At 51.5% G+C, this 115,343-nt stretch carries 82 protein-coding genes (2 of these 82 cut by a window edge); 41 read left to right on the top strand and 41 right to left on the bottom strand.

The genetic code is table 11. From position 1 onward, the window contains the following. Nucleotides 1-1,458: the 3' portion of an ABC transporter permease gene (locus P2W70_RS19500; protein WP_276483189.1), read on the top strand. 972 nt of this gene lie to the left of the window's left edge; the window shows 1,458 of its 2,430 coding nt (coding positions 973-2,430); the start codon falls outside the window, past its left edge; its stop codon occupies nucleotides 1,456-1,458. A gap of 189 nt (nucleotides 1,459-1,647) precedes the next feature. Continuing rightward, nucleotides 1,648-2,295, top strand: coding sequence for a hypothetical protein (locus P2W70_RS19495; protein WP_276483188.1), 648 nt, complete (start codon nucleotides 1,648-1,650; stop codon nucleotides 2,293-2,295). A 310-nt stretch (nucleotides 2,296-2,605) separates the two neighbouring features. Here the strand turns inward: P2W70_RS19495 and P2W70_RS19490 are convergent, their stop codons facing one another. The 3 genes from P2W70_RS19490 to P2W70_RS19480 all read right to left on the bottom strand — a co-directional run bounded on the left by P2W70_RS19490 (nucleotide 2,606) and on the right by P2W70_RS19480 (nucleotide 4,711). Beyond that, nucleotides 2,606-3,199 carry a 3-keto-disaccharide hydrolase gene (locus P2W70_RS19490; protein ID WP_276483187.1) on the bottom strand — a complete coding sequence of 198 codons (594 nt, stop codon included), beginning with the start codon at nucleotides 3,197-3,199 and terminating at the stop codon, nucleotides 2,606-2,608. A gap of 67 nt (nucleotides 3,200-3,266) precedes the next feature. Continuing rightward, a complete protein-coding gene (locus P2W70_RS19485; protein WP_276483186.1) occupies nucleotides 3,267-3,782 on the bottom strand; it encodes a cupin domain-containing protein in 516 nt (171 codons plus the stop codon). Further along, nucleotides 3,782-4,711 carry a hypothetical protein gene (locus tag P2W70_RS19480; RefSeq protein ID WP_276483185.1) on the bottom strand — a complete coding sequence of 310 codons (930 nt, stop codon included), beginning with the start codon at nucleotides 4,709-4,711 and terminating at the stop codon, nucleotides 3,782-3,784. The genes P2W70_RS19485 and P2W70_RS19480 overlap by 1 nt, the downstream gene beginning before the upstream one ends. 130 nt (nucleotides 4,712-4,841) lie before the next feature. On the opposite strand from P2W70_RS19480, the gene P2W70_RS19475 reads away from it, so the two are divergent. The 4 genes from P2W70_RS19475 to P2W70_RS19460 all read left to right on the top strand — a co-directional run bounded on the left by P2W70_RS19475 (nucleotide 4,842) and on the right by P2W70_RS19460 (nucleotide 8,155). After that, entirely contained in the window at nucleotides 4,842-5,168 is a 327-nt protein-coding gene (locus P2W70_RS19475; RefSeq protein WP_276483184.1) for a hypothetical protein, read from the top strand. Between the two features lie 70 nt (nucleotides 5,169-5,238). Next, nucleotides 5,239-5,724, top strand: a complete 486-nt coding sequence (locus P2W70_RS19470) for an FKBP-type peptidyl-prolyl cis-trans isomerase (RefSeq protein WP_276483183.1) — start codon at nucleotides 5,239-5,241, stop codon at nucleotides 5,722-5,724. A gap of 76 nt (nucleotides 5,725-5,800) precedes the next feature. After that, nucleotides 5,801-7,231, top strand: a complete 1,431-nt coding sequence (locus P2W70_RS19465; RefSeq protein WP_276483182.1) for an L-serine ammonia-lyase — start codon at nucleotides 5,801-5,803, stop codon at nucleotides 7,229-7,231. Between the two features lie 51 nt (nucleotides 7,232-7,282). Next, entirely contained in the window at nucleotides 7,283-8,155 is an 873-nt protein-coding gene (locus tag P2W70_RS19460; RefSeq protein ID WP_276483181.1) for a class I SAM-dependent methyltransferase, read from the top strand. Between the two features lie 25 nt (nucleotides 8,156-8,180). Here P2W70_RS19460 and mqnE read toward each other — a convergent pair whose 3' ends face one another. The 6 genes from mqnE to dnaE form a co-directional block, all read right to left on the bottom strand. After that, on the bottom strand, nucleotides 8,181-9,350 hold the full coding sequence (gene mqnE / locus P2W70_RS19455) for an aminofutalosine synthase MqnE (RefSeq protein WP_276483180.1): 1,170 nt from the start codon (nucleotides 9,348-9,350) through the stop codon (nucleotides 8,181-8,183). A gap of 86 nt (nucleotides 9,351-9,436) precedes the next feature. After that, nucleotides 9,437-11,086: a NupC/NupG family nucleoside CNT transporter gene (locus P2W70_RS19450; RefSeq protein WP_276483179.1), complete on the bottom strand. Its 1,650-nt coding sequence runs from the start codon at nucleotides 11,084-11,086 to the stop codon at nucleotides 9,437-9,439. Nucleotides 11,087-11,210: 124 nt separating this feature from the next. Further along, nucleotides 11,211-12,986: a carboxypeptidase-like regulatory domain-containing protein gene (locus P2W70_RS19445; protein WP_276483178.1), complete on the bottom strand. Its 1,776-nt coding sequence runs from the start codon at nucleotides 12,984-12,986 to the stop codon at nucleotides 11,211-11,213. Between the two features lie 201 nt (nucleotides 12,987-13,187). After that, nucleotides 13,188-14,984 (bottom strand): carboxypeptidase-like regulatory domain-containing protein, encoded by a 1,797-nt coding sequence (locus P2W70_RS19440; RefSeq protein ID WP_276483177.1) that lies wholly within the window; start codon nucleotides 14,982-14,984, stop codon nucleotides 13,188-13,190. Between the two features lie 137 nt (nucleotides 14,985-15,121). Continuing rightward, a complete protein-coding gene (gene trxA, locus P2W70_RS19435) occupies nucleotides 15,122-15,439 on the bottom strand; it encodes a thioredoxin (protein WP_276483176.1) in 318 nt (105 codons plus the stop codon). A gap of 154 nt (nucleotides 15,440-15,593) precedes the next feature. Further along, nucleotides 15,594-19,235 (bottom strand): DNA polymerase III subunit alpha, encoded by a 3,642-nt coding sequence (gene dnaE, locus P2W70_RS19430; protein ID WP_276483175.1) that lies wholly within the window; start codon nucleotides 19,233-19,235, stop codon nucleotides 15,594-15,596. Nucleotides 19,236-19,442: 207 nt separating this feature from the next. Here dnaE and P2W70_RS19425 point away from each other — a divergent pair, with 207 nt between their 5' ends. Together P2W70_RS19425 and P2W70_RS19420 are read left to right on the top strand one after the other, a co-directional pair. Next, on the top strand, nucleotides 19,443-20,126 hold the full coding sequence (locus P2W70_RS19425) for a C40 family peptidase (protein ID WP_276483174.1): 684 nt from the start codon (nucleotides 19,443-19,445) through the stop codon (nucleotides 20,124-20,126). Nucleotides 20,127-20,259: 133 nt separating this feature from the next. Then, a complete protein-coding gene (locus P2W70_RS19420; RefSeq protein WP_276483173.1) occupies nucleotides 20,260-21,096 on the top strand; it encodes a rhomboid family protein in 837 nt (278 codons plus the stop codon). Between the two features lie 68 nt (nucleotides 21,097-21,164). Here the strand turns inward: P2W70_RS19420 and P2W70_RS19415 are convergent, their stop codons facing one another. Beyond that, nucleotides 21,165-22,883, bottom strand: coding sequence for a M1 family metallopeptidase (locus tag P2W70_RS19415; RefSeq protein WP_276483172.1), 1,719 nt, complete (start codon nucleotides 22,881-22,883; stop codon nucleotides 21,165-21,167). A 95-nt stretch (nucleotides 22,884-22,978) separates the two neighbouring features. On the opposite strand from P2W70_RS19415, the gene P2W70_RS19410 reads away from it, so the two are divergent. Then, a complete protein-coding gene (locus P2W70_RS19410; RefSeq protein WP_276483171.1) occupies nucleotides 22,979-24,583 on the top strand; it encodes an ABC transporter substrate-binding protein in 1,605 nt (534 codons plus the stop codon). 6 nt (nucleotides 24,584-24,589) lie between these two features. Here the strand turns inward: P2W70_RS19410 and P2W70_RS19405 are convergent, their stop codons facing one another. After that, nucleotides 24,590-25,297: a LytR/AlgR family response regulator transcription factor gene (locus P2W70_RS19405; RefSeq protein ID WP_276483170.1), complete on the bottom strand. Its 708-nt coding sequence runs from the start codon at nucleotides 25,295-25,297 to the stop codon at nucleotides 24,590-24,592. Further along, the gene (locus tag P2W70_RS19400) at nucleotides 25,275-26,444 is read right to left on the bottom strand and encodes a sensor histidine kinase (protein WP_276483169.1); all 1,170 of its coding nucleotides are present in this window, start codon (nucleotides 26,442-26,444) and stop codon (nucleotides 25,275-25,277) included. Before P2W70_RS19400 ends, P2W70_RS19405 begins: the two co-directional genes overlap by 23 nt. 236 nt (nucleotides 26,445-26,680) lie before the next feature. On the opposite strand from P2W70_RS19400, the gene P2W70_RS19395 reads away from it, so the two are divergent. Next, nucleotides 26,681-28,531, top strand: coding sequence for a redoxin domain-containing protein (locus P2W70_RS19395; RefSeq protein ID WP_276483168.1), 1,851 nt, complete (start codon nucleotides 26,681-26,683; stop codon nucleotides 28,529-28,531). A gap of 77 nt (nucleotides 28,532-28,608) precedes the next feature. On the opposite strand, the gene P2W70_RS19390 is transcribed toward P2W70_RS19395, so the two are convergent. The 10 genes from P2W70_RS19390 to msrA form a co-directional block, all read right to left on the bottom strand. Beyond that, the gene (locus P2W70_RS19390; protein ID WP_276483167.1) at nucleotides 28,609-31,800 is read right to left on the bottom strand and encodes a glycoside hydrolase family 2 TIM barrel-domain containing protein; all 3,192 of its coding nucleotides are present in this window, start codon (nucleotides 31,798-31,800) and stop codon (nucleotides 28,609-28,611) included. 22 nt (nucleotides 31,801-31,822) lie between these two features. Then, nucleotides 31,823-32,818 (bottom strand): glycoside hydrolase family 43 protein, encoded by a 996-nt coding sequence (locus P2W70_RS19385; protein ID WP_276483166.1) that lies wholly within the window; start codon nucleotides 32,816-32,818, stop codon nucleotides 31,823-31,825. A gap of 53 nt (nucleotides 32,819-32,871) precedes the next feature. Further along, nucleotides 32,872-34,431: a glycoside hydrolase gene (locus P2W70_RS19380; RefSeq protein WP_276483165.1), complete on the bottom strand. Its 1,560-nt coding sequence runs from the start codon at nucleotides 34,429-34,431 to the stop codon at nucleotides 32,872-32,874. Between the two features lie 126 nt (nucleotides 34,432-34,557). Beyond that, a complete protein-coding gene (locus P2W70_RS19375) occupies nucleotides 34,558-35,799 on the bottom strand; it encodes a DUF4998 domain-containing protein (RefSeq protein ID WP_276483164.1) in 1,242 nt (413 codons plus the stop codon). Between the two features lie 26 nt (nucleotides 35,800-35,825). After that, on the bottom strand, nucleotides 35,826-37,019 hold the full coding sequence (locus P2W70_RS19370) for a DUF5000 domain-containing lipoprotein (protein ID WP_276483163.1): 1,194 nt from the start codon (nucleotides 37,017-37,019) through the stop codon (nucleotides 35,826-35,828). 27 nt (nucleotides 37,020-37,046) lie between these two features. Beyond that, complete coding sequence (locus P2W70_RS19365) at nucleotides 37,047-38,969, bottom strand: RagB/SusD family nutrient uptake outer membrane protein (protein ID WP_276483162.1); 1,923 nt, start codon at nucleotides 38,967-38,969, stop codon at nucleotides 37,047-37,049. Between the two features lie 11 nt (nucleotides 38,970-38,980). Next, nucleotides 38,981-42,181 (bottom strand): SusC/RagA family TonB-linked outer membrane protein, encoded by a 3,201-nt coding sequence (locus tag P2W70_RS19360; RefSeq protein ID WP_276483161.1) that lies wholly within the window; start codon nucleotides 42,179-42,181, stop codon nucleotides 38,981-38,983. A 157-nt stretch (nucleotides 42,182-42,338) separates the two neighbouring features. Continuing rightward, on the bottom strand, nucleotides 42,339-43,562 hold the full coding sequence (locus P2W70_RS19355; protein WP_276483160.1) for a hypothetical protein: 1,224 nt from the start codon (nucleotides 43,560-43,562) through the stop codon (nucleotides 42,339-42,341). A 111-nt stretch (nucleotides 43,563-43,673) separates the two neighbouring features. Continuing rightward, nucleotides 43,674-47,801: a two-component regulator propeller domain-containing protein gene (locus P2W70_RS19350; RefSeq protein WP_276483159.1), complete on the bottom strand. Its 4,128-nt coding sequence runs from the start codon at nucleotides 47,799-47,801 to the stop codon at nucleotides 43,674-43,676. Between the two features lie 351 nt (nucleotides 47,802-48,152). Next, complete coding sequence (gene msrA / locus P2W70_RS19345) at nucleotides 48,153-48,740, bottom strand: peptide-methionine (S)-S-oxide reductase MsrA (RefSeq protein WP_276483158.1); 588 nt, start codon at nucleotides 48,738-48,740, stop codon at nucleotides 48,153-48,155. Between the two features lie 296 nt (nucleotides 48,741-49,036). Between msrA and P2W70_RS19340 the strand changes: the two genes are divergently transcribed. After that, nucleotides 49,037-51,157: an endonuclease MutS2 gene (locus P2W70_RS19340; protein WP_276483157.1), complete on the top strand. Its 2,121-nt coding sequence runs from the start codon at nucleotides 49,037-49,039 to the stop codon at nucleotides 51,155-51,157. A gap of 346 nt (nucleotides 51,158-51,503) precedes the next feature. Here the strand turns inward: P2W70_RS19340 and P2W70_RS19335 are convergent, their stop codons facing one another. Further along, on the bottom strand, nucleotides 51,504-52,121 hold the full coding sequence (locus P2W70_RS19335; protein ID WP_276483156.1) for a response regulator: 618 nt from the start codon (nucleotides 52,119-52,121) through the stop codon (nucleotides 51,504-51,506). A 34-nt stretch (nucleotides 52,122-52,155) separates the two neighbouring features. Continuing rightward, complete coding sequence (locus P2W70_RS19330; protein WP_276483155.1) at nucleotides 52,156-54,096, bottom strand: tetratricopeptide repeat-containing sensor histidine kinase; 1,941 nt, start codon at nucleotides 54,094-54,096, stop codon at nucleotides 52,156-52,158. Nucleotides 54,097-54,293: 197 nt separating this feature from the next. Here P2W70_RS19330 and P2W70_RS19325 point away from each other — a divergent pair, with 197 nt between their 5' ends. Then, nucleotides 54,294-54,791 carry a type VI secretion system tube protein Hcp gene (locus P2W70_RS19325; protein ID WP_276483154.1) on the top strand — a complete coding sequence of 166 codons (498 nt, stop codon included), beginning with the start codon at nucleotides 54,294-54,296 and terminating at the stop codon, nucleotides 54,789-54,791. A gap of 136 nt (nucleotides 54,792-54,927) precedes the next feature. On the opposite strand, the gene P2W70_RS19320 is transcribed toward P2W70_RS19325, so the two are convergent. Both P2W70_RS19320 and P2W70_RS19315 read right to left on the bottom strand, forming a co-directional pair. After that, complete coding sequence (locus tag P2W70_RS19320) at nucleotides 54,928-58,056, bottom strand: FG-GAP-like repeat-containing protein (protein ID WP_276483153.1); 3,129 nt, start codon at nucleotides 58,054-58,056, stop codon at nucleotides 54,928-54,930. A gap of 202 nt (nucleotides 58,057-58,258) precedes the next feature. Further along, a complete protein-coding gene (locus tag P2W70_RS19315) occupies nucleotides 58,259-58,696 on the bottom strand; it encodes a CBS domain-containing protein (RefSeq protein ID WP_276483152.1) in 438 nt (145 codons plus the stop codon). 177 nt (nucleotides 58,697-58,873) lie between these two features. Here P2W70_RS19315 and P2W70_RS19310 point away from each other — a divergent pair, with 177 nt between their 5' ends. Then, nucleotides 58,874-59,716, top strand: coding sequence for a hypothetical protein (locus tag P2W70_RS19310; protein ID WP_276483151.1), 843 nt, complete (start codon nucleotides 58,874-58,876; stop codon nucleotides 59,714-59,716). 268 nt (nucleotides 59,717-59,984) lie between these two features. Here the strand turns inward: P2W70_RS19310 and P2W70_RS19305 are convergent, their stop codons facing one another. After that, on the bottom strand, nucleotides 59,985-60,947 hold the full coding sequence (locus P2W70_RS19305; RefSeq protein WP_276483150.1) for a hypothetical protein: 963 nt from the start codon (nucleotides 60,945-60,947) through the stop codon (nucleotides 59,985-59,987). 188 nt (nucleotides 60,948-61,135) lie between these two features. Here P2W70_RS19305 and P2W70_RS19300 point away from each other — a divergent pair, with 188 nt between their 5' ends. Continuing rightward, nucleotides 61,136-61,702 carry an RNA polymerase sigma factor gene (locus P2W70_RS19300; RefSeq protein WP_276483149.1) on the top strand — a complete coding sequence of 189 codons (567 nt, stop codon included), beginning with the start codon at nucleotides 61,136-61,138 and terminating at the stop codon, nucleotides 61,700-61,702. Between the two features lie 32 nt (nucleotides 61,703-61,734). Beyond that, nucleotides 61,735-62,493 (top strand): tetratricopeptide repeat protein, encoded by a 759-nt coding sequence (locus P2W70_RS19295; RefSeq protein ID WP_276483148.1) that lies wholly within the window; start codon nucleotides 61,735-61,737, stop codon nucleotides 62,491-62,493. Between the two features lie 121 nt (nucleotides 62,494-62,614). Here P2W70_RS19295 and P2W70_RS19290 read toward each other — a convergent pair whose 3' ends face one another. The 3 genes from P2W70_RS19290 to P2W70_RS19280 form a co-directional block, all read right to left on the bottom strand. Next, nucleotides 62,615-62,851 carry a hypothetical protein gene (locus P2W70_RS19290; RefSeq protein ID WP_276483147.1) on the bottom strand — a complete coding sequence of 79 codons (237 nt, stop codon included), beginning with the start codon at nucleotides 62,849-62,851 and terminating at the stop codon, nucleotides 62,615-62,617. A 46-nt stretch (nucleotides 62,852-62,897) separates the two neighbouring features. Next, entirely contained in the window at nucleotides 62,898-64,397 is a 1,500-nt protein-coding gene (locus P2W70_RS19285; protein WP_276483146.1) for an NAD(P)H-hydrate dehydratase, read from the bottom strand. A gap of 215 nt (nucleotides 64,398-64,612) precedes the next feature. Further along, a complete protein-coding gene (locus P2W70_RS19280; RefSeq protein WP_276485382.1) occupies nucleotides 64,613-65,959 on the bottom strand; it encodes a serine hydrolase domain-containing protein in 1,347 nt (448 codons plus the stop codon). A 407-nt stretch (nucleotides 65,960-66,366) separates the two neighbouring features. Between P2W70_RS19280 and serA the strand changes: the two genes are divergently transcribed. Genes serA through P2W70_RS19265 form a run of 3 tightly spaced genes read left to right on the top strand, consistent with a single transcriptional unit; the run spans nucleotide 66,367 to nucleotide 70,205 of the window. Further along, a complete protein-coding gene (gene serA, locus P2W70_RS19275; protein WP_276483145.1) occupies nucleotides 66,367-67,605 on the top strand; it encodes a phosphoglycerate dehydrogenase in 1,239 nt (412 codons plus the stop codon). A 9-nt stretch (nucleotides 67,606-67,614) separates the two neighbouring features. Beyond that, nucleotides 67,615-68,946, top strand: coding sequence for an AAA family ATPase (locus tag P2W70_RS19270; RefSeq protein WP_276483144.1), 1,332 nt, complete (start codon nucleotides 67,615-67,617; stop codon nucleotides 68,944-68,946). Between the two features lie 2 nt (nucleotides 68,947-68,948). Beyond that, entirely contained in the window at nucleotides 68,949-70,205 is a 1,257-nt protein-coding gene (locus P2W70_RS19265; RefSeq protein WP_276483143.1) for a tetratricopeptide repeat protein, read from the top strand. Nucleotides 70,206-70,213: 8 nt separating this feature from the next. On the opposite strand, the gene P2W70_RS19260 is transcribed toward P2W70_RS19265, so the two are convergent. After that, the gene (locus tag P2W70_RS19260; protein WP_276483142.1) at nucleotides 70,214-71,119 is read right to left on the bottom strand and encodes a MerR family transcriptional regulator; all 906 of its coding nucleotides are present in this window, start codon (nucleotides 71,117-71,119) and stop codon (nucleotides 70,214-70,216) included. Between the two features lie 178 nt (nucleotides 71,120-71,297). Between P2W70_RS19260 and P2W70_RS19255 the strand changes: the two genes are divergently transcribed. The 11 genes from P2W70_RS19255 to P2W70_RS19205 all read left to right on the top strand — a co-directional run bounded on the left by P2W70_RS19255 (nucleotide 71,298) and on the right by P2W70_RS19205 (nucleotide 89,415). After that, nucleotides 71,298-72,824, top strand: coding sequence for a S26 family signal peptidase (locus tag P2W70_RS19255; protein WP_276483141.1), 1,527 nt, complete (start codon nucleotides 71,298-71,300; stop codon nucleotides 72,822-72,824). A gap of 119 nt (nucleotides 72,825-72,943) precedes the next feature. Continuing rightward, the gene (locus tag P2W70_RS19250; RefSeq protein ID WP_276483140.1) at nucleotides 72,944-73,432 is read left to right on the top strand and encodes a cytidine deaminase; all 489 of its coding nucleotides are present in this window, start codon (nucleotides 72,944-72,946) and stop codon (nucleotides 73,430-73,432) included. 106 nt (nucleotides 73,433-73,538) lie between these two features. Beyond that, entirely contained in the window at nucleotides 73,539-76,094 is a 2,556-nt protein-coding gene (locus P2W70_RS19245; RefSeq protein WP_276483139.1) for an AfsR/SARP family transcriptional regulator, read from the top strand. Between the two features lie 775 nt (nucleotides 76,095-76,869). Next, the gene (locus tag P2W70_RS19240) at nucleotides 76,870-79,125 is read left to right on the top strand and encodes a GH92 family glycosyl hydrolase (RefSeq protein ID WP_276483138.1); all 2,256 of its coding nucleotides are present in this window, start codon (nucleotides 76,870-76,872) and stop codon (nucleotides 79,123-79,125) included. 146 nt (nucleotides 79,126-79,271) lie between these two features. Further along, nucleotides 79,272-82,415: a SusC/RagA family TonB-linked outer membrane protein gene (locus P2W70_RS19235; RefSeq protein ID WP_276483137.1), complete on the top strand. Its 3,144-nt coding sequence runs from the start codon at nucleotides 79,272-79,274 to the stop codon at nucleotides 82,413-82,415. A gap of 11 nt (nucleotides 82,416-82,426) precedes the next feature. Then, entirely contained in the window at nucleotides 82,427-84,319 is a 1,893-nt protein-coding gene (locus tag P2W70_RS19230; protein ID WP_276483136.1) for a RagB/SusD family nutrient uptake outer membrane protein, read from the top strand. A 21-nt stretch (nucleotides 84,320-84,340) separates the two neighbouring features. After that, complete coding sequence (locus tag P2W70_RS19225; RefSeq protein ID WP_276483135.1) at nucleotides 84,341-85,024, top strand: DUF3823 domain-containing protein; 684 nt, start codon at nucleotides 84,341-84,343, stop codon at nucleotides 85,022-85,024. Nucleotides 85,025-85,134: 110 nt separating this feature from the next. Next, the gene (locus tag P2W70_RS19220) at nucleotides 85,135-86,469 is read left to right on the top strand and encodes a glycoside hydrolase family 99 protein (protein ID WP_276483134.1); all 1,335 of its coding nucleotides are present in this window, start codon (nucleotides 85,135-85,137) and stop codon (nucleotides 86,467-86,469) included. Nucleotides 86,470-86,570: 101 nt separating this feature from the next. Beyond that, the gene (locus P2W70_RS19215; RefSeq protein ID WP_276483133.1) at nucleotides 86,571-87,839 is read left to right on the top strand and encodes a glycoside hydrolase family 99 protein; all 1,269 of its coding nucleotides are present in this window, start codon (nucleotides 86,571-86,573) and stop codon (nucleotides 87,837-87,839) included. Between the two features lie 25 nt (nucleotides 87,840-87,864). Next, on the top strand, nucleotides 87,865-88,950 hold the full coding sequence (locus P2W70_RS19210; RefSeq protein ID WP_276483132.1) for an FUSC family protein: 1,086 nt from the start codon (nucleotides 87,865-87,867) through the stop codon (nucleotides 88,948-88,950). Nucleotides 88,951-89,001: 51 nt separating this feature from the next. Further along, nucleotides 89,002-89,415 carry a DUF1801 domain-containing protein gene (locus P2W70_RS19205; RefSeq protein ID WP_276483131.1) on the top strand — a complete coding sequence of 138 codons (414 nt, stop codon included), beginning with the start codon at nucleotides 89,002-89,004 and terminating at the stop codon, nucleotides 89,413-89,415. 1 nt (nucleotide 89,416) lies between these two features. Here the strand turns inward: P2W70_RS19205 and P2W70_RS19200 are convergent, their stop codons facing one another. Further along, complete coding sequence (locus tag P2W70_RS19200; RefSeq protein ID WP_276483130.1) at nucleotides 89,417-90,055, bottom strand: VOC family protein; 639 nt, start codon at nucleotides 90,053-90,055, stop codon at nucleotides 89,417-89,419. A 137-nt stretch (nucleotides 90,056-90,192) separates the two neighbouring features. Here P2W70_RS19200 and P2W70_RS19195 point away from each other — a divergent pair, with 137 nt between their 5' ends. Next, nucleotides 90,193-90,810 carry a hypothetical protein gene (locus P2W70_RS19195; protein ID WP_276483129.1) on the top strand — a complete coding sequence of 206 codons (618 nt, stop codon included), beginning with the start codon at nucleotides 90,193-90,195 and terminating at the stop codon, nucleotides 90,808-90,810. 5 nt (nucleotides 90,811-90,815) lie between these two features. Here P2W70_RS19195 and P2W70_RS19190 read toward each other — a convergent pair whose 3' ends face one another. Continuing rightward, a complete protein-coding gene (locus tag P2W70_RS19190; RefSeq protein WP_276483128.1) occupies nucleotides 90,816-91,973 on the bottom strand; it encodes a TlpA family protein disulfide reductase in 1,158 nt (385 codons plus the stop codon). 172 nt (nucleotides 91,974-92,145) lie between these two features. On the opposite strand from P2W70_RS19190, the gene P2W70_RS19185 reads away from it, so the two are divergent. Then, nucleotides 92,146-92,937: an MBL fold metallo-hydrolase gene (locus P2W70_RS19185; protein WP_276483127.1), complete on the top strand. Its 792-nt coding sequence runs from the start codon at nucleotides 92,146-92,148 to the stop codon at nucleotides 92,935-92,937. Nucleotides 92,938-93,075: 138 nt separating this feature from the next. Further along, nucleotides 93,076-93,702 (top strand): hypothetical protein, encoded by a 627-nt coding sequence (locus tag P2W70_RS19180; protein ID WP_276483126.1) that lies wholly within the window; start codon nucleotides 93,076-93,078, stop codon nucleotides 93,700-93,702. Between the two features lie 70 nt (nucleotides 93,703-93,772). Here the strand turns inward: P2W70_RS19180 and P2W70_RS19175 are convergent, their stop codons facing one another. Both P2W70_RS19175 and P2W70_RS19170 read right to left on the bottom strand, forming a co-directional pair. Beyond that, entirely contained in the window at nucleotides 93,773-94,906 is a 1,134-nt protein-coding gene (locus P2W70_RS19175; protein ID WP_276483125.1) for a lipase family protein, read from the bottom strand. Nucleotides 94,907-95,047: 141 nt separating this feature from the next. Continuing rightward, the gene (locus P2W70_RS19170; protein ID WP_276483124.1) at nucleotides 95,048-97,567 is read right to left on the bottom strand and encodes an FAD-dependent oxidoreductase; all 2,520 of its coding nucleotides are present in this window, start codon (nucleotides 97,565-97,567) and stop codon (nucleotides 95,048-95,050) included. 163 nt (nucleotides 97,568-97,730) lie between these two features. Between P2W70_RS19170 and P2W70_RS19165 the strand changes: the two genes are divergently transcribed. Together P2W70_RS19165 and P2W70_RS19160 are read left to right on the top strand one after the other, a co-directional pair. Continuing rightward, nucleotides 97,731-98,492: an ABC transporter ATP-binding protein gene (locus P2W70_RS19165; protein ID WP_276483123.1), complete on the top strand. Its 762-nt coding sequence runs from the start codon at nucleotides 97,731-97,733 to the stop codon at nucleotides 98,490-98,492. A gap of 52 nt (nucleotides 98,493-98,544) precedes the next feature. Continuing rightward, nucleotides 98,545-99,066 carry a YfiT family bacillithiol transferase gene (locus P2W70_RS19160; protein WP_276483122.1) on the top strand — a complete coding sequence of 174 codons (522 nt, stop codon included), beginning with the start codon at nucleotides 98,545-98,547 and terminating at the stop codon, nucleotides 99,064-99,066. 94 nt (nucleotides 99,067-99,160) lie between these two features. Here P2W70_RS19160 and P2W70_RS19155 read toward each other — a convergent pair whose 3' ends face one another. Both P2W70_RS19155 and P2W70_RS19150 read right to left on the bottom strand, forming a co-directional pair. Next, a complete protein-coding gene (locus tag P2W70_RS19155; RefSeq protein WP_276483121.1) occupies nucleotides 99,161-100,003 on the bottom strand; it encodes a ferritin-like domain-containing protein in 843 nt (280 codons plus the stop codon). A 12-nt stretch (nucleotides 100,004-100,015) separates the two neighbouring features. After that, nucleotides 100,016-100,711 (bottom strand): ferritin-like domain-containing protein, encoded by a 696-nt coding sequence (locus tag P2W70_RS19150; RefSeq protein ID WP_276483120.1) that lies wholly within the window; start codon nucleotides 100,709-100,711, stop codon nucleotides 100,016-100,018. A gap of 840 nt (nucleotides 100,712-101,551) precedes the next feature. Here P2W70_RS19150 and P2W70_RS19145 point away from each other — a divergent pair. The 3 genes from P2W70_RS19145 to P2W70_RS19135 all read left to right on the top strand — a co-directional run bounded on the left by P2W70_RS19145 (nucleotide 101,552) and on the right by P2W70_RS19135 (nucleotide 104,271). Further along, a complete protein-coding gene (locus tag P2W70_RS19145; RefSeq protein WP_276483119.1) occupies nucleotides 101,552-101,962 on the top strand; it encodes an EVE domain-containing protein in 411 nt (136 codons plus the stop codon). A gap of 394 nt (nucleotides 101,963-102,356) precedes the next feature. After that, nucleotides 102,357-103,466 carry a DUF4349 domain-containing protein gene (locus P2W70_RS19140; RefSeq protein ID WP_276483118.1) on the top strand — a complete coding sequence of 370 codons (1,110 nt, stop codon included), beginning with the start codon at nucleotides 102,357-102,359 and terminating at the stop codon, nucleotides 103,464-103,466. A gap of 109 nt (nucleotides 103,467-103,575) precedes the next feature. Next, nucleotides 103,576-104,271, top strand: a complete 696-nt coding sequence (locus P2W70_RS19135; protein WP_276483117.1) for an SIR2 family NAD-dependent protein deacylase — start codon at nucleotides 103,576-103,578, stop codon at nucleotides 104,269-104,271. Nucleotides 104,272-104,395: 124 nt separating this feature from the next. Here P2W70_RS19135 and P2W70_RS19130 read toward each other — a convergent pair whose 3' ends face one another. After that, the gene (locus P2W70_RS19130) at nucleotides 104,396-104,707 is read right to left on the bottom strand and encodes a hypothetical protein (protein WP_276483116.1); all 312 of its coding nucleotides are present in this window, start codon (nucleotides 104,705-104,707) and stop codon (nucleotides 104,396-104,398) included. Nucleotides 104,708-104,965: 258 nt separating this feature from the next. Beyond that, nucleotides 104,966-106,405: a hypothetical protein gene (locus P2W70_RS19125; RefSeq protein ID WP_276483115.1), complete on the bottom strand. Its 1,440-nt coding sequence runs from the start codon at nucleotides 106,403-106,405 to the stop codon at nucleotides 104,966-104,968. A gap of 313 nt (nucleotides 106,406-106,718) precedes the next feature. Here P2W70_RS19125 and glk point away from each other — a divergent pair, with 313 nt between their 5' ends. After that, nucleotides 106,719-107,786, top strand: a complete 1,068-nt coding sequence (gene glk, locus P2W70_RS19120) for a glucokinase (protein WP_276483114.1) — start codon at nucleotides 106,719-106,721, stop codon at nucleotides 107,784-107,786. A 217-nt stretch (nucleotides 107,787-108,003) separates the two neighbouring features. Next, nucleotides 108,004-110,100: a carboxy terminal-processing peptidase gene (locus P2W70_RS19115; RefSeq protein ID WP_276483113.1), complete on the top strand. Its 2,097-nt coding sequence runs from the start codon at nucleotides 108,004-108,006 to the stop codon at nucleotides 110,098-110,100. Between the two features lie 313 nt (nucleotides 110,101-110,413). On the opposite strand, the gene P2W70_RS19110 is transcribed toward P2W70_RS19115, so the two are convergent. Both P2W70_RS19110 and P2W70_RS19105 read right to left on the bottom strand, forming a co-directional pair. Beyond that, the gene (locus P2W70_RS19110; protein ID WP_276483112.1) at nucleotides 110,414-110,896 is read right to left on the bottom strand and encodes a DUF983 domain-containing protein; all 483 of its coding nucleotides are present in this window, start codon (nucleotides 110,894-110,896) and stop codon (nucleotides 110,414-110,416) included. Between the two features lie 13 nt (nucleotides 110,897-110,909). After that, nucleotides 110,910-111,794: a helix-turn-helix domain-containing protein gene (locus P2W70_RS19105; protein WP_276483111.1), complete on the bottom strand. Its 885-nt coding sequence runs from the start codon at nucleotides 111,792-111,794 to the stop codon at nucleotides 110,910-110,912. Nucleotides 111,795-111,925: 131 nt separating this feature from the next. On the opposite strand from P2W70_RS19105, the gene P2W70_RS19100 reads away from it, so the two are divergent. Further along, entirely contained in the window at nucleotides 111,926-114,346 is a 2,421-nt protein-coding gene (locus tag P2W70_RS19100; RefSeq protein ID WP_276483110.1) for an ABC transporter permease, read from the top strand. 274 nt (nucleotides 114,347-114,620) lie between these two features. Next, nucleotides 114,621-115,343, top strand: partial view of a T9SS type A sorting domain-containing protein gene (locus P2W70_RS19095; protein WP_276483109.1) — the start only. The gene runs 1,602 nt beyond the window's last position; the window shows 723 of its 2,325 coding nt (coding positions 1-723); the start codon lies at nucleotides 114,621-114,623; the stop codon falls past the right edge of the window.

Raw genomic sequence — 115,343 nt, 5'->3', positions numbered from 1 at the left:
TCTACCGCCAGGAGCGCCAACCGCGCCAAAGAGGTAGGCCTGCGCAAAGTGATCGGTTCACAGCGAAGCAGCCTGATTACGCAGTTCCTTACCGAGTCTATCCTCTATAGCGTGTGCGCTTTCGTATTGGGATTTGTGCTGGCGTGGGCAGTGCTGCCATTGTTTAACCAGATGACAGGTAAAGAACTGGCGATACCATTCCGGGCCTGGTGGTTGGCTCCGCTGTTTGTGGTGGGTGCTCTATTCATTGGCGTGCTGGCTGGTTTGTACCCGTCATTCTATTTGTCCGCCTTCAAACCCATTCAGGTGTTGAAAGGCAACCTGGCGAAGGGATCGCGTAACTCAGGACTGCGCAGCACGCTGGTGGTGTTTCAGTTTACTACCTCTATCGTATTGTTGATCGGTACCGTGGTGATCTACCGGCAAATGCAGTTTATCCTGCATTCCAAAATCGGGTTCGATAAAGAACAGGTGGTATTGTTGCAGGGAACCGGTACACTTGGGCAAAAAGTACAAACGTTGAAACAGGAGCTGATCAAACTGCCGCTGGTCAGCAATGCCTCGGTGAGTGGCTATTTGCCAACCGAATCCAAACGGGACGGTAACCCGTTCTGGAAGGAAGGTAAAACGAAGGAAGAGGCATCCGTAGGCGGTCAAAAATGGTATGTAGACGAAAGCTATATTCCCACCTTTGGCATCAAAATAGCTGCGGGGCGCAATTTTTCTCCCCAGATGCCAACAGATACACAAGCAGCTGTGATAAATCAATCTATGGTGAAAAAGCTGAACCTTGCTGAACCCGTGGGCGCAAAGATCACCAATGGCTGGGAGCATTTTACCGTGATCGGTGTCATGGAAGATTTTCACTTCGAATCCATGAAGAAGGAGATTGTCCCCTTGTGTTTGACGCTTGGTCGTGGTGGAGACGTGGTGTCGGTAAAATTGAAGCCAGGTAACGCAGAGAAAGCCATAGCTGACATCTCAGCCGTATGGAAAAGCTTTGCACCTAATCAACCGATCCGGTATAGTTTCCTGGACGATAATTTTGCCCGGATGTACAAAGACGTGGAGCGGACGGGCTTCGTATTTACCAGTTTCGCGGTGTTGGCCATCATCATAGCCTGCCTGGGGTTGTTTGCGTTGGCAGCCTTCATGGCCGAGCAACGCAACAAAGAGATCAGTATCCGGAAAGTATTGGGCGCATCTGTATCGGGGCTCTTTATGATGCTCGTCAACAACTTCCTGAAACTAATCATTCTTTCCTTTCTTATTGCCATACCGTTGGGGTGGTGGTTGATGAATCGTTGGTTGCAGGATTATTCTTATCGCATCTCCATCACCTGGGATGTATTCCTGGTGGCGGGTGTGGCCATCCTGGTCATAGCGCTGCTAACTATCTGTTATCAGTCCATACGCGCTGCCATCGCAAGTCCGATAAAGAGCTTGCGCAGCGAATAAATCTTTGTTTTGTTTACTAATTTAGAATCGCCCTGGAGCTTCTGCTCCGGGGCTTGCTGTTGTTGGGACGGAAATCAGCTCCGGTACCGCCTGCCAACTATGCAGCCGGTAGGGTACAAGGGGCCATTCGTATACCGGAATAGGGAAATCCTGCAGGATTTCGTACCTTATAGGCATAAACGTTTTGCCATGAAATATTTGCTGGGGTGCCTGTTGCTGCTGGCACAACCGGGCTGGGCCCAAACTTCCGAGACTGCCGTGGGAGAAGATAAGATCAGTACTGCTTCTGGTAATCCTTTTCTCTTCAAGGACTGGATGGAGGGCGTTGTGTATTTTAAAAGCGGTCGGGTCGTAAAGCAGTTCAAACTCAAGTTCGATTGCGCCCGTAACCGGCTGATGATGCAGTTTGAAGGGAACTCTTTTGCAGCTGAAAGCCAGGTAAAAGAATTCGTCATCTATACGGCTTCCAAAAAGAATAAAGACTCCGTGCTTTTCCGGAAAGGCTATCCGGCCATCGACAAGAATACAGAAGAAACTTATTACCACGTACTACTGAACGGCAAAGCGGAGCTCCTGCAATTACATACCAAAGTACTGATCGAGGAAAAGCAACTGGTCAACTCGGCCAATATGAGTCACCTGGAAGACGATGAAGCTTTCTTCGTTTGCCTGAATGGTGTTATGATTCCTTTGCCGCGTAATAAGGAGCAGATTCTGGAGAAATTACCGGTGCAGTCGGATCAATTGAAGGAGTATGTTGCACAACAAACCTTGCGCATGGACAAAGCCGAAGACTTTGTGAAGATCATGGCTAAATACAATGAACTGGTGCCCTGAAACTACATTGAAGATACTGCACGACTGTAAACGGCCGGCAGCATCTTCAATAAGCTTGGACACTTTTACATGCCCGATACATGATCGTTCCTTTAGCACCTTGCCAAAGGCCCTTTTTACGGATAAAAACGGGTTGCAGAGATAAAAAGGAGCGGGTATGGACAAAAACTGTTCTATTGACGGTGTAGAGAATGGAAGGGTTGCATAGGGAAGGTAGGCTATGCAAGGATCGTTATTGCCAGATGAAGGTGTAAGGGTGTATAGTTACAGGCCCTGTGTACTAAAATTAGCAAAAATTAATCCAATTCTTCTATAATTGTTTAAGCCGGATCTTTTTCCAACGTACTTTGATACCGCCGCCGTCGTGAATTTGAAGGGCGATAAAGCCGTTCGCAGAGGCAATCTTGTCGTCGGTCAGGTTGATCATCTGATGCCCGTTGAGCCAGGTCGTAACGGTGCCATCCAGCACCTTAATGCGTAGGGTGTTCCATTCGCCTTGCTTCAGCCATTGTTCATCTTCCTTTTTAGGCTGAATCATCCAGCCGCGGCCATACGATTCATAAATGCCGCCGGTGTGGTTGTTCAAGGGCGCCACTTCTACCTGCCAGCCACTGATCTTGACACCCTCTATCGAGGAACGAAAGAAGACACCGCTGTTGCCATTGGCCTCCTGTTTGAATTGTAACGTAAGATCGAAATCCTTATAAGGTTGATTGGTGGAGAGGTAGCCATATTGTTTGTCGGGGCCGCTTTCACAGACCAGCTCTCCCTGGTCCACATACCATTTTTCCGTACCATGAATGGTCCAGCCGGTCAGGTCTTTTCCATTAAATAGTTTTTGTGTTTTCTGGGCAATCGTCAGGACGGGTGTTGCGAGCAGCAGCAGGTACAAGAGTTTTTTCACGTGTGGGAGATTTATAGTCGGAAGTTAAGGATAAGCAGTGAGATCCGATTCGGAAAATGGGGCAGGATCAACCCTCGCGGGTGAGTGCGGCTATCAATGCTGCCTGTGCGGGATATTGCAGACTGAGTGCCCTGCGGTCGGCCAGTTCGAAATCGGCAAAGTCGAACCCGGGAGCAACAGTACATCCCACCAGCGAATAATCACCACCGGCTTTTACCCGGGAGGCAAACCAACTGCCGGCTTTCACCACACACTGAAAATGCTGCCCCTGGTCGGGGTCATTGCCGAGCAGGTGTTCTGTCAATGATCCGTCTGCTTCGATCTCATACACCACCAGCGGATCACCGTAGTAAAAATGCCAGCATTCATCACTTTTGATGCGATGGAAGGCAGAGAACTGGTCCTGTTTCAGCAGAAAATAAATGCTGGTACTGATGTTTCGTGGGGCAGGGAAGGTGTGGGGTAAAGCAGCTGGCACTACTTGCCAGGCCGAGCGATAGACTTCACGGAAAGCGCCGCCTTCCACGTGCTCGGTTAGCTGCAGTTTCTTTATCCAGTATTCAGCGTTTCGCCGTATAGCCATTATTGTTCAATACGTACTTTAACGGGTTTCGTGCCATAATACCAGGCATTGAGCGAATCTTTGATACGGCCCGTGTCGGCTGGTGTGGCAGGCATCACTACGTAAATATTGTAGGTGAGCGAATCCTTGGTTTCTAATTTGATGTTCCGGTTGAGCGAGTCCAGAAAAGCATGGCGCTTCAGGGCCCGCGATTTGCGGGTGGTCGTTTCGAAGATGAATTTATAGTTGCCAGCTGGTAAGTTCGTTACGGACGATGGCGCAGGAGCGACGCTGTCTGCTGGTTTGGTCGACACCGAATCGGGTGCAGGTGTGGCAGGCGTATCGACGGGTGCGATATACGTTTGGGCAGCGGTTTGTTTACTCTCGCTATTGTTGTTATAGAGCATATAGCCACCCCAAACGATCACCGCCACGCAAATGACGATCAGCGTGGTCACCAACACGCCTTTGCGGCGTTTATGATGGGCCTGGATGCGGCTATAACCATCTTCGTAGGTTGATTTTGCAGCTGGTTGCTGGCGCTCAGCCGTTTTGGACTCGGGAGCCAGTTCTACTCTCTCGATGGTGGGCTCGCCAGGCTCAAAATCGTAAATGCCCAGTTTGTTCTTGGACAAGGTTCCAATACCGTCGATGTGAAAAGGCTTGCCGATATTCAGCAGCAATTTACCATCGGCCAGGTACGATTCAAGGTCCGATTCGGCCAGGGGCTTGATCTTTCCGGTATGGGTGCGGATGAAATCTATCAGGCTGTCATCGGCCTTGGCAACTGGTTGTTGCTTGAATTGCACGTATTTAAGAAACTCCCGGAAGTTCTTATCGTTCTGGTCGGGTACTGTTACCGCAGCGTCGAGGCTGAAGGTGCCAATCGTGGGCAAATTGAGTTGCCGGTGCTGATAAAAATACTGCGCTAAAAGGATAGATAATTTCAAGGTATTGCAGATTTAACTTCCACAAGGTAAACATAAATTACTGGCAAGCAAGCAATTTGCTGGCTCATCTGCAATTTTTGCATCACCTTTGCCCGGAAATCGTCCGTATACAGCGCATAAAATTGACAGTATGCTAAATGAACGTGAGCAGGAATTTATCCGCTATTGGGAGGCCAACCGGCTACGCCAGAAACAATGGAAATACCAGTTGCTGAGCGGTATTCCCATTGGGCTCATCTTTGCCGTCCCGGTCCTGGCGATCGCTTTTACCGGCAAATTGTGGTACAAACGGGCAGATATGGCCATGAATGCCCAGGTCAATCCCCTGGTACTGGTGCTGGCGGTCTTTGTAATTACCGTTTTTGTGTCTATCTTTTACAAAAGGCACCAATGGGATATGCGTGAGCAGCAATACCAGCACCTGAAGGCCAGGGAAGAAGCTGCGCAAAAGGAATAGGAAGCAGGAGTGCAGCTATCATCCCGGTTGAATTGTCTTTTAACCAAACTATCATAGCAAACAGCTACCCATGCGGAAAATTGCCTTGTGCCTTGCTTTGCTGGCCCTATTATGTACCAATTGCTTCAAGGATAAGAATGATGACTGTGTTCCGCGCGATATCGTAGCGTCTTCAGCCGAACAAAAAATGGTGCTCGATTACCTCGTTGCCAATGGCATCAGCGCCACCCACCATACGAGCGGACTGTATTACCAGATTGTTCAGCCAGGCGTAGGACTGGCACCTGCCATCTGTTCTTCCATAAAAGTAGGCTACACCGGAAAATTGCTGGATGGTACCGAGGTGGAGCGCGATGAGAACATGGTGCTCAACCTGAAGCTGATGCTGGAAGGTTGGCGCATCGCTTTACCGCTGATCCAGTCTGGTGGAAAGATCAGGATCTGGCTACCACCCACCCTCGCTTATGGCCGTGAAGGTAAAACGGTCAACAACAACCAGGTCGTTCCCCCCAATGCGGTACTCTTCTACGAAATTACTTTGAAAGAAGTTATGTGATCTACCGTCTCCTGCTTGCCCGCACACATTAGGTGCTTTAGTGCATTTTACTACCTTTGCAGCAAATTTAAATTCATTGCCGCACGAAGCTATTTCTGTATTCGATATGTTCAAGATCGGGGTAGGACCCTCGAGCTCTCATACCCTTGGCCCCTGGCGGGCAGCCCAACGTTTCCTGGAAGGCGTAGAAAAGAGTGGCCGTTTGTTTGAGGTAACCGCTGTACGCGTGCTGCTGTATGGATCGCTGGCCAAGACTGGCAAAGGTCACGGAACGGATGTGGCCGTGTTGCTGGGATTGAGCGGTGATGACCCGGTCACCTTCGATGTACACCAGATCGATCCGAAGATGAATGATATCCGCGCGATGAAGAAATTGCTGTTGCACGGAAAACACGAGATTGACTTCGATCCGGCAGAAGATGTTGAATTCCTCATGACGGAATCGTTGCCATACCATCCCAATGCATTGACCTTTCTCGCAGCCTTTCACAATGGTGATTCCATCGCTGAAACATGGTACTCCATCGGCGGAGGTTTCGTGAAGCGCGAGGAAGAGGAAGAGCAGGCTGGCGTTGCTGCCGTTCAATTACCCTTTCCCATCGATCATGCCGAAGACCTGTTGCACTGGTGCCGTAAAACCGGTCTCAGCATCAGCGAAGTGGTCATGGAAAATGAGCTGAGCTGGCGCGCTGAGCAAGACACCCGGATGGGCATGCTGCACATCTGGCGGGTGATGAAAGAATGTATCTATCGTGGCTGCAATACACAAGGTATGTTGCCGGGTGGTTTGAATGTAAAACGCCGCGCAGCAGATCTCAACAATAAACTACTGGGTGGCCGAACCTACACCGATTACAATTCCTGGTTGGAAGCGGTGCGTGAAGGCGGCCACCATTTCAAATACACCCTGGATTGGGTGAGTTGTTTTGCCCTGGCCGTGAACGAAGAAAATGCTTCGTTCGGTCGTGTAGTCACTGCGCCCACCAATGGAGCAGCCGGTGTCATCCCCGCCGTATTGCAATACTTCGTTACTTTCTGCGACGGCCATCGGGAAGACAAGATCCTGCAATTCATGTTTACGGCAGCGGAGATTGGCAGCATATTTAAGAAAGGAGCTACCATCTCGGCAGCGATGGGTGGTTGCCAGGCAGAGATCGGCGTTTCATCGGCGATGGCCGCGGCAGGCCTCACCGAAGCCATGGGCGGTACGCAGCGACAGGCATTGATGGCGGCAGAAATAGCCATGGAACATCACCTTGGCTTAACCTGTGATCCGATCGGCGGCCTGGTGCAGATACCCTGTATCGAACGCAATACCATGGGCGCTATCAAAGCCATTACCGCTTCCCAACTGGCCCTGCAGAGTACACCCGATTTTGCGAAGGTGTCACTCGACAATGTCATCAAAACAATGTGGGATACTGCCAAGGACATGAGCTTTAAATATAAGGAAACTGCTGAGGGTGGATTGGCTGTACATATTCCAATCAGTTTGCCGGAATGTTGATGCGGAGATAGGAATTGTTTTTCGTAAATTAGAAGTATAACCCTGGCGGATATGTCTCTCACGAGAAACTTCAATACGATCAGTCCTTCTGCGGGTGCTTTGCTGATGCTGAAAGCCCTCACGGATATTCCTTTTGCCAAAGAAACAGCAGCGCTGGTGGGCGACCTGGAAGGCTTTACCCGCACTGCCAGGGAGAAACGCTCCCGCGTTATGCTGGGCCGCATTATTCATTTCGAAAACCGCTATAAAACGATCGACCGCGCACTGGCGGATATCAATCCCTGGCAGGTACTGGAACTGTCTTCGGGATTCTCGTGCCGCAGCCTCGATATGACCCGTAGAAAAGAAATGATCTATGTAGATTCCGATCTGCCGGAGTTCATTGCCAACAAGAAAAAGCTCATCGATGTGTTGATGGCAGAACAGGAGCTACACCTCAAAGGGCGACTGCACATCGAACCCTTGAATGCGATGGATACAGCGAGATTTCAGGAAGTGGCCATGTTGTTTCAACCGCAGCCCATCACGGTCGTGAATGAAGGCCTGCTGGTGTACCTCGATACGGCGGAAAAAAAGGAGCTTTGCGCCACCATCCATCAGTTATTGAAAGAGCATGGAGGCTATTGGGTAACGGGCGATGTGTACATCCGGCGCGATATGTCGCGTTTATTGGAGCAGCCGCAGGAAGCGTTCGATGAGCAACTCACCAAATTCCTGGAAGAACACAAGATCGACGATAATAAGTTTGAAAGTTTTGATGAAGCGTACCAGTTCTTTACGGGCTGTGGTTTTGCCGTACGCCGGAAGATCGATATTGCCTACAATTCACTGAGTTCCCTAAAGCTCATAAGCCGGGAAGTGGAGGAGGAGAAGGTGCGGGAGTGGATGCAGGGAAGAGAAACCTGGGTACTCGAAGCCATATAGCCGGGCACCCAGGTATTGAAAATGATTAGTTCAGCAAGGGGTTCACTTCAATTTCTTTGATGTCGATATCGGAATAGTCCCTCAACTCATTGTACAAAGTATCCCGCTCTATAGGTTGACGTTTTACCTGCTTGATCAGGGTTACCAGTTGCGCTGTGCTCAAGGCTGGATTTTGTTCTTCCGAGCCAGCCATGGAATAGATCTTCGTGCTGTCATCGATGGTGCCGTCGATATCGTTTACACCAAAAGATAAGGTCAATTGCGCGCTTTGACGCCCCAGCATAGGCCAGTAGGCTTTCAGGTGTGCAAAGTTGTCCATGTACAGACGTGCAATGGCATACATGCGCATGTCTTCAATGATGCTGGCTTCATCCACATCACTCATGTCGTTTTGTTTGTTGCGGAACTTGAGCGGGATAAACGTGTTGAAGCCACCAGTTTTATCCTGCAGCTGCCGCAGGCGCTCCATATGATCGATGCGGTGCCAGTATTTTTCGATATGGCCATACAGCATGGTGGCATTCGTGTGCATACCCAGGTTGTGGGATGCTTCATGAATACGCAGCCAGCCTTCGGCATCTACCTTGTCGTCACAAATTTGTTCGCGGATCTCCGGGTGGAAGATCTCGGCGCCGCCACCAGGCAGGGAGTCCAGACCGGCTTCATGCAGGTAGGCCATGCCTTCTTCAGCCGTTTTCTTGGCTTTGCGGAACATATAATCCAGCTCCACCGGGGTAAATCCCTTGATGTGAAGCTCCGGACGATGGGCTTTGATCTTGCGCAGCAGGTCGGCGAAGAATTCCAGCGTCAACTTGGGGTGCACGCCACCAACGATATGTACTTCGGTAACGGGCTTGCCGTCATATCCCTTCACGATGTTGAGCATCTGGTCGGTGGTCAGTTCCCAACCTTCTTCGCGATGGGCGTAAAGACGGGAATACGAGCAGAATTTACAGGTAAACACACACACATTGGTGGGCTCGATATGGAAGTTGCGGTTGAAATACGTCTTGTTGCCGTGCAGGCGCTCGCGCACAAAATTGGCCAGGGCACCTACGAAGGGGGCGTCGGCCTTTTCAAACAATAGAATACCGTCTTCGGGAGTGAGTCGTTTCTTGTTGATGACTTTGTTGGCGATGGCCCGGAGGTCCGCATTGGGTTCGGCGGAAATGATCTGCTGAATAGACATGCTCATGATTTGCAAAGTTACACTACGGCCCTAACAATCATCAGGATAATCTTGTTCGCCAGGCATTAATTATCGCTAAAAAGCGGCGTATTCTATGCCAACGCCCCGGCCACACAGCCACACATCAGACAGGCAATCGTGCCGCCGATCAGGGCTTTTACACCCAGCTCCGTGAGGTTGCGGCGCTGACCTGGAGCTAATTGACTGATCCCCCCAATCTGGATGCCGATAGACGCGAAATTGGCAAATCCGCACAAGGCATACGTGGCGATCAGCAGCGACTTGGGGTCCTGGATCACGTTATGAGCCTTCATTTCTCCCAGCGAGATATAGGCTACAAACTCATTCAGGATCGTTTTTAAACCCAGCAACTGACCTACGGCGACCATGTCCGTTTGGGATACGCCGATCAACCAGGCTACGGGCGAAAAAGCGTAGCCCAGGATCATTTCCAGCGATAATTCTTTATAACGTCCGCCGGTAGAGCTGGCTATCTGTTCATTCAGGTGGGTGACATCACCTATCCAACCCATCAGGCCATTCACCACCCACATCATGGCGGTGAAAACGATCAGCATGGCGCCTACATTCACGGCCAGTTTCAAACCATCGGTGGTTCCCAATGACAGGGCATCGAGGAAATTGTCGCCCAGCTTTTCCTTCGGTACCGTCAGGTCTTTAGACACCATATGCTCATCGGTTTGCGGAAACAGGATCTTGGAGCAAACGATCGCCGCCGGAGCACTCATGATCGACTGGCTCAGCATGTGCAGGGCAAAATAATGCTGCTGATCGATATCGGTGCCTCCTAGCATACCCACATACGCGGCCAGCACACTGCCGGCTGTATTGGCCATACCCCCGATCATGATACAAAGGATCTCCGACCGCGTCATCTTCTCCAGGTACGGACGGATCATCAGCGGCGCTTCTGTTTGTCCCAGGAATATATTGGCGGCGGTAGACAAACTTTCTGCACCCGAGATCTTTAATTTATTGAGTACATAAGCAAAAACATACACGATCACCTGCAATACGCCCAGGTAGTAGAGGATAGAGGAAAGGGCGGCAAAAAAGATGATATTGGGCAATACCTGGATCGCGAATACATAGGCCCAGGATTGACTCGGATCAGCCAGTTTACCAAACATAAATTCGGTACCCTGGTGACTGATATTGATCAGCGCCACAAAGACATTGGAGATGGACTGTAAAATGATCTTGAATATCTGCGGATCGCAGACACTACTGTACACGGCGCCGGTCAGGAACACACAAGACAGCAGGATGTTCCACTTCATGAGTTCGCCATGCCGCTTACCCATCCGGAACATAAGGCCCAGCAACAACAAACAACTCAGGAAGATCGATAGGTTGGCCCATTTGTCAAACAGCCGGGGGGCCAGGATCAGGCCTATGACCATCACTACCTGCCACACCAATGCACTGAATAAGCTACCGCTATCGTACGTGATCTCATTGCCGGGCACTTTGAGGCGAACCCGGTTGAACTTATTATAGATCGTATACGCCAATATAGCACCGAATGCCAGCCAGAATACCGGTTGCCCGCCAACGGTGGTATGCAGTACACCCATCGCAAACATCACCTGGGCAAAGACACCCATGCCTACCAATTTCCAGTTGATGGCCCGGCGGTTGTTGCTAAGCAGGTAACATACCAATAACAGGAAGAACATGCCTAGGGCGCCGCGTGAAATATTGACCAGGACGGGATTCATGCCGGAAATTTGGTGAATAAAAGATTGAGCAATTTAATAATAAATCACAATCCGGGTTGAACCAATCGGAAATCGACAACCTGATGGGGAAAAACGGGCGCATTTTGTGGATGCGAACCGATAGTTATAGGGTTTTGACAACTTTTACCCTGAAATTTACATTGACCGGCACCGGCACATTCGTAGCACTGTCTACCAGTGTGCCCGAAAACGCTCCGGCAATGAATTCGCCCGGCTTCGTGCCAAACTCGCTCATGGTCGCCGTAATCTCACCACTCCGTATATAGGTCTTGTCATCTTTGTAAATATAAACGTCCCGCACGCGGTTGGTGGCACCCGCATACCGCTCGCCATTCATCAGGAACGAAATGGGCGCAATGGTCGTATCACGGCCCTTATAAGCCCCGATGAGTGTACTGGTGCTGATGGTGATGGCCACCAGGCTATCTGTAGGATACACCACGCGGTGATCGATGCCGTTTAGCCGATAGTCGATGAACTCGGTCAAGGCCGTGCCGCAGGCCAGTAGTTTGCCGAGGTTAAGCGTATTGCCGGTAACGGTTGCGCTTCCCTTCGAACCCGTTTCTTTGCCGGCGAGATCGGTGGCCTGGTAGCTGACCGTTGTAGTCGCTCCACTGCAACGGGTGATCGTCGTAGAGAAGTTGCCATTCGTGATGGGGAGGTTGTAATAAAGACCTTCCAGCTCTACCATCACAAATCCATTGGTAACGGGGCTCAGGTTGCAGGTAACAGCTTTTCCACTGATGGTTACCTGGTGCTGGGCCGATTGAATGACGATGTCATCCAGGGTAACGTCACCCGCAAAGGGCCCGACTACATTTTCAGATTGCAGGTTGCGGCATTTGTCGAATACCTTGATCTGCAGTTTACGGTTGGCAGGCAAATTACCCTTCACCTCACCCATTGCGTTGGTGATGCCGCTGCCGGTCGTATTGCTACCTCCCGACGATGCATCGGCGGTAACGACGACCTCCATGCCGGCCATGGCCTGTGCCTGTTGATCTTTTACCCTCACCGTAAAATTGACGATCGGAAAGGGGGCGTCGCAATTCCAGAAAGAGAAATGTGATACAGTACCTACATATTCGTTGCCGGCGCGGGTAGCTGCGCCTTCTTCCTTCCACAAGCCCGATTGCTCATCGAAACTCCACAAAGGAATAGTAGCCGGCGCCTGACTACGCAACGATTCGGGAATGGGGAAGTGGATGGTGGCCTTTTTGCCGGGAGCCAGTTGCAGCTTCTCACCGCCGGTGCCATTGAGTTCGACAGCCATCATGCCGAATGATTGCAAGCCGGTTTGTTCGTTATTCGCGGTAATGCCGCGCAAGGCACCAGGCATGATGTCTGCAAAATTGGTGGCAGAAGGATCGATAAAAAAAGCATTTACATTGACATTACCGGTATATGGTTTGTTGCCAGTGGGGTCTACCACACTATTGCCTTCAAATTGGATGGTGCCCCCATTGTCGGGTACACTAATGTTGCCACCCGTAGTGCCACTGATACTACCGGCCACTGTTTTTTTAATCAGTTGGATCGTTACTACACTACTGCCACCGGCCTCGGTCAACAACGTCTTGGTGCCTGGAAAATAGCCGTCTTTCAATACTTTGACAAACGCAGCATGCTTGTCGACGTAAACATTGTTGAGTGTGAAGTTGCCATTGCCGTCGGTGGTAACCGTTGCAGACCCTGTCACCACTTCTGCGTTGGCTACAGGTTGCTTATTTTCATCGGTAACACGGCCGGTAACACTTGCTTTGACAAACTCGATGGGGCGTCCCGGGCCTTTGCCGGAACTCCCGGATTTGGTGCAGGCATACAAAGCAGCCAGCAGGATCAAACACAGACCTGCGAGGCGGAGGTAGGGGTGTTTCATGACTATCGGATCTTGGGTTTATGCAAAGTTGATCGGCGACAAGAGTACGCAAAAAGGCGTTGAGATACAAGCGTTTGGAGCAGGGAAATCCGCCATTTGCCTTTACCATGGTTAGCTGGCTGGTACATATTTTCAAAACTTCCGGTGTATACGATAAACGGCCCCTCGTGGGCCGTTTGTCGTATCGTAAAAGATAACTTACTATTGTTTATACTTAAGTCGGAAAGATCCCGTCAAAGCACCCATTGCTTTATTCGAGATGCTGTCTTTTACCTTTCCGGTAAAATTACCTTCCACATACCCACCTTTCACGGCATTATAGGCGGTGAGCGTCAGGGCGGTTGGTCCATCCTGCACAAAATAGTACTTGGAATTGGTATAGTCGTTCAGGGCAAAATAACTAAAACTGCGGTTGCCCGGTTGCTGTGCGCCTGCAAAAGCCATAAAGGCCGTGGGACGACGAACTCCCTCGTTGCTGGAGGAGGTAGTTATTTGCGTTATAAATGTTTCCTGGTTGGAGCCCGCTGAAATACCTGGTTTGTCTTCTGGTTGCTTAAACAGATAATTTGTCTCAGCAGCCGTGATGATCAGGTATTCATCGGGCATGTCTTTACAGGTCTGGAGCGCAATGCCTTCTTCCGACTGATCCGTAATTGTTTTTGTCACCGATGGAGAGCTTTGCTTTTTATCGAGGTCAAAGGCCGCGATCGTCGCGGTGGCTGATGTTGCATGGCAACGAAGAAGGCTGATACTGAACTTTCCATCCTTTACCTGCGCCTTATAGTTGAGGTTGTCCAATGAAATGTCCACAACACCATTGGTGATCGTAGTGGCGTTGCAGCCGGTTACAGTTCCGGAAAAGGTCACCGTTGGCATATTGACCCCTATATTGATAGTGCCCAGATCGGTGTTGGCATTAATGGGGCCGATGGGTTGACTATGCACGGTATTGCCGCATTTGTCGATCAACTTCAGTATCAGTGAACGATTGGCCGGTATCATTCCCCTGGCTTCACCCGATGTATTCGTATAACCACTGCCGGAGATATTGGCATCGCCCCCGGTGAAACTGATCACGACAAGCGTATTGATCAGTGGTTGTTGCTGACTATTTTTAAAGATGGCTGAAAACTCTACGATGGGAAAAGGAGCATCGCAATTCCAGTAAGAGAAGTGACTTACTTGTCCTACGTATTCACTACCCAATTTGGTGGCGAATCCTTCTTCCTGCCAAAGTCCCGTCGAATCATTGAGGAACCATAAGGGAATGGTAGCCGGTGCTTCGCCTTGCAGGCCAGCGGGAATGGGGAAGCGCAAAGTGGCTTTCTTACCACCAGCCAATTGTAATTTTTCGCCATTGGTGCCCGACAACTCCACGGCCAACATACCAAACGACTGCAATCCCATCACATTGTTATTGGCATCGATACCACGCAGGGTACCAGGCAGCACCTGCTGAAAGTCTGGTGCGGTGGGATCGATGAAAGCGGCGTGAACGGTGACGGTGCCTGAATAGCCGGCTTTGTTCACGGGATTCATCAGGGTATTGGCTTCAAAAGCAATAGAGCCACCGGCATGGGAAATGGTGATGGTGCCACCCATCGATCCGCTGAAAGTACCAGCCGATTTCCTGGGAATGAGCTGAACCGATACATCATGCTGTTTGCCATCTGTAACGGTAATGGTGCGAAGACCTTCAAAGAACCCTTCTTTTTGCACTTCGATGAGCGTGGCGGTTCGATCTACCTGGATATTGGAGAAGGAAAAGTTACCATTTACGTCTGTAGTCGCCTGGTTCAGACCGACTTTAACCACGGCGCCCGCTACAGGAAGCCGCTTGTCGTCCGTGATCCGTCCGGTGACGCCCGCTCGTACGGTTTCTATAATATGGCCTTTACCTGGCGCTGGAGCGGCTGGCGTGTCTGTTTTCTGGCAAGCCAGGTATATGAATGAGGCAAGCACAACGGCCGCAAAGGGTAAGAGAGGGAGCTTTTTCATACGATTCGGAATATTGGATAGGAATATAACGTCGCATGACGCCCGAAAAGTATGTGCCGGCCGGGTACATATAGGCACAATAAAAAAGCGGCCCGATTAAGGAACCGCTTTTTCAGTTATATAGGTGACGGCTACACTTAGATGTGCTGCTCGATCTTCTTTACGAAGTTGGCTTTCGGTTGTGCACCTACCAGCTTGTCAACCACCTTACCACCTTTGATGAAAAGGATGGCCGGGATAGACGTGATGCCGTAGTTCACGGAAATCTGTGGATTGTGGTCAACATTCACTTTACCAACATTTACCTTTTCAGCGTACTCTTTGGAGAGGTCTTCAATTACCGGCCCGATTGCGCGACAGGGTCCACACCATTCAGCCCAAAAGTCTACCACTGTCAGTTTATCGGAAGCGATCACTTTCTCCTGGAAGTTCGCGTCGGTGAATTCTAAAGCCATAAATCAAAATTTAGATGTAAAGTTAATTGTTTTATTGTTTATTGGTAAGCCTGGAGCGGGTTTCCCGTTGCGGGACTCATTCCTGAACTCACTACTAAGAATCGACAAATTTATATCCAATTCACAATTCCTGACCGCATGGCGTTTTCCACATTTACACAGTGACAACCTGTACATCTACTTCCGGTTTATCCTGTAACCAGGCCGACATTTCGTCATTCATTTCAAATCCTGTCTCCAAACTGTACATGCTGATCTTATAATGCTTCTTCGATTCCTTGATATTGAACTTGATACCAGCCTTGCCAGGATGCGTTTTAACATTCTTTTCAAGGAAGTTGACCATATCCTGGTTGATGTAGCGGGCCTCGATATCTAATATAACCTGTTTGGTCATGTTTTGTTTGATATTGTCCAGCAGTACGATCTTGTCGACCTTGAACTCAAACTCGATCTTGTTGAAGCGAGGTTTGAAAAAACCGGTTATGAATAGGTTTTTACCTTTTTCCATGTAGTTGGAGAAACGCATATAATCATCACTCCACAACATGAACTCACTTTTGCCGGTATAATCTTCCACAACAAACGATGCAAATTGACGGCCAGTCTTTGTAACACGGTGTTGTGCATCGGTCACCAGCCCCGCCAGGCGGAAGCTGCGACCCGGATTGGATTGCGTCGAAATAGAATCTTTGAATTCGTTAAAGTCGACAATGGTCGTAAACCCATAATGCTTCATCTCGAAACGGAAGTGATCCAATGGGTGTCCGCTCATGAACATCCCCGTCACTTCTTTCTCACGATCCAGTTTTTCCGTCAACGTCCAGTGCTCACAGGGCAATATTTTGGGCAACGCGATATCCATATCCGATGATTGGCTGCCAAACAGGGTGTTGGTAGACATCGTGTTCTGCGCCTGGTAAATATTACCATATTTGATGATCTTTTCCAGTCCGGAAGCCGTCTCCCCCTGTGGAATGGTAAAGTACTGCGCCCGGTGAAATTCCTTGAAACAGTCGAAGGCACCGGCATAGACGAGGCATTCCAGGGTCTTTTTATTGACAGCGCGCTGGTTGATGCGCCGGATCATATCATAAATATTGGGGAAAGGTCCACTGGATTCCCGCTCGGCGATGATGGCTTCTACAGCAGCTTCACCAACCCCTTTCAATCCACCCAAACCTACGCGGATATCCCCCTGTTTATTCACGGAGAAGCTTTTGCGCGACTCGTTGATATCCGGACCTAATACGTTCTTACCCATTCGTTTGCACTCCTCCATGAAGAATGTGATCTTTTCAATGGCACCGGCGTTGTTCAATACCGCTGCCATGTATTCGGAAGGGTAGTGGGCTTTCAGGTAGGCAGTCTGGTACGCTACGAAGGCATAACAGGTAGAGTGCGATTTGTTGAAGGCGTATTGGGCAAAGGCCTCCCAGTCGGTCCAGATCTTCTCCAGTTTGTCTTCTGGATGGCCCTTGGCGGCCCCGCCTTTTACAAACTGAGCCTTCATTTTATCCAGTACCGCTTTCTGCTTTTTACCCATCGCTTTACGCAAAACGTCCGCATCACCCTTACTGAAGCCGGCCAGCTTTTGGGCCAGCAACATCACCTGTTCCTGGTAAACGGTAATACCGTAGGTGTCCGCCAGGTATTCCTCCATTTCGGGAAGGTCATAGGTAATGGGCTCACGACCGTGTTTACGATCGATGAAGTTGGGGATATAGGCCAGCGGACCGGGGCGATACAAGGCGTTCATCGCAATCAGATCCGCAAACTGGTCAGGCTTCAGGTCGCGCAGGTACTTTTGCATACCCGGACTTTCAAACTGGAACGTACCGATGGTATCAGCCCGTTGGTAGATCTCATAGGTCTTGAGATCGTCCAGTGGTACATCGTCGATGCTGATCTCCACACCGTGGTTCTGCTTGATCATGTCCAGCGCGTTCTTGATGATGGTCAGGGTCTTCAGACCCAGGAAGTCCATCTTGATAACACCGGCATCTTCGATAATGCTACCCTCAAACTGGGTCACCCACAAAGGTGAGTCTTTCGCAATCGAAACCGGGATCAGCTCGGTCAGGTCTTTCGGGGCAATGATGATACCGGCCGCGTGGATACCGGTATTACGTACCGAACCCTCGAGACGTTCGGCTTCATGCAACACCGAGCCATTAAGGGTATCGCTTTTATAGATCTCCCGGATCCTGCGTACGCTTTCCAGCTCGTCAGGTCCCAGGCCTTCTTTCTCTTCCAGTGATTTTTCGCCTTCCTTGGTCGTGATAGGCGCTTTCAATACACGGCCCAACTCAATACCCGGTTTATCGGGCACCAGCTTGGCCAGCGCATTCGATTCCGCCAATGGCAGATCGAGCGCACGCGCCACGTCTTTGATACTCATTTTGGCAGCCATGGTGCCGTAGGTGATGATCTGCGCTACCTGGGCTTTACCATATTTATCCACCACATAATCGATCACCCGTTGACGGCCTTCATCGTCGAAGTCCGTATCGATATCCGGCATCGACTTACGGTCGGGGTTCAGGAACCTTTCGAACAGCAGGTTGTATTTGATGGGGTCGATATTCGTAATGCCGACACAATAGGCCACCGCACTACCCGCCGCCGATCCACGACCAGGACCGATGAATACACCCAGGTCACGACCCGCTTTGATAAAGTCACTCACGATCAAAAAGTAACCGGCAAAACCCATCGTTCTGATGGTAAACAATTCGAAGTCCAATCGCTCCTGTATCTCAGGCGTGATATCGCGGTAACGCTGGCGTGCACCTTCGTAGGTGAGGTGATGCAGGAAGTTCCACTGGTTCAGGTTGCTGTCTTCCGTAGTCTGGAATTCCTTGGGCAACGGAAACGCCGGCAGTAAAATGTCCTTCTTCAAGTTCAGCACCTCCACCCGGTCAACGATCATATTGGTATTGTCGATCGATTCAGGAATGTCGGCGAAGAGTTTCTTCATTTCATCCTGGGTCTTGAAATAGAACTGATCGTTGGGAAACTTAAAACGACGCTCTTTGACGTTGAGGTCATCGTTCACAATGTCATCATACCCCGGTGTACTCTTCTTTTCGCCGGTGTTGATACACAAAAGGATGTCGTGGGCATTGTAGTCGTCCTGGTCCGTATAGTGACTGTCATTGGTGGCAATGATGGGCACATTGAACTTCTTCGAGAACTTCAGCAGCACTTCGTTGATCAGGATCTGCTCCTTGATATCGTGACGCTGTACTTCAATAAAGTAATCTTCACCAAACAGGTCCAGCCACCACTTGAATTCTTTCTCCGCCGCTTCCTCGCCATCGTGTAAAATGGTCTGCGGTACATAAGCACCAATACAGCAGGTGGTGGCAATAAGGCCTTCGTGGTATTGTTCGATCAGTTTTTTATCGACGCGGGGATACTTACTGTACATTCCTTCGATATAACCGAGGGAAGTCAGTTTGATCAGGTTTTGATAGCCGACTTTATTTTTTGCCAGCAGTACCTGGTGGTAGCGTTCATCTTTTACTTCTTTGGAGAAGGTCTTTCTGTGGCGGTCTTCCACCACGTAAAACTCGCATCCGACGATCGGCTTTACTTTCAGCGAGCCGTCGTCATTTTTGTTCTTATGGGCCTCGGCCACGAACTCGAAAGCCCCAAACATATTACCGTGGTCGGTAATGGCAATGGCGGGCTGGCCGTCCTTGATGGCTTTCTTGTACAATGACTGGATCGAAGCTGCTCCGTCGAGCAGGGAAAACTGGGTATGGACGTGAAGATGCGAGAATTTACACATTGCGGGTCAGCGTTTTCTGGATTCCTGGTAAGTAATAACAAAAGGCAAGACACAAAGTTCCTTAACAATTACTAAACACCGGGCAATAATTTCCCACATTGTGAGTTGTGTGTAAGGCTGACACACATGAAGTTATAATGCAATGTGGCAGTTAATTGGCAATGTATTTGTTATCTTTGCCCCGTTTTAGGATGAAACAGGTGACCCATGTATAAAATGTTAAAATTGAGTTGGTTCATGTTGCCGGTGGCCCTGGCGGCTACCAGCTGCAGCACCCAGCGCAAATCGACCGCGTCAACCCCGTCGGCTGCCAGTAACAAGAAAGCATCCGGATCACCCCGGTTCATCGACAATATATCGATCAAACCAGCCGATAGCTCCCGCCGGTACGGATTCGCCCATGCCAATGCCGATCGGTACGCCCCCGGACCTTCGGTGCACACGGCCACCCTGATCGAGAACAGTGATCCCCTCCAATTCAAATATTCCATCTTGTTGGGCACGCCGGTAGAAGACCTGACCAATGGTAAAATGATCAGTTTCATTGAAGATTGGTACGGTACCCGCTATAAATACGGCGGCAGCGATAAAAACGGGATCGATTGCTCCTCCTTCTCCCAAACTTTTATCAGCACCCTGTATGGGCTTTCCCTGCCGCGCACCTCTGCCCAGCAATTTCAGAACAGTCGTCGGTTGAAAAAGGGCGAGTTGCAGGAAGGTGACCTGGTATTTTTTAAGACCCGGGGTCGTAAAGCGGGGGTTTCCCATGTAGGCGTTTACCTGCGCAACAATAAATTTGTCCATGCCTCCACCTCTGGCGGCGTCATGATCAACGACCTCGATGACACCTATTACGCCGCCCACTACGCGGGCGCTGGTCGTATCCTGTAAGGTAAATAAGCTTTCGTCGGCTGAAAAAGCCTGCTGGCCTGCTTTCGCACCAATATTTGTCAATCTCCCAAAGGATCAATAAATTTCGGTGGGAACATGGGCGGTCCCTCGCCCCAAAATACCCCTGTGAACCATGGCGACCGTAATTTTAATATATCTCCTCATCGCGGCCAACGTAATAGTATCCTGGAAAGGGTTTAAAGACCGGGCGTTTGTAGACCGCTATATGTTCAGCGTGGATGGCATTAAGCTGTTCAAGCAATACGATCGGCTGTTCACTTCTGGATTTCTCCACGCCAACTGGCTACACCTGATCTTTAATATGCTTGCGCTGTATTTTTTTAGTGGCCCGGTAGCTGCCGTACTCGATTGGTGGGGTATGCTGCTGGTGTATTTCGCGAGCCTGATAGGAGGCGACCTGCTTTCCCTGTTCATACACCGCCACAGCGGTTCGTACAGTTCACTCGGAGCCTCGGGTGCGGTAGCCGGGTTGATCTTCGCCACCATTGCCTTGTTCCCCGGTATCGATATACCCCTGATCGTTATCCCCATTCCCGGCTGGTTATTCGGATTGTTGTTTGTCTTGTTCTCCATTTATGGCATCCGGTCTCGCAAAGGCAATGTAGGCCACGACGCTCACCTGGCAGGTGCGCTGGTAGGGCTGTTGGTAGCCATCCTGCTGCAACCATCCGCCTTGATCAACAACTATATCACCATCCTGGTCATCGCGTTGCCGGCGCTGGCTTTCCTGTACTTCATCATAACGCGTCCGCATGTATTGTTTGTAGACAATCTGTTCTTTAAAAGGCAACAGCACAACTATACGATCGATCAGAAATACAACGAAGACCAGCACAACCGTCAGTTGGAGATCGATCGCATCCTCGATAAGATCAACCGGACCGGCATGCGCAGTTTAACCCGCGCAGAGAAAGAAAAACTGGAAGACTATTCTAAAAAGATTCGCTGATAGGCGCCACGTCATTAAAAAGCCCCGCTATTCCTGGAACAGCGGGGCTTTCGGTATAACGCAAATCATTAATTTACTTTCTTCGTGGTGATGTAGAAGTTTCTGTCGGCTTCAAAAGTCTTACCATCATACCACTCGGCCAGTGTGTTCGACTTCCATTGCTCCGTAGGCTCGATCAGGCGTACCTTGTCATCGGCCAGCTTTACTTTCACCGGCATATTGAAACCAGGCACACAGTTCGTCCACCGGTAGCTGATGACGGGACCTTCGGTTTTGTATTCCAGTACGGGTATCTGCGTCGTGCGAAGGTATTGATCATACACTTTCGAGAAATCACGGCCAGCCTGCTTGCTGATATAGTTTTCGATATCTTTCGTATCGACGGTCTTGTGGTAGAAAGTCTTGTTCAATCCACGCAGTATCTGGCGGAACTTTTCATCGTCGCCGATGATATTGCGGATGGTGTGCAGCATATTGCCGCCCTTGTAATACATATCGCCGCTGCCTTCCTGGTTCACGCCATAATGCCCGATGACAGGGATATCGTTGGCGATCGCTTTGCGCGTACCGATCACGTAGTCGTTGCCAGCTTCTACACCATATTCGCAGGTGGTGAAGATGGTTTCCGAATAATTGGTAAAGCTCTCATGGATCCACATATCGGCAATATCGTTGCTCGTGATATTGTTGGCAAACCATTCGTGACCGCTTTCATGCACAATGATGAAATCCCATTTAAGTCCCCAGCCAGTACCGGAGAGGTCGCGGCCACGGTAACCATTCTGGAAATTGTTGCCATACGCAACAGCACTCTGGTGTTCCATACCGAGATGCGGCGCTTCCACCAATTTGTAACTATCCTCATAAAAAGGGTAGGGACCAAACCAATGCTCGAAGCATTTCAACATGGTAGCAGCTTGCTTGAATTGCTCTTTCGCTTTCTCCAGGTTATAATCCAATACCCAGTAGTCGCAATCGAGCTTGCCTTTTTCTCCGGCAAAGTCTTCATGCCAGGTCGCATATTTACCGATGTAGGGAATGATGTTGTAGTTGTTGATGGGGCTGGTGACATTCCAGGCATAACTAACCAGGCCATTGCCGGCCGCACGCTTGTTGACCAGGCGTCCATTGCCCACTGCTACCAGGGTGTCGGGCACCGTCATCGTCAGTGAAGCACCTTTATCAGGTTCATCGCTCTGGTGATCCTTGCAAGGGTACCATACACTGGCGCCCAGGCCCTGGCACGCCACGCTCATCCATGGACGGCCTTGTTTGTCCTTTGTCCAGATCCAGCCACCATCCCAGGGCGCACGGACCGCTTCACGCGGTTTTCCGTGAAAATGCAAAGCCAGCGTAGGATCTTCGCTATTCAGGTGCTGGTAGAATGACTTTGTCTCTGCCCACCAGGCATTGCCTTCCCGGCGAAGGGGCGCTACAAAACGCGTCATCGATTTGCCTTTATGCAGTTCGAATACCACACTGTCGAGGATCATCGGCTCCTGCAGGTCGATCTGCATCAGGGTCGTATTGGATTTGCCGGTCTTTTTGATGTGCATGTACACCGTGCCGCCGATGGTCTTGCTGGTATAGTCGGGCGTCACGTGTATATCGTACCGTTGTACGTCCCACCAGATTCTTTCGGGACGCAGACTGCCACGCAGACTGTCCTGCCGGGTAAAACCTTGTTTCTGACTAAGGGGTTGCGCGGAGCAGGAACTGGCAATGGCCAACAAGCCGACTGTCGACAGGGCGGCCGCTGGTCTGGCGAGACCAGCAAAAAAACGCACAGCATTAATTTTGATACGGTTCAAAGCGATATGTTTTTGAAGTGCTAAATTTAGCGCAGAATATGAAAGTTACCCCACTAATTTTTATTGGTTGTTTGGCGTCCATCACCCAGTTCACCGCCTGTGGTGGCCGTTCTGCCGGATACGGCCAGGTATTCCGCTACAACGAGTACAGCGGCATCGCCTCACTCGATCCTGCATTCGCCAAAAACCAGTCCGTCATCTGGGCCGTACACCAATTGTACAATACCCTCGTTGAAACAGACAACAACCTGCGCATCGTGCCATCGCTGGCGTATCGCTGGGACGTGTCCGACGACAGGTTGACCTATACCTTCCACCTCCGCAACGATGTTTATTTTCACGACGATGCCGCTTTTGCCGATGGAAAGGGGCGCCGGATGACGGCCTACGATGTGGAATATAGCTATAAGCGGATCGTAGATCCCGCTACCGCCAGCAGCGGCGCCTGGATCTTCAACAACCGCATCGCAGCAACAGACGGTTTTAAAGCGCTCGACGATTCCACGTTTCGGCTCACCCTTTCGCGCCCTTTTACACCGGTACTGGGATTGTTGAGCATGCAATATTGCTCGGTCGTGGCGCGGGAAGCCGTGTTACGATATGGACCGGATTTTCGTAGCCATCCGGTAGGCACCGGCCCCTTCGCCCTCAAGGTGTGGGAAGAAGGACAAACGATGATCATGGTGAAGAACCCCCGGTATTTTGAAAAAGATAGTGCCGGCAACCGCCTGCCTTACCTCGAAGCCATCAAAACCAGCTTTTTCGATAGCAAGGCCACAGAATTCATGTTGTTTCGGCAGGGACAACTCGACTTCATTAACGACATTGAGGCCTCATTCAAAGATGAAATACTGACGAGAAAGGGACAACTGCGCACCGATTGGGAAGGCAAGATCCGCCTCACCAAACATGCCTACCTCAATACTGAATACCTGGGTATCATGGTCGATAGCAACAATGCCCTCGTACGACAATCTCCTTTGCGGATGAAGGCCATCCGGCAGGCGATCAACTACGGGTTCGATCGCCGCAAGATGATGATGTACCTGCGCAATTCCATTGGTACGCCAGCCGAAAGTGGCTTCATCCCCTCCGGCTTACCATCCTTCAATGATTCCATCGTAAAGGGATATACGTTCGATCCGGACAAAGCACGGCGTTTACTGGCAGAAGCCGGATTTCCCGAAGGCAGGAACCTGCCCGCCATCAAACTGCTGACCATCGCCATCTATTCGGACCTCGCCAGTTTCATAGCCCGGCAGCTGGAAGAGGTTGGCCTGAAAATACAGGTAGAGGTCGTACAGAAAAGCCTCCTGCTCGAGCAAACCGCCAAATCACAGGCATTGTTCTTCCGGGGCAGTTGGATGGCCGATTATCCCGAAGCTGAAAACTACCTGAGCGTATTTTATGGCAAGAACCCGGCACCCCCCAATTATACCCGCTATAACAATGCCGCCTTCGATAAATTGTACGAAGCGGCGATCATCACCGAAAACGATAGCCTGCGCTATACGCTGTACCAGCAAATGGACCAGCTTGTCATCCGCGACGCACCTGTGGTGCCCCTTTGGTATGATGAAGTGATACACCTCGAGCAATTATGGGTAAGCGGCTTTCCGGCCAATGGGCTCAACCTGCTGGAGCTGAGACGTACAAAACTCAACCGGCCCCAATAAGGCCCGTCATCCGGTAGGTTCGCTACCGTTATTGATTGATTTCAATAGGTCGTCTTTAAAGCTGAGACCCACCGGTAGGTCGAGGTCGCGCATTTCCACCTGGTTGTTACGGATGGCCGTAATGAATGCGATCGATGCAATGTAGGATCGGTGGATCCGGATAAATTGTCCGTCGGGCAGGATCTTCTCGAAAGCCTTCATGGTGGAAGATACCATCATACTGCCCGTGGTCAGGTGCAACTTGATATAGTTCTGCATGCCCTCCACAAACCGGATATCACTGAACAATACTTTCACGAGTTTGTGCTCCTGGCGCACAAAAGTGTAGTCGGGCGCCGGGGGCGCAGCTACAAAAATCCTTTCCTTATAACGGGCCCAGGCCTTATCAACCGCCTGCAACAAACGTGGCAGGGCGATCGGTTTCAGCAGGTAATCCACCACGTTGAGTTCGTAACCTTCCATGGCATATTTGTCGAAGGCGGTCGTAAAGATCACCAGCGGTGGATTTTTGAGCGAGCGTAAGAAGTCCGTGCCCGATATCACCGGCATCTTGATATCGAGGAACAGCAAATCGATCTTGCCGGTCTGCAGGGCCTCGTAGGCTTCCATGGCACTGCGGCACACACCGCCGATCACACAACCCGGTATAGACGAGATATACGTGCTCAGCAGCTTCCTGGCTTGTGGTTCATCATCGACGATCAGACAATTCATAAGTGGGTGGGTATATGGTTAGGGTGACAGAAAAATGGTGGCCACTATCGTCGATCTGCATTACATGACGACCGGGAAAGTAATGCTGTAGCCGCTTTTGCACATTTTGCAGACCAATGCCCCCACGGTGCGTAGTTGAATCACGGGCATAGTCGTTGCTGCACGTGAATCGCAGCACGTCGGTCTGGGTAATCAACTGTACATAAACATTGGCCGCGGGCAAGGAATGGCTGAACTTAAATGCATTTTCGACCAGGGGCATCAACAACAAAGCCGGTAAAGAGTAGGAGAGGGTGCCCGCCTGTATATCGGATTGTATCGTTGAAGCCTCATCATACCGTACGGCCTCCACGGCCATATAGTGCTGCAGCAATTGAGCTTCCTGTTGCACGGCCACAAACTCACTTTGACAATCGTAGATCGAAAAGCGCAACAACGCCGCCAGCCGGTTCAGCAGGTCGACCGACTTCTCCTTTTCATCATGAATGATGTACGATTGAAGGTTGTTCAGCGAGTTGAACAACAGATGCGGATTGACCTGCGCCTTGAGAAAATTCAGTTCCAGCTGAATATTCTCTTTTTCCAGCTGCACCTGTTTCCATTGTTGGCGCCAGGCGTAGCGGATAAACTTGATGGCGAGTGGAATATAGATGATCGACAACAGTCCGGTGAGGCTGCTGAAAAAGTATCTGAAGAGTGCCGATGGGTTGAGTTGATGGGCTAGCAGTCCTTGCAGAAAGTCCTGCCCCGAAAAGAAGCCGCCTTCCCGGCCGTAGAGCGACACCAGCAGGTCGATGTGCAGCGTGCGCAGCACAACAGCCACCGCATAATAGGCAACAAAAAGACTAACGGCGGCAAACCATCTCCTGCGTTGCAACAGGGGCACAAGGCCATACACCAACGGATAAAATAACCACAGGCTGAGCAAAATGCCGGTGAAGGTGATCACAACCGGTTGGTCGACCTGGATATGTACCACCAGGTTCTCCCGCAGCCAGTAAAACAACAGGAAGGTCCAGAAACAGGTGTGCAGGATAATACGGTACCGCCGATCAGTAAATGAGCGCTCCCAGGCCCGCAGGACCCATTTTTTGCCGGGCCTCAACCAGGTAAACGGACGGATATGAAGGGCGGTGCTGCTATTCATCGTGCTGATTTAAGGGGCATAAATTTGATCCATTTTGTACAATTACCACCAGGATGTTGACGAACGGTTAGATGACTCGTATCAATCCGTTGAATCCGCTGACCAATCCGGTAGGAGAGCAGTCGAAACCAACTGGCCATCCAAAACCAGCGGATTGATAAGGTTGATCAGGATATCTGTCAAACATTTTTCGGGAGGTATCGGTTTCGGGGTTCTTTTGAAGAAATAATCATCGTATGTATGCAACACCCCGGGGCCATTCGGGCCTGCTTCAAAAGATAAGAAGAATTTCGTTAACAGGCGCTTTAGGGATCGTAAGTATCATCAGTTGGGCACAGGCGGGTACCGTACAACCCGATCGCCCAAGTTGGGGCGATACCTTGCAGGTGAGTTACGATACGGGGCACGCTGCTGCCCGGTTGTGCGGTCCGCGACCCCTGTTTGCCAAAGTGACTGCCTGGATGCAGGACGGCAGTTATCAGTGGCAGGTATTGCCGTTATCGCCAGATGGAACTGTCAACAAAACCTGGGCGATACGCGCCGGCACAGCGTCTTTGACAGTACGCTTCTACACGCTGCAACAGGACGATGAAGCGGCGGGTGGGAAAAAGTACCTCTATGATAAATCAACCGGACAGCCCGTCGCGGGCGCGTATTGGGAAGACTTCTTCACCGCGCCCATACGCCCCTTGTTTGTAAAGGAGCGGGCGGCCTATCCACAGCATTACCTGGGCTATGCCAAATACTTCAACGTAGTATCCATGCTGCTCGGCACGGAAGACAGCCGGAAGACCATCGATTCTTTAATGCCGGAATTGGAAACTGCCCGGACGCGTACGACCACTCCAGCACCCGGGTTGCTGGCGGCGCTCTGTGTAGGGTATGCCAAAAGCGGCAGGCTACAACAGGCAAAGCCCGTATTGAAGCAACTCTTCGATCGTTACCCGGCCGCTGCCGAAACAGACCTCGCGTTTTCTTTGTACAACTATGAGTATTATAAATCTTCCGGTAAGCAAGTGGAAGAGGATGTGCGCCAACAGCTCAAGGCCATCTACCTGCAATTTCCCGCCGCGGCTTTAAGTGGCAATACCAATGTAACCTACTACCTGGGGCAGGAAAAAGATATACCGATAACTGCTTTCGAAAAAGCCCTGCTGCCGCGCTATGCGGCCGGTAGCCTGGCCTATTACGGAATGGATAAACTGCCGGAGCTATATATTGACCGGGGCGTGAAGCCAGACAGTGCCAAAGCGATCCTGCTGAGGGTGATCGATGATTGGCATACCGGCGCCATTAATCACCAGTACCGCTTATCATCCAGCCAATACAGTATGTATATGCCGTTTTTACTCCTGCTGCTGACAAAGGCCGAATGCCAGCTGTCGCAATATAGGGAAGCAGCCTTACACGCTTCTGCCGGTATCGCGCTGGTTACCGGTAGCAACTACCAAGGCAACCTGTTGCCCGATCTGCTGGCTATACGGGCACGGGCCTATCGCGCCAGTGGTAACCTCAACCTGGCGTTGGAAGACTACAAGCAGCTCTATAAAATGGGGGGCGAAGCCTTCGCCGATTCGATCAGGGCGATCTTTGCAGAATGCACCCTGAAAGAAAAGAATGCCACCATTTTACTTGCCTCATTGCGACAAAAGGCACCGGCACCGACAACAGCAGTTGCGGAACAAGCCCCCAGCTTCCAAGGGGTAGACCTGCACGGTAAACCGGTGTCTTTGGAAAGTCTGAAAGGTAAAACGGTTGTCATCAATTTCTGGAGCATCGGTTGTGGCCCCTGCATTGGCGAAATGCCCGAACTGAATAAACTGGTCGACAAATACCGCAACGATTCAAACGTCGTGTTTCTCGCGATCACGGGAGATAGCAATGAACACCTGCAACAGTTCTTTAAGAAGCGGCGTTTTCAATACCACATCGTGACCGAGGCCGGAAAAGTACAGCAGGACTATAAGATCGAGAGCCTGCCAGTACATTTGGTCATCAATAAAAATGGCACGATTGTCAACAGATCTGTGGGAGCGCGCGCCGATATACTGACATACCTCGATGGCGTTATTCGCAACAATCCATAAGTCTGCTAACACCAATAAAAAGGGGCCACGCAACGACGACGCGGCCCCTGACACTAAACGTACGGATTACTGAGTTCTCAAAAAGGTTCAATCAGGTAAGAGAAGTAGTAGTCTCCATAGGGCAACAAGTACGGCTGCATGGGCATAGAGCGCCAGCTGTCGATACCGCCAACCCCCATCTGTTTCCAATCGATGTTCAGTTGGGTTTGCGGGCGCTTCACCAGGTCTGCAGCATGGCGTTGCTGTCTTTTGGCGCCATCGTCCAGGTCACTGTCGAAGTAGTGGAGGGCGCTGATGCTTAGTAACGAATCTGAACTGATACGGATGCCGTGCCCTTTTTTATTGCTGATGCGGTACCAGCGGATATCCGTTTTGTTGCCCGTTTCCTGTGGCATTACATAGGGAAAATATTGTTCCGTAACTGTTTGCTGGTATACCCCGACATGTGCACTGAAATTCCTGTCCTGGTAGTTCTCCTGCGGACCGCGACCGTAATACTCCAGTTGCTCGAAGCCGGTTGGTAAGATCCAGGTCATGCCAAAGCGCGGCATCACGGGGATCTTTCCAATGGAGTCCCTATAGGCCCGGATGTCCTGCCGCACCAGGATCTTGCCGGCAGCATTGATCACGTATTGCTGGTGCAGGATGGCCGATACGGAGGGAAGCCGGTAGCTGGCGGTAATCATCGCTATACCGTTGTAGAGCGTGTCCCGAAAATCGATCAGCTCGGGTGATAGGGTCGCGTCTTTCCAGGCCTTCAATACCTTCGGCGTATTGGCGCCAAAATCATTGTCATTGGGTGCCCGCCAGAAATTGGGCCTTGTGCGGAAAGCTGTATCGAGGAGTGGAGTACCCAGATAGAGGAACTGTTTGATCGAACCAGTCGATTTGTCGAAAGTTATTTCCGCTTTCTTGCTGCTGATGGTCAATAGATCTCCGGTTTGTTGCCGGGTCAGCACCCCGTCACTGGTGATATTGGCCACCAACAGGTTGAGTTTTCCCAATGCGAGCTGTTCGGTCGCCAGGATATGTCCGGCGGGTACCAATGGTTGGGCTGTCTTACTGCGATAGGTCAGGTTCAGGAAGACTTCACCGTTAAGCGGGCGTTTAATGGGGAGATAAAGTCGCCCGGTCTGCTGCGGCAACACCTGGATATGGTCAATCGTACCCGACTGTTGTTTTTTGCCATCCACTATTATGTCCCACTGCAGTGTCACATTGGAAAGGTCAGTGAAGAACTTTTCATTGAAGATCGAGATGGAATCTTCTCCAGCCAATGAAGTATGAATATCCTGGTACAGCTTTTTCATTTCCCAGGCATGCGGATAGGGCGTCCGGTTGGCATAGAAAATACCTTTGGAGGCATAGTTCCAGGAAGTGATCGCTTCCTGCGGTTCGTAGTCGCCCCCATACGTATATACCGTATCGCCCTTATCGTTCACCCGCTGAAAGCATTGGTCTACAAAATCCCATATATAGCCACCCTGGAAATGGTGGCGGTTGTTGCGGATCACCTGCCAGTAGTCCGTGAAATTGCCCAGCGAGTTGCCCATCGCATGTGCATATTCACACATGATAAAGGGGCGTTGCGGACGGGGATTGTTCTTTACGTACTCAGCCATACCGCCAGGTGTAGGATACATCGGTACCAGGATGTCCGAATTCCATTCCCAGGTAAAACGACGATAGTCAGCAACTGCTCGTTCGTATTGAACAGGGCGGCTCTTGTCCCTGTCTTTCATCCATAGATAACAACTGTAGAAATTATAGCCATTACCCGCCTCATTGCCCATGCTCCAGATAACGACCGATGCATGGTTCTTGTCGCGCTCCATCATGCGCTGTACCCGAAGCAGGTGCGCATTCATCCAAGTAGGCCGGTTGGCCATCGTCCAGGTAATATCATACCCCATACCGTGCGATTCGATATTGGCCTCGTCCACCACGTACAGTCCGTATTGATCGCAGAGATCGAGCCAGGTCTCACTATTGGGATAGTGGCTGGTGCGCACTGAGTTGATATTGTACTGTTTCATCAACAGGATGTCTTTGATCATGGCGTCGCGCGAAATGACCTGCCCCGTTTGTGGGTCGGTTTCATGGCGGTTGACACCCTTGATCAAAATAGGTTGGCCATTTACCAGCAACAAACCATTCCTGATTTCGACCTTCCGGAAGCCGATCTCCTGTGTCGTCATTTCCAGTAATTGCCCATTGGTATCTTTGATCCGGATCTGCGCCTGGTACAAAACAGGCGTTTCAGCAGTCCACAACAACGGTGCTGCAACAGGAATGCCAAACGACAGTGTTGCCGAATCAAAAGACTGCGTTTGCGTGGCGATGGTCTTATTGTCTTTTACCACGCTTACTTCTGCTTTCAAGCCTTTCGCAGGAGCCTGATTGAGCAGCAGGCTCACTTGCAGCGTAGCGTTTTTATACGCATCATCGAGGTCGGGTCGTAGTTCCACATCGTATAGATGCGTCGTGTTGCGGGCTGCCAGGTAGCAACTGCGGGTAATGCCACTCAGTCGCCACATGTCCTGGTCTTCGATATAATTGGCATCACACCAACGCATTACTTTTAAAGCGATCAGGTTGGCGCCTTTTTGCAGGTAAGGAGTGATATCGAATTCGGATGGCAGTTTGCTGTCTTCTCCATAACCTACATACCGCCCATTGACCCATACCGATAGGTTGGATTTTGCGGCACCAATATGGAGTACCACTTGCTTACCATCCCATTGTGGCGGAATGGTGACTGTTTTGCGGTATACGGCTGTAGGATCAAAGCTCATGGGCACTGCCGGCGGATCCATCCTCCGCATCAGGTAACGGAATTCGAAACCTGACGTGGTATACATCGGGAATCCATATCCGTGCATCTCCCAGTTGCCTGGCACTTTAAAGAGCGGCCATTGCCTGTCATCGTGCGCCGGCTGTTCAAACCCCGCTGGCAGATCGGCGGGTTTGTCTACGTATTTAAACTTCCAGTTGCCATCGAGGCTTAGGTAGTTTTGCGATTGTTGCCAGTCACCCTTACTGGCAACGGCTTCGCTTTCGTAGCTGTAGAAACTGGCATGCATGGGCATCCGGTTTTGCTCGATGATGGTTTCATCGAGCCAGGGTATACCGGGTTGTGCAGTGGTGGTGTCGGAGCGACGGTTGCTCCTGCCCGCACCCGTTAGGGTAGGGCTCGACTGAGCCGTGGCTTCCAAAACAAGGCCCATCCAAAGAAAAACGAAAAACAGGCTGCTGCGATAGTTCATCATACAAGAGAATTGTCGGTTGTTATCAGCCTTTTTTGTTGAATTGTTGCAGGTTCCAATTGTCAACCCATTCAATGACCACCTGGCCATCCTTGAATTGGATGGGCAGCCATTGATAACGGCTGTCTTTCAGATCCTTTGGATTCCAGCGGTCGCCCATATAGATGAACGTATTTTTTTTACCGGGTACCGGAAGTACATAGGTCGATTGGCCACCGAATGTCTTGTTGGCATTGGGACCAGTCATTGGATCACCCACCAGCGTCCACGGACCAAAGAGCGACGAAGACGTATGCAGGCTGGCCTGGTTGGGCGCCCAGCCCGTACAACCACTGGTGATCAGGTAGTACAATCCCGCATTCTTAAATAATGCAGGCGCTTCACGCTGGCGTCTGAATAACAAGCTATCCTGCGTTGTTGGCGACAAATAGTCGTCGGTCAGTTTGGCGAGACGCAGGTCCATGTTCTCATCCGACGAATAGATATGGTAAGCGCTGCCATCATCATCTACAAACAGGTTCATATCACGCGACATATTGCCATTGGGGCGGAAGCTTTTGAGGAAGGTAAAGGGGCCTGCAGGTGTGGAACTTACAGCTACCGCGGCACGGGCAGCAGCATAACCACGCCCCCGCAACTCCAGGTGTACCCACATCACATATTGCTTCGTTTTTTTGTTGTAGATGACCTTCGGTCTTTCCATCAGGCAACCCTCTGCAATATCGCTGGTGGTATCCTGGGAGGGTGATAAGGCCAGGCCTTCAAATTGCCAGTTGTACAGGTCTTTGGAGCTGTATACGTTCACTCCTTCAGATTGGCTGCGGCCACGCTTCTCCCCATACCAATACCAGGTTTTGTGTTGGTACAACAGGCCGCCACCATGGGCATTGATGACCTGACCTTGCGTATCGAGCCAAATGGAGTCGGACAGGATGGAGGATTTTTTCGTTTGCTGTGCATGGGTAGAGGAGCTGCCAAGCATCCATGCCAGGATGCCAGCGATCAGTGCTTTCTTCATCATTTCAATATTTTTAAGATGGCATAGGCAAGCAAGCGGATAGAAGGGCAGGCCTATTACTTGTCGAGCACAAACGTCGTTACCGATCGGGCAGGCAGGTTGATCGGGTGTTTGATATCGGGAAGGGGGTATGCCTTCAGGTTGTCGGCTGCGGCACCAGACGTCTGGTATTTTCGCAGCGACCTGATCTTGCCGAAATGTTTAACATCGAGTTGAATGTCCTGCGTGTCGGTGGTGTAGTTGATGGCTACCACGACCAGTTGTTGGCCATTGGAATAAGCTGATAACATAATGTGTTGAGAAGCCCCCAGTTCATCACGGTGGTCGCTGCGCGTGGTCACTATGCGTTGCATGCCGGGCCTGATGAACCGGCTGTAGTTCCCCATGGCCCACAGCCCTTTTGTTTGCTGAAACTCTCCGTCGGTATGGGTGTCGTTGGGCTTCAGGGATATCAGGTAATAGCGGGTATCAAAATCGGGATTGCCCGGTTCGTAGCTATTCCACAGGTGCCAGGCACTCGCATTGGCCACGGTAAAGTCGGTATGGATCATCTTGGCCAGGAAGAGTGCGCAGTCAATAGCGCTTCTCCGACCCCTGGTTCCCTCCCGGAACCCATCGGCCAACATGGAATATTCAGTTTGCCAGAAATCAACACCATATTGCCTGGCCGTATCACGCAACTGTTGGCGTACCCGGATGCGGTTGGTGTCGCCGGCATCGGTAAAGTAGCTATGGCCACCCACAAATGGAGCCATGTGCGCAAGCTTTGAAAGCTGGCGGGGACTGCTCTTACCAAAGAACTGTTGTATTTGCGTTGAGGCAGGACTGTTGTTGCGGAAGAGATAGTCAAGTGTGCCCGCTTCGGTGATCATGATCTGCGAGCTGAGCTTTTGCGTGCTGAGGGCACTGTCGAGGGCCAGGGATATCTTGTAGATGTCCGCATTGTGCCAGGGACTGCCTTCCTGACTGGCCTCTCCCGGTTTATTGCTCCAGTCCCATTGGGGTTCATTGACCGGACTGATATACTTAAAGTGCAATCCTTCCTTGTCAAAATGTTTGAGCACGTCAGCCAGGAAACCAGCGTAAGCCGGATACCGGTCTTCACGTAGGTTGGTCTGGTAGTCCTTGACCGTCTTAAAACCGCGACCATTTTTGGTGAATTGCACCGGTGGGGTGTTCGAAAACGCGATCAGGTTCTCTACCCCATATGCTTTTGCTTTTTTTACAAACCATACATAACCCGCTTGCTTGTTCCAGTCATAGGTGCCATCCGGGTTTTGAAAGCATTCTACTCTTTTTCGAAAATCTTTGATGCCGCTGCTATCCCCCTGTTCCGTGGTGCCACCGCCTATATTGAAGCGCCAGGCCGAAAGGCCGATGCCTTGCGGGCTGCCGTCGGGGCTGGTGGCTTTACTGAAAAGCCATTGGGCGATCTGTTCTTTCTTGGCATCCGGCCAGTATTTACCGATGCCCTCCGAAAACCAGCAGCCGGAAGCGCCGATATTGTCGATCACCTGGGCTTTGTGTTGAAGGTTGATCGTAAAGGTGGTCGTGGGCTTGGGTTGTGCCATCAGTCCTGCGGGAAGGCAGAGCAGCAAGAGGGAAGGTAATTTCATGTGTAGGTAAAACGTCTTTAGTATGGGTAATGAACCTTATTCGACGATGGCAATACAGGCAATCTTGCGTGCAAAAAAAGGAGAGGGACCGCTGGGCGGCCCCTTCCTGTAGAAATCAGCACATAGTTATTCTTTCAGGAAAGCGAGGGATACATTCCTGACCTTGAAATAAGAACCGGTAGAGCTATTGCCTGGCATATTGGCCACAAAACCGATGCAGACATCTTTTGCTTCTGTCACTTCAAATTCGATGCGGGCAGTACCACCAGAAGCCATGGTGGAGAAATTGTAATAATAGGTCGAGGTCGTGACGTTGGCGTAGTCTGGCAAGGTATTGCCAAAGTTCACCGCGATATACTTCGTACCGGCATTGCCCAGATCATACACCGGTACCGAGAAGCGCCATTTGCCGGCATAGGGGAGGTGAACGACCTGGTAGATCTTGCCATTGTTGACAGCCGGTAAGCCCCACCCACCTTCCATCGACAATACACCGGCTCCGCCGCGGTATTCATAACCGCCATACGTGTTGGAGCCAGCGTTTTTTACGTCGGTAGATGTGGTCCAGTCTGCCAGTATACCCCAGCGGCCATTATCCCAGGAAGAGCGCTGGAAAGGGCTGCCGGCATTCTTCACCAGTTGCGTAGATAGGTCGATCCAGGCTGCGCCGGATACGGGTTGGTACTTGTCGAATGGAGTATAGAACGTATCGATACAGGACGAGTCGGGTAGATACCAGCTGCGGAAGATCACCTCGCTGCCGTACTTGTGGTCAACCAGGAAGGTGTCAATAGTGGCAAGCGGTACATGACAGGCCATGCTGTCGCCTGAGGTCGAGAGATACCGTATTTCGGTATTGATCACGCCAGTCGCTTTGTCCATGCCGACCAGCGAGACGCCGGTTTGCAGATCGGAGTTGAGTACACTGTTGATGATACGGCGGTTGATCAGCGATTCCTGGTAGCGGCTGCCATAAGAAGTCGCATTCATGAAAGAGGAGATCGATTTATTGCCGTCTGCGTCGAAGGTGACAAATTCGAAGGTTTGTTCACTTTCGGGAATGTTGTCGATGACTCTTTCTATCATGCCCCCGGCTTGTGCATGTGTAACGGCTACGGTAACGGAGTCTGCCCGGCCTCCCCAATATACCTTGTATTGAGTAATCCGTGGATCAGCATTAAGTTGGGCAATGAACTTGATACGGTTGCGCCCGGAGAACATGCTGATGCTGTCGATTCGGCCGGTGTAAGTCTTTTCACCGTCTTTGACATATTTCTCTTTGTAAGCATCCATTTTAGAGCAGGCTGCCAGCAGCAAGAGGGCTGCCAGGAACACTGCTGTTATCGGATGCGTATAGGATCTTTTCATTGTCTGCTGTTTGATGGTAATGAATGTTATCGGGGATCGCCATAAACCTGCACTTCTGCCAGCGCCAGGAAATACGAACCAGCCCAGTTTTGATTGCACTTGATGCGGATATACCGCATCTTGGGTACATCGGAACGGAGGTCCCAGTTGAAACCGGCAAAACCTGCAGTACGGTCCTCATTGGTCAATTGACCATAAGGCAATCCGGAAGGTTTGATCTCTTCGCAGGTCGCCATCAGCGTCCAGTTGTTCCAACTGCCATCGAGCGGTGGGTTGGGGCTTGCCCAAATCTCAAATTTTCGTGGATTACCGCCGTAGAAAAAGCCCCGGCCCGAGTTGAGGTATTCCGGGTAATCCCAGATCACCATGCGGCTCACTTGAGTAAGACGGCCAATATCGAAGGTGATGACAGAGGGGCGCCCCAGGTCGGTGGTAATATTGACCATTGGCCAGGTTTCCGTATTGCCATCCCACAGGTTGGCAACCCGGTTCGACGCCCAGGCAGAGGGCGCGTCGCCCGGCAGCGTGTATTCCCGATAACCACTTTTGGCGATCGCTGTTTCGTAGAAGGGCGTCAGCGTCGAATACAGCGTATCTGTTTTATTTAGGAAACGGTCGCGTACAAAGAAGGCCAGTTTGGTAGGCACCGTATCCATACCGCGAATGGCCTGGTTGATAGAATCGGTGGCCGTATAGATGCCATTGTAAGGGAACCACTGCCCCAAAGAATCCTTCAGGATCTCGATCGCGAGGTTAAAGCGGCTGGGATTCTGCGTGATGACACGGATGCCGGCAAAGTCTGGTACCACCCGCATATCTCTGAACACTCCCCAGATGGGGTTCTCCAGTGGCTTCACGGTGACCGTAACAGGTTCCGATGCTACTTCTGCCTTGTTGACCACACTCACCTTTACCGTATGTTGCAGGGTATCACCAAAGCCATCCAATACCAGCTTGTTGTCGTACACACTGGCTTTTACTTCACGGATATGACCGGTGACCAGCTCATAAGTGGCCTTTACATAGGCAATGTCTGGTACATTCGGGAGGGTATAGGTAAGGATCGCCCGGGCGCTGTCGTTTTTTACCTGAATGTTGGTGACGCTTCCCGGCACACCCATGCTGGGTGTTAGCGGCGTGTTCGTATCGACTTTGCTGCAGGCCGCGATGAAGACCGCCGCACTCAGTATCGTAAAGGGTAAACTGTATTTTCGTTTCATGCCTTTTGTTTTTGGAGTTAATGCCTGTTACCAGCCCGGGTTTTGAACGAGGTTGGGATTCACAGAAAGGTTGTAAAGCCGGATAGGCCACAGGTAATCACGGGGAGCAATGAACCTTTGCTGAAAAAGGGTTCTCACCTGGTAGTATGATTCATTGGTAGTACCGGTGATGCTCCATCCTTTTACAGGTTGATTGAGCTCGTAAGCCGCATCCTTCCAACGGCGAAGGTCCCAGAACCGGCTGCCTTCAAAGGCCATTTCAATCGAACGTTCGCGCTTGATGATATCGCGTAACCCTGTCATGGTCGTGTATTTGGAAGGATTGATGCTGTAATTGGACCACGCCGATTGTACAGAGGGCAAGCCAGCCCGTGCCCTTACCTTATTGAGCCATGAACAGGCTTCATCGGTAGGCGCACCCGATTCATTGAGCGCTTCCGCATACAAAAGATACATATCAGCCAACCTTACTTCGGGCCATTCATACGGCCTGACGGTTACACCGCTCGCACTAAAGGAGAAGTTCCAGTCTACCAGCTTCTTAATGAAATAGCCGGTTTGGTTGATGCCGCCGCCAATATCGGAGCCACCGTACTGATTCGCTTTCGCCTTCAGTACAAATGTGCCGGAATCCGATTGGGTGGGGCTGCTGTACAGGTACCAGGTACCACCGTCAAAACCAAGATTGGCATAAAAGCGAGGTTCCCGGTCAAAGTTCAATCGTGCAGAAACATAGCCAGGCTCCATCACATAGCGCTCGCTATCTACCGCCATGCGGGTCGTATAACGATTCTCGAAGTTGAGCGTTTTGTCTTCCGTGATGGGTACGCCATTTTTGGTGTGAAAGAGCTCAGCCATTTTCAGGGTAGCACTAAACATAGCACGGAGGGTGGTATTGGAAGCTACATCCGCGCTGACACGTGCCATACAGGTGGTTTGCAACCGATTGGCCAGGCGGCCGGAATTACCCCAGATCTTTTCACTGTTCCAGCGTTCGCATATCGCCTGGCGAATGCCCATCTGTGTAATGGTTTGTGGCGATAGCTTGAAGGTGCTGGCCGGGAAATAGTATAAGGCCGATCCGTTTTGCTCGGCCAGCTCGATGGCTTCCTTACATGCCTGGGCAGCCCTGGACCACTTGGTTTGGTCAACACCTGCGGTGTACAACGCAGTGCCATCTGGATTCTTGGCACTTACCAGGTCGCCATTGCCGTTGAACTGCGGACTGGCAGCCATGACCAGCATGCGGGCCTTGATAGATTTGGCGATCGCCGCGGTCACACGACCAAGCTCGTTGTTGCGGTCCATGATAAAGGGAGGCAACACGGCGGCGGATTCGTCCAGCAAACGCGCAATATAGTTCACGCAACTATCGAAGGGCATGCGGCTCACCTTTACGTCGGCGGGCTGGGCCGATACCGGTATATTGGTTTCGATCAAAGGGATCGCGCCATACATGCGCAGCAGTAGAAAATGATAGTACGCCTTCAGGAATTTGGCTTCTGCCAGCCATCTTTCCCGTTCGGGTTGTTGCAGGTCGGGCACCTTGCTCAGGTCAGATACATTCTCCAGAAAGATATTGCACTGGCGGATCGCCTCGAATGACCGGAGGCCATAGTTGCCCCCATCCCAATAGTTCACATAGGGGTTGCCGGCATTCTGGTTACCCCGGGCAATCTCCCAGTTCCACAGCGTGGCATCAAACTCCCGGTATTCGAGTGGAAACCATATTTCATCGCCACCCAGAAAGCCCACATTGGACTGTGGATCGGAAGAGGCAGGCAAATACGCATAACAGGTGAACAGGAACTTCTGCGCCTCATTACGCAGCGTAAAAGCATAATCGAGCGTCGGTGCATTGTCGGGCACGATGTCGAGGTACTGCTTACAGGAAGGCAGTAAGAACAGCGATACGATGAACGAAAGGAATATATTTTTATGTCTGCACATAAGTCGGAGTTTTAGAGGTTGAAGTTGATACCGATATTGAAGACCCGCTGTACAGGATAACCCAGGCCTTCTCCACCCATTTCAGGATCCCACATATCAAACTTGCTCCATACAAAAAGATTGGTGCCATTTACATAAGCCCTGGCTGTTTTGAAGCCGATGCGGCGCAAAAAGGTCGTGGGGAATGTATAGCCCACTTCCATAGTCTTGAGGCGAAGGAACGAACCATCCCGCATCCACCAGGTCGACGTTTGGTTGTTGTTGGCTACAAAATAATTGCTCATGCGTGGCCAGAAAGCATAGCTGTTCCGTACGTCTTCGCTCCAGTGGTTGTCGGCAATCACCTGCAGCAAACCATTCTGCGCACCACCATTGCGTACGAATGGGGAGATGTTCTGCGGGTCGATAAAGAAGGAAGAGCGGGCCGAACCCTGGAAGAAAGAACTGAGGTCAAAGCCTTTGTAACCTACCGAAAAACCAAAGCCATAAATGATCTCGGGCGTGGTAGGGTAACCAATAGGCACGATATCGTTGCTGGTGATAAAACCATCACCATCCATATCATGGTATTTGATATCGCCGGCCATCACATCTCCATAGGTTTGTGTAGGCGAGTTGCGCACTTCTTTATCGTCGTAAAACAGCCTTTCGGCGATAAGTCCAAAACGCTGACCGTTGGGACTGCCCACACGATACAGGTGGGTCAGGTTATCAGCGTACGTTGGCTCATCATACACCAGGATCTTACTGGTAGCATACGTAAAGTTGCCCCTGGCTTGTAGCCATAGATCCCTGTTGATCGTTTTGTCGTAGTTCAGCATAATGTCTACACCCTTGCTTTCAGCTTTGCCGACATTGGCCGATACCACCGACTGAAGACCCATGGTCGTCGGTATATACGAACGTTGCATCAGGATCTGCGAACGGAGGTTTCTGTAAGCATCTACCGTCACGGTAAAGTCTTTATACAGCGACAGGTCCATACCCACATTCAGCTGGCGTGATTTTTCCCAGGTGATATCGGGGTTGGCATAGCGCGTAACGGAAATGCCATTGCGGAAATAATTATAATCAAGGCCGAACGTGTAGCGGTAATCTTCATTGTTCATGTTGGCACTGGAGAGGTAAAAGAAACGGTCGACCGAACGGCCGATCTGGTCATTACCCACAATACCATAAGTTGCCCGCAACTTTAAGTTCGTGATCTTACCAGCCAGCGGTTGGAAGAATTTTTCATTCGATACATTCCAGGCAAGGCCGAAGGAGGGAAAGAAGCCAAAGCGGCTGGTTTTGTCAAATTTCTCGGAGCCATTGTAGCCAAAGTCGATCTCGGCCATATAACGATTGTCGTATCCATAGGTGAAGCGGCCGGATACGCCCAGGTTACGGGCAGGTAAGCTCGCTTCCAGCGTGCCTGCATTGCCATTCAGGTAGTTGCGCACCACGCCGATCAGCATACCCGATACTTCGTGTTTTTCATTGAAAGTATGCGCGTAGTTGAGTGCTGCCTCCGTATAAAAAATGCTGTTCACACTCTTGAATCCTTCCCGGTACCCCAGGAACTCGGTACCCACCGTGCCTACAGATCCGGTGCTGCCATCATTCAGTACCAGCAGGCCCGAGATGGTTCTGTCATCCAGGGTAATCGGACTATAATAGAAAGGATTGTAGCTACGACTCATATCGAAGTAAGCATACCGGCGGGTGTATCCCATCACACGCGCCGAAAGACCAGGCAAAAGGGCATTGAGGTCTTGCTTTACTTCTACCTGCGCCTGCAGGGTAGAGGAGTTGATCTGCGCATACCCCGACATCATCGATGCATAAGGGTTGGTATACAAGGTCCCCATCGTTCCGGGAACGATCTTGTTACCAAACAGGGGGTGGTTGATATGCGGCAGGTACGACTGCGGGTACACAGCAGGGAACATTACCGGATTCGACCAGATAGCCTGGCGGAATACGCGGCGGCCACCGTTGGCCATCGTGCCATCTTCATTGATGTCGCCGATAGGGCCATCGTAGTCATCAAACTGACCATACAACCTTACCGATGCAGTGGTACTGTTGGTGAAGCGCAGGTCGATATTGGAACGAATGGAATAGTTACGCAGCTTGATGTTGTTGTCGAAGCCATTCAGCTCATTGCGTTTGAGCAAACCATTGTCAACATTGTACGTACCGGCCAGGTAATAACGCGCCTTCGGACTACCGCCACTCAAACCAAAATTGTAGCGTTGGTTGGCGGTGTAATCCTTGATCAGCAGGTCGATCCAGTTGTTGTCGGGATACAGCAGCGGATTGTCGCCGGCTACCGTACGGTTGATCTTCGTTTGCGAATAAGGTAAGCCTCCCGGCGAGTTTCTTGTCAGGGCTGCCTCATTGGCCAGCTCCATATAAGTAATGTTGTCGGTCAGCTTGAAATTGCGGGTATTGGAAGAGATGCTGTTTTCAACCCTTCCGGTCAGGGAAGTAGCCCCGGCTACACCAGCCTTGGTAGTAATGATCAATACGCCGTTGGCTCCACGGGCACCATATACCGCGGCTGCAGTGGCATCTTTCAATACAGAGAACGTCGCGATATCGTCTGGTTGCAGACGGGCCAGGTCGGTATTGGTCGACTCGATACCATCCACCAGGATGAGTGGATCGACTTTGCCGGAACCAAACGACCCAAGACCACGTATAAAGAAGGAGGCATTGTCGGCCCCCGGCTCACCACTACGCTGGTAAGCCACCATACCGGAGATGCGACCGGCCAGCATATTGGTCAGGTTGCTGGTAGGCCCCTTCAGTTCCTTCGGATTGACCGAAGTGATGGAGCTCACCATGCTGGTTTTCTTTTGTGTGCCAAAGCCAACGCTGACCACGACGGTCTCCAGCGACTTGTCGTCGGGCACCAGCTTGATGTCTATCTTGCTATTGCCTTCGATCGCTTGCTCGATGGTCTGGTAACCTATATAGGAGAATACCAGTGTGCCATTGGCCGGAACGTTAATGGAGTAAATACCCCCTTTCAGGGTTTGGGTGCTTTTGGCGGGATTGGCTTTGAGGGAGACCGAGACGCCCTCCAGCGCAGAGGAATCACTCCGCACTTTTCCCGTCACGGTGATTTCGGACTGAGCCAAAACGCCGAGATGTGCCACGAGCAGCAACAGCATGACGAGCAGGCCCTTGCTTCCCGGTTGGTAAAACCAGTGTCTTTTTGTCATAAACAGCTTTAGTTTGATAGTTGTGTGTTTGGGTAGGGGCAATGGCAAACCATGGCCGCCAATCTGCAAAATGGTAAAGTTGAATACAAGGTTATGGGGGGTAAATCGCCGATTCCCGTGGTCAAATTCGTAATGACCCGTATTTACCCCTGCTTTTCTAATTGCTGCTGGGCAATCCGTCTTTTTTCATCCCCTGCATGATCAGTACGTTGGTGATGAACAACATTTCGGCACCGGTGTCTTCGTTGGCTCCGTTGATGCCATACGGCCAAAAATGCAGGTTGTCGCCTTTCAGGGACTCCGCCGGGTTGCCGGTCATGAAGCGGAGCATTTTGTTGGCGTAGTACCCCTGGTAGACACCCCCGACGATCAGGTTATTGCTCCAGAACCAATGTTGACCTACCCCCACGGCATGGGCGATCTCATGAAGCGCGGTGCCCGTTTTCTGATAACCAGCATTGGCCCCTACGCGAATATTGCCCGCAATGGTAGCATCGGCAGTGGCCACACCGGGGTTATAAGTAACCCGCAGGGTTTTGGTGATCGAAGTGTAATTGTTGTAATAGAACATCGCTTCATCAAAAGCCGACTTGATCCGCGCATAGGCAGCTTGTTCTTCCGCAGTTGGAAAAGTATTCTGCTCCAGCGTATAGGTTACATTGCCTGTAGCGATCGTCGCTATTTTTACATCCTGGCCGTACGAGGTGGCGCCATAAAAGTTGGTGGCATAGCTCCTGATATGGTATTCGGTGGCCGGCGTAAGGTTATTGATGCGCAGGAACAGGGATTGTTCGTTGGCGCTGGCCGCGGTTTGTTTGGCGTCTGCGATAGTAGGATTCGCGTTTTTACTGTAACAGATGCCAACCTCTTTTAATACGACACCCTTGGGGTCCACGATCTTGCCGGCAACAAAAGCGGTGGTAGCACCTGTTGCAAAGATGGTGTCGGTGGTCAGCTCGGCAACCGGTACACCGCCGGTATTGAATTGTACATCATTGGTGTATACAGTGCCCTTGCTGTTGGTTGCATAGCCCCTTACATAGTAAGTCGAATTGGGATCTAGCCGGCTCAGGTCTGCCTGGAATTCGCCACCGCTGCGATAAGCCTGCGCACTCGTTTTGTTGGTGGTGGGGGTGCTTGTTTTACCCCAATAAATACCCCGGTCGGTCAGGGTTTCGCCGCCATGGCTGGTTACTTTACCATAAAAGACGGCACTCGATAAAGTAATGTTACCGACACTATCGGCTTTGACCGAAGGTGGGGTCGTTTCAATGGTGCCGGTAGGTGGTGTGGTGTTTTCTTCTTTGTTGTTTTTGCTGCAAGAGAGCGCGCTAATGAGCAATAGCCCTGAAAAACAAGGCAACAGCATCGCTTTTTTCATAATGCGTATTTTGGTGAAGGGATTAGGAACATCCATGTCACCTGCAAAATGCAGCCTCGGCGCGCTGTTGAATGGGGTAGGAATAGGCTTTTAACGGGGTGAAACTCGTAATTACTCCTCCGGTAATTTGATTTTCATGGCCTTTTCGTGCACCGTATAGTTTTTTTGAAAAGCCTGGTGATATCTCTTTTTGTAGTCGGATGGGTTCATGCCAAACAGTTTGGCAAATTGTACCCGGAAGTATTTGCTATCGGAAATACCGACCTGGAAAGCCGCCTCGTTCACATTGCAATCCGTGCTGATGAGCAACCCCGCAGCCCTACGTAGCCTTATAAACCGGATGAAGCTGTTGATCGACTGACCCGACACCTGTTTCACCCGTTTGTACAGATTCGAATGGCTCATCCCCATTTCCTTCGCAAAAAGCTTAATGGAAAAATCGTCACGATCAATATTCGCTTCCACTGTTTCGATACAACGCTCCAGGAAGACTTTGAACTCTTCCGAGATCGTGAGTTCATTTTTGCGCAACGTAATTTCATTGTAGAAGTACTTCTGCAGGTTGTTGCGGCTTTTGAGCAGGCTCGCGACCCGTGCCAGGAGGATATCTTTCTCAAATGGTTTGGTGATATAATCGTCGGCACCGCATTCCACGCCCTTGAGTTTAACCTCTGCCGAACTGCTGCCCGTCAGCAGGATCACCTGTATATGGCTCAGTGCCGGATCTTCTTTGATGGCCGAGCAGAATTCAATCCCCGTCATCTCCTGCATGACGATATCGCTGATCACAACATCGGGTAGATGTTGTTTGGCCATCGCCAACCCCTCCTTACCATTCGTAGCTTCGATGATCTTATAATTGGGCTTGAACAGTTGAGAGAGATAGGCCCGTATTTCAGCATGATCATCCACCAGCAAGATCGTGTGTTCACTGGTGATCAACGTGTCCATGCTGCTATCCCTGGGAGGCGGTACATTCGCAGCTTCCAGCTCGGCGGGCAGCAAAGGCAGGTTGTCGGTGGCCTGCAATTCTTCGAGGATCGTTGATTTTTGCGCGATATGGTTTGTCAGTTGATGAGGGGCAAAATGTTCGGCCCCTTTCAACAGACTGATGCGGAAAGTAGTACCCTTGTTGACCTGCGTCTCGTAGCAGATATTTCCCTGGTGGGCATCGATAAAACTTTTGGCCAGGAAAAGGCCGATACCAAAGCCGGTCTTGGACGCAATCTGGCCCGACTGGTAAAATCGTTCAAAAAGCCGGTCACCGGTTTCCGGAGGAATGCCACAGCCCGTGTCTTCTACACTCAGTTCAACCTGTTGGTCTTTTTCCATCAGGCGCATCATAATGCTACCTCCCCGGGGAGTAAATTTCATGGCGTTCGATAAGAGGTTGAACAGCGCAATCTCAACTTTCTCCCGATCTACCCAGGTTTCAATCACATCAGCCGAGCTCTCAAACTCGTACCGGAGCTGCTGGCTCCTGGCTTCTTGCGTAAAGCAGAGAAACACCTCCCGGCAAACATGGCAAAGGTTTACTTTCACTACCCGCAGGTCATCGACGCCACTGTCGGCTTTTTTGAATAGCAATAGCTGATCCACCAGGCTCAACAGTCGTTTGCTGTTACGGTAAACCATTTTCATTTCCCCGGGTCCTGGTCCGGCATCCGGCTTGAACAGAAAATCCTTGATGGGATTGATGATCAGGGTGATCGGTGTACGAAACTCATGGGCCACATTGGTGAAGAAGTCCAGTTTGCGCTGGTTGAGCTCGCTTTCCCGCTCCGCTTGCAAGTGCGCGAGACGTACTTCATAGGCAAGCTGCGATTGTTTGTTCTTGTACCGGATATAAATAGCCACTACGGCAACTGCAAGTGTAATATACAGCAGATAGGCCCACCAGCTGCGGTACCAGGGAGGTAATACGGTGATGCGTATCGTTCTTTCTACATCGCTCCATACACCGCCGGCGTTGGTCGATTTGATGTGGAAGGTATAATGCCCTTCATGCAGTCGACTATAATTGGCAGTGCGCAATTTGCCACTGTAGTTCCACCCCTTGTCCCACCCTTCAAGATAATAGGCGTAGGATACCTGGTCGGGGCTGCTGAATTCAGGAGCCGCAAAATCGATCGACAACACCGCTTTATCATAGGGTAGGGTGAGCTCCCGGATATCGTACAATACCTGGTTATCGGTTAGCGCCGTACTCTGGGCAAAGGGAAGGTTGTCGATGCGAAGATCGGTGATCAGTAGTTGCAGTGGCCTATAGCTATGCGCCACACTGTCGGGGTAAAAGAAGTTCATGCCTTTGAGGCCGCCGAAAAAGAACTGGCCACCTGCTGTGGCATAAGCAGCATTGTAGATAAACTGGTTGGAGAGCAACCCGTCTGATTGAAAGAAGTTTTTGAATTGTCCGGTGCCGATATTCATCCGCGATAGCCCATTGAAGGTGCTCAGCCAAAGATGATCACTACGATCTTCCAGGATATTGAGTACGGCATTGTTGGCAAGCCCTTCCGCTTCGGTAAAAGCTTTGAAAGAAAGTGCCTTCCTGTCAAATTGCAGCAGACCGCTGCCCTCGGTCCCTACCCATAGTTGACCGTGCCGGTCTTCGTGAATGATGCGTACCGGATTCTCCGTCGCAAAATAAGTATGCTGTTTGTGCACCCGGTCAACCTTGATCAGTGCATCGAAATTGCCGGCCCATAGCGTGCCTTGTTGGTCTTCTGTAAGACTGAGAATGTCTGTCAGTTTGTGGTCAAAGAGGTCAAAATGATTGGTTTGCCGGTTATACCGGTATAGGCTACCGGTAACAGTGCCTGCCCACAAGGTGCTGTCACTGCTTTCATACAAGGTCCAGGCATTGGCGTCGCGGTTACCCGCCACCGGGTTGAGGCAGATATAATTGTTGAATCGACCCGTTTTCGGATCGTAGCGGTCAATACCACTCCCATAAGTAGCGATCCATAGATAGCCATCCCACGATTGTCTGATGCTGGTGATGAGGTTGCTGGACAGTGCGCTGTTCTCGTGTGTGAAGCTCTTGAATTGGTTGAGCTGGCGATTCCATACATTGATGCCGTATCCATCGGTGCCGATCCACAGGTTGCCGGCCCCATCTTCCGTAAAGGCAGACACGAAATTGGCCGACAGCCCTTTGCCCGTCGATGGGTCATGCGATAGTGCCGCGATGACACTTTTGTCCTTATTAACGCAATGTAGTCCGCCGCGTAGGGTGCCTATCCACTGGTTGCCCTGGCGGTCGCCATACAGCACGGAAATGGCCTTGCTGGTGAGTTTGGTCGTAATTTCCGGCGTGCCCAACGGGTTGAAGGTTGCCTGTGCGGCAGCGGTTGAAAAGGTGATGCCACCGCCATCAGTACCGGCCCAGATATCACCATTCTCCTGCGTCTGCAATGCCAGTACGATATCCCCATTGGCGGAGGCTTTGCCACGCCAGTTACAACTATTGTCGGCCGGCCGGTATTCATAAACATTGTGGCCCCAGGCCATCCAGATATGCCCTGCCGGGGTCATTTCCATGACAGAACAGGAACCGATATAATTATTGACGAGCCGCAAGCTATGCCGGCTGCTGTCGTATCGGCAAAGACCCTTGCTTTGCACCATCACCCACACGGTGCCATCCTTTGCCGTGCGTACACCTTGAATGTCCAGGTTGTAGAATGGGTTATTATTGGCGTCCACATAAGGAACTTCCGTAATGAGCCCGGTTTTCTTACGGTACAGCAGCAAGCCGTGACCGGCTGTGCCGATAAATATATTACCCTGCAGATCGGCTTTCACTTCATTGGCAGGTGCGTCAATTCGCTGCCGGGCATATTGTTGATGGTGGGGTTGGTACCAGGCTTGTCTGAACCGTTGCGTACTGCCGGAGAAAATGCTGACGCCTTTTTTAGTACCTATCCACAGACGGTTTTCCTGGTCCTCGGCTACATTGGTAATCCGGTTGTTGATCAGTGACGTGGAGTCGTTCAAACGGTGCCGGTAAGTTTTAAAGCTATATCCATCGTAGCGGCTCAATCCATCATAGGTGCCGATCCACAAAAAGCCATAATGATCCTGGTAAATATTGGTCACCGAATTATTGGCAAGACCATTTTCAATCCCAAAATTATTCACCCGTATCTGTTGGCCAACAGCGGATGTCGACAACAACAGCAGTACAGCCAGTAATGCTGCAACACCAGAAGAAGGGATTACGGAGTGGGTTCTCATTTGCACCGGTTTTGGGACGCTGGGCGACAGATTGCAATTAAAACTATTGTCACCGTATTTTATTGATACATTTTAAGTTTTAATAACCATATAGTAACATTTTAATAAGGAGTGAGCGCCAGGGTTCGATTTTTATACATGATGGTGCAGGATGGTTGAATAGGGTTTTTTATAATAGGTGATCACAGACGTATCTACACGAAAAAGCCGCATCGGTTGATGCGGCTGAATGATTGTGTAAAGAAGTTCAATTCTATTCCTGGTTGTCAGGCTGCGTCGAATCAACAATGTCTTTTCTTCGCTCGTTGTTCCAACGTATGTCGGGATTGCCTTTATGTCTCGCTGCCTTTACTAATGCGCCTTCTTCAACTTGTCCTTGAAGACCTTCTCAAACTTCTCCATCTTCGGCTTGATCACATAATAGCAATAAGGAGCTGATCCGTTATTGTTGTAGTAATCTTGGTGATAGTTCTCGGCCGGATAGAAAACCGATGCCGCCGTGATCTCCGTTACCAGGGGCTTGTCCCAGGCGCCACTCTTGCTCAGCTCAGCCTTGTACTTTTCAGCTTTGGCTTTTTGATCGGCATTGTGATAAAAAATGGCGCTGCGGTACTGCGTACCTACGTCATTACCCTGCCTGTTCAGCGTGGTAGGGTCATGCGTTTGCCAGAATACTTCCAGCAGTTCGTCGAAAGTGATCTTTTCAGGATCGTATACAATCTCCACGCATTCGGCGTGACCAGTGGTACCTTCGCATACTTCTTTATAGGTAGGATTGGGCACCTCGCCACCGCTGTAACCAGAAGTGACTTTCAATACGCCATCCAATTGTTGAAAAATAGCCTCCGTACACCAGAAACAACCGGTACCAAAAGTGGCGGTATCCGTGCGGAGGGTGTTGTTGCCTTCCGTTGAGGCAGATGTTAAGCTACTCGTCATATATTTTTGAGGATTTTCTCTTACTGCACAGGAAAAAAGCGTCACTACCGAAAGCAAGGTCGTTGTAAACATCAATTTCATACTGCGTCGTTTGATCAGGTCGGCCATTTGTTTTCAGATTTTACTACCCTAATAAACGGTTTTTGAGGGCGATAAGTTGGCAGGTTGGCCGGCAGGGCACTGCTTTTATCATTCAGTTAACAGATCCGGGGGCTGCAATACCGTCTTGCAACCCGGGCACGAATTTCGTACCTTTGCACCTCATAAAAATAAGAGGATATCAGCGATAATCATTTATGAAATTTTTTCCCGAGTCGGCATTGGTGCAATTGGAATTCGAAAAAGTGAAAGCTTTGTTAGAGGAGCATTGTAATACCCTGTATGCCAAAGAAAAAGCGAAAGAGCTCAGAATACACACCCGCAAGGACTTTATCGATCTGGAACTGCAACAAACCCACGAATACAAAATGCTGGTGCAGTATGGCCAGTATTTGCCCAATGACCATACCCTGAATATTGCCAAGGAGTTGAAACTCATGGGGATACCGGGGGCTGTATTGGCAGAAGACCAGTTCATGCTGGTACGCAAGCTGGCCGAAAGCCTGCAAAGCATTTTCCGCTGGTTCGATTCAGACCGCCGCACCGCCTACCCGGCCTTGTCGAAGGTCATTGCCGACACCTATTACGAAAAAGTCATCCTCGAACTGATCGACGATGTGCTGGATGAGAGCGGACACGTAAAAGACAACGCCTCCGAAGACCTGGCCCGCATACGCCTCACCCTCTATAAACGCCGCAATGAGCTTCGCCGCTTATTCGATCGGATCGTATCCAAACTGACAAAAGCCGGGTATGCCGCCGATATCGAAGAAGGGTTCCTCAACGGACGTCGGGTAGTAGCCATCTTTGCCGAACAAAAACGCCAGGTAAAAGGCATCCTGCACGGCGAAAGCGACACCCGTAAAACAGCCTTCATCGAACCGGAGGAAACCATCGAACTCAACAACGATATATTCTCCCTCGAAAATGAAGAGAAACGGGAAGTTTACCGCATCCTGCGCGAACTCACGTCCAGGCTGGCCATGTATGCGCCCCTGCTCAAGACCTACCACGATATCCTGGGCGAATATGACTTCATCCGGGCCAAGGCCAGGTTTGCCAACGATGTGAACGGTAACCTGCCGGTACTCAACGATAAAGCACATATACACCTGGTACAGGCATACCATCCCTTGTTGTACCTGTACAACAAGCGAGCGCAAAAAACGACCATCCCCGTACAGGTAACCCTCGACGAAAAGAACCGTATTCTGGTGATATCAGGACCTAATGCGGGCGGCAAGACGGTTACCCTCAAAACAGTGGGCCTGTTGCAACTGATGCTGCAGAGCGGCCTGCTGGTGCCCGTGCACCCCACCTCGCAGTTTGGTATCTTCAAGCAGATCATGATCCATATCGGCGATACCCAAAGCCTCGAGTTCGAGTTGAGTACCTATAGCTCGCACCTCAAGAACATGAAGCACTTCATGGAGGTCGCCAATGGCAAAACGCTCTTCTTCATCGATGAGCTCGGTAGCGGTAGTGATCCCAACCTGGGCGGCGCCTTCGCCGAAGTGATCCTGGAAGAAATGGTGCGTAAGCATTCCATGGGCATCGTCACCACCCACTACCTCAACCTGAAGATCATGGCCAACAAAACAGCCGGTATCGTCAACGGCGCCATGGCATTCGACGAAAAGAACCTGCTGCCGATGTACAAACTCATCATCGGTAAGCCCGGCAGCTCTTATACCTTCTCTATTGCCGAACGCATTGGACTGCCACCGGCACTCATCAAACGCGCGCGCCAACTGGTAGATGAAGAACATTTCAAGCTCGATAAATTACTGAACCGTACCGAACAGGACCTGCGGGAGATCGAGGTGAAAGAAAAAGACCTGAACAAACAGCTGAAGGAGAATGAACGTATCCGGAAGGACATGGAAACGCTCATCGATAAAGAACGGCATTTCCAGCAGATCGAAGTATTGAAACACCAGAACAAAGTGTCTGAAGAACGTATCGCCTACCTGAAGGATATGGAGCGCAAACTGAAGCAGATCGTGCTCGACTGGCGCAAAGCCAGCGTAGACGATGATAAAAAAGAGCTGATGCGCCAGCTCCACATGCTCCTCTTTGGTCAAAACCAAAAGCAGAGCAGCGAAAGGGTACAGAAAAAGATCGGCTCTAAATACAAGGAGGTAGGCGGAGAGATCGCCGTAGGCGTTAAAGTGCTGATGAAGAAAAACCACAAGGTAGGAGAGGTGAAAGAGATCCGTGGTCGCAAAGCGGTGGTACAGCTCGGCCTGATGCCCATCACCGTCGACATCGGTGACCTGACGGTAGTGACAGAAAAAGCACCGGAGCAAACGAAATAGTAACCGGGCTACATAAATAACCAGCGGGACGGCCAATCAGGTCGCCCCGTTTTGTTCGTGGCAGGTATATAAGTTATTGAGAACTTATCCTAAAAATACGCCACGCGCTACCCAAAAGATATAGAGCACATATAGAGTACATAAGGAAGAGATATAGAGTACATATAGAGACGTCCGCCGATGGATGGTTATGGTTCGTTGCCAGATTACTTATGGTCGCTTAACGGGCCTCCCGTACCCGAGCCGTACCGTACCCGTATAGGAAGGGTATACCAGGATTTCACAGCAAGCCACGGCCGCCGACGATCCAAAGATGCCGTGAGGCCCGTCAAGCCTGCTTCCCATCTTACTGAATGATCTGCTGTTGAATCGCCGTCTTGACGAGCGATACGATGTTCTTGGCCTCGAATTTGGTCAGCAGGTTGCGCCGGTGCGTCTCGACGGTCGTTACACTGATGAACAGCTTTTGCGCGATCTCGTTATTCGTCATGCCATCGGCGATCAGTTCCAAAACTTCTTTTTCGCGACGGGTAAGCACGATCTTACGCGTGTCATCCTTTCGCATCGTTTGCGCAGCTTCCCGGCTGAAATAGGTCTTGCGTTTCAGTACCGTTTGAATGGCCTCCACCAGTTCTTCCCGGGTCGCATTCTTCAACACGTACCCCGAAGCACCGCTGTTCATCATCTTTTCGATGAGGCTAAACTGGTTGAAGGTGCTCAGGCCGATCACGAAAATACCGGGATACTGTTTCTTTACTTCCGCACAAAGGTCGATGCCGCTCATGTCGGGCAGGTTGATGTCCATCAGGATCACATCAGGTTGTTCTTTTTGCAGAAAGGCCAGGCAGGAGGCTGCATGGGTAGCATGCCCCATCCATTCCATACCCGGCTCATGTTGAAGCAAAGAATGGATGCCCTCAATCACCATGTAATGGTCGTCGACGATAAACAACTTATGCGGCATAAAGTAATGTATTTTTGATGAATCCAGTCGGCGCTTAGGCCTCCACTTCCACCAGGATGGAGCTGCCTTTGCCGGGCGCCGAATTGATGTCCAGCTTGCCCTTCAGAAACTCGACCCGGTTCCGGATATTGTACCAGCCAATACCGCCCGACTGATGCGTCAGGGCTTCCTCGAAGCCTTTGCCGTCATCTTCCACCGTCAGCGATAATTGACCGTTCGACAAAGATAACTGTACAATGGCATGTGTAGCCTGCGCATGTTTGATCGTATTGTTGATCAACTCCTGGGCGATCCGGTATACCGCAATCGCTTTGCTCTGCTCGATGGCAGCCTGCTCCAGGCCGATCGATTGGTAGTCCACCCGCAGCGCGCCACTCTTGTTGATGTCGATGCAATAGTCGCGCAAGGCGGTATCCAATCCATACTTGACCAACACCTCCGGCATCATGTTGTGCGCCACCCGCCGCATTTCCCGGATCGAACTGTCGAGCATATCCATGCTCCGTTCAAAAGCTGCCTGGTTCTCAGGCGTCATGATTAAATTGCCCTGCATAGTCGTAAAGGAATGTTTAATACCACTTAACATGCCCCCGAGGCCATCGTGTAGGTCCTTGGCCAGCCGGGTGCGTTCCTGTTCTTCTCCTTTCAATACGGCTTCAGTTGCGGTAAGTTGTTTTTCGGTCTCCAGCTCGTTGATGCGTTGTAGCTGCAGCTTTCTTTTGTTGCGGTAGTTGCGGTAAGACAGCACCAATATAAGGATTAACGCGATGGCGCTGCCGATAAGAATATAATTGATCGTGTCTTTTTGCCGGATGGTGGCCTGCTGACGAAGCAGCTCATTGTCTTTCTTCTGCGTCTCGTACTTTTTCTCCAGGTCGAGGGCAAAGGTTTTTCTTTCGCCTGCCTCGATAGAATCCTTGAGTTCTACGTATTTCCAGATATGCTCATTAGCTTCTTTAAAACGTCCTGTTTCCTCATAGATCTTGGTCAGCAGGCCATGGCATTCCTGCATGAAGTTGGGAATGCTGTCTTTCTCTGCCAGGGCCAGCGCCTCTTTCGTTACCACTTCTGCCTGTGCATACTGCTTGTCGCCGTAATAAATATGACCGATCTGTATCTTCGGTTCAACCATATTCCAGGTGGCATGATTGGCTTTTGCATAGTCGTAGGTCTGGTTGTAATGAACGATGGCACTGTCGTTCATCTTGAGGTTCTGGAAAGTAATGCCCGCCAGTAAATGGTATTGACAGGCAAACCGGAATTCATACTGGGGGTCGAAGTATTTGAACGCACTGTCCAGGTATACCTTGGCACTGTCAAACGGTCCCACCTCGTTGTAATAATGCACCAGCACCAGATTGCCCGCATAGATATTCCTGGGGGTACCACTCTTTCTGGCCGCCGCCAGCGATTTCAGTGCATACTCCTTTTGTAGCTGCGGCAATTTCAACTGCTGGTACAGTGCGGCCATATTGTAATACTGCGTGGTCAGGTTGGCACCTACGCTTTCCAGTACACCCAATCCTTTGATGAACCAATGAATGGCACTGTCGTATTGAGAATTGTACCGGTACCACGAGCCCACTTCGGTATAGGCGTTGCCCAGTTCCTTTTTGGCTTTGGTCGTATTGACTGTGGAGAGATAAGCGATCGCACGTTGCAGGTTGTTGATCTCCATGGCGCGGTTGCCGGCGATGTGGTAGGGGGTGGCCTCAAAGCGCAGGGCCATGCCTGCATAATAGGGAATATGTTTGCGCACACTGAACTCGACGGCTTGCTGGTACAAGACATGTGCTTGCTCCATGTCTACCGGTTCCATATACATCGCATGGTACACCAGGTGCAAAGCATGGACGGAATCGGGGGCGGGTTGATCGAGCAGCTTTTTTACGCTGTCGGCCAGGGCCTGCTGAGCGCGCACAGGAGAGAGGGCGCCGAAAAGCAGACCGCCGATCAGTAGAAAAACATTCCTCATAATGGGTAACAAGGTAGGTAGCAGGCTGTTGACCACCTATACTGTTTTTCCGGGATTTTTGGAGCGCTTAAAATCCTGTATAGGCAGGATTGGTTCCGGTGCGTAAATGAAGCACCTTTATCGAATAAATAGATACGCATTCCTTCGCACGGACAGGCCCATTGGCGAATCAGTAGAACCAGCATAAAACATACAACATGAAACAACTCTTGTGGCTATTACTATGGCTGCCAGCGGCAGCTTTCTCCCAACGCGACAAATCATTTGGGAAATTTACCAATGCAGATGGTGCCACGGTAAAAGGCTCATCCCAGGCCAGGGGCTACGAACGGCAGATCGAGGTGTACAACCTCAGCGCCAGCTCGGCCAACAACAATACAACGGTCGCCTTCAGCATGCCCGTATCTCCCGCAACTGCCGCTTTCCGTGATGCCGCCAACAGCAACAAACCATTGCGTACCGGCGAGATCGTCGTACTGGTGCCAGCCGGCGATGTAGAAAAACTATCGTACAAGATCAATCTGGAAGAAGTGGTCGTGGTGGAATGTGTCGACAACAACAACATTACCAAAGTACAATTGCGGGCCACCCGTATCGGTTGGACCTATTACTCCACGAGCATCATAGGCAGTACAACAGTCGCGACAAAAACCGGCTGGGATGCCGGCGCCAAAAAAGCCTGGTCAGGTTTCTGACGCCACCGGACATCGAATCCGGTAAGCTGTCAAAAGCAACTGGGCTGACCCAAAAGGTTGTCTCCATCACCTACCCGAGAATGCGTACCCTTTTTTGTCAGCCCCGTTTTGTTAGCGCGGGTGACCGCCCTGCAGCTTAATGCGCTTTCAATATACTGAATGACTTCTCCTGTTTGCCGGTGCGGAGCGTGATCCGGTAAATGCCCGGCGCCAAACCCGCCATCGATAGCACATTATTGCCGGTCTTCAGCGGCTGTTGTACTATCACCGGGCGACCTGCATTATCCGTGATCCGCACCGTTACTTTGCCGGTCAGGCTCGTCTGTGGCGATACCCGCAGGTGCAGTTGGTCGTGCACCGGATTGGGAAACCAGGTGATGGCATAGCCCTGCCATTCCACATCATTGGTGGCAGTATAGACAAAATTGAGTTCGTCCGAACTGATCGCACAGGAGGAGAGGTTCGTGACGACGACCCTGTACAAACCGCTTTGACTGGCTACATGTTGTGCACCATTCGCTCCAATGATGGGCGCATTGTTGAGGAACCAGGCATAGCTGGTATAAGTGGTGGCCACACTCAGGGCGCTGCTATTGACTGTAATAGCCGGTTTGGCCGGCAAAGCTAAAAAGCTCACCGTGGTGCTGGCGCTCACAGCCGATGCACAACCATTGGAAGTTTGACGCACCGTATACGCGCCGGCTACCTTAGCCCGGTAGGTTGGCGCCGTGGCGCCATCGATCAGTTGATTGTTCCGGTACCACTGGTTGCCGGCAACGGCCGATGATTGCAAGGCCACACTGTCGCCGGCACAAACGGTCGGATTGGGCGTGCTCACGGTGGGGGTGGCTGGGATCGGGTTAATCGTAACCAGGAAGGGGGCACTGATGGCCGATGCACAGCCACCCGGATTCACCTGAACCGTATAGCTGCCCGACTGCTCTACAAAAGCCGATTGAGCCCCAAAGCCAAGCGGTGTATTGTCTTTGTACCAAACATTACCCGTAGATGCCGTCGACTGCAATTGCACTTGCGTGCCCGCGCAAGCCGTGGCGGAACCCACCGCGGAGATGACCGGCATGGGCGGTACGGGCGTTACGGTCACGACTAGTTTATCCGAGTAGTTGTGGCAACCCGAAGCGCTGTTGGTGATCCGCACAAAATAACTACCACCGCCGGTAGCGGTATACTGTTGGGCGGTGGCGCCATCGATCGGTGCATCATCACGGAACCATTGCAGCTGGTTGTCGATGCTGCCAGTTAGTTGCACACTGCCACCCGCACAGAAGCTGGTAGGTCCGCCGGCTGTAGCTACCGGCTTGGCCGGCGCTTGCAGCGTGGTCACCACAATCGCGTTGGAAGGCTCCGAATAACAACCGCCATTGGTCATACGTACGGTATAACTACCTGCTGTCTTCACCCATAAGAAATTGTCGGCCCCATCGATCGGTTGACCATCGCGGTACCACTGATACGCCCCGGAATAATTGGCTTGCAGCTTGACAGAATCGGTCGTGCAAAAACTGGTTGGCCCTTCTGCCGAAATGGTCGTTTGGTTGGCCAGAACGGGACAAGCGGAGAAACGGAACTCGGGGCAGGTCCAGTTCGTATTCGGCGCATTCGAAGGCCGTACACTCCAGGTATAGGACAGACCGGCGGTAGGCGTAAATTCATAGGAGGTATCGGTAGTCGTGATATCCACTACCACCGAAGTGCCCTTTTTGATGCTGAGCTGATAGCCGGTAGCGTAAGGATCTTTCCGCCAGATAAACCGGGTAGCCGTCCAATGGGGGATACTGCTGTTGTGGGCAGGATTCGTCAGCGTAGGGCACGAAGGCATACCTGTATTTACCTGGTGGATGTTGTGCAGGTATGAGAGCGAGTTGCTTTGGGAGTTGGCTGTCACGATGTCGGGCGCACCATCCCGGTTCAGGTCGGCCACTACAACCTCGCCACAACCGGTGTTGGTGGTGTAGGTGACAAACGGGTCGAAGGCGATCGTGCCGGCGCTGCTCTTGTTGCCGAGTATGGCTACCGTAGCGTCGATAAACCAATTGGCAGTCAGTAGTTCGGGTTTGCCGTCACCATTGATGTCGGCTACAGTCATGCCACGGGGACTGCCGCCGGTGGCCAGGTCTACCCGGTTCGCCAATGAAATGGCACCCGTACTCGTATTCCGGAATACAGATATGGTACTGGAAGAAGTGTTGCTCGCCAGCAGGTCTGGCTTGCCATCACCATCCACATCGGCGATCTCTACATCCCAGGGCCAGGAACCGGCTGCCAGGTCTTGTTTCGCATCGAAGGCAAGGGTGCCCGGCGTCGATTGGTTCCTGAATAGACTGATGCCACCCATGGCGCTGTTGCCGGCCACCACGATCTCCCGTTTGCCGTCGCCGTCGAGGTCACCAATGGCAACCCCTTCGGGCCCTGCCGTGGTAGCCAGATCTATTTTGGTACTGAAGGAAATATTACCACCCGTCGAGGTGTTGCGGAAGATCGAAATGGTATGGGCATTTTGGTTGGTAATAACGATATCGGGTTTCCCGTCATTGTCGAGGTCGCCGATGGCAAAATCACGGCAGCCATCAGTAGCTGCCAGTGTCACCGGTGGCCATTGAAGGTTGATGGTACCCGGTGTGCTATTGTTCTTGAAAATGTTGACACAGTCGTACATATAACTCAAGACCAGCAGTTCGGGCAGCCCGTCCCCATTTACATCGGCCGCCTTTACGCCCAGGGGATTGGTGGTTCCACCCCAGACTGACTCCTGATACGAGAAGCCAAAGCCATTACCGGTATTGTGTAGTATCCGGACCTCATCAAACGAAAACCGGGTATAAAAGAGATCGGTATAACCATCACCGTCCAGGTCGGCCGTGCTCACATCGCCACCGCCTGATAGATTTATGGCCGGGCGGAACATATTGCTCCCGATCGTACTGCCAATCGCTGTATACGTGGTGATAAATGATTGAGCGCTATAGGTACTGAGGCCATTGACGAGCACGGTGATCGGTTGGGTCGTAGCACCTGCCGGAACCGTCACGGTCAACGAAAGGGGAGAGGCGCTCACCACCGTGGCTGGCAGGGTACCAAAATAAACTTTGTTGTCGCCGGTGTTCGCGCCAAACTGGTGGCCGTTGATCGTCACTTGCGTGCCGGCGGGACCCGAAACGGGAGAAATAGATTGAATAATAGGAACTTGTCCAAGGGCCAGGGAGGTGCGTAACGATATCACTAGCACCAGCAGTAGTAGTCTCATGTGTTGGTCAGGTAGTTTGGGTGACAGGGGTTATGCCGATAAAAATAGGGCATTCAGGGGGAAAAAACCAGTGGTGGAGGGCGGATCACCGTAATCGATACAAACATACCCGGGCAGTAACAGCAGCCGTTAAAGGGCAAAAAAAAGAGCCCCGCATCGCGGGGCTCCGGCTGCTCCAGGGGGTAATTGGAGCGATCATGATTTATCGTGCAGAATGCAGGTAATCTTTTAATTGTGTGATCGTTTCTTCGTGCGACAGAATGGTTTCTTTTACCACATCATTGATGGAGATGATGCCGATCACTTGCTCACCATCAAATACCGGCAGGTACCGGATATTCCTGTCTGATAACAATTGCATACAGTAATCGATCGAGTCAGCCGATGTAACACGCGGAAAATCATTCGACATAATCTCGCTGATCGGTGTATCGTTCGAACTGCGGCCCATCAATACGATCTTGCGGGAGTAGTCCCGTTCGGTCATAATGCCCAGGTATCGACCGTCTTCCATAACCATCACAGAACCAATGTTCTGGTCAGCCATGATCTTTAACCCGTCCAGTACGGAGATCGTTGGGGGGACGGTGGTAATGTTACTGCCCTTACGTAGTAAAATGTCTGCTACTTTTTTGTTCATACAGCTGAATGTTTTGGTGATGCAATCCGTTACTGTAATATACGACATTTTAAGAATTCCTGCCTCAAAATATCCCCGGAAATGGGGATGCTGATATCCCCAAATTTGTGCAAACCGATGATACAGACAACCATCGCCCGCAATACGGTGTCAGGCTGACAATAAATACACACCACTATGCGTACAAAATCACTGATGCTGTTAGTAAGTATCCTGAGCCTAAGTGCCTGCCGTAAAGACAAATGCCCCACAGAACCACCACCCAATCCCAAACCCATCAACGATATACCGGCCGTTCAACTGCGCACCATGAGTGTCGACAAGCTGCCATCCCCCTGGTACGCGTTTACCTACGATACAGAAGGTTATATCACTACCTTGAATCACGCCGCTGGAGTCATCCGTTACGATATCGACTATTTAAATGGGCGGGTGCGTACCCTGCAGGCCAATAAGGGCGTACCCGGCAACGTCAACAAGGATATATTGCGGTATACCTACAGCAATAGCCTCGTGGCTACCATCACGGTAACCAACAGCAATAAACAGGTATATCGTGCTGCCAAACTAACCTATACGGCAGCCCATCAACTGCAACAGTTGACCTGGCAGATCGATACCGGTAGCAACGTGTTGATCGATGAACAAACACTTACCTTCAGCTATTATCCCGATGGCAACCTGCGCACCATCGACTTCCACCAGTTACCGGTAAGCCCTTTTCTCGACACACGCTATGCCGATCATTTTGAACAATACGATACAAAGGTGAACCCCGATGGCTTTGCCTTGCTCCATACGCCTTTGCACCATCCCGTATTACTGCCCTCAATACGGTTGCAGAAAAACAATCCGGGCCGTTATTACCGTACCAGTGCTGCCGCTGCCACGTTCGATGCACGCTATACCTATACCTACGATGCGGCGGGCAGGCCAGTGCGCAAAACAGGTCCGGTAAGTTTCAAAGACACCAATGGTACCACAGGCACTTATACATCGATCATTGATTTCACCTGGTAAGCACGCAGGGCAATAGGTGCTACTTTTGGGGATGTGGCCTTCCGGTTAGCACAGCATGCAAGCTATCGTTGCGATGCCGATGATCTGCGCCGACCTGTTTACAACCAACGGGGTAGGGGACGTATCACGCCACGGCGAATGTCGCCCACAAAAGAAAGCTGCCCCCTGTAGAGGAGGCAGCTGGGGAGGTACGGTAAACCGACTGAATAGTCCCGGAGATAAGCCTGATGAACGATTGTATTTTTTGTGTTGAGCGCGTATCGTTCGCTTATTGAATCGTAGCGAGGAAGTTGTCAACTTCAGCCTGCGTAGCCTTGTGGATCGGAGCATCAACATGCAGGTTGGCGCTGATGGTGATGGTTTGCTGACCAAACTGTACGAAACCATCGCTGTCCTTGCCGATCAATACGAGGTAAGCCTGCAGGCCGATAGGCAAGGAGTTACCATATGATTCAAATTTCTGCAGGCTGCTGTTGAAAGGGAACGTGACCACTGTGCTGATGTTTTTGAACACCAGGAACACCTGCAGGTCTGTTACCTGGTTGTTGTCCTGGAAGGCAGGCAATACCGTCATGGTGGTCTTGGGGTTCGGATCGCTGTAGAAGCGGTCGCAGTTTACCCAGGTAAAACCAGGCAAGGTGAAAGAATAGCTATTGGGACCGTTGCCAAAAGGATAGTAAGGTGCAGGAGCCCAGGTCAATGGAGACTGGTTGGTTGGCTGGGGGACACCGTTGGGGCCAGGCTGTTCACGTCTTTTCTCCTGTACAAACAGGCCCATATCCTGGTTGTTCATCACTTTAGGTACTTCCACCTTGATGCCGTTATCACCCAGGTTGGGATTGATGCGCAGCGCCTTGCCGTCTTTATCGGCCTTCACTTCCAGCTCACCGCCCGATTCGAGCAACTGGCCGTTGGATTCTGTCATTACACCGGAGAACATAACATCTTTTTTGCTCAGTACTTCCTTCAGCGTAACGGCTACTGTACCGGTGACAAGGCCGCCATCGCCATCGATGAAAGCATTGGCAGGAAACTTCACTTTGGTACCCTTGGCGCCGGTAATGGTAAAGCCGGTGGTTGCATTGCCGGTGAAAGATTGTACCGGTATGGCATGCGCTTGCAGGAATGCTTCAGCGCGGGCATATGAAGGAGCATCTTGATTTTTCTTGCAGGAAGAGAACGTTGTGATCGAGGCAGCGATCATAGCGGCTGCGAATAAAGAACGTTTCATATCATTCGATTTTGGTAGTGCCTACTCTTTGTCGGGCTTTTCGGCATCCGCCCCTTGCGTGTTCACAGGTATATCAGCACCCCGGGATTTTTGTTACCCCCTTGCCGTCACTTTTTTTTGATTATTTTTACCCGCTAAGAAGATTTGGTAGCTTGTGCAGTGGATATCATTCACTTATAAAACCTGCGATGATCTCACCCCTTATACATAAAGACCACCGGTACCTACAGGCGCTCCTCGACAACGACCAGCGTGTGGTATCGGAGATCTATGATCAATATGCCGGCACCATCCGCCGGTATATATTGGCCAATAGTGGTACGGAAGACGATGCGGCCGATATTTTCCAGGAGTCCCTGATAGATATCTATAACCAGGCAAAGTACAAAGCCCTACAGCTGACCTGCCCCTTCGAACCATTCCTGGTGCTCGTCTGTAAAAGAAAGTGGCTCAATGAATTGAAAAAAAGAGGGAGGCAGCCGGTAACAAAAGAGATAGATGATGTATCTATTGGCGAAGATGTATTCGCCCTGGCCGAGCAGGTAAAAGGGCAACAGCACAAAATGGAGGTCTTCCTGCAATGTTTTGAAAAACTGGGAGACACCTGCAAAGAGATCATCCGTAAGTGCATGGAAGGTGGCGACCAGGAAAAGATAGCCGCTCAACTGAAAGTTACCTACGGCTACCTGCGCAAGAAGAAAAGCGAATGCATGGCCTCGCTCACCCAAATGGTACAACAGCGTTTGCACCAGTGAGCGCAGGCATTTAAAATAATTATCGATCCGTTATGACATTCACAAAAGAAGACATACCCCGGTACCTCGATGGCGATATGTCGCCCGATGAAGAAGCCGCTTTTGAAAAGGCGTTGCCCGACAATCCGGAATGGCAGGAACTCATCGCCCTGCAACAGGAAGTGGAAACCGGATTGCAGCAACACTTTGGAGCGGATGAAACACGGGAACAGCTGAAAGCTACGATGCAACCTTTACGGCAAGCGCATTTTGGCGGCGGCAACGACCAGCAGCCAGGGGAGGCTACGAAGTCTGGCAGGGTAGTACCTTTCCGGAAATACCTCTCCGTCGCTGTGGCTGTCGCAGCAGTGCTGATCGTTGGTGTATGGTTGTGGAACCCGTCCAGCGATAAGCTCTATGAAAAATACGCGATCGCACAAATGGACAGTCAAACGGAGCGCGGCAGTCATGCCGATTCGGTATTGGCAGCAGCGACCATAGCCTTCAATAGCAAGGATTATGTGGTGGCAGCGGTCGACCTGGCCGAGGTGGTGCAGCAGCAACCCAACAATACCTATGCAGCCTTTTATCTCGGCGTAGCCCTGTTACACACAGACCAGCTGACGCAGGCCAGGGTGATATTCGAAAAGCTCATCCGCGGCGGTTCCGCCTTTAAATACGACGCCACCTTCTACCAGGCGCTGAGTTTCCTGAAAGAGAACGATAAAGAGACCGCCAAAGACTGGCTCGAGAAAATACCGGCCGATGCCCCGCAATATGCCAAAGCACAGGAACTGATGAAGAAGTTATAGTGTATTATCCTGCAGGTGGTTCAGGTTTGGCGGAGTAAGTAATCAACAAACGCAGATCGTCAAAAGGACTGGACTGCTGCTCATGCATAATGGGAGAGAAACCTACAGGACCAGACACCCCTTACTTGATCTGCGACTGAATCAGTTTACCCACCTGCTCCACCATGGGCGCAGGACGTTGCTGATCGATGACCCAATTGTCGCCCGATTTGGAGAGGTTGCCAAACATGGTTTCGTTGAGCACCACGTGAAAGGAGCGTGGCATACCATTGGCATGATGTTCGTCCGAAGGCGTTACCCAACCCTGGTATTGAATACCATCATACTCCAGCGCAATATCGAAAGTTTTGTAGTTCATACGGGCATGGCTGCAAAGTAAATGCCACGCGGTAGCCGGTCACCCGCTACAGCTCCAACTGATGAAAAGCATCCGCCAGGTACTCCACCAGGTCCGAGGCGATGAGCGATGTTTGAGAAGTATAAGAAGCCGCAATATCACCCGCCAGGCCATGGATAAATACGCCGGCAATCGCTGCATGAACCGGTGAGTAACCTTGTGCAGCGAGACCAGTAATGATGCCGGTGAGCACGTCGCCGCTACCACCAGTCGCCATTCCGGGATTGCCCGTGCTGTTGAAATAAGCCACCCCCTCAGGCGTCGCCACCAACGAATAACGCCCCTTCAAAACGATCACGATCTTGAGCGCCGCCGCTCTTTTCAACGCCAGTTGAATACGCTCGAAATCATTGGCTGTTTTGCCAAACAGCCGCTCAAATTCCTTGGGGTGGGGGGTAAGGATCGTATGGGGAGGCAGCTTGCCCAATAGTTCCTGGTGCAGCGACAACACATTCAGTGCATCTGCATCCAGCACCAGGGCATTTTTACATTGCTGAAAGATCGTTTCCAATAGCTCACGGTGCGACCCATATTGACCCAGTCCCGGCCCCGCACCGATCACGTCGTATTGGCCCAGGCTCACCGCCGTTTCCACATGTTCCTTGCCCGCTGTATAGGTCATCGCTTCCGGTACGGCGATCTGCATGATCGTATACCCGATCGCCGGGATATGCGCGGTCAGTTTGCCCACACCGCTGCGCAGGCAAGCGCGCGCAGCCAGCGTGGCGGCCCCCATCATGCCCTGGCTGCCGGCAATGATCGCCGCATGACCATAAGTCCCCTTGTGCGAGAATGCGCCTCTTGGCCGCAGAATGGATTGCACCATCGCCTGATCGATCCATTGGAAAGGACTCGGCTGGGTAGCCGGATAGCCGGGGTGCAAACCGATATCCAGGATGTGCAGCTGGCCGATATAAGCAGCATTCTCTGCCACCAGAAAGGCCGGCTTGTAACATTGAAAGCTCAACGTATGATCTGCCTGGATGATCGTATTCCCCGTAGCGCTGCTATCGGCCATAAGCCCTGTCGGCATATCGATCGAGATCACCCGTAGCCCGCTGTTGTTGATATGGCCTACGACCTGTGCGGTAAGTCCTTCCAGCGGGCGGTTGAGCCCCGAACCCAGTAAGGCATCGATCACCGTTTCGCCGACCGTCAGCGTTGGGATATTCTCTGCAGCAGAAATGAATTTGATGACGGCACCACTCTCGTGCAGGCGGGCCAGGTTGGTCTGAAAATCCTCCGTGCCCAGGTGACCAAATTCCAGAATATATACCGTTACCGCATGATCGGCCTCCGCCAGCAACCGCGCAATGGCCAGCCCATCCCCGCCATTGTTGCCCTTACCGCAGAAGACGGCGTACCCCATATTGTCTGGTTGATGCTGTTGCAGCCAATCGACACAGGCCAGCGAAGCGCGTTCCATCAGGTCGATGGAAGAGATCGGTTCATGTAAAATGGTATACTCATCCCAGGCGCGGATGTCGGCAGCGGAAAAGATGTACATGGTGGGTGTTGAATGTATCTCTAAAATACAGATTTAAACAATAGCACCCGTAACCGCATCCGGGGATAACACACCGTTTACAAAAGAGAGGAGGAGACCCCTCCTTACAAACTGGGCCGGCACATCGTGAAGGTCAGATTGCCTGGTCCCCATAAAAAAGCGGGTGTACCTTTTAATACACCCGCTTTTTATGGCTGCCCGCAAGGAGCAGTGGATTATTTTTTACCAGACTTGGTCGTCTTCGATTTGGTCGATTTGCTGGCCTTGCCTGCATAAGCCGTCGTCGTAGAGCGCTTGCCCGTGGTTTTCTTCTTAACGGTATTTTTTGCCAGCGCCTGCTTCCGGGATACAGTGCCGCGCTTGGCCTTGCGCACCACGGGAGCCGCGGCTACCCGTCCATCTTCATCGCCCCGGTCGATGCCCTGCATATAATCACCGAAGTAATCGGCCATCTCCTTGGCCGTATAAATATTACGCGAGTCGTTGTTGCAAAGTGCTACGATCGTTACATGCTCGTCGAGCAGACGTACGAAGATCGTCCGGTTGCCATGCCACCAACCGGTGTGATAGATCAGTTTCTTGCCATTCTTCAGCACGTACATGCGCCAGCCCAAGCCATAATTATGGGTGCCTGGTTTCTCATTGCTGTAAGGGGTATAGGCTGCATCCAGCGTAGACTGTTTGAAAAAGCGGTTGCTCGACAGGGCCTGATCCCACTTCACGAGGTCACGTGGCGTGCTGTAAATATTTTTATCACCGTATACCAGGTCGAGGAAGTCGAAGGCGTACTGGCGACCGTTATAATAGTAGGAGGGAAGACTGCGGGCCGAATCGGCGCGGGTATATACATACGTATCATGCATGCCCAACGAATCGAGGAAAGTATGTTTCAGGTAATCGCCGTAAAACTCGCCGCTTACTTTTTCCACGATCAGTGCCAGCAGGGCAAAATTCGTATTGGAATAACTGAAGCCACGATCCGGGCGACCCACGGGGATCTTCTTGCGGTTGGCGATCAGGAAATCCAGCACGTCCTGGTTGGTCATGATCTTCTTGCGGTTCCAGCCAAGGCTGGCCATATAATGATCGTATTTGGGTAGGCCGCTGCGGTGGTTCAGCAACATGCGCACCGTTACGCCCTGGCAGGGAAAGCCGGGCAGGTAAGCACTTACCAGGCTATCGATCTGCAGCCTGCCTTCATCCCACAACTTCAGGATCGACATGGCCGTAAAGGTCTTGGATACCGAAGCGAGGTGAAACGGCGTAGTGGCCGTAATTGAGTCGCCATAACCCCGTGGATTCTCGAACCCCGAATATTTCTCGTACAGTACGTTGCCGTCTTTGGCCACCAGGATACTGCCGTTCAGCTTTTCGCCAAAAGTAGTATCGATGAACCCCTTTACGAGTGATATATAGTAACTATTTGAATCTGATGTGTTTGAATGCGAAGCAGCAGCCGACACGGCCACCTGTCCATTGGACGGCGTCAACAAAGACGGTTGTTTATCACCCCATTGTGCACAACCAAGGGCAAAAAGACTGAATGGTATGACCCTCAACATGGTTTTCAAAAGGACTGTTTTAGTTGGGTTAGTGATCAGCAAAAGTATGGATTAAATCACGGAAATTGGGCGCCCACCAAACAATTTCACACAATTTTTGTAACATAAAGCACTGATAAATACTTCTTTCTATCTGTTGCGGCTTACCCGCTGCGCAATCGTTACCGGTCTTCCCGTTTTTCCATGTCCAATTTTTACGACATATTTGCAGCCCGGAACATGGAAAGCATCAAATATTGATCTGTGTTGAAGGATTTTTATGGAACTGGTGATTCTGGTAGATTTTTTCCAACATTCTCCCCAATTCTATAGCTAACCGCGAATCCTGCTGGCTTGCCTGACATGCTGTTTTGTTGAACCGGAACTAACGGACCCAGATTGTTTAACGCAAAAGATGAGCCATCATTATGAGCGAGAAAAAAAATACAAGTTATCCGAAAGACAAGGTAAACATCCTCTTTCTTGAGAACATCAGCGATGCAGCCGTAAAGAACTTTAAAGACGCAGGGTATGCTTCCGTCCGCAAACTGGGAGGAGCCCTGACTGAAGAAGACCTGATCCGCGAAGTGAAAGACGTACACCTGCTCGGCATCCGCTCCAAAACCCAGATCACCCCCGCCGTACTGGCCGCCGCCAAAAAGCTACAGGCCATCGGCTGCTTCTGTATCGGCGTCAATCAGGTTGACCTGAAAAGTGCTACCGAACATGGCGTGGTCGTGTTCAACGCACCGTATTCCAATACCCGTTCCGTGGCAGAGCTCGTGATCGGCTTGTCCATCATGCTCATCCGACGCATTCCCGATAAAAATACCGCCGCCCACCAGGGTACCTGGATGAAAGAAGCCAAAGGCAGCTACGAAATGCGTGGCAAAACCCTCGGCATCATTGGGTATGGCAACATCGGTTCGCAGGTAAGCGTACTGGCCGAAGCGCTGGGTATGCACGTCATCTTCTACGATGCGGTCACCAAGCTGCCCCTGGGCAACGCCGTAGCCCGTAAGACGCTCAAAGAAGTGGTGAGCGAGGCAGATATCATCTCCCTCCATGTGCCCGATAACAAAGCCACCCGCAACATGATCAACGACGAGGTGCTGCAGCATTTCAAGAAAGGCTCTATCCTTATCAACTACGCCCGCGGCGAAGTGGTCGATCTCGAAGCGCTGGCTGCCCGCCTGAAAAGCGGACAGATCGCCGGTGCCGCCATCGACGTATTCCCCTGGGAGCCCGAAAAGAACGGCGATAAATTCACGACCCCCCTGCAGGGATTGCCTAACGTGATCCTGACGCCGCACATCGGTGGTTCTACCGAAGAGGCCCAGGAGAATATCGGGGAAGATGTGAGCAACAAATTATACCAATTCCTCGAAATGGGCGTTACCAATGGGTCTCATACAGTGCCTGCCCTCAACCTGCCACCGCAGGAAGGAACACACCGCATCCTGCACGTTCACCGCAACGTACCGGGCGTACTGTCGGAGATCAATACCCAACTGTCCAAAAACAATATCAACATCCTGGGCCAATACCTCAAAACCAATGACGAAATAGGGTATGTGGTACTGGACGTGGACCAGAAGCTTTCCGATACTGCTTTTCAATTGTTAAAACAGGTGAAGGAGACGATCAAGGTCCGGTTGTTGTATTAATTTAACAGCATGAATGACCACATAAAGAGCCTGCAGGAAGCCCTGCAGGTTTCCCCTGATAACGTACCATTGCGGATACACCTCGCCGAAGTGTTGATGCGCGAAAAACGGTATGCCGAGTCCGCAGAACAGTACAGTGAAGTATTGCACCGCAGCTATGGAAATACCAAGGCCCAGCTGGGCCTGGCCGAAGCATATTTTTACCAGCATAAGTATTCGGCTGCTATCATTATCTACGAAGAACTTTATCCCAACCTTCCCACCGACGCCATGGTGTTTTTCGTGAAATCACTGATCCGCGAAAACTCCCTGCAGCAGGCCGTGGAGGTATACCAGAAAGTGATCGCCCTCAATCCCGGATTTGCCGACGAAGAGATCGATGGCAAACTGCGGGTAGGCAATGCCGACGCACAATCATCCGACCAGGATGAGCTGAACGATAACGACGAAGCGGGCAACCACGGCAGCGATTTCTTCCTCGAAAAACCGACCATCGATTTCTCGCACGTAGGCGGCATGAAGCGCATCAAGGACGAGATATCCATGAAGATCATCCAGCCGCTCAAAAATCCGGAGCTCTACAAAGCCTTCGGCAAAAAAGTAGGTGGTGGCATTCTCCTGTACGGACCTCCCGGTTGCGGCAAAACCTATATCGCCAAAGCTACCGCCGGTGAGATCCATGCCAAATTCATCAGCATCGGCCTGCACGATATCCTCGATATGTGGATCGGCAACAGCGAAAAGAACCTGCACGCCATTTTCGAACTGGCACGCAAGAATGCTCCCTGTGTCCTCTTCTTCGATGAGGTGGATGCCATGGGCGCCAGCCGTGCCGACCTGCGGCAATCGGCCATGCGCCATGTCATCAACCAGTTCCTGGCCGAGATGGATGGTGTACAATCCAACAATGAAGGGGTATTGATACTCGCTGCCACCAACGCTCCCTGGAGCGTCGATGCAGCCTTCCGCCGCCCCGGTCGCTTTGACCGCGTTATCTTTGTGGAGCCACCCGATGAGCAGGCCCGCGAAGAGATCATCACAGCGATGCTTAAAGACAAACCCGTACAAAACATCGATGTACGGAAGCTCGCCAAAGAAACACCCGACTACTCTGGCGCCGACGTGAAAGCCATGATCGATATCGCGATCGAAGACAAGCTCCGCGACTCCATGGCCAGCGGCAGCCTGCAGCCATTGGGCACCAAAGACCTGCTGAAAGCCGCCAAACAACACCGGCCCACCACCCTCGAGTGGTTTGCCTCGGCGCGCAACTATGCTTTGTACGCCAATGAATCCGGCCTGTACGATGATATCCTGAAATTCCTAAAGATCAAAAAGTAGCGATGACCGATGTAGCGCCTTTGCTTGAGCGGGCACAACTCTTGTTGGCCCAGGGCCGTCCCAAAGATGCAGAACGTCAGCTGACCGATGCCTTGCGCATCGATCCGGAAAACGATTATGCCCTGGGGTTACTGGCAAGGTGCAAATACGATCAGAAACAAATACACGAAGGCATCGAAGCGGTGAAGAACGCCATCCGCGTGATGCCCCACGAAGGCTATTATTTTTACCTGCTGGCCTTCGGTTATTACCAGCTCGATCAGCACGAACCAGCCTTGCGTTACCTGCAACGGGCGGTAGAGCTCAGTCCCTGGAGCGCTGAATTCTTTGGTCTGTGGGGATTGGTGTTGCTGGAAGAGAAACAATTCGAGCTGGCTTTGCAGAAAGCCAATGAAGGGCTGGCTGTGGATCCGGAAAACATTACCTGCCTCAACGTTCGATCTACTTCCCTCAATAAGCTTCACCGGGTAGAAGATGCCATGGAGACCATGCAGGATGCGCTCGAGAAGGACCCGGAAAACGCCTGGACCCACTCTACCGTAGGCTGGAACCTGCTCGAGAAACGCCGGCACAACGAAGCCGCCAAACATTTCCGCGAGGCCCTGCGCTTGCAGCCCAACCTCGAAGGTGCCCGGGAAGGGCTCAAACAATCCCTGAAGTCGAAGATCCCACCCTATAAATGGTTGCTGCAATACAGCTTCTGGATCAACAACAAGGGAAAGCGTGCCCGTTTGTTCATCCCGATCGCCATTTATGCGGGGGTACAACTGCTGGGACAATTATCCGTGAAGGGTGGGGGCACCCTGGCAGCTATCGGTTACACACTGCTTGCCCTGTACGTAGCATTCGTGATCACCAGCTGGGTGATTAATCCGCTCGCTAATTTTTTCCTCTTCTTTCATAAAGATGGTAAGTACGCCCTCAGCCAGCGCGAAAAGACCAATGCTATTGCGCTCGTAGCTGCGTTGACGACAGGCCTTGGCCTCGTCATTGCCAGCCTCTTCATCCAGACAGGCTCCGTGCCATTGCTGTTGGCCGGACTGGTCACGCTGTCGCTCGGGTTGCCACTCGGTCACATGCAGTTCCCGCTTCGGTTAACCGGGAATTCCTGGGTGCAATGGTTTTCGATCGGTCTTATTGTATTTGGATTGTCGGTGATCGCCATCATGCTGGCTACGTCGCTTCCCATCGAGCAGATCGGAGGCGCTTACTTCGTATCCTTTGTACTGTATACCTGGGCCAGTATATTTCGCCGTTAGCGGGTTGCTCAACGCACCTTGCTGAAATTGACCAATGCTTCGGATCCTTTCACCAATTGTACATTGCCGGGAATGCCCCGGGAGAAATACGTGCCATTGCGCGAGCCGGCATAAATGATCTCCTGTTGGGGAAACATAGACGACAGCTTGTGCAGGTATTCGCTGAGGTCCATCCGGATGAGGTTGGTGATCAGGTGGAAGTAGACCTGGGTGATCGGATGCTCCGGATGTGCTGCTTCAAAGTGCTGGCAGGTCGTCGCCAGCGTATCCAGTTTTACATTACTGCCCAGGTACAGGAAAGGAATGCCGTTCCGTTTGAGCATGTACTGCATGAATAATAAGGGAATTTCGTGCGATTCGCCGTAGGGCGTAAACAATACCACCCGGCGCCGGCTGGTGGGAGAGGGGCGTTCCAGCTGGTCGATGGCCACTAGCAATTTCCGCACAATGATGGCACTGGCAAAATGCTCCTGGGCAGGCATTACGCTGCCGGCCAGCCACAAATGACCAACCTGGCGCAACAAGGGAAACAGGACCGACAGCACAGACTGCTCGATATCGTTTTGCGCAAAAAGCTGGTCCAGTACGCGTTCAAACCGTGGAGGATCGAGGTCGATGGTGGCCTCGGTCAGTTGGTTGACGTAGATGTCGAAGTTTTCCTTGTCGGGCCGCAGTTCCAGCGAAAGCCGGCAGATATCTTCCTCCGTTAGGTTCGCAATACGGGAAATCTTGTACCCGTGTTTGTACAGAAATGCCACCCGCAACAGCTGTTTCAGGTCTTCATTGTCATACTGCCGGTGATTGCTTTCTTTGCGCCTCGGCCGTAGAATGCTGTGCCGTTGCTCCCAGATTCGGAGCGTATGTGCCTTAATACCAGTAAGATTTTGGACGTCGCGTATGGAAAAAAAGTTCATATTGCTGTAACAAAACGAAAGATATGCCAACTAATACGAATGTTCAAATCCTGTTGAGGGGGAGGTATGACCGTTTCCAGCCGTCAGGGTACAATATAATAGCAAAAAGCTGGTTAATACAGGGTTGCATTGACAATTAAAGCGGTATTTTTGCCCGGAAATTTCTAAACAAGACAGCATGAGTTCACACGATCTGACCGTAATTATCATCATTTCGCTGCTGATAGTCGTATTGCCTGCCGTAGGGTTATACAAAATGTTCCAGAAGGCAGGTATCCCCGCCTGGAAAGCCTTCGTTCCCTTTCTCAACACCTGGGAGATGGTGCGCGTTTCGGGTATCAAACAACACTGGTTTTTCTGGCAATTCATACCCGTGGTAGGTTGGTTCATCAGCCTGTGGATACTGGTAGAGTTCGTTAAACTGTTCAATAAATTCCGGTTCTGGCAACATGCCGCCACCGTACTGGTCGGATTCGCGTATCTGCCCATCGTAGGATTCGATGAAAAAGAGAAGTACTACGGTCCCGATATCGTGAAGAAACACAAGAAGTCGGCGGCCCGCGAATGGATCGATGCCGGCGTTTTTGCTATCGTAGCAGCTACCCTCATCCGCACCTTCGTGTTTGAAGCTTACACCATTCCCACCGGCTCGATGGAAAAGACCCTCCTCGTCAACGATTTCCTGTTTGTGAGCAAACTCAGCTACGGCCCCCGTATCCCGAATACGCCCCTGGCCATCCCGTTTGTACACCACACCCTGCCGGTGACCAATACCAAATCGTATTCTGAACTCATACATATTCCGTACACCCGCTGGTTCGCCACGCCGATCAAAAGAAACGATGTCGTTGTATTCAATTTCCCCGCCGGTGATACGGTCATCAACCTCGAAGAGTACCAATCGCGCAATCCTTATTATGATGTGGCCTGGCAACTGGGCGACCGCAATATGGATGCAGGCCGGGAAAAGATATTGTCTAATCCCGATCAGTACCCCCTCATTGTACGTCCCGTCGATAAAAAAGAGAACTACATCAAACGTTGTGTAGCCATTGCCGGCGATACGCTGCAGATCATCGATGGTGTCTTGTACATCGATGGCAAAAAAGCCTTCCTGCCTCCCAAGATGCAGTTGTACTACGAAGTGACGGTAAAAGTGCCGCAGCTCGACTACGACCTTTTGAAAGATGAATATGATTTCGATAAGATCGAAGAAGAACTGATGCCCATTGGTGGCAACCGCTACCGCATGATGCTGACCAACGAAGCCAAAGACAAGATGATCAAAAATGGCCTCATCGACAGCGTTAGCGTACTGAAGATCCAGGACGATAAGATCTTCCCCCGGGACAACATCCATCACTGGCAGGTAGATGATTTCGGTCCGCTCTGGGTACCGAAGAAAGGCGCTACCCTCACCATTACGCCTGATAATTTCAGCATGTACGAGCGCGCCATCCGGGTGTATGAACACAATGAACTGGACGTGCGCGGCGGCAAATACTTCATCAACGGTCAGCAAACAGACAAGTATACCTTCAAAATGGATTACTTCTGGATGATGGGTGACAACCGCCACCAATCACAGGATAGCCGTTTCTGGGGATTTGTACCCGAAGACCATATCGTCGGAGAAGCCTGGCTGATCTGGATGAGCTGGGATAAAGGCGTTCGCTGGAACCGTATGTTCAGCAGCATCCACTAACCGATAACATACCCGCTCAACGGGTAATGCATTAATATAATTTGAAGTCCGAAAGGCAGCCAGTAAATTGCATACAGCAATCTGCTAGTTGCCTTTCGGCTTTATTATAATAGGACACGATGAAAACAACCGAGTACAAATTCAGTTACGAAGTATATGAGGATAGCACAGAGCTGGCACCGGCCGATGCGCAGCTGCTGGAAACCGCCCGTACCGCCACCCAACGAGCCTGGGCGCCTTACTCGCATTTCCGCGTAGGAGCGGCTGCCCGTATGCAAAACGGTGAGATCGTTACCGGAGCCAACCAGGAGAATGCTTCTTATCCCGCCGGCATCTGTGCCGAAAGTGTGTTGTTAGCCACCGCTGGCGTCAATTGGCCCGGCCTGCCCATCGACACGCTGGCCGTCAGCTATCAGGGCGATGATATTCTCAACGATCATCCCATCAGCCCCTGCGGTATTTGCCGCCAACGGATCAAAGAGTTTGAAGAACGCACCCAACAACCCATACGTCTTATACTGGCCGGACAAACCGGGCAGATCTACATCATTCCCGATGCTAATCTACTCATGCCGCTCGCCTTTACGGCCAATGAGTTGCCATTGTAGGGACCTGGCGTTCCTTTTTTCCACAAGATTCTTATTATCAATAGATCGTGTTGAATTAATACGACAGAATACCTAATTTGTACTTTATAATTTGTTTAGCTTGCTTATGGGGAGAATCCTCTTATTGGTATGCCTGATCCTGGTGGTGAATAATGTATGGGGACAGTCGCACGGGTTGCGATTTTCCAGCCATGAAGTCGTGCCCGAAAAACGCACCAGCCTCAACCTGTCCACCGACGGTCCCATCTGCAGTGCCAAACCCACCACAATTAGCTTCGATCTCTCTTTCACGCCGCACCTGGAAACCTATTTCGGCTACATCGTTCGCCTGGTGAGCAACAACCACCAGAACATCGATATTGTCTACAACCAACGGTTACTGCAATTCAATGCCGTGATCGGCGATACCGTCACCGCCACTTTTACCATCGACTCTGTGCAACTATACAGTCAGTGGAACCGGTTTACGATTGCGCTGGATCCCACTACCCATGAGGTGACTTTTTACCTTGGCAAAGACCTGAAAGGAAAAGGACGCGCCAACATCGACAGCCGCACCTGTTACCAGGTATTCTTTGGTACCAACGACCTGCCGGGTTTCAAGATCACCGATGTGCCGCCGATGAATATCCGCGACATCAGTATCGAAGAGAACAAACAACAACGCGCCTATTATCCCCTGGATGAAACCAGCGGACAGCGTGCTGCCGACAAATTGCAACAGGTCGTGGCGCGGGTGGATAATCCCGTTTGGATCAAACCCCGGCACCAGAACTGGGCACCAGCGACACTCATTCATATGAAGGGCGTAGCCAGCGTGGCCTTTGATAAAAAAAAGGAGTTGCTGTACATTGTCAGCAAAGACACCCTGTTTCAATATGCCGTCCGCAATGCACAACTGACTGCCATCCCCCTCAGTACCCGGCGCGATACGCTGCCGCCGGGCAACCAGTCCATTTACCACGCTGCCGGTGAAACACTGTACAACATCGACATCGACGAAAAAGAAGTGAGTAGCTGGCAACCTGCCAATGCCCGGTGGAGCAATAACTTCACCCCCGGACCGCTCACGATTTACTGGCAGGCCAATAAGTTCCTGTCTGCTACCGATAGCGCCCTGTATATAATAGGAGGGTATGGACAGTTGCAATACCGCAATGAAGTACAGCGCTACCACCTCCCCTCCAAAGAATGGGAGTCGATTGATACCAAAGGAGATTTCTTCATGCCCCGTTACCTGGCAGCATTGGGCAGTAGCGAAACGGGCGATACAGCCTGGATCATGGGTGGTTTTGGCAGTAAAACGGGCGATCAGTCCATCAATCCCCGGTACAGTTACGAGTTACTGGCCTTCGATGTTAAAAACAGTGCTTTCAAAAGTATCTACCACCTGCCCGATCCCGCAGCCCCTTTCTGTTTTGCCAACAGCATGGTCATCGATGCGGTAGCTGGTGAATACTATGCGCTGACACATCCGATCGACCGGTTCAACTCTTCTCTGCAACTGATTCGTGGCTCGCTGACAGCGCCGCGGTACGCATTGATGGCAGATACCATTCCCTATGCGTTTCACGATATTGAATCCTTCGCCGATCTCTATTACAGCCCCGCCAGCCAGAAACTGGTGGCCGTTACCATCTTCACCAACAAGCAGAATGAAAGCGAGGTGAAGGTCTTTACCCTCGACTTTCCCCCCAATAAAATAGAAGTAGCGCCACCACCACCCAAAGCCGCTTCCAACGATTGGATATGGTTTTTAGCGGCAGGCATCGTGATTGCCGGAAGTGTGGTGGTCTTGATGCGCAAGCGAAAACACCGACCCTCCGTTCCGGCCGTAGCGCAGCCCGCGAATGTGGCGGTGACGGCTCCGGCAGTATCGGTATTACCGGCAGCGGAAACCAGCGATGGCACAACGGGGGAAGGTGTGTCGCATAAAGACACGGCCTCCATCCACCTGTTTGGCCCCCTGGAAGTATTCGATAAAGAAGCCAACGACATCACCAAGCTGTTTACGCCCTTGTTGCGCGAGTTGTTCCTGTTGATGCTGACCTATACGGTCCGCGATGGCAAAGGCATTGCCTCCGAAAAGCTGTATGAGCTGTTGTGGGGCGATAAGCCGTTGAAGGATGCGCGGAACAACTTTTCCGTCAATGTGGTCAAGCTGAAAGGCATCCTGGAAAAAGTAGGCGAGTGGCATGTGGGCAAAGAATCGGGTAAATGGAAACTCGAAGTATTGAATGACAGCGTCACGATCGACTACCAGCGGTTTGCCCTCCTGGTGGCAGCGCCCGAACCGGCCAACAAACAATATATCCAACAATTGATACAGGTAGCTGGCCGGGGCAATTTCCTCAGCACCATCCACTACAACTGGCTCGATGACATCAAATCGGAAGTATCGGGCAAGGTCACCGATGTCCTGCTCGACTATCTTTCCCGCGCCGACCTGGCGGCCGATGCCGAATTCATCATCCGCGTGGCCAATTGCATGTTCCTGTTTGACCAGCTCAACGAAGATGCCCTGGTCTGGAAATGCAAGAGCCTCACTTACCTGGGCCGCCACGGCCTGGCCAAAGAGGTGTGGGTGAAATACACCAAGGAATACCGTGAGAACTACGGCCAGGACTTCGACCGGCCCTTCACTGACATTACCGGGCTATAAATGCTTCAGATTTATTCATGGTATAACTTATTAGGCTGGTTATCAGTTAGTATGCCTGCTTCGAGACCCCTGCTCGCCGGGTGCTCACCTAATGTATTGATAATGTACGCGGTTAGAGAGGATGCAGCGGAGATGCAGCGGAGATGCAGCGGACATAGAGCGGAGACATAGCGGGTCTATCTAGAGGCGCTGCATCCCCGCTCCGTTGGTGGTGCGATCCCGGTCTTTGAGCGCAGCTGCTAAGGGGCTCGTTCGGGTCAAACGCGCACCAAACGCACACTAAACGCGGACCAAACGCGCGTATGGCCGCGTTTGGTCCCTCATTGATCCGGCTTTGGCACGGCGTTACACTGCGTTTGCCCCGACGTGAACCCGGGTTTGCGCAGGCCTAAACCCTGCTCAGTGCTGGTTGCTTTTACTATCTTTTCCTGCATAAGCTTTACAGGTAAGCAGGTTTTTCCTGCTATGGCTTTACAATAGTAGATCCTATTCCGGAAGTGACTTTACAGCCGGGACCTCCTCGGGCAAGCACTAACCTCTTTGATCGGAGCGGGCCGGCCACCTGGCTGGTCAAACCGGTGAGGTAGGCTCCCGACCGCCGACTGGCCCTTTGTGGCCGCTACATCCCGCCCGACGGCGGGATTAACTGCCTTTTGCCATAAAATTCTAAAAAACAAGCAATTAATTTCTCAATTAATAGGTTTATTAATGCCTTTGTTAGTCTCTTCGGGCTTTCTTGCAGGTAGAAATTTCAACGAAACTGTTTGCCTGCAATATGAAAAAGCTACTGCTATGGGCATTGCTAATCAGCCCCGCATCGACTTTATTGGCGCGTCAGCCGGCCCGGTCCGTCCGTCCCGAACCCGCGAAGTCCGTCCTTGATTATGTGGACCCCACCATCGGATCGGTGGGGCATCTATTGGAGCCCACCCGACCCACCATCCAGTTGCCCAACCAGATGATCCGGGTAGCCCCCCAACGAAAAGACTACCTTGATAATCAGATCGCCAGTTTCCCCCTCAACATCGTCTCGCACCGGCTGGGGCAGGTATTTGCCATCAAACCCAGCGTAAAACCCGTTACCGCCCAAAGCTGGCAGGCTCGCTATACCTGGGATCATGACCTCGAAGTCAACCATCCCTGGCATTATAGCACCTGGCTGCTCGATGACGAAATAGGGGTGGAGTTCACCCCCGGCCGTAAAACAGGCATCTACCGGTTCCGTTTTCCCCCATCGGCCCATAAGGCCATCCTGCTTGATGGGTACAATGGCGACGAAGGTCAATACCATTTTTCCAGCACCACAGAGGTCACTGGCTACGAAACCTGGCATGGTGACATAAAAGTATATCTCTATGGCACCTGGTCGGTGCCCGGTAAACCCGGTACCCTGGCCAACGGCCAGTTACAGACCAGCCAGACCGTTACCGGCAAAGGCGCCAAAGCCTGGATCAGTTTTCCTGCCACGACCAACGAGGTGGAGTTGCGCTATGCCCTCAGCTACGTCAGCGCCGAACAGGCCAGGCTGAACTATGCAGCAGAATTGACTGGCAAAAGCTTTACGACAATCGTGGCCCAGGCCCGCAAAGCCTGGGAAACCGACATCGGTCAAATACAGGTAGCGGGCGGTACCGAAGCCCAGAAGCGTTCCTTTTACACCGCGCTGTACCGTTGTTACGAACGCATGGTGGATATAACCGAAGGAGGCTGTTATTACAGTGGCTACAACAAACAGGTCAACAAAGACCAGCGTCCTTTTTATGTAGATGACTGGGCCTGGGATACCTACCTCGCACACCACCCCCTGCGGATGATCCTGAACCCGAAGCAGGAAGAAGACATGCTGCAATCGTATGTACGCATGTATGAGCAAAGCGGCTGGATGCCCACCTTCCCGGTACTGTTCGGCGATCATGCCTGCATGAATGGATTTCATTCCTCCGTCGTTTTTCTCGATGCCTGGCGCAAAGGGCTGCGCAATTTCGATATACAGAAAGCCTATGCGGGCATGCGCAAAAATGCGACCGATGCTACCATCATTCCCTGGCGCAACGGACCCAAAACTGCCCTGGACGATTTCTACCACAGCAAGGGCTATTTTCCCGCCCTGTCGCCGGGTGAAAAAGAAACGGAGCCCCTGGTGGATAACTTCGAAAAGCGGCAGGCCGTAGCCGTTACCCTGGGCACCAGCTACGACGACTGGGCACTGGCGCAACTCGCCAAAGACCTGGGCAAGCAGGCAGACTATGAGCTGTTCACGCCCCGCGGACAGAACTATCGTAACCTGTGGCATCCGGAGAAAAAGTTCTTCTTGCCCAAAGACAAGCACGGCAACTGGATCAACATCGATCTCAAGTTTGACGGTGGTCCCGGTGGTCGTGATTACTACGATGAGAACAACGGCTATACCTATCTCTGGCAGGTACAGCAGGATATACCCGATCTGATACGGCTCATGGGCGGTCGGCAGACCTTTGAAGAGCGGCTCGATCAACTCTTCCGCGAGGGGCTGGGCCGTGGCAAACATGAGTTTTGGAACAAGTTTCCCGACGCCACCGGCCTTGTTGGCCAATTCTCCATGGGCAATGAGCCCAGCTTCCACATTCCGTGGTTGTATAACTACACCGCTTCTCCCTGGAAAACACAAAAGGCCGTGCGTTTCCTGCTCGATGTATGGTTCAAAGACAATGTATTTGGTATTCCCGGTGATGAAGATGGGGGTGGCATGACGGCATTCGTCGTATTTGCCTCCATGGGTTTTTATCCCGTTACACCGGGACAGCCGCTGTACACCATTGGCAGCCCATTGTTCAGCAAGGTGGCGATCCAGCTGCAAAATGGCAAACAGTTCAGGCTTACGGCCAACAACAGCAGCGTTCAAAACAAATACATACAAAGCGCGAAGATGAACGGCATCGCCCTGAATACACCCTGGTTCACACATGATCAACTCATGAACGGTGGCCACCTGGAGTTGGAAATGGGGCCGAAGCCGAACAAGCGATGGGGCACTGCCACCGCAGGATTCTAACGATCAACGAACTATTTATTTCAAACACCAAAACGATGCTATCCATGAACAATGCCAGCTTTTACCCGCCATGACACCCATTCGGTACAACGACCAAAACCTTCATCAATTAAACAATTAACTGAATTATGAAACGACTGTCTTGCATGCTACTCATAATGCTTTGCGCGTTGCCCGGTTGGGTCGTCGCACAGCAGAAGACCCTGAGCGGGAAGGTCACCGACGCAGCCCGGAAACCATTGCCCGGTGTAACCGTAGCCGTACGAACCACCAATGGCACCGCGCCTGGTACCGATGCCTATACATCGGCAGCGACCACCAATGCCGAAGGTGCTTTTTCCATTACCGTTCCGGCAACCGCCACTGAACTCATATTTTCTTTTGTGGGAAAGAAAGATCTGGTCGAAAAGATCGGCACCCGCACCATCTTCGAAGTGACCCTCGCTGATTCAGACGACCAGTTGTCGGATGTAGTGGTGGTAGGATACGGTACGCGGAAGAAAGAAACACTGACCGGTTCCGTCAGCAATATCAGCAACAAGGATATCCAAACGACGACCAACGTCAGCCTGGCGCAAAAACTCCAGGGTAAGGTGGCGGGTCTCCAGATCCGCCAGCTGGGTGGCGAGCCCGGCACCTTCGAAAACATGATCAACCTGCGGGGTTTTGGAACACCGCTGTTTGTGATCGATGGTATCGTGCGCGATGGTTCCGGCGAGTTCCAGCGCCTCAATGCGGATGATATCGAAAGTGTCTCCTTCCTGAAAGATGCCTCTGCCGCAATCTATGGTTTTGGCTCTTCCAATGGTGTCGTGATCGTGACCACCAAGAAAGGAGCAAGAGGCCGTGCTACCTTCAACTATACCGGCGTCGTGGGTTTTTCACAACCTACTGATGTTCCCCGCATGGCCAGCGCCTCTGAATGGATGCAGATGCGCAACGATGCTGCTCTGCTGGCTACCGGCGCTCCTTTTGTGTCTAAAGAAGAATTGCAGAAATGGATCGATGGTGCTCCCGGTTATGAAAGCACTGATTGGTACGATGTTGCCATGAAGAAAACCGCTATCCAGCAACAACACAATATCAGCACCTCTGGTGGTAATGAAAAGACGCAGTATTATATCGGTCTGGCTTATGTAGATGAGAACAGCTACCTGCGCAGCAATGATATGAACTACAAGCGGTACAATTTCCGCTCTAACATTACGACCGAACTGGTGAAAAACCTGAAAGCAGAAGTGCTCATCGGTGGCCGCTACGACAAGCGCACCACACCGGGTGAAAACTTCTTCAATATCTTCAAGGGTACCCGTGTGACGTTGCCCACAGAACGTCCTTACGCCAACAACAATCCTGAATACCCGGCTGTAGTATCGCCCTCCAACCAGAATCCGCTGGCCCTCTCCAATGCCAACCTGACTGGTTACAGCGAAACGGTCAACCGCAATGTGCAATCAACCTTCTCGTTGATCTATGACGTGCCTTTTGTAAAAGGCCTGTCACTGAAGGGTACGGCGGCGTATGACCTCAACAGCTACCAGGGCAAGGATGTGTCCAAGCCGTACAAGCTCTATACCTATGTCAATAACGAATATGTACTGTCGCCCCAGCGGGTGGGCACCGGTGGTATTTCGAATGGCTATGGCAACAGCAACCGCTTCGTGGTGATTGCGCAGGCCAACTACGCTACTACCATTGCCAACAAACACAACGTGTCGGGCCTGGCAGCCTTCGAGCAACGGCAGGACTGGGGGCGCAATGCCGACCTGAGAAGGCTGTATGATTTTTATACCATCGATCAGATCAACGCGGCCAGCGCCAACAATATGACCAACTCCGGCGGTGAAGGTCAATCATCTTCGCAAGCCGTACTGGGCCGTTTCAACTACGATTACGATAAGAAATACCTGTTGGAAGTCGCCTTCCGGTACATGGGTACGTTCGCATATCCGCCCGAAACCCGTTGGGGCTTTTTCCCCATCATCTCTGGTGGGTGGAGACTGTCGGAAGAGAACTTCATGAAGAATGTCAGCTTCATCTCCAACCTCAAACTGCGTGGTTCTTATGGTGAGGTCGGCGAGCAGGCGGGTGGTCCCTTCCAGTGGATACAGGGTTTCCCGCTGGGCGGTGGCGGACAGTATGAGTTTGAGAACGGCGCAGGCACCGCGGGTGCTTCGGCCCCTGGACTCGTCAATCCTTTGCTGACCTGGGTGACTGCTAAAACGACAGACATTGGTATCGAACTGGGCTTGTTCAACAACCGGCTCACGTTTGAAGGTGCGGTGTATCGTCGTGACAGAACAGGTATACCCGCTTTGCGCAACCTGTCATTGCCCAACACCTTTGGTACTTCGCTGGCACAGGAAAACCTCAACAGTGATCGTACACAGGGTATCGAGTTTACCATTGGCTATAATGATCGCGTAGGTAAGGATTTCCGGTTCGGCGTCTCTGGTAACTTCAACTTTGCCCGTTCTCAGAATTTGTATGTGGAAAGAGGCCCTTTCCAAAGCAGCTGGGATCGTTGGAAAAATGGTAATGCTTACCGTTATGACGACATCATCTGGTCTTATACTTATCTCGGACAATTCCAGAACCCCGATGATATTGCCAGCTATCCGCTGCAAAATGGTGACCAGGCCAATATCCGTGAGTTGCCCGGCGATTTTAAATATGCCGATATCAACAACGATGGGATGATCGACGACAAGGATATGTTGCCCATGTACCTCGGTGCCAATGGTAGCAACGACAACCAGAACCCACGCGGTAAGAACCCCAAGATCAATTTTGGCCTTACCCTCAATGCTTCTTACAAGGGTTTTGACCTGAACATGCTGATACAAGGCGCTGCGATGTATACAGTACGTTTCAGCGAAGTATATGCAGAGGTGATGGCTTTCCGCGGTAATACACCGGCTTATTTCTTTGATCGCTGGCACCTGTCGGACCCGTATGATGCGAAGAGCCAGTGGATACCCGGTAAATGGCCTGCTTCCCGTTTCAATGGAGATGTGGGCAGCATGTACAAGGAGAGCTCTGTCTGGCGCAAAGATGCTTCTTATGCACGCCTCAAGAGCCTGGAGCTGGGTTATACCTTCCCCATCGAATGGTTCAGCGGCAGCGGCATCCGTAAGTTGCGCCTCTATGCCAGCGGCTTCAACCTCTTCACCATTGCTGATCCGTTCGTGAAGGCCTTTGACCCCGAAAGACTGGAAGGTCTCTTCAATGCGGGCTTCAACTATCCTTTGTCGAAGATCTACAACGTAGGCATCAACCTTAACTTCTAAAAGCGCTTGCAATGAAACTGACACATTACAAATACATCATACTGGCGGCAGCCTTATCAGCTACAGGTTGTAGCAAGGTGTTGGACCTGCAGCCAACCGATAAACTGACGGCGGATGCCATCTTCGGCGATCCGGCCGGTGTTAAGGTCTATATGGCCAATCTCTATTATCAATTGCCGATCGAGGATTTTGCTTTCTTCCGCGGCGGCTTCAACCAAAATGGTGGTGACCCTAATAACGGTGGCTTTAGCGCTGCCATGGGTACCGATGAAGCGGTACATACCGAATTCGGTGACTTTATCGGCGACGGCGATTTCCATTGGTGGGACCAGGGGTACAAGCTCATCCGCGATGTGAACCTGCTCATCGATTACATTCCATCGCTGAAGATCCGCGACGACGAAAAAGCAGCGCTGACCGGCGAAAGTGCTTTTATCAAAGCCTTTGCTTATTATGCCCTGGCCAAACGTTATGGTGGCGTGAGCCTCATGAAGAAATCGCAGGTGTATACCGGTGATGCGGAAGCCCTGAAAGTACCCCGCAGCACGGAAAAGGAAACCTGGGATTATGTGATGGAACAATGTGATATCGCCATCAACAACCTGGGTACTGCTAAAAGCCGTCGTGCTTCTAAGTGGACTGCTTATGCACTGAAAGCTCGTGCTGCTTTGCATGCTGCTTCAATTGCCAAATTCGGTAACCGCATTACGCTCGACGGCGATGCCGTAGCACAGAAACTGGTAGGTGTGGACGCAGGCGCTGCCAACGGTTATTACAAAGCAGCGGCGGATGCTGCCAAGGCCATCATCGATGGCGGTGGTTACTCCCTCTTCAGGCCCAGCCCGGCCACACCGGCAGAAGCGGCAGAAAACTACCGCACGTTGTTTCAGAGCCCCAATGATGCAGCCAGCTCCGAAGCTATTATGATCAAAGGATTCACCCTGCCGGGTGCCAACCAGGGACATAATTATGATATCTGGTACCAACCGGCCCAGGTGGCCAATGGCTGGCCGCACCCGGGTCGTATGAACCCCACACTCGACCTGGTCGATCAGTATGAAAGTTATACTACGCCAGGACAGGCATCGCCGGTCAATACCCGGGTGGATGGCAATGTGACCGACTACAATGGGTTCAACAGCGGCACGGCTTATCGCCAGTTCGACAATCCCAACGAGATCTTCAAGGATAAAGATGCCCGTTTGTGGGGTACAACGATCCTCCCCGGTACTGTGTGGAAGAATACCAATATCGTGATACAGGCGGGTTATGTAAAGCCTGATGGCAATGCGGTGATCCGTACCAAAGACCAGATTACCATTGCGGGCACCACCTACCATACGTATGGTGCAGCTGATGTGACCATGTATTCCGGTTTCGATACCTACGGCGGTAACAACACCCGTTCTGGCTTCTCTTTCAAGAAGTTCATGAACCAGAACAACCCTATTGTGCCCGGCTGGAACCAGAGTACTACAGACTGGCTCGAGTTTCGCTATGCGGAGGTATTGCTGATCTATGCTGAAGCAGTAGCTGAAAGCGGACAGGGCGACGCGGCACTGGCGGCCAAATGCATCAACGATCTGCGCAAGCGTGCCGGTCATACCACCACTATTGCGCTCACGGCGGAGAATGTACAGCGGGAGAGAAGGGTGGAGCTGGCTTTCGAGAACAAGCGTATCTGGGACCTGATCCGTCGCCGGGAATTCCATACTGAGTTCAATAACCGCTTTTTGCACACGTTGTTGCCTTTGCAGGACCTGCGTGCATTACCGGCCAAGAAGTACATCTTCGTACGGGTGAATACGCCCAACACCAATCCCAAAACCTTTCAAACCAAATCCTATTACCGGTATATTCCAGGTGTTGGCTCGAATGGTTTGGTGCAGAATCCCCAGTATTAATATCTCCGTTAAAACATTTATATGAAAAAGTTACAGATCATACTACTGGCTTCGGTGATCGCGCTGGTATCCTGTAAAAAGGATAACTATGATGCGCCCAGTGCAGGCCTTTCGGGTAAGTTTATCGACGAGGCGACCAACGAGCAGGTGCAAATGGACATCATCCGCGGTACGCGCATAGAGTTTATCGAGCACGGGTACGAGAATCCGCAATCGCAATTCATGGTGCTCAAGAACGATGGTTCTTATGCCAATACGCTGATGTTTGCCAATGCTTATACCATCAAGATCAGCGAGCCCAATTTTATTCCCATCGCGCCTCAAGACATCGAGATCAAGGGTCAAACTACGCTCGATTTCAAGGTGACACCCTATATCCGGGTAAAGGATGCCAGCATCGTGAAGAATGGCAACAAGATCGTCGCCACCTTCAAGCTGCAGCAAAACGTGATCAACAATGTACAGAAGATTGGCTTGTATGCCCATGCTGACTCACGGGTGGGAGAGACGATGCGGCTGGTGGCCAGTGAGCAGAATTTGAACGCCGTGACCGATCCCAATCATGTATACACCCTGGAGATCGACCTGCCTTCGAATAGTGGTCAGTTGAAGCCCGGCAACAACTATCATTTCCGCATTGGTGCCCTCATCGGCATCGGCGGTTCCAAACCCAATTATGCGCCGGCTGTGAAGCTGGGCGTTTAGATCCGCTGGCCAGGTCGCTCTGGACAGCGCATGTGCAGGAAGGAAGGGGCTGGCTCCTGGCAGTGGGGCCAGCCCTGGAATTCTGCACGGGTCACTAAAAACTTGATCATATGAGATTCATTGCAACACTAATCGCGTTACCTGCTTTGTGGGTGGTGATCTGTTGCTCCAAAAAGAATGGAGGCGACAATCCCAACCCACCCGGTCCGCCGGACCCTCCCGTACAGGAAGTGGTGTATGATGAAACCGGTTGCCTGTACACGTCGTATAATAAGCTCGTGATGGCGGGCTACCAGGGATGGTTTGCTGCGCAGGGCGACGCCTCCGAAAGAGGCTGGTATCATTACCAGAACGGACAGTGCGGCGGTTTTTTGCCGGGCTGCTCGGCAGTTGATTTCTGGCCGGATATGAAGGAGTATACGAAGACCTATCCGTCGCCGTTTCAGTTTGCCGATGGGAAAAACGCTCCTTTGTACAGCCCTTACGACGAAGAAACGGTAGACCTGCATTTTAAGTGGATGAAGGACTATGGCATTGATGGGGTATTTATGCAGCGGTTTGTCGCGGAGATCAAACCCTCCAACGCAAAAGGCAAACGGCACTTCAATAAAGTATTGGAGAATGCCTTGAAGGCGGCAAAGAAATACAGCCGTGCGATCTGCGTGATGTATGACCTCAGTGGCTGCAGCCCCGAAGATGTAGCCTACCTCGAGCAGGATTGGAACGAGTTGCAGATCTTGTTCGCCCTGTTCGACAACAAGCAGCATCCTACCTACCTGCGGCACAACAAGAAGCCGTTGGTGGTGATCTGGGGGGTAGGGTTCAATGACAACCGCCGGTACACAACCGCTGATGTCGACAAGCTGGTCGATAAGATCAAAGGACCCTCCAAGAAAGTGTCGGTGATGCTGGGTGTACCTTATTACTGGCGCAGCCTTTCGAAGGACACGGAAACATCGCCTGCTTTGCACACGCTGATCAAGAAAAGTGACATCGTGATGCCCTGGGCGGTGGGCCGGTACAACAATGATAACTATAACAACGTCGCTGGTGGTGAACTGGCGGGCGATATACAATGGTGCAATACCAACAAGATCACGTATGTGCCGCTGGTGTTTCCTGGCTTTAGCTGGGGCAACCTGCGCATGGATCCCGCTCAATACAATTCCATACCGCGGCTGAAGGGTGAATTCCTCTGGCGGCAGGTAGCTGGTGCGAAGATCAGCGGGGCGCAAAGCCTCTATGTGGCCATGTTTGACGAGATCGACGAAGGTACGGCCATCTACAAATGTGCCCGCGAAGCGGACCTGCCTTTACACGGTAGCCGCAAGTTCATTGGTATTGAAAATGAACTGGCCTCCGATTATTATTTGTGGCTGACGGGTGAAGCCGGCAAATGGGTGCATGGCGCTACCAGCTACAGTGCTACCAAACCGACCCGATAAAGAATTTTCCATAATGCAAGTGAACATTCCAACCCCGGTTTGTGTCCACCTACCGGGCTTGAATGTTATTCAACTCCAACAGACCATTCCAACTCATGACAATGAAATCATTCTACTGGCTGATGCTGGTATTAAGTGCAGCTTCCATTGGGCAGGCACAAACCAAACACCACCAGCAATCAAAGTATCCTACTTACAAAGGATTGGTAATGGCCGGTTACCAGGGCTGGTTCCGGGCCCAGGGTGACGGCACGGGTGCCCGTCGCTTTGCTTATGGCAACGAAGAACGTTCTGGTATCGATATGTGGCCGGATGTAACTGAATATGACAAGACCTATGAAACGCCGTGGAAACTGGCCAATGGACAGCCGGCGAAGTTCTTCAGCAGTCATGATAAAAGTACGGTAGACGTTCATTTCAAATGGATGCAGCAGTATGGGGTGGATGGCGTATTCATGCAACGCTTCTTTGGCAATGCCAAGGGAAGGGATACGGTGTCGGCTACCATTCTGAAGCATGCTTTCGAATCTGCCTCCAAATACGGCCGGGCCATTGCGATGATGTATGACCTGTCGGGCCTACGTGGTTCGGGTGAAGATTGCAGTGCGTTGATCGAGGACTGGAAATACCTGGTCGACCAGTTGAAAGTCACCAACCAGGCGGGGCAGAAAACCTATTTGCAACACAACGGAAAGCCGGTGGTGGCGATCTGGGGCGTGGGTTTTCCCGACCGGCCTTACAGTATCCGTAATATCGGGCTGGACCGGCTGATCGATTTCCTCCAAAACGATCCGGTATATGGTGGTTGTGCGGTGATGATCGGGGTGCCGGCTTTCTGGCGCACGCTCAATGCCGATTGTCTGCCCGATCCTTATTTGCACACGCTGATCAGGCAATGTGATATCGTGTTGCCCTGGAATGTGCAGCGGTACAGTCCGCTGTTGCACAACGATATGGATCGGTTCCGCGATAATACGATCGCCGACATTGAATGGTGCCGTCAAAATAAGGTGGATTACGTGCCCTGTGTGTATCCGGGATTTAGCTGGCACAACCTGAGCAAGTACGAGTTTCCGGATGATGTGAAGCCGGTGGCGTCGATACCGCGGCAGGGCGGCAGGTTCTACTGGCAGCAGATCGCTACGGCCATCAATGCCGGCGCTTCCATGTTGTATGTGGCTATGTTTGACGAAGTCAACGAGGCGACCGCGATCTTTAAAACGACGGATACACCACCCGTGAGTAAGGTTACTTCTTTCATCGGTAACGACGGCAAACCTTCAGACCATTACTTATGGCTGACGGGTGAAGCGGCCAGGATGCTGCGTGGGGAGAAGGCATTGACGCTGAAGATGCCGGAGCGGAAGTAGCATTTTTCCTACCTTTGTTGCCTGCATGAAGGTATCTATCTCCCAGGCGATCGAGCGAGAATGGAAGGCGTTGTTTCAATTGAAGAAGACAGAACGCTTGTGGCATATTCCTGTGCTGGCCTCGCTTTGTGTAGGCATTCCGTTGCTGGCAGGTGTTTACTTCGACAAACTCAATTATGGTATTATAGCCTCCACCGGAGGATTGGTGATCCTTTACCTGCCGGGTGGAACTGTGGCAACCCGGATGATCACGCTTATTGCCTGTTCATTCGGGTTTATGGTTGCTATGGCGATTTCCTTGTGTTTTAGTTTCAATCCCTGGATGGCCAGTATCGCCTTAGGTTGTTTTGCCTTTGCGGTGCATTGGGTCAAGATGTATTTTCACATGAAGCCACCTGGTAGTTTCTTCTTCATCATGATCGCTTCCATTGGCAGTTGTATGAAGTTTGACCTGTCGGCGATCCCCACCCGGGTCGGGCTTATCGGTATGGGTACCATGTTGGCTTGCATCCTCGCTTTCTTTTATAGCCTGTATATCACGCGTGTCTACCCGCCCAAGCCGGAGACGCCTGTCGAGCCAAAGAAGTATATGGACGTAGTGGAGTCGATCATTGTCGGCGTGTTTATGGTCTTGTCGATATTGGTAGGTCATCTGCTTCACTTGAACTTTCCCTATTGGTTGCCCATCTCCTGTGCAGCTGTGATGCAGGGCGTCAGTTTGCAACATGTATGGCAGCGTAGCTTTCACCGTATCCTGGGCACATTCGTCGGTTTGGGTTTTGCCTGGCTGTTGCTGCAGTTGCATATGACGCCGCTCAATATCTGCCTCAGTATACTGGTTTTGCAGTTTATCATTGAAGTACTGGTGGTGCGACACTATGCGCTGGCCGTAATATTCATAACTCCGCTCACTCTCTTTCTTGCAGAGGCGGGCGGCTCCCTAATCGACTCACCCAATCAACTCATTACGCTTCGTTTCCTTGACATCACGTTGGGTAGTCTTATTGGTGCCCTGGGTGGCTGGGTGCTCTACCACGAACAATTGTATTATCATGCTTCGCGCCAGTTGCGGCGTACGAAATATGTATTGACGCGTATGCGCAAGAAGTAAACGCCCTAAAAACATTTGATGAGACATCGGCTGTTTATTATCTTGGGGGTTATGGCAAAAGCAGCTAAAAAGATAGCCTACACAACAGTCGATGAATTTATTCAGGCCCAGGAAGGGAGTGTAGTCAACACTTTAAAGGCCTTGCGGAAACTGCTGCTGAGTATCAAGGGGGTAGGGGAGCAGGTGAAATGGAATTCCCCCGCCTATTACTACACGGGTGAGATGAAAGCTTTCGATGCCAAAGATTATAAAAGGGATCTTGCCGTGGTCAATCTAAACAGGAAAGAATATGTACTACTGGTATTTCCTACGGGTGCCCGTATTAAGGACCCCAGCGGGTTGCTGGAAGGTGATTACTCGGATGGTCGACGGATGGTGAAAATCGTCGACGTACAGGACCTGAAGGCGAAAGAGAAGGCCTTACTTCAGATCGTGAAAGAGTGGCTGAAAGGCGTCCAGAAGTAGGTTACTCCACAAACCGGTAGCTCGCATGGGTATCGTAGTCGATGCCGTGTTTTTTCTTTAGTTCCTGAATATACGCATGTGTTTTCTTCGTGTGAGGGCTGGCAACTCCTTTGTCCTCCCCCAATACTTCGAAAGTGTGCAGTAGGGTTTCTTCCAGGCAACTGCCGATGGTCATGCCCTTGTGCTCTGCCAGGTCGGCCAGTAGGGCCGCTAACCTTTTTTCCAGTCGAACCGGTACTTCTACTCTTTCGATAGGTAGGGCCGGTGTCTTCAATTGTATATAGTGACCAAAGGATAACTTGTTGCCCCAGGGATCACGGATGGCATAGTCGCGCAATTCGTAGGGCCGGTCTCCCGGTGGAAACAAGATGTCGACGCCCTGGCTTTGATGGTAGCCATACAATTCATCTGCGTCGTTGACGACGAAATACACCGAGTTGTCGGCTGGAGTTCCTTCGTACAGGTGCACGGACACCTTGCCCAGGTTTACCCCGGCGATTTCCGGTGGTTCGCCCCAGGTAAAGACATGGGTGAAGCCAAGTTTGCCGACATAAAATTCCACGGCCTGTGGAATGTTATTCACGATGAGTAAAGGAATCAGTCGTTCGCAATCCGTTTGTGGCACTGGTAATGTTGACATATACCCGCTTTTTCTAAAGGTAACAAATGTGCCCGAGCCTGACGAACAGGAGGGAGCGGCGACTTGCATTTTTAATAAATTCAGGACAAGCGGTGCGCGGACTATGATATATCCCGTTCGCTTGCTAACTTGCTGATATGTACGAACTGCCACCATCTATTACCGCCCCCGCTTATTTTACCGCATTGTCTTTTTCGTATATCGAAACTTTTTCGATAGGGCGTAGTCTGGCGGCTATTGAAAAGCAGGCAGCCTTCAAGGCGGAATACAAGGAACTCATGCAGAAGCGGATCAGGCGCATCAGTTTTACCAGTAAGGACGAAAAAAGGATCTGGGAGGTTGAATCCCTGATGAACTCTTTGTACAGTCTCTATGATGTGCATGGCGGGATTAATTATGCTGCGGAAAGAACCCATACGTTCAATGGCAACCATGTGCGTACAGCGGAATTGCTGCATGCCCTGCAAATACCGGTGCTGGACATTCCGTATTATATGTGCGCTCCTATTTACCGGGATGGCGTTGTATTTTACGATGTCGATGGAAATGTCGTTTCCATGTTGAGTGTTTGCCTCTCCTGTTATCAGCTGCAAATCGCCGATGGGCGATCCATCGACGCGGATTGTGCGACCTATGACCACCTTAAAAAGTTTTTTATTGACCTCGGGCACGAGGTGGAGCATCCGGATGTGTCTGGTGGTGAATCTATCCGGTCGTTTATGCGGGACGGCAGCGCGGCTGATGACACGCCATAGCCTATTTATTCAGCCAGGGCCTTCGTGATGGCCTCCTGCAGGGCGACTTCAATAAAACCGGCCTGTACGTAGCTGACGGTGCCTTTCCGGTCGATCAGTACGTAATGGGGAATGCCAGCCGCTTTGAATTGCTTTTCAATGTCACCATTGCTCATCAATTGCCGGAAGGCAATTTTGCGGATCGTTAATAATCGACGGGCTGCTTCGGTTTGCGACGTATCCGTGAGTATGCCTACCACTTCCAGTCCCTTGCTTTTGTATTTTTCCTGTATGGCATTGACCTTGGGCAGCGACTCGATGCAAGGCGCGCACCAAACCGCCCAGAAATCGAGCAAGATCACTTTGCCGGCCATCGATGCCAAAGAGGTTTCACCACCATGAAGGCCGGTCAGTTGAAAGGCTGGTGCTGGCTTGCCCAGCAAAGTCAGGTAAGCAGGCTTTTCCTCTTTCGGTTGTTGTAAGGTGTAACCCTCCAGGAACTGCTTGTTTGCCAGGTTATCAGGTTGACGCACGTTTTCGCCAAAGGAAATCGACAGTAATTGACGGGTGATCACCTGGCGCTTGCCCAGGGTAGACTGGTGCCAGTAAGACCGCACTGGTAGCAGGGCTCTTTTGTCGATGTAGAATAGCTTATATCGTTGGGAGACATCGTATGCTTCCAGATCGGGGTAGTCGAGCCGTAGGATATAACAAGAGTCGTTGGTAGTCACGCTGGCGCTGTGGTGGCCTGTGGTATCCAGGTTCACCAGTTCTGGAAATAATACCTGGCCACCCGGATGTCCTGTAATGAACTTGCCAGGTCGCATGTCAACAGCGTAGGTTTTAGTGTCGGTATTGATGTAAAATGCCTTTCCGCCGGTATAGACCAATTGAGATGGGAGGTCGGTTCGCTGCCCGCGGAAGGAGAAGCCAAATAGTTTGTCTGCCGGGTCCACGCTAATATCACAAAAGCCACTCAGGTTGCGCACCGTTCCGTCTACAAAGGTGTCTACCATCCGAACGGTGTAAGCCAGCCGGTTCAATTGGCTTTGTTGTTGTAGTACCTGTGTTATGAGTTGTTGTGGGTTGGTGATGTCCTGTGCCTGGGTGCAATAGGACGCGAGTAGTCCAAGGCTGATCAACCATGTTCTCAACAGGAAGTACGGTGCCTGAAAAATGGTCATGGGCATGATGGGTTTTGTATAAGAGGAGGCAATCGTCGAAAGGTTGGAATCCGGTTGCCGGATTTTTTTACTGCGAGGCGCCGTAGAATATACATTTTTTCCCCCGATCTATCAATTGAAGCTTACCAGCGGGTCTGCTACCTTTAGCAGCAACCGCCAACAACCTTCCTACATGAATGTTTCTATTACGCACATCGATACCGCCTGTATCCTGATCGATATCAATGGGTTTACCATCATGACCGACCCCACGCTCGACCTGGCAGGCAACACCTATTACCACGGCTATGGCGCCGTGTCGCGTAAAACAGATGATCCAGCCCTGCCGCCCGGCGCCCTCAGTAACATCGACCTGGTACTGCTCAGCCATCACCAGCACAAAGACAACTTGGATACCAACGGGAAGGCTTTTCTCGATACCACGACTGCGCCGATCCTGTCGACAACAAAGGCCGCCCGGGACTTGCCACGCGTGACCGGGTTGGCCAACTGGCAAACCATTGCCATCGATACACCCAAGGTCAAAGGCCTGCGCATTACGGCTACGCCGGCGCAACACCATCCCTGGTGGATACCGGCATTTATATCCGGTCCTGTTATCGGTTTCGTGATCGAATACGACGGCCAGGAAAACGGTGTGATCTATATTTCTGGGGATACCGTTTACTTCAAGGGTATTGAAGAGGTGGCGCAGCGCTATACCATCGATATTGCCATCCTGCACGCCGGCGGTGTACAGTTCCGTTACCTTACCGGGGCGGGTATTTATACGATGAACAGCGATCACCTCCTGCGTTCCATCAAAGTGCTTGAACCGCGCAAGATCCTGCCCATACACGTCAGGGGTTGGACGCACTTCAAGGAAAAGGAATCCACCCTGCACCGTGCCATCCACAACAACCCGTTCATCGCGCCCCGGACCATCTTCCTGCGGTCGGGCGAACCTGTCATGATTGCGAACTAGGCAATAAACGAACACGTGCCAGTCCGAAAACGAACAGTAGGATCGTTTATGGAATTTTTAACGAACTGAATCATATGCGATTAACACTGGGCATGTATTTTGGTGCCCGTTCAATAAACCACCTCCAACAATCGCACTATGAACCAGCAATCCTTTCGACCGTTGTTCGTCGTCTTAGGCGCACTATTTTCCTTTGTATTGTTATTACCTGGCACCGCCGATGCACAGGGAAAAGCCACCGGGTTCAAGCTGCCCACGCCGGCAGGCTATACTACCGAAGAGTTTCCGTTGCCACCTGATTTTGCTCCCTTATTTACTTACAAAGGGTTTGAGGAGATCCGCTTCCATCCTGGCTGGGGCGATAGTACCAGCAAAGGTTATTGGAGTTATGTGTACCTGTGGTGGCTCGATGGGGCGCCGGCGATTACCACTCAGGCCCTCACCACCAACCTCTCCGCATATTACGATGGACTGGTAGGGCGCAACATCAAAAGCAGGAGCATACCGGCTTCCAAAGTAGTGGGGACCGTCGTGGCGATCAAACCCGCCAAGACGGCTCAGCATGATAAAGCCACTTTTTCGGGCACCATTGCCATGCTCGACTACATGATTAAAAAGCCCATGACGCTCCATGCCATCATCCACGTAAAGGATGCCGGCAAATCGGGTAAAACGGCCGTGATCATCGAGGTGTCACCGGCGGCTCCCGGTAGCCCGGTCTGGAAAGAACTGGACCAGGTGCCGGATGGCTTTACGGCTTTCTGATCAAATAGTTTATTGATACCTGTGATCGCCCGCGGCCGCCCGTGGGCGATTGCATTTTCCTGCGCCTTCCTTAGTATTGCCGCGTCACCAGTTGATAATAAGACAATGGCATGTGGTGGAGAAATACATTTTTCCCATCAAAGACATGCGCTTTGTGGTAGGCCTCATCGGGCATCAGGATGATGGGGGTGCCGGCTCTCATGAAATTGCTGCCAGGGGCGTAGGCGGGCTGCTTCAGCTGGGGCAGTGTTTTGCGTACCTGCTTGTACACCATTTTGCCGAGGTATTTCTGGAACTTCTTTTGCGAACGCCTGGCCGTGCGTCTCATGGAATTGAAGGAGTGGTTGAGGTAGGTACGTGCTATCCAGGGCAGTTGTTTCAATGATGCGCTTACATTGACAAAGGGATTGACTTCGTTGAAATCATCCAGCGACTGCAGGCTGAACGGCGTTTCGGGTACCCAATCCAGCGCGTTGACAACTGTAAAGCTCCAGCCGACGCGCGTGATAAAATCATAGTCATACACGTAGGGCATATTGCCTGGTTTGGGTGCGGCACTGCTGTAGGTTTTATAGACGATATCCTTGGGCAAGGCACCGCTTTGGGTTTGGTAATGCAGCCAGGAGCGTGTCAGGATGGTCAGGGCGCCTCCCTGGCTATGTCCTACCACAATGAATTCTTTGATGCCTTGCTGGTACCAGGTTTTGATATGACTGGCAATATCGGGTGCCATATGGGCCAGGCCGACGAGCCAGCCTACGTGCACGGTAGCGGCGGGGCTTTCTGCCAGCTTGTACGTAAAGGTCGTGCTGTCGTTGATCTGCAGGGAGCCGGTGGCTGGTACGGTGGCGGCATAGAAGTTCTCAAGCCAGCTGGCGGTGGCGGCGACGGTGCCCCGCAAACTGATCACGCCTACTTTTTTGTCCTGGCGGATCCAGAGCTGCCACTGGTTCATCAGTCCAACCTCGGGCGATTTGTAAACAGACTTGTATTCCAAGGGGGCAGCGGACATCTCCTTCGCCAGGGCGGAATCCGTAATATGGCCTGCTATGCGCAGCATGTCGAGGTATTCGCGCTTGTCAAAGCCGGGCTTGAGGTAGGATTGAGCACAAACCCGGGAAATCAGGCCCGACAGGAGCAGCAGTGTAGCCAGCAATAGGGCACGGCGAATGACCAGGGTGCAAAGAGTAAGGGATCGCAGCATAAGGACGAGCATTTACATAAAACTATCGAATATTCAAGACAGGCCCCAGCACCATGCGGTCCGATTTTGCCCGGATTTATGCAGCAGCCGCCTAATCCTGGCTGTATCAGTGGTAATCGTCTGTGCGTTCATTGGGTGCTGTCATTCCGTGGGCACCAGGTCCATGGCAGCCCAGTTGCCGCTGGACGACCGTAACGTGTGGTAGAGGAGGCCTCCGATCGTCTGGGCATATACATGCAATTCATTGTATCGTGTATCCAGTATCACCGATATTCCGGTAAACTCTACCACGCGTTGCCAGGCAGGGGTGCCCTTTATGATCTCGGACTGTATATTGACCGGGTTGTAGTTCCAGTTGCCATTGGGCGGCTGTTCCATGTACCACAGGTCTGCCTGTGTGCTAGTATCCACGATGACGATACGCGCTACTGCAGAGCTGTCTGTAGCGCAGGCAATATGTTTTGCGCCGGTAACCGGCAGGTTAGGAAAATGGGCATGCAAAGCGTCCAATGCCTTTGTGTACATCTTTTCGTTATTGCTGTATTCCACGACTTTCGAATAGCGATACCATATTGTACCACCGGCCTCCAACACGAATGCGTGCAAAGCGTCGCGATACCTGGTGGAGCATTGGGCCATTTCGGTATACTCGTTGGGTATATTGACCCACTCATTGCCGTTCCCCCCGATCCATTGGCCATTCATTTCCGAAATGACGACCAGGGTATTGTTGCTGGTAACGATGGATGTCATCCGGTCCGTTTCACTGGCATCGTCAACCTGACAAGACATCCAGCGGATGGGTGATTTGGCATGCTGCAGAAAGTAGTCGACGAGTGATGTTAGTTTGGGTGCAGAGGATTGTTCATTCCAGGCCACCTCCCATACTTTACCGGTCGTATCGAGCAATAGCATTTTTTGGTGACGGCTGTTCGACTCTCTGGAGGAGGCCGCTATGAGTTGTTTGGTGGCTGGGATCTTATCCGATAGGGGGATTGGTGTGGGGTGGCTGTCCCATTGTCCGTTGGTGCAGGTGATTTTCATCATCGCTCCTGCCTGGTTGGTCATAAACACCTGCTGCTGCCTGTTATTTGTATCGTTGCACACGATTGCGGCGAATGAGGTAAGGCCATAAAGGGGAATGCCCATTTCGAATTGAAGGAGATTGGCAGGGTCGTATTTGGTTTTGATCGTTTGCAGCCTATTCAGGTTGTCTGCATAATAGTGTTTCAACCATTGCAACCTGCCGGCGATGGTTTTGATATCGGCCCCCCTGTCCATGTCTTTGTCGGGGAAGTTGAGAAAGGCGCCTTCTATCAGGGGGATGAGCGTTTGCTGATCGGTGAGGGCCAGGTGATCCCTGAAATCGGCGACCCATTGTATGGCGGGGTTGCTGATAGCGGGGTCAAGTGAATCCCACCAGACCTGCATTTGCATCAGGAAGGGTTTGTCGCGATAGGGGAATGCGGTGTCGTTGGAGCCAATCTCACTGATCTTGCCGCCCATGCTTTGCAGGTTGATGTACTTGCTTACACCGGCGACAAAGACGGAACGGTTCAGTATATAGTCGGTCAGTTGATCACTTAAGCGATCCCAGTTGCCGGTGTCGATGGGAAAGCAGGAAGATATCTTGTGGGGGCGTTTTTGCCCGCCACAGGTGATGGCAGGATCGCTGGTCTGTTTGGTCGACAGGTTTTCGATGAATTGTCTTACCGGTGTAATGGCTGGTGTGAGGAAACCGCTCAGGAAGTCGTTCACATCGTTTTCTGTTCCGTACAATACACTGGCCATGACAGCGGTCTCTGCTTTGGGGTCGTTGATGTCGGCCACTACATTGAGGCGCATGCTGCAGGTGATGCTGGGTATCAGCCTGGTTTTCGCAGCATCGGTGTAAAATCTTGCATCCAGGTCGGACAGCCGGCCAGTAAACAAGGCCAGCCAACGGTCCACCGCCGGCTTCATATTGCCGGGCGACCAGGCCAGGATAAATTGCCAGGTTGTTGTCGTGATCGGATACAGCTGTACCCGGTATTGGGATACTACGCCAAAATTGCCGCCTCCGCCTCCCTGCAGCGCCCAGAATAAATCACTGTATTCGTTATGGGCAGTGGCGGATACCGTTTGCCCGTTGGGCAATACGACGATGGCTTCTACCAGGCAATCGCAAGTGAGTCCATACATTCTGCTGGAGAATCCCCAGCCGCCCCCCGGCAACAGCCCGCCGATGTGTACCGACTCGCAGGTGCCACCGGGAAATATAAGTCCGGCGGCAGTTACTTCCTGGTATACCGTACCCGGCATCCTGTCATCTCCCAACTGTTTGCCCGCGGGTATCCAGGCGGTATGATCGGGTAGGAACCGGATCGGTCCATTCATCTTCGATACGTCGATGACCATTGCATCGTTGGCGGAGCTCATGCCTTCGTGGTGGTGGCCTCCCGACCGGATGCGTATGGCTACGCCATTGCTGGCGGCATAGCGTAGACAAAATGCAATATGTTCTTCGGTTTGGCAAAAAGCAATCGCGCATGGCTTCAGGTCGAAACGGGCATTGCAGATGGCGCGCGACGCATCGTAGGAGGAATCGGCAGGAAGTACAACTTCCAGTGCAGGCTTGAAATTGCTGGCGGTGGCTTGCTGTTTAAGGTTTTCGCAACTCATTGGTTTTGATTAGTGGTGTGGGAATATGGCATCTATCTTTGCGTGGAGAGGCTGCTGTGGGGTTGCTATCCTTTAAAAGTCAGGTTTTCTGTTGATAGTAAAATGGGTGTTATCACCCTCTTTATTCATTTTCCTTACCTTGTGCCCCAAATCGCGACCACACATGAGTAAGGTGATCATCTCGGTTAACAACCTGGTAAAGCATTATGGCCAATTCGAAGCGGTGAAAGGCATTAGCTTCGACGTACTGGAAGGTGAGATATTTGGTTTGCTAGGTCCCAACGGTGCCGGCAAATCCACGACCCTCGAGATCATCGAAACCCTCCGGGACAAAACGGCCGGCCAGATCACCGTCGACGGGCTGGACCTGGACCGGCAACCCAACGAGATCAAAAAGATCATCGGGGTGCAGCTGCAGACTTCGGGCTTCTATCCGGGCCTCAACCTGATGGAGCTGATCGATCTGTTTGCTGGTCTGTACAACCGTACCGTCGATGCCCGTGAACTGCTCAAAAGCGTGAACCTCGAAGACAAAGCCAAGAACAAATACAAAGAGCTGAGCGGTGGGCAAAAACAGCGGTTCTCCATTGCTACGACCCTCATCAACCAGCCCCGCATCATCTTTCTGGATGAACCTACGACCGGCCTCGACCCGCAGGCCCGTCGCAACCTGTGGGACCTCATCCTGCATATCCGCCAGCAGGGTACTACCGTGATCATCACCACCCATTATATGGATGAAGCAGAGATCCTCTGCGACCGCATCGCCATCATCGATTCGGGCAAGATCATTGCCCTCGATACACCCGACAAACTGATCGATGACCTGGTGGCGACCGGTTTTGAACGTCCCAAAGAAGTAAAAAAAGCCAACCTGGAAGACGTGTTCATCAACCTCACCGGCCACAAACTGCGGGAAGGGTAGGTGTATCGCCCCGACAGCCACCATCATCATTACTATTTAAAACGCCGCCTATATGGATCTACGCTATCCCATTGGTCAATATGAACCGCAACCTTTTTCCGACAGACAGAAAAGGGAGTGGTTGCAGGATATTCAGTTTCTACCCGGCCTGATCGAGCAGGCCATCGAAAACCTCGATGAAAAGCAATTGGAAACGCCCTATCGGGATGGAGGGTGGACGATCAAGCAGGTGGTACACCATGTGCCGGACAGTCATATGAATGCGTATGCCCGTTTCAAACTGGGGCTTACGGAAGACAATCCCACTATCAAGCCCTACGATGAAGTGAAATGGGCCGAACTGCGGGATGTGGAAGTAGTGCCCATCAATATATCGATCACTTTGTTGTATGCGCTGCATACGCGCTGGCATGCTGCCATCCGTGATATCTCGAACGAAGCATGGAAGCGTACGGTGTACCATCCGGGTTCGCAAAAAGAAATGAGTCTCTGGTACCTGTTGGGCAGTTATGCCTGGCATGGCAAACACCATGTGGCGCACATTACTTCCCTGCGGGAAAGAAAGCGCTGGTAAAATACTGTATATAGCTGGAAAGGCCGGCCAGGATGTAGGTAGTCCTACAACCGGCCGGCCTTTCGTATTCGTCAACATCAGTCTGCAACAATCTTTATGCGATGAACGGATCGACGATCGCCAATACCTGTGTGTCAGTGAGGGGTTCGTCGAAGGCTTCTGTAGCTGCATCCACCGAAATACTCATACCGTTGATATTCGTTATGGTGATGCCTGCCTGTACGGCCAGGTCTTCTCCATTGTAGCTTGCCTGAACGGCTGCGCCGATACCGCCGGTGTCTTTGCCGGTGATCCAGGGTTTGATCGTCGTATTGCTCAGGAAATTCCGGCGCATGTAACGAATGTGTGCAGCATGTCTTGCTTCTACCGAATGGATCTGCAGGGCGGCTGTCAATACATCGTTGTTGGAGATCAATTCAGCTGCGCGACCTTTGTAGGCACGCACACCTGTATCTTCAAACGTTTGCGCTACGGCCAATAGTAAGCCGTAATCAGTGAATACAGCTTTGAACGGACCATTGCCACTGCCATTGCCGGCACTGAAGTCGAAGGTGGGCTTGGCAATGGGGGTACCACCACTGGCAGTAATGGCTGCTTTCAGGAAGGTTACGTGTGCATTTTCATGATCGCGGATGGTGGTGAAGGCTCCGGTGGGGGCTCCTGCGGGAACGATGCCGCTGGCTACTGCCTTGGTATAAAATTCGGCTTCCAGGTATTCCAGTGTCAGCGCGTATTGCAGCACTTCGAGGATGGTACCATTGGTGCCACGGCCGTAGGCTTTGCTGAACATACTGCCCAGCGCGAGGGGCACGGCACTCAGTGCCAGTTTGCCACCCAGCTTGGCGAATTGCTGGATCACTTTGCGGCGGGGATTCATCCTGTCATAGACTTCCGGGTCAACTTTTTCGATCTCCGTGATTACTTGTTGGATATTCATGGTGCCGTATTTTTAAGTGGTAGGTAAATTGTTTGCGTTGATCTTTGATTTGAGGAAGGACGATGCGGTCATCAATACATCTTTGGGAGCCTTAGCCAGATCGAGCCCATTGGCATCGATGACGGTGTTATCGGCGAAGCTGCCGTTGGAGATCAGGTCGCGGATCAGTGCGGCATGCCGGGCCTCTACCGAAACGATCTTGCCGGCCAGGAGGAGGTAGGCCGGATCGGTGATGAGTTTGCCGGCGCCATTGTACGCCGATACGCCCAGGTCTTCAAATGCTTTAGCGGTACCCAGTACACTGTCGCGACTGGCAAAGTTGATCGCTGCGAAGTTTACTTCGAGTGCCACGATCGCTTTGGAGCCCAGCGCATTCTTGAAGAATTCGCGGTGGGCAATCTCGTGATCCCGGATGTCTGTCAACAATTTCTTTTCGGTGTCAGTAATTCCACTGAAGGGGGAAGCGACTACCTGGGTGTAGAACGCTGCTTCTAATTGTTCCAGTGCATAAGCATAGTTCAATATGCCTATATCTCCACTGCCGAGATCGATGCCGTTGTTGTTGTTGTCTTTGTCTTTTTTACAAGAGTCTGCCACGGCGGCGATGGTGAGCAGGCCGGCTGTTTGTGCCAGGAACTTTCTGCGTCCCGCGGCTTTTGTGGAGGGGACATGCTGGTCCTCTGAAACGTTTGTGCTGATTAGTTTCATAAATTGTTTTTACAGGTTGAGACAATACTGATACAAGATGGTCACGGTGTAACCATCGAAAGGGCATAATGGACGCGTACAGGCTTACCCAGGCACAGAGGCCTTTTGTTCAGGACCGCCTTGAACTTTCCCATTACTATTCAACAACAATAAACAGGGGTAGACACGAAGTAGTGAACCGGACTTTATGCAACTGACCTTTTTAACCGGACCGGTGTATGGTTGTGAAGCCGTTGCTGAAATATATACGAAGTAAAAGTTTGTAAAAGTTTTAGTGCGCTTATAAATAGTTGGAACAAAATTTATAAGACGTCGAAGACTGCTTATAACCCGAAGGTAAATCGTATATGTGGATGATTGGGTGCAGTTTTTATTCGCTAATGCTTTATTGCAGGCAGCACCTGATGATAGTTTACTTGATGGTTGGCCATTGGCCATGCGTGTTGTGAGGTTATAGCTGCAGGGTGAGGAAGAAGTAAAGAAGTGCTACTTGCAGGTCGGCGTGTTGTGTTGATATGAAAAAAGGAAGGCCGGCAAAAGCCAGCCTTCGAAAGAGCCATTTTTTAGCTCCTGGGTAACACCACATGATCGATCAAGTGTATAATAAAAAGATTGTACTATCTATTGTTGCCAGGTTAACTGACTACGGCTATAAGCGGAGTTAATTTGGTAGCGTTAAAATAGGTACGTAAAAGGGTAGATGCTTGGATTTTATATTTTATCATTTTTTTGAAGGGCAGAAAATCCAAATTTCTTGGAATTCCTGCGGCGAAAGCGCGAATATCCGCCCAGCGCTGTATTTTTACCTTTTTAACAACAACCCGTCTTTAAATTACTACCATGGCCTACTGGCTTGTAAAATCAGAACCTTTTAAATACTCCTGGGACCAGTTTGTGAAGGATAAAGAGACTTTTTGGGATGGGGTTCGTAATTATGCCGCCCGTAATTTCATGAAAGAGATGAAAAAAGGGGATCAGGTGTTTTGGTACCATAGCAATGAAGGGTTGGAGATCGTAGGCATTGCCAAAGTGACCAAAGAGTTTTACCAGGATCCTACGACCGACGAAGATGCCTGGGTCGTTGTGAACCTGTCGCCGGTTAAAAAACTCAAGCATCCCGTCACCCTTGCCCAGATCAAAGGGGAAAAGCGACTTGCCAATATGGCGCTCGTTCGCCTGAGTCGTCTTTCCGTAGGTCCGGTCACTTCTGAGGAGTGGAAGGTGGTACTCGAACTTGCCGGTGATAAATAGCTTTCCGTTTTAACAAATTTTCCGGGTTACTTTTCCCGCATCCAAGATATCAATAGTCGGACCCGGCTATTGCCAGGGCCTCCACCAGGCCCTTTTTTATTGACCCTGTGCAGATGGCAGCCGATCCTTTGTTGATCATGGCATCTTTGTGCCACCCCTCTTTATTTACTAACTATATATCATGGGTGTGTAAGATAGCTTTCGTTGTACAGCGAAGTTGATGGCGTATGGCCGTACCGTACCGGATCTGGGTTTGAGTGTCCGCTCGCGTAATACGTCGGGTAGGGGCTGCCCGGGTAACGGGTACTTGCTGCCTCAATGCCTTTTTTAGCCCTCTTTGTGTAATCCGGGAAATACTGCATCCTATCATTACTTACCAATAAACAAGTTCGCTATGAAGTTTAATACGACATGGCAGCTGTCACTATGCACCGTGGCACTGCTCATAACCCTTATTGCCTGTGATCAAAAAATCTCCGAATCCAAGGCTTTACAACCCGCCTTTTCCGCGAAGGATGTGGCCCTGGAAAAAAAGAAGGACCCCGTATCCGCCAATGCGCGTCTCAAAGAAAAAGAAGCAGCGCCTGGTGATTACCGCGACGATCTGGCCAGTTACGCTGCTGACTCTACCGCTACGTCGCTTACTTCCGAAAGAGCGGAAGAGGAGCAAGCCCCGCCAGCTCCCCGGCAACAGCATCCCCGTCAGCAACCCGCTCCTGCTATTCAACAAGTGCCTGCGCCCCGCGTAGACTGGGATAAAAAGATCATCAAGACGGCCAACCTGCAAGTGGAAGTGGCCGATTACAAAAAGTATCATGCCTTGTTGCGTACTGCTGTACAGGCGGCGGGTGGCTATATCGCCAACGAAGAACAAAGTGAATCGGACTATAAGATCGAAAATACGCTCACGCTGAAAGTGCCGGTCGATCAATTCGATGCCGCCGTGGCTGCCCTTACACCGGGTGCCGAAAAAATACGGGTGAAGAAGATCACCGCCGAAGATGTAACCGGTGAAGTGGTCGATACCCGCTCCCGCCTGGAAGCTAAAAAACAAGTGCGGCTCCGTTACCTAGACCTGCTGCGCCAGGCCAAGAATATGGAAGAGATATTACAGGTGCAAAATGAGATCAACAGCCTGCAGGAAAATATCGAAGCGGCTGCCGGCAGGGTACAGTACCTCACGCATGCCGCTGCTTTCAGTACGATTCAGCTCAGCTTTTACCAGGTGCTGAATCCTTCTGCCGTCAATAACGATGTGCCACCAGGGTTCGGTCAAAGGATATTGCTCGGTCTGGGAGCCGGACTGGCCTGGATCGGCGAGTTGCTGATCGTGTTGATCACCTTGTGGCCGCTCTGGGCAGTAGTAGCCATCCTGTGGTGGCTTGTACGGCGCTATAAGCCTTTCCGGAAACAGAGCAAAGGCACGCCGGTTTTTGTTCATCAACCCATCTCCACGTCAGGAGCTGTGCAGCCGACCGTTTCTGACACGGATAGCAATAGCTAGTTTTCTTCGTTCCTGTCTCCCGGTCTTCTTTAATGGCAGCATGGCGTTGCGGTAACTTTGGCGTTGCCGGACGCCTGCTGTATTTTCGTGCCTATCTTAAACAACCGATATGAGCAAAAAGAAACTCGTGGTATTAACCGGTGCCGGCATCAGTGCAGAGAGTGGATTGAAGACCTTTCGCGACAGCGATGGCTTGTGGGAAGGGTATGATGTAACGGAGGTGGCCACGCCACGTGGCTGGAAGAAGAATCCTGAACTGGTGCTTGACTTCTACAACCAGCGCCGCGCCAATGTACGCGATGCGGCGCCTAACGCTGCGCACCAGGGGCTGGCCGACCTGGAAAAGGATTATCACGTACACATCATCACCCAAAATATCGACGACCTGCACGAACGGGCCGGCTCTACCAGCGTGCTGCACCTGCATGGTGAAATCTTCAAGATGCGCAGTGAAGCCGACGAATCGCTCGTGTACGATATACAGGGCGATATAAAATGGGGTGATAAAGCCGAAGATGGCGCACAACTGCGACCCAATATCGTTTGGTTTAAAGAGCCGGTGCCGTTGATCGAAGATGCGGCTTTATTGGTCAGGAATGCCGACCTGTTTGCAGTGATCGGAACTTCGCTCGTGGTGTATCCGGCCGCGGGGTTAATCAATTACGCACCCTGGCCTATCCGAAAGTTCATTGTCGATAAAACAATTCCTTATACGGCGTCTGTCATGAACCTGACCAAGATAGAAAAGCCCGCTACGCAGGGCGTGCCGGAATTGATGGCGATACTACGTGGTACTGCAGGTTGAGGTATCATGGGGTGAGTGGTTGTGGCAGGTGTGATAGCTGTGAAAGTAAGATGATATACAAAGAAGAACCGGGCTGCGTGAGGCATCCCGGTTTTCTTGTTTCTGAGCCGTCCTTGTAATTAATTTATTGAATGAGTTTGATCTCACCGAGCTGTGCAGTTTGTCCTTCCTGCACGTTGGCGTCTACCATAATGTTTTTGAAGGGGCGATTGGCTTCTACCAGGATCTTCCAGTTGCCTGGGGGTACTACAAAACTAAAGCCGCTCACAGAAGGTTTGATCTTTACAGAATCGTCGCCGTTGATGGCTACGACAATGCCCGCTGCGCCGGTGGGATAGATGGTTCCTGAAATGTACGACTGTTGCATAACTCTAACGGCATGTAGACTGGCTACCGCGATTACAATAACGAGGAGCGTAGCGACGGTCTTCTTCATAATAGATGGTTTTTAGCGATGGTACAATCATAATCCGTCCACTAAAGGATGGGATACATTCACAAAGGCGACGGTTATGTCAGGAAGAGGGGAACGGATAGCAATCGCAGGTTGACTATTATTCAATTTCTATGCCATGGTTGACAGCCTGGCAATCGTTATTGCATCAGTAAGTGGTTGGATAATGCGGAAAAGCAGCACGAGACAGGGTTGTAGCGTTTTGGGATAGCTTAAAGCGTTATCTGCCTTAACCGGAATTTAATAACCGGCATGGGCCAATCCGAGTGCTTTGGAATTAATACGGGTAATAACGTAATCAACTGAAACACCCCGATTGGTACGTGGCGCCTCAACTGTTTTCTGCTCCCCCGGCGCCAGGTCATTGAACAGGAGCATTTGCGTTTTAACCACGCGCTTTTCGGGACCGAGGTAGCGCAATGCTACCTCTACCTGGTCGAGTGGGTAGCCGCTGTTATTGGAAAGCGTCAATTGTAAGTCGGATATGCCGCCCAGCACGCCGATCTTGTATTTGTTGGCATCGACGGCCACCTGCTGGTGAATGCTTTCCCGTGCTTTTTGCACGTCGTGACCGCTGGGGGGCGTTTCATTCGTTCTGGCGGCCACCATAGCGGGGATCACTTTCACCGTTTGTCTTTGCGATACGTCTTTCACCGGTACATTTTCTTTCACGACCGGCGCTTCGAGCGAGTGGGTTTCCGTTGCGGGCGTCGTCTTGGGGCTTACCCGTGCCGACTCGTTTTGAGCAGGCGGTTCGGCAGGAACTGCTTCATCGGTGATCGGCTGAGCAATCGCTTCCCCCGTGGTAGTAACGGCATATTGCGCCACTTCGCGCTTCTGGCGGTCGCGCTCCTGGATCTGTTTTACCAGTTGGTCGAGGGCTGTGTTGTCGCGTTGCTGGCGGCTATTGCTGATCATTAATCCGATAATCACGCCAACGAGCAACAGGCAGGCAGCGGTGATGCTGCGCATCACCAATTTGCTGTTGTCACGGCGAATGTTGATGACCGGGGCCAGCTGATCGTCCGTATGGGGATGGTTTTGCCCCAGGATGACCGCAAAACCAGGCGTTTCCACGATTGGCTCCGCTGCTTCCGCAGTGGGCGTTATAGGGTCTTGCTGGATGGTCTTTTTATTGCCCGTTGAAGTGGGTGGGTATGTGTCCGTATTGGCGGCACTGATGGCGGCCTGCCGCATCTTTTCTTCGCGCAGGCGGGCAAATTTCTCATCCAGCACCTTTTTGGCGGCAGCCACCTGTGCTTCTGTCACGGCCTCTTCTGCTGTTTGCACCGGTTGCTCCGTGGTGACAGCAGGCGTGCTGGGTATTCTGCTGGTCATACCAGCCGGCAGAGTTACATAGATCTTTTTATTGGCAATGACTTGTTGTGTAGGTATTGCTGCCACCGGTGCAGGTTCTTCGGTCTTGCTGGTTTGCTGCTGGGTATTGTTTGCTGCAGTGGCTTTGAGGGCGTTCTGCTTTTTATAGAACCGGTCATACGGTTGTTCTTCCACCGTGGGGGCAAAGGCTTTCAGTTCGGCAATTTCGCTGGGATACCGCCAGGCCGCACTTTTCCCATCCAACCATACGAGGTCATAAGGTTTAAGGCCCTTTTTGATTAACTCCTCCACTGAGTAAGGCCCCGTTTGCTTGTTATCACGGAGTAATAAATACTGGTTCATAATTCATCGATAAGCATGTACAAGAGCAGTATAGCTTTTGTCGAGGTACGACGACACACCGGTAGTCATTCAGGGGGATTGGAGTCGGGCGGAAATTGGATGGGAATATTACAGCGTACTTGCAAGTTAATAACTTGGTCTCACTTATTACAATAACCGAGCCGGAAATTTGTTAAAACTGTGAGAATACGTTGATTAGCTGTGCAGTCTGCGATTTCGGATGAATGTGATCGGTGTGGATAAGTTAATCGGGGCTGGCTTTCTTTGCAGCAATTCGTTATTTTTACAACTATCTCATTTATAGCTACATTTTATGGAAAAGACAGGAGTTATCAACCAGCAGCCCATCCCATTGTCACTTCCCCGGCGCCATGAGGTGCCGGCCAGCGGTATTACCGTGCTGGCAGGGGATATTGGCGGCACCAAGACCAACCTGGCCACCTATAAGGTGACCCCGGAAGGCATCCGGCAGATCCAGGCAGCCCGTTACGCCTCTACCGAGTATCAGTCGCTGACCTCGATCATACAGCATTTTATTTCCGACTACGACCAGCCATTGCCCGACAGGATCAGCCTGGGGGTAGCCGGTCCGGTACTCAACGGTAAAGTAGACCTCACCAACCTCAGTTGGGTACTTGATCAGGCCGAAATTGCCCGGTCTACCAACGTGGAGAAGGTGGTCCTTATCAATGATCTCGAAGCCATGGCTTATGGCCTCGCCGCTTTAAAACCCGAAGACTTTATTACCCTGCATGCCGGTAAAATACCCGCGGTCGGTAATATGGCCATCATAGCCCCCGGTACCGGACTGGGACAGGCGGGCCTGTTCTGGAACGGCCAATCCTATTTTCCCTTCCCCACGGAAGGAGGGCACTGCGACTTCTCGCCACGTACCGACCTCGATATGGAGCTGGCCAAATACCTGCAGCAAAAAGAGGCTGTCGTAAGCTGGGAAATGGTGGCTGCCGGTCCCGCCATCACCAGCATCTATACCTTCCTGCGCGACGTGAAGCGCAAAGAAGAACCAGCCTGGCTCACCGAACAGCTGGCCACGGAAAAAGACGATTCTGCCGTGATCAGCCAGGCGGCCCTGCAAAATAAAGCGGCCATCTGCGTAGAGACCATGGACCTGTTTGTACGCTATATCGCCCGCGAAACGTGCAACCTGGTGCTGAAGATGAAAGCCACCGGCGGTGTATTCCTCGGTGGTGGTATTCCTCCGAAGATCGCCCCCTTGCTGCAGCAGGAGTCGTTTTTCCGGCATTATATGGACAGCGACCGGATGCAACACCTGCTCGAAGGCGTGCCTATCCGGATCATCAAAAACGACAAGACGGGGTTGCTGGGGGCTGCCTGGTTTGGCGCGTACGGCGATTGGTAGGTGCTGTCGCCGGCCATCCCGCCCGCGACGATCTTGCCTGTTTCATCGGCTGGCTTGCCTGTTTCATGGAATTGGCCGCCAACTTGTTGATGAGTGGAAAACAATTACTTCGCACGATGCGTTACATTTGACAGAGCGGTCCCGTTGCACTGCCAGCCCATTTATGGCAGCACCAGGCCTGGGAGATTCCCATTCTACATTCGAAAACAATCCAAGTATGAGTATGCGTAGTGGATATCAGTTGGTCTTCTGTACCTGTTTGATGCTGGCAGCAGCGCCTTCTTTCGCCCAGAAAAGTAAAGTCACCGAAAATGTCGACCTGGTATTTCACAATACCGCCGACATGTTGCAGCATATACACTATGCCCCCAAAACGCTCGATGATAAGTTCTCGCAGCAGGTTTTCAAGTCTTACCTCGAGCAACTCGACAAGGACAAGCGATTCTTTCTGCATGAAGACATACAGCAGTTCAAGAAATACGAACGCCAGCTCGACGACGAGATGAAAGGCAAAGTGGTGCAGTTCTACAAAGTGGTGAACAAAACCTTTGTGCAGCGATTGAAGGAGTCTGAAACCATGCTGGACGAGCTGATGAAACAGCCCTTCAAGTTCACGACGCCCGAGGTGTACAACTCCAATACGGATAAGCTGGATTATTGCAAGAATACCGATGACCTGAAGAGCCGCTGGCGCAATTACCTCAAGTTTCAGGTGCTGTCGAATTACGAAGACCTGCTCGATATCAATACCCGGGATACGGCCAGTAAGCTGACCGATGTGCAGCTGGAAGAAAAAGCCCGGCAGACGATCCTGCGGATCGAGAAAAGATTTATCGAAAACCTGAAGAAGCTCACCACCGATGAAGAGGCTTTCAATACCTACGTCAACAGCATTACCAACCTGTACGATCCGCATTCCAACTATTTTCTGCCGGTAGACCGCCGGGAGTTTCAGGAAAGCCTGAGTGGCGTGTACTATGGCATCGGTGCGTTGCTGTCTGACATGAAAGGCATGATCGGCATTGGCGAACTGATGATTGGCGGGCCTGCCTGGAAATCGGGTTTGGTCGAGAAAGGCGATGTGATCGTCAAGGTAGCGCAGCAGGGCGGCAAGCCCGTTGATGTGGCGGGTATGGCTATGAGTGATGTGATAAAGCTGACCCGTGGTCAACAGGGAACAGCGGTTACCATCACCTTCCGTAAAACCGACGGTAGCCTGAAAGACGTTACGCTCAAACGTGAGGCGCTGCAACTCGACGATACCTTTGTGAAAAGTGCGATCATCGAAGACTCTGTGAAACTGGGTTATATTTCCTTCCCTAAGTTCTATACCGACTTTGGCGATGCCAACGGACGTTCCTGCGCAGCCGATATGGCGCGTGAGCTGGCCCGCCTGCAGCAAGAGAATGTAAAAGGCATCATCATCGACATTCGCGATAATATCGGTGGTAGCCTGGGCGAGGTGATCAATATGCTGGGTCTTTTCATCAAGGAAGGACCGGTGGTGCAGGTGAAAGGGCCATCGGGCGAACCCTATGTAAGCCGTGTACGTGGTAAAGCTGCTTTGTATGAAGGCCCGTTGGTGGTACTGGTCAATGAAATGAGTGCTTCGGCGGCCGAGATCTTTGCCGGCGCTATCCAGGATTACCACCGTGGTATTATTGTGGGCAGCAGCTCTACTTACGGCAAAGGATCGGTGCAACGGCCCTTTGGTATCGGCGACACCCGTATGGGCAACAGCGATCCCAATACAGACCTGGGTACCTTGCACGTTACGCTGCAAAAGTATTACCGCATTACCGGCGCTGCTACGCAGTTGAAAGGTGTAGCGCCCGATGTTCTGCTGCCTGGTATTTACGAGCCATACAAAATGCAGGAAAAGAACAATCCTACCGCCCTGGCCTGGGATACGATACAGGCCGTGCCGTTTGCGCAGCTGGATGAGCAAGGCGTGATCAATAAAACGGTAGCCCTGGCCGGTCAACGTATGCAACAGGATACCGTGTTGATCTCCCTGACCAAAAACCTGCGCTGGATGCAGAACAGGAATGGCATCTATCCTTTGCAATTGGATAAATACCGCGACGATGAGAAAGCGGTGCAAAACAAGGTGAGCGCTATCCGGAAGCAATTGGTATCTGCCAAGCCGATGGGGGTGAAGAATACGACCGATATGGAGGAGTCGCTGAAGAGCAAGGAGCAGTTCAAGAACGACAGCAATAAAGCGTGGATCGGTTCGCTCAAACGCGACCTGTTTTTATCGGAAGCAGTATACGTGATGTACGATTACCTGAAACAGGCTACCAACAGCTAGTTTCTAAAGACTTTACATAAGCAAAAGCCGGAACCACAGGTCCCGGCTTTTTATATAGCGTGTATGTGTTAGCGAATGATGCAACCGGATGGCCATCCGGGTTCACCGACGAAAATACCCGGTCTAACCGGTATAAATCGCAGTCTACCTAAAGAGCCTTTTCGCCAATAGTTTGCCGTCGTAGCTTTGTATGGTAATGATGCAATAAACAACCTTTTTATACACTCTTTTCACCGGTAGGTTTAAGGTGCACCCCAGGGAGGCGATCTGCTGAACAATGCGTTCGGGAGATGGCCTCTTACCGGTTTATACATCACCAGGCATTCATGTGATCTTTGTTGACGCGTTCGCGACGGGCAGGCGGGTTGGTACGCCAGTTCTTATCATACCGCACAAAAAAGGCCAACCACAGGGTGCGCGACACCCGCATCAACCAGGGTTGCAGCACGATCAGCAATACGCCGTTGATGCCCATCCACCAAAAGAAACGGTTGTCTTCCGTACTCATGCCGATCAATACCCACCAGGCTACCAGCGTGGCTGCGGTGAAGGCGATCGATAAGCTATAGCTCACATAGCTGGAGCCATAATAAAATCCTACTTCCAGGTCGAACGGCTGTCCACAAACGGGGCAGGTGTCATACATCTTCATCGTATGCCGGAGTTTGTAGGGGTTCTTTTCTGCAAACATGTCGCCCTTGCGGCAACGGGGACATTTGCATCTTACCAGGTTGAAAAAACTGGGTTTGGGTTCCTGCACATCGGGTGCGCTCACTGGTGTATTCAGCTTGTCCATGATACGGTCATTTTCAATGAGAAAATTGTTTACGAAAATCGTCGGGCGTTACACCCGTATATTTCTTGAAAAAACGGTTGAAATAAGAGTTGTCCTGAAAGTTCAGGTCATAGGCCACTTCGGTTACGGTCATGCGGGCGTTGGTCAGCAGTCTTTTGGCTTCCAGCAATACGCGGTCGCGGATCAGCTCGCCGGCGGTTTTGCCCAGCAGGTCCTGGCAGAGGGCATTGAGGTGGTTGGGGGTGACGTACAGCAGGTCGGCGTATTCCTTGGGCAGGCGGATCGAGCGGTAGTGGGTTTCGATCAGCCTCCGGAAGCCCCGCAGCAAGACCAGTTTTTGTTGCGGAATGCCTTTGTGCCGATGTGCTGCCAGCGAATCATCGATCAGCAGGAACAATTGCAGCAGCAATACGCGCACCATATCGGTATACGTTTTCCAGTCGTGACCTGCATACCGCAGCATCGATTCCAGCAGGGTAGTGGCTTGCTGGTGGATCTCGCCGAGCAATGTCGACACTGCTTCTTCGGGAATGCCGCTGAAGAAGGGGAATCGCTCCAGGTAATGTGGGTTTTGCAGGAAAGACTTGAAATAGGTATCTGAGAAATTTAAGATATATCCGTCTGTTTTGCCGGCAAAATGCCAGCTGTGCACCTGTCCCGGCACCATGAAGTATACCTGATAGGGCTTTACTTCAAAATTGGTAAAGTCGATGGAGTGGGTGCCATGTCCTTTGGTGAACAATACCAGGTGGTAAAATGAATGCCGGTGCGGGAAATGCAGTTGTGCGTAGTACTTGTCGAGGTAGTCGGACAGCCGGTCGGCCATGAACTCCTCACTGGCTCCTTTTTCGCGGCTGATGCTGCAGATATCATACACTGGTATGGATTCCCTGGACATGTACTGGTGTTATTTTGCAAAGCTACCCTTTAAAAGTGCAATTTCTATGGAATAATTGATTGGATTAATGGTACTATTTACCGATGCCGGGGTCGAATTTAAATGGTATATTCAAGCGTCAAAACTAACCTATGTTCCGGAATATACTGCTCGTGACCTGGCGTCATCTCCTGCGACACAAAGCTTACACCTCCATCAACCTGCTTGGCCTTGCCCTGGGTATTGCTGCCTTTGTGCTCATTGGGGCCTATGTGCAGTTTGAACGGAGCTATGACCAGGACCAGGCCGATGCCGACCGTATCTTCCGTGTCGAGAGCCGCTTTTACAAAGGCGAGGAAATGACAGACGACTGGGCTTCCAGTACCAATGGGTATGCGCCGGCGATGTATGAACACCTGCCTGGGATCGCTTCTTATGTCCGCATCAACCGCAATAACTCCGAGCGGGTGGTGCGCTACAAGGATATCAAGTACCGGGAAGAGCAGGTGTGTTTTGCGGACAGCAATTTCTTTTCCTTCTTTAGTTATCCTTTGCTGCAAGGCGATGCCGCCACGGCCTTGCAGGGCGTCAATAGCCTGGCGATCTCTGCCTCGGCAGCGCGCAAATATTTTGGCCAGGACGATCCAGTGGGCAAAATACTGGAAGTGTCGACGCAGACCAGCAGCTATCCCTGTATGGTTACGGCCGTTTTCCAGGATTTTCCTGCCAATTCGACCCTGCAGTTCAACTTCCTGCTGTCGTGGGCTACTTCCGGGCGCTGGACCCGTAACTACTGGTACCAGCATAGCAGTTATACTTACCTGAAACTGCAACCAGGCGCTTCTGCCGCTGCGCTGGAAAGTGGTTTTCCGACGATGGCCGAGCAGTACAAGACGGAACCTGCTTTGAAAGATCTCCGGTGGGGCGTGCACCTGGTGCCCTTGAAAGACATACACCTTAACACCGCCAAGAAGTACGAGATCGAGACCAAGGGCAATCGTTTCTTCATCGGTTTCCTGAGCGTGATTGCGTATGTGATCCTGTTCATTGCGTATATCAACTATATCAACCTGGCTACCACGAAGTCGCTCGACCGGGCGCGGGAGGTGGGCATTCGCAAGGTAAACGGAGCGCCCAATAGTCAGTTGATCATCCAGTTCGTGTTGGAGTCGGTGATGCTGAATGTGGTGGCCTTGCTGCTGGCCATCGGCATCGTGCTGGCGACGACGGCCTGGCTGCCGACCTTGTTGGGCGCCAATGCCTGGAATGGTTTGCTGTTTGACCGCACGGTGTTGTGGCATACCGCGACCGTATTCATTGCCGCCACGCTGGTGGCCGGCATGTACCCGGCGCTGGTAATGGTGAAGCTGAAGCCGATGAGCGTGCTGAAAGGCCGTTTCAGCTTCTCCAAACGCGGGGTGTTGCTGCGCAAAGGGATGGTGGCGTTTCAGTTTGTGGCGGCGATCTTATTGATTGCCGGAACGATTGCCGTGTATCGCCAAGTGCATTTCATGACGCGTGAGCAAACGGGTGTCAACCTGGAGCAGACAATTGTGGTGAAAGCGCCGGTGAAGACGGCTGATTATGCCCAAAAGGTCAGCAGCCTGAAGAATAGCTTGCGGGCTTTGCCGGGCGTTGCTGCGGTGAGTAGTTCGGGGTCTGTGCCTGGCCGTGCGGTGGGCAAGTCGCTGGCCAATCGCCGCTTTGGTGCTTCGGCAGCCGATGAGCGGACGTATGAAATGCTAAAGGTGGATCATGCCTTTATTGGCATGTACGGGCTGCAGGTGATTGCGGGCCGCGCCTTCGATCTTAGCCGGCCTGCCGATTCTACTGGGCTGGTGTTGAATGAATCGGCGGTGCGCCAGTTTGGTTTTGCGTCGCCGCAAGCGGCCATCGGCCAGCGGGTGTGGCTAGAAACGCTGACACAGACACCCAATGAAGTCATTGGGGTGGTGAAGGATTATCACCAGCAATCGTTGCAACAAGATTATACGCCGTTCATCTTATTCATGGACCGGGCGCTGAACTGGATCCCTGCCGAATATTTTTCCGTGAAAGTTCATACCACCGCCATGCGTGGCCAGGTGGCTGCGCTGGAGCATGTGTGGGGACAATTCTTTCCGGAGTCTTCTTTCGATTATTTTTTCCTCGATGAATTCTACGGTCGCCAGTACGAGCAGGAGCTGCATTTCAGCCGCAATTTCCTCGTCTTCTCTTCGCTGGCCATATTTATCACCTGCCTTGGCTTATTGGGCTTGACGGCTTACTCTACGGCCCGTCGTATCCGCGAGATCGGCATTCGCAAAGTGCTGGGTGCATCGGTACAAAACATCCTGCTGTTATTGACCTGGGATGTGATCCGCCTTATTTTGCTTTGCAGCGTGGTGGCTTTGCCGGTTGCGTGGTGGCTGATCCGGCAATGGCTGGATGCTTATGCCTTCCGTGCCGCATTGACCTGGTGGCAGTTCTTGGCGCCGGTTACGATGCTGGTTCTCATCGCCTTGTTGACCACGGCTACCCTAACGGTGCGGGCAGCGCTGGCCAATCCTACCAACTCCCTGCGTAGTGAGTAGGAGTGTACCCGGTCAATAATTGTCAATATAACAAGTAAAGATTACGCTATAACCGGTTAATATATGGTTGCCCGGTGTAGGGCGACGTTAGTATATTTATAACTGATAGCAAATACTCCCCTGGCTTTTTACTTTCCCTTTTGCAAGAGGTATCCTTACCCGCTTTTTATTGCTGCGCAGTAATCAACGATCTGCTGCCATGCCTGCCTGTTCTTTATGGCCGGCTGATAGCATCGTACAGGACTTTTATTGCTTAAATTAAACCTTCTGTTTTATGAAGCCTATCAAGCTATGCCTTGTTATCATTTATTGTTCACTTTTTATAAACTATGCTACGGCGCAAACCAATGTGGCGCCACAGGCAACCGCTACCACTTCCTTTGTGTCATCCTGGGAAACGATTGCCGCCCTCAATGATAATTTTACTCCTGCCAACTCCAACGACAAATCACATGGCGCTTATGGTAACTGGAACAATCCCAACTCGCTGCAATGGGTGCAATACGATTGGGCGCAGACCTATGCGGTCACTTCTATCCAGGTGTATTGGTTTGACGACAATGGTGGTGTACTAACGCCTACTACGGCGTATGCAGAACGGTGGAGCGGTACGGCCTGGGTGAGCCTGGGTAATATTCCGCTGGTCAAGAATGCCTTCAATACCCTGAGCTTTACCTCGGTCAACCTGTCGCGTATACGGGTAACGATGCGCAACACCACCCAAAGTACCGGAATCCTCGAGTGGCGGGTGATGGGTACCGTAGTCGGCGGTGGCGGTGGTACGGGCGATCCGTATACCTGGCCTTCTTATTCGCCCAATATCAGTTATAATTTTGCCGATGAATTTCCTTCCTTGCCTACGCCTGCCAATGTACTGAATGATTGTCCGCAGGTGGTGGGTACGCAATCATCCAACTGGTGGTGTTTCCGTTGGGGACCCAATAAGAATGCGCTGGTAACGACCAATTCCATCACGCCGATGCTGGCGCGTATGAAT

Source organism: Paraflavitalea pollutisoli (genome assembly GCF_029360705.1).
Lineage (GTDB): Bacteria > Bacteroidota > Bacteroidia > Chitinophagales > Chitinophagaceae > Paraflavitalea > Paraflavitalea pollutisoli.
The sequence above is the reverse complement of the archived record's forward strand: the minus strand, read 5'-3'. Positions and strand labels throughout refer to the sequence as shown.

Coding starts and splice junctions, on each gene's coding strand:
- P2W70_RS19405 (WP_276483170.1), bottom strand. CDS start 25,297: ATGAATTGTCTGATCGTCGATGATGAACCACAAGCCAGGAAGCTGCTG.
- P2W70_RS19245 (WP_276483139.1), top strand. CDS start 73,539: ATGGGGAGAATCCTCTTATTGGTATGCCTGATCCTGGTGGTGAATAAT.
- P2W70_RS19230 (WP_276483136.1), top strand. CDS start 82,427: ATGAAACTGACACATTACAAATACATCATACTGGCGGCAGCCTTATCA.
- P2W70_RS19310 (WP_276483151.1), top strand. CDS start 58,874: ATGCGTACAAAATCACTGATGCTGTTAGTAAGTATCCTGAGCCTAAGT.
- P2W70_RS19335 (WP_276483156.1), bottom strand. CDS start 52,121: ATGCCGCATAAGTTGTTTATCGTCGACGACCATTACATGGTGATTGAG.
- serA (WP_276483145.1), top strand. CDS start 66,367: ATGAGCGAGAAAAAAAATACAAGTTATCCGAAAGACAAGGTAAACATC.
- glk (WP_276483114.1), top strand. CDS start 106,719: ATGGAAAAGACAGGAGTTATCAACCAGCAGCCCATCCCATTGTCACTT.
- P2W70_RS19300 (WP_276483149.1), top strand. CDS start 61,136: ATGATCTCACCCCTTATACATAAAGACCACCGGTACCTACAGGCGCTC.
- P2W70_RS19225 (WP_276483135.1), top strand. CDS start 84,341: ATGAAAAAGTTACAGATCATACTACTGGCTTCGGTGATCGCGCTGGTA.
- P2W70_RS19145 (WP_276483119.1), top strand. CDS start 101,552: ATGGCCTACTGGCTTGTAAAATCAGAACCTTTTAAATACTCCTGGGAC.
- P2W70_RS19180 (WP_276483126.1), top strand. CDS start 93,076: ATGAACCAGCAATCCTTTCGACCGTTGTTCGTCGTCTTAGGCGCACTA.
- P2W70_RS19495 (WP_276483188.1), top strand. CDS start 1,648: ATGAAATATTTGCTGGGGTGCCTGTTGCTGCTGGCACAACCGGGCTGG.
- P2W70_RS19370 (WP_276483163.1), bottom strand. CDS start 37,019: ATGAAACGAAAATACAGTTTACCCTTTACGATACTGAGTGCGGCGGTC.
- P2W70_RS19365 (WP_276483162.1), bottom strand. CDS start 38,969: ATGTGCAGACATAAAAATATATTCCTTTCGTTCATCGTATCGCTGTTC.
- P2W70_RS19205 (WP_276483131.1), top strand. CDS start 89,002: ATGGCAAAAGCAGCTAAAAAGATAGCCTACACAACAGTCGATGAATTT.
- P2W70_RS19150 (WP_276483120.1), bottom strand. CDS start 100,711: ATGAAACTAATCAGCACAAACGTTTCAGAGGACCAGCATGTCCCCTCC.
- P2W70_RS19255 (WP_276483141.1), top strand. CDS start 71,298: ATGAGTTCACACGATCTGACCGTAATTATCATCATTTCGCTGCTGATA.
- P2W70_RS19400 (WP_276483169.1), bottom strand. CDS start 26,444: ATGAATAGCAGCACCGCCCTTCATATCCGTCCGTTTACCTGGTTGAGG.
- P2W70_RS19125 (WP_276483115.1), bottom strand. CDS start 106,405: ATGAACCAGTATTTATTACTCCGTGATAACAAGCAAACGGGGCCTTAC.
- P2W70_RS19450 (WP_276483179.1), bottom strand. CDS start 11,086: ATGAATCCCGTCCTGGTCAATATTTCACGCGGCGCCCTAGGCATGTTC.
- P2W70_RS19270 (WP_276483144.1), top strand. CDS start 67,615: ATGAATGACCACATAAAGAGCCTGCAGGAAGCCCTGCAGGTTTCCCCT.
- P2W70_RS19425 (WP_276483174.1), top strand. CDS start 19,443: ATGTATAAAATGTTAAAATTGAGTTGGTTCATGTTGCCGGTGGCCCTG.
- P2W70_RS19445 (WP_276483178.1), bottom strand. CDS start 12,986: ATGAAACACCCCTACCTCCGCCTCGCAGGTCTGTGTTTGATCCTGCTG.
- P2W70_RS19190 (WP_276483128.1), bottom strand. CDS start 91,973: ATGACCATTTTTCAGGCACCGTACTTCCTGTTGAGAACATGGTTGATC.
- P2W70_RS19175 (WP_276483125.1), bottom strand. CDS start 94,906: ATGCTGCGATCCCTTACTCTTTGCACCCTGGTCATTCGCCGTGCCCTA.
- P2W70_RS19305 (WP_276483150.1), bottom strand. CDS start 60,947: ATGAAACGTTCTTTATTCGCAGCCGCTATGATCGCTGCCTCGATCACA.
- P2W70_RS19470 (WP_276483183.1), top strand. CDS start 5,239: ATGCGGAAAATTGCCTTGTGCCTTGCTTTGCTGGCCCTATTATGTACC.
- P2W70_RS19135 (WP_276483117.1), top strand. CDS start 103,576: ATGAGCAAAAAGAAACTCGTGGTATTAACCGGTGCCGGCATCAGTGCA.
- P2W70_RS19100 (WP_276483110.1), top strand. CDS start 111,926: ATGTTCCGGAATATACTGCTCGTGACCTGGCGTCATCTCCTGCGACAC.
- P2W70_RS19110 (WP_276483112.1), bottom strand. CDS start 110,896: ATGGACAAGCTGAATACACCAGTGAGCGCACCCGATGTGCAGGAACCC.
- dnaE (WP_276483175.1), bottom strand. CDS start 19,235: ATGTGTAAATTCTCGCATCTTCACGTCCATACCCAGTTTTCCCTGCTC.
- P2W70_RS19380 (WP_276483165.1), bottom strand. CDS start 34,431: ATGAAATTACCTTCCCTCTTGCTGCTCTGCCTTCCCGCAGGACTGATG.
- P2W70_RS19115 (WP_276483113.1), top strand. CDS start 108,004: ATGAGTATGCGTAGTGGATATCAGTTGGTCTTCTGTACCTGTTTGATG.
- P2W70_RS19350 (WP_276483159.1), bottom strand. CDS start 47,801: ATGAGAACCCACTCCGTAATCCCTTCTTCTGGTGTTGCAGCATTACTG.
- P2W70_RS19195 (WP_276483129.1), top strand. CDS start 90,193: ATGTACGAACTGCCACCATCTATTACCGCCCCCGCTTATTTTACCGCA.
- P2W70_RS19200 (WP_276483130.1), bottom strand. CDS start 90,055: ATGTCAACATTACCAGTGCCACAAACGGATTGCGAACGACTGATTCCT.
- P2W70_RS19290 (WP_276483147.1), bottom strand. CDS start 62,851: ATGAACTACAAAACTTTCGATATTGCGCTGGAGTATGATGGTATTCAA.
- P2W70_RS19325 (WP_276483154.1), top strand. CDS start 54,294: ATGAAACAACTCTTGTGGCTATTACTATGGCTGCCAGCGGCAGCTTTC.
- P2W70_RS19140 (WP_276483118.1), top strand. CDS start 102,357: ATGAAGTTTAATACGACATGGCAGCTGTCACTATGCACCGTGGCACTG.
- P2W70_RS19185 (WP_276483127.1), top strand. CDS start 92,146: ATGAATGTTTCTATTACGCACATCGATACCGCCTGTATCCTGATCGAT.
- P2W70_RS19320 (WP_276483153.1), bottom strand. CDS start 58,056: ATGAGACTACTACTGCTGGTGCTAGTGATATCGTTACGCACCTCCCTG.
- P2W70_RS19395 (WP_276483168.1), top strand. CDS start 26,681: ATGTATGCAACACCCCGGGGCCATTCGGGCCTGCTTCAAAAGATAAGA.
- P2W70_RS19170 (WP_276483124.1), bottom strand. CDS start 97,567: ATGAGTTGCGAAAACCTTAAACAGCAAGCCACCGCCAGCAATTTCAAG.
- P2W70_RS19375 (WP_276483164.1), bottom strand. CDS start 35,799: ATGAAAAGATCCTATACGCATCCGATAACAGCAGTGTTCCTGGCAGCC.
- P2W70_RS19485 (WP_276483186.1), bottom strand. CDS start 3,782: ATGGCTATACGGCGAAACGCTGAATACTGGATAAAGAAACTGCAGCTA.
- P2W70_RS19285 (WP_276483146.1), bottom strand. CDS start 64,397: ATGTACATCTTTTCCGCTGCCGACATCCGCGCCTGGGATGAGTATACC.
- P2W70_RS19440 (WP_276483177.1), bottom strand. CDS start 14,984: ATGAAAAAGCTCCCTCTCTTACCCTTTGCGGCCGTTGTGCTTGCCTCA.
- P2W70_RS19385 (WP_276483166.1), bottom strand. CDS start 32,818: ATGATGAAGAAAGCACTGATCGCTGGCATCCTGGCATGGATGCTTGGC.
- P2W70_RS19220 (WP_276483134.1), top strand. CDS start 85,135: ATGAGATTCATTGCAACACTAATCGCGTTACCTGCTTTGTGGGTGGTG.
- P2W70_RS19315 (WP_276483152.1), bottom strand. CDS start 58,696: ATGAACAAAAAAGTAGCAGACATTTTACTACGTAAGGGCAGTAACATT.
- P2W70_RS19420 (WP_276483173.1), top strand. CDS start 20,260: ATGGCGACCGTAATTTTAATATATCTCCTCATCGCGGCCAACGTAATA.
- P2W70_RS19355 (WP_276483160.1), bottom strand. CDS start 43,562: ATGAAAAAAGCGATGCTGTTGCCTTGTTTTTCAGGGCTATTGCTCATT.
- P2W70_RS19215 (WP_276483133.1), top strand. CDS start 86,571: ATGAAATCATTCTACTGGCTGATGCTGGTATTAAGTGCAGCTTCCATT.
- P2W70_RS19265 (WP_276483143.1), top strand. CDS start 68,949: ATGACCGATGTAGCGCCTTTGCTTGAGCGGGCACAACTCTTGTTGGCC.
- P2W70_RS19390 (WP_276483167.1), bottom strand. CDS start 31,800: ATGATGAACTATCGCAGCAGCCTGTTTTTCGTTTTTCTTTGGATGGGC.
- msrA (WP_276483158.1), bottom strand. CDS start 48,740: ATGACGAGTAGCTTAACATCTGCCTCAACGGAAGGCAACAACACCCTC.
- P2W70_RS19475 (WP_276483184.1), top strand. CDS start 4,842: ATGCTAAATGAACGTGAGCAGGAATTTATCCGCTATTGGGAGGCCAAC.
- P2W70_RS19155 (WP_276483121.1), bottom strand. CDS start 100,003: ATGAATATCCAACAAGTAATCACGGAGATCGAAAAAGTTGACCCGGAA.
- P2W70_RS19250 (WP_276483140.1), top strand. CDS start 72,944: ATGAAAACAACCGAGTACAAATTCAGTTACGAAGTATATGAGGATAGC.
- P2W70_RS19295 (WP_276483148.1), top strand. CDS start 61,735: ATGACATTCACAAAAGAAGACATACCCCGGTACCTCGATGGCGATATG.
- P2W70_RS19360 (WP_276483161.1), bottom strand. CDS start 42,181: ATGACAAAAAGACACTGGTTTTACCAACCGGGAAGCAAGGGCCTGCTC.
- P2W70_RS19210 (WP_276483132.1), top strand. CDS start 87,865: ATGAAGGTATCTATCTCCCAGGCGATCGAGCGAGAATGGAAGGCGTTG.
- trxA (WP_276483176.1), bottom strand. CDS start 15,439: ATGGCTTTAGAATTCACCGACGCGAACTTCCAGGAGAAAGTGATCGCT.
- mqnE (WP_276483180.1), bottom strand. CDS start 9,350: ATGAGCATGTCTATTCAGCAGATCATTTCCGCCGAACCCAATGCGGAC.
- P2W70_RS19105 (WP_276483111.1), bottom strand. CDS start 111,794: ATGTCCAGGGAATCCATACCAGTGTATGATATCTGCAGCATCAGCCGC.
- P2W70_RS19235 (WP_276483137.1), top strand. CDS start 79,272: ATGCTACTCATAATGCTTTGCGCGTTGCCCGGTTGGGTCGTCGCACAG.
- P2W70_RS19280 (WP_276485382.1), bottom strand. CDS start 65,959: ATGTTGAGGGTCATACCATTCAGTCTTTTTGCCCTTGGTTGTGCACAA.
- P2W70_RS19260 (WP_276483142.1), bottom strand. CDS start 71,119: ATGAACTTTTTTTCCATACGCGACGTCCAAAATCTTACTGGTATTAAG.
- P2W70_RS19340 (WP_276483157.1), top strand. CDS start 49,037: ATGAAATTTTTTCCCGAGTCGGCATTGGTGCAATTGGAATTCGAAAAA.
- P2W70_RS19330 (WP_276483155.1), bottom strand. CDS start 54,096: ATGAGGAATGTTTTTCTACTGATCGGCGGTCTGCTTTTCGGCGCCCTC.
- P2W70_RS19240 (WP_276483138.1), top strand. CDS start 76,870: ATGAAAAAGCTACTGCTATGGGCATTGCTAATCAGCCCCGCATCGACT.
- P2W70_RS19165 (WP_276483123.1), top strand. CDS start 97,731: ATGAGTAAGGTGATCATCTCGGTTAACAACCTGGTAAAGCATTATGGC.
- P2W70_RS19160 (WP_276483122.1), top strand. CDS start 98,545: ATGGATCTACGCTATCCCATTGGTCAATATGAACCGCAACCTTTTTCC.
- P2W70_RS19130 (WP_276483116.1), bottom strand. CDS start 104,707: ATGAAGAAGACCGTCGCTACGCTCCTCGTTATTGTAATCGCGGTAGCC.
- P2W70_RS19460 (WP_276483181.1), top strand. CDS start 7,283: ATGTCTCTCACGAGAAACTTCAATACGATCAGTCCTTCTGCGGGTGCT.